The sequence below is a fragment of the Streptomyces sp. VNUA24 genome (assembly GCF_029167005.1).
GTDB classification, from domain to species: Bacteria; Actinomycetota; Actinomycetes; order Streptomycetales; family Streptomycetaceae; genus Streptomyces; species Streptomyces scabiei.
The window spans coordinates 1,552,029-1,665,676 of sequence record NZ_CP119143.1 but is presented as its reverse complement, the minus strand read 5'-3'; the positions used below and the strand labels follow the sequence as shown (position 1 = coordinate 1,665,676).

Annotated in this window: 109 protein-coding genes (2 of these 109 cut by a window edge); 67 read left to right on the top strand and 42 right to left on the bottom strand. The window is 71.8% G+C overall.

Annotation, left to right across the window (positions count from 1 at the left end; translation table 11 throughout):
- The 3 genes in view from PYR72_RS06860 to PYR72_RS06850 are tightly spaced (each overlapping or abutting the next) and all read right to left on the bottom strand, a layout consistent with a single transcriptional unit that may run on beyond the window.
- Positions 1–937, bottom strand: partial view of an alpha-L-rhamnosidase gene (locus PYR72_RS06860; RefSeq protein ID WP_275454421.1) — the beginning only. The gene continues 1,706 nt to the left of window position 1, outside the view; 937 of the gene's 2,643 nt are visible here — the first part of the coding sequence; its start codon is at positions 935–937; its stop codon lies off the left edge, out of view.
- A complete protein-coding gene (locus PYR72_RS06855) occupies positions 934–1,710 on the bottom strand; it encodes an alpha/beta hydrolase (RefSeq protein ID WP_275454420.1) in 777 nt (258 codons plus the stop codon). Before PYR72_RS06855 ends, PYR72_RS06860 begins: the two co-directional genes overlap by 4 nt.
- The gene (locus tag PYR72_RS06850) at positions 1,707–3,071 is read right to left on the bottom strand and encodes an MFS transporter (protein WP_275454419.1); all 1,365 of its coding nucleotides are present in this window, start codon (positions 3,069–3,071) and stop codon (positions 1,707–1,709) included. The genes PYR72_RS06855 and PYR72_RS06850 overlap by 4 nt, the downstream gene beginning before the upstream one ends.
- Positions 3,072–3,276: 205 nt before the next feature.
- Here PYR72_RS06850 and PYR72_RS06845 point away from each other — a divergent pair, with 205 nt between their 5' ends.
- Positions 3,277–4,284: a LacI family DNA-binding transcriptional regulator gene (locus tag PYR72_RS06845; RefSeq protein WP_275454418.1), complete on the top strand. Its 1,008-nt coding sequence runs from the start codon at positions 3,277–3,279 to the stop codon at positions 4,282–4,284.
- 480 nt (positions 4,285–4,764) lie between these two features.
- Positions 4,765–5,733: an alpha/beta hydrolase fold domain-containing protein gene (locus PYR72_RS06840; RefSeq protein WP_275454417.1), complete on the top strand. Its 969-nt coding sequence runs from the start codon at positions 4,765–4,767 to the stop codon at positions 5,731–5,733.
- 124 nt (positions 5,734–5,857) lie between these two features.
- Here the strand turns inward: PYR72_RS06840 and PYR72_RS06835 are convergent, their stop codons facing one another.
- From PYR72_RS06835 to PYR72_RS06810, 6 genes are all read right to left on the bottom strand, one after another.
- On the bottom strand, positions 5,858–6,268 hold the full coding sequence (locus tag PYR72_RS06835; protein ID WP_275454416.1) for a nuclear transport factor 2 family protein: 411 nt from the start codon (positions 6,266–6,268) through the stop codon (positions 5,858–5,860).
- 2 nt (positions 6,269–6,270) lie between these two features.
- On the bottom strand, positions 6,271–7,077 hold the full coding sequence (locus tag PYR72_RS06830; protein WP_275454415.1) for an MBL fold metallo-hydrolase: 807 nt from the start codon (positions 7,075–7,077) through the stop codon (positions 6,271–6,273).
- A 36-nt stretch (positions 7,078–7,113) separates the two neighbouring features.
- Positions 7,114–7,740, bottom strand: coding sequence for a DsbA family protein (locus tag PYR72_RS06825; protein ID WP_275460345.1), 627 nt, complete (start codon positions 7,738–7,740; stop codon positions 7,114–7,116).
- A 232-nt stretch (positions 7,741–7,972) separates the two neighbouring features.
- Positions 7,973–8,467, bottom strand: coding sequence for a MarR family transcriptional regulator (locus PYR72_RS06820; protein ID WP_275454414.1), 495 nt, complete (start codon positions 8,465–8,467; stop codon positions 7,973–7,975).
- 154 nt (positions 8,468–8,621) lie between these two features.
- Positions 8,622–9,758: an extracellular solute-binding protein gene (locus PYR72_RS06815; protein ID WP_275454413.1), complete on the bottom strand. Its 1,137-nt coding sequence runs from the start codon at positions 9,756–9,758 to the stop codon at positions 8,622–8,624.
- Between the two features lie 174 nt (positions 9,759–9,932).
- Complete coding sequence (locus tag PYR72_RS06810; protein ID WP_275454412.1) at positions 9,933–10,976, bottom strand: LacI family DNA-binding transcriptional regulator; 1,044 nt, start codon at positions 10,974–10,976, stop codon at positions 9,933–9,935.
- A gap of 343 nt (positions 10,977–11,319) precedes the next feature.
- Between PYR72_RS06810 and PYR72_RS06805 the strand changes: the two genes are divergently transcribed.
- From PYR72_RS06805 to PYR72_RS06770, 8 genes are all read left to right on the top strand, one after another.
- The gene (locus tag PYR72_RS06805) at positions 11,320–12,267 is read left to right on the top strand and encodes a sugar ABC transporter permease (protein WP_275454411.1); all 948 of its coding nucleotides are present in this window, start codon (positions 11,320–11,322) and stop codon (positions 12,265–12,267) included.
- Positions 12,264–13,085 (top strand): carbohydrate ABC transporter permease, encoded by an 822-nt coding sequence (locus PYR72_RS06800; protein WP_275454410.1) that lies wholly within the window; start codon positions 12,264–12,266, stop codon positions 13,083–13,085. The genes PYR72_RS06805 and PYR72_RS06800 overlap by 4 nt, the downstream gene beginning before the upstream one ends.
- 55 nt (positions 13,086–13,140) lie before the next feature.
- Positions 13,141–14,421: an extracellular solute-binding protein gene (locus tag PYR72_RS06795; RefSeq protein WP_275454409.1), complete on the top strand. Its 1,281-nt coding sequence runs from the start codon at positions 13,141–13,143 to the stop codon at positions 14,419–14,421.
- A gap of 101 nt (positions 14,422–14,522) precedes the next feature.
- Positions 14,523–17,660: an alpha-L-rhamnosidase gene (locus PYR72_RS06790; protein WP_275454408.1), complete on the top strand. Its 3,138-nt coding sequence runs from the start codon at positions 14,523–14,525 to the stop codon at positions 17,658–17,660.
- Between the two features lie 29 nt (positions 17,661–17,689).
- A complete protein-coding gene (locus PYR72_RS06785) occupies positions 17,690–20,755 on the top strand; it encodes an alpha-L-rhamnosidase (RefSeq protein ID WP_275454407.1) in 3,066 nt (1,021 codons plus the stop codon).
- 255 nt (positions 20,756–21,010) lie between these two features.
- Positions 21,011–22,369, top strand: coding sequence for a dicarboxylate/amino acid:cation symporter (locus PYR72_RS06780; RefSeq protein ID WP_275454406.1), 1,359 nt, complete (start codon positions 21,011–21,013; stop codon positions 22,367–22,369).
- Complete coding sequence (locus tag PYR72_RS06775; protein WP_275454405.1) at positions 22,366–23,151, top strand: amino acid racemase; 786 nt, start codon at positions 22,366–22,368, stop codon at positions 23,149–23,151. The genes PYR72_RS06780 and PYR72_RS06775 overlap by 4 nt, the downstream gene beginning before the upstream one ends.
- Positions 23,152–23,196: 45 nt before the next feature.
- Positions 23,197–23,910, top strand: a complete 714-nt coding sequence (locus PYR72_RS06770; protein WP_275454404.1) for a GntR family transcriptional regulator — start codon at positions 23,197–23,199, stop codon at positions 23,908–23,910.
- Positions 23,911–23,924: 14 nt separating this feature from the next.
- On the opposite strand, the gene PYR72_RS06765 is transcribed toward PYR72_RS06770, so the two are convergent.
- Positions 23,925–24,719 (bottom strand): hypothetical protein, encoded by a 795-nt coding sequence (locus PYR72_RS06765; protein WP_275454403.1) that lies wholly within the window; start codon positions 24,717–24,719, stop codon positions 23,925–23,927.
- Between the two features lie 228 nt (positions 24,720–24,947).
- Here PYR72_RS06765 and PYR72_RS06760 point away from each other — a divergent pair, with 228 nt between their 5' ends.
- Complete coding sequence (locus PYR72_RS06760; protein WP_275454402.1) at positions 24,948–25,619, top strand: hypothetical protein; 672 nt, start codon at positions 24,948–24,950, stop codon at positions 25,617–25,619.
- A 40-nt stretch (positions 25,620–25,659) separates the two neighbouring features.
- Here PYR72_RS06760 and PYR72_RS06755 read toward each other — a convergent pair whose 3' ends face one another.
- The 9 genes from PYR72_RS06755 to PYR72_RS06715 form a co-directional block, all read right to left on the bottom strand.
- Positions 25,660–26,484, bottom strand: a complete 825-nt coding sequence (locus tag PYR72_RS06755; protein ID WP_275454401.1) for a DUF1684 domain-containing protein — start codon at positions 26,482–26,484, stop codon at positions 25,660–25,662.
- On the bottom strand, positions 26,481–27,665 hold the full coding sequence (locus PYR72_RS06750; protein ID WP_275454400.1) for a homoserine O-acetyltransferase: 1,185 nt from the start codon (positions 27,663–27,665) through the stop codon (positions 26,481–26,483). Before PYR72_RS06750 ends, PYR72_RS06755 begins: the two co-directional genes overlap by 4 nt.
- Positions 27,666–27,670: 5 nt before the next feature.
- Positions 27,671–29,032 carry a bifunctional o-acetylhomoserine/o-acetylserine sulfhydrylase gene (locus tag PYR72_RS06745; RefSeq protein WP_275454399.1) on the bottom strand — a complete coding sequence of 454 codons (1,362 nt, stop codon included), beginning with the start codon at positions 29,030–29,032 and terminating at the stop codon, positions 27,671–27,673.
- Between the two features lie 532 nt (positions 29,033–29,564).
- Positions 29,565–30,407, bottom strand: a complete 843-nt coding sequence (locus PYR72_RS06740; protein ID WP_275460344.1) for a methyltransferase domain-containing protein — start codon at positions 30,405–30,407, stop codon at positions 29,565–29,567.
- Between the two features lie 236 nt (positions 30,408–30,643).
- On the bottom strand, positions 30,644–31,429 hold the full coding sequence (locus PYR72_RS06735; RefSeq protein ID WP_275454398.1) for an ABC transporter permease: 786 nt from the start codon (positions 31,427–31,429) through the stop codon (positions 30,644–30,646).
- Complete coding sequence (locus PYR72_RS06730; protein WP_275454397.1) at positions 31,426–32,454, bottom strand: ATP-binding cassette domain-containing protein; 1,029 nt, start codon at positions 32,452–32,454, stop codon at positions 31,426–31,428. Before PYR72_RS06730 ends, PYR72_RS06735 begins: the two co-directional genes overlap by 4 nt.
- Before the next feature lie 95 nt (positions 32,455–32,549).
- Positions 32,550–33,404, bottom strand: a complete 855-nt coding sequence (locus PYR72_RS06725) for a DUF4097 family beta strand repeat-containing protein (protein ID WP_275454396.1) — start codon at positions 33,402–33,404, stop codon at positions 32,550–32,552.
- 118 nt (positions 33,405–33,522) lie between these two features.
- Positions 33,523–34,038: a toxin-antitoxin system HicB family antitoxin gene (locus tag PYR72_RS06720; RefSeq protein WP_275454395.1), complete on the bottom strand. Its 516-nt coding sequence runs from the start codon at positions 34,036–34,038 to the stop codon at positions 33,523–33,525.
- A gap of 286 nt (positions 34,039–34,324) precedes the next feature.
- The gene (locus PYR72_RS06715; RefSeq protein ID WP_275454394.1) at positions 34,325–35,530 is read right to left on the bottom strand and encodes an MFS transporter; all 1,206 of its coding nucleotides are present in this window, start codon (positions 35,528–35,530) and stop codon (positions 34,325–34,327) included.
- A 187-nt stretch (positions 35,531–35,717) separates the two neighbouring features.
- On the opposite strand from PYR72_RS06715, the gene PYR72_RS06710 reads away from it, so the two are divergent.
- The 18 genes from PYR72_RS06710 (at position 35,718) to hypE (ending at position 52,958) form a co-directional block, all read left to right on the top strand.
- Positions 35,718–36,167, top strand: a complete 450-nt coding sequence (locus tag PYR72_RS06710) for a hypothetical protein (protein WP_037728840.1) — start codon at positions 35,718–35,720, stop codon at positions 36,165–36,167.
- 226 nt (positions 36,168–36,393) lie between these two features.
- Entirely contained in the window at positions 36,394–37,011 is a 618-nt protein-coding gene (locus PYR72_RS06705) for a TOPRIM nucleotidyl transferase/hydrolase domain-containing protein (protein ID WP_275454393.1), read from the top strand.
- Between the two features lie 53 nt (positions 37,012–37,064).
- Positions 37,065–37,379 carry a DUF6400 family protein gene (locus tag PYR72_RS06700; RefSeq protein WP_275454392.1) on the top strand — a complete coding sequence of 105 codons (315 nt, stop codon included), beginning with the start codon at positions 37,065–37,067 and terminating at the stop codon, positions 37,377–37,379.
- Positions 37,366–37,623, top strand: coding sequence for a hypothetical protein (locus PYR72_RS06695; RefSeq protein ID WP_037729282.1), 258 nt, complete (start codon positions 37,366–37,368; stop codon positions 37,621–37,623). Before PYR72_RS06700 ends, PYR72_RS06695 begins: the two co-directional genes overlap by 14 nt.
- A gap of 195 nt (positions 37,624–37,818) precedes the next feature.
- The gene (locus PYR72_RS06690; protein ID WP_275454391.1) at positions 37,819–39,543 is read left to right on the top strand and encodes an enoyl-CoA hydratase-related protein; all 1,725 of its coding nucleotides are present in this window, start codon (positions 37,819–37,821) and stop codon (positions 39,541–39,543) included.
- A 203-nt stretch (positions 39,544–39,746) separates the two neighbouring features.
- Positions 39,747–40,835, top strand: coding sequence for a hydrogenase expression protein HypE (locus PYR72_RS06685; protein WP_013006068.1), 1,089 nt, complete (start codon positions 39,747–39,749; stop codon positions 40,833–40,835).
- A gap of 84 nt (positions 40,836–40,919) precedes the next feature.
- On the top strand, positions 40,920–42,704 hold the full coding sequence (locus PYR72_RS06680) for a nickel-dependent hydrogenase large subunit (protein WP_037692601.1): 1,785 nt from the start codon (positions 40,920–40,922) through the stop codon (positions 42,702–42,704).
- Complete coding sequence (locus PYR72_RS06675; RefSeq protein ID WP_275454390.1) at positions 42,701–43,234, top strand: hypothetical protein; 534 nt, start codon at positions 42,701–42,703, stop codon at positions 43,232–43,234. Before PYR72_RS06680 ends, PYR72_RS06675 begins: the two co-directional genes overlap by 4 nt.
- Positions 43,231–43,902 (top strand): DUF5947 family protein, encoded by a 672-nt coding sequence (locus tag PYR72_RS06670; RefSeq protein ID WP_275454389.1) that lies wholly within the window; start codon positions 43,231–43,233, stop codon positions 43,900–43,902. The genes PYR72_RS06675 and PYR72_RS06670 overlap by 4 nt, the downstream gene beginning before the upstream one ends.
- A complete protein-coding gene (locus tag PYR72_RS06665) occupies positions 43,899–44,591 on the top strand; it encodes a DUF6084 family protein (protein WP_275454388.1) in 693 nt (230 codons plus the stop codon). Before PYR72_RS06670 ends, PYR72_RS06665 begins: the two co-directional genes overlap by 4 nt.
- Positions 44,588–46,018, top strand: a complete 1,431-nt coding sequence (locus tag PYR72_RS06660) for a hypothetical protein (RefSeq protein WP_275454387.1) — start codon at positions 44,588–44,590, stop codon at positions 46,016–46,018. Before PYR72_RS06665 ends, PYR72_RS06660 begins: the two co-directional genes overlap by 4 nt.
- On the top strand, positions 46,015–46,560 hold the full coding sequence (locus PYR72_RS06655) for a hydrogenase maturation protease (protein WP_275454386.1): 546 nt from the start codon (positions 46,015–46,017) through the stop codon (positions 46,558–46,560). The genes PYR72_RS06660 and PYR72_RS06655 overlap by 4 nt, the downstream gene beginning before the upstream one ends.
- A 263-nt stretch (positions 46,561–46,823) precedes the next feature.
- Complete coding sequence (locus PYR72_RS06650) at positions 46,824–47,222, top strand: hydrogenase maturation nickel metallochaperone HypA (RefSeq protein ID WP_275454385.1); 399 nt, start codon at positions 46,824–46,826, stop codon at positions 47,220–47,222.
- A 3-nt stretch (positions 47,223–47,225) separates the two neighbouring features.
- Positions 47,226–48,029, top strand: a complete 804-nt coding sequence (hypB, locus tag PYR72_RS06645; protein ID WP_275454384.1) for a hydrogenase nickel incorporation protein HypB — start codon at positions 47,226–47,228, stop codon at positions 48,027–48,029.
- A complete protein-coding gene (gene hypF / locus PYR72_RS06640; RefSeq protein ID WP_275454383.1) occupies positions 48,026–50,419 on the top strand; it encodes a carbamoyltransferase HypF in 2,394 nt (797 codons plus the stop codon). Before hypB ends, hypF begins: the two co-directional genes overlap by 4 nt.
- Before the next feature lie 31 nt (positions 50,420–50,450).
- The gene (locus tag PYR72_RS06635) at positions 50,451–50,756 is read left to right on the top strand and encodes a HypC/HybG/HupF family hydrogenase formation chaperone (RefSeq protein ID WP_078580274.1); all 306 of its coding nucleotides are present in this window, start codon (positions 50,451–50,453) and stop codon (positions 50,754–50,756) included.
- A complete protein-coding gene (hypD, locus tag PYR72_RS06630; protein WP_275454382.1) occupies positions 50,753–51,883 on the top strand; it encodes a hydrogenase formation protein HypD in 1,131 nt (376 codons plus the stop codon). Before PYR72_RS06635 ends, hypD begins: the two co-directional genes overlap by 4 nt.
- Complete coding sequence (hypE, locus tag PYR72_RS06625) at positions 51,876–52,958, top strand: hydrogenase expression/formation protein HypE (RefSeq protein ID WP_275454381.1); 1,083 nt, start codon at positions 51,876–51,878, stop codon at positions 52,956–52,958. The genes hypD and hypE overlap by 8 nt, the downstream gene beginning before the upstream one ends.
- Positions 52,959–53,017: 59 nt before the next feature.
- On the opposite strand, the gene PYR72_RS06620 is transcribed toward hypE, so the two are convergent.
- The 3 genes from PYR72_RS06620 to PYR72_RS06610 all read right to left on the bottom strand — a co-directional run bounded on the left by PYR72_RS06620 (position 53,018) and on the right by PYR72_RS06610 (position 55,114).
- On the bottom strand, positions 53,018–53,401 hold the full coding sequence (locus tag PYR72_RS06620; protein WP_275454380.1) for a hypothetical protein: 384 nt from the start codon (positions 53,399–53,401) through the stop codon (positions 53,018–53,020).
- A gap of 151 nt (positions 53,402–53,552) precedes the next feature.
- Entirely contained in the window at positions 53,553–54,698 is a 1,146-nt protein-coding gene (locus tag PYR72_RS06615) for a DUF6596 domain-containing protein (RefSeq protein ID WP_275460343.1), read from the bottom strand.
- Between the two features lie 8 nt (positions 54,699–54,706).
- Complete coding sequence (locus tag PYR72_RS06610) at positions 54,707–55,114, bottom strand: YciI family protein (RefSeq protein WP_275454379.1); 408 nt, start codon at positions 55,112–55,114, stop codon at positions 54,707–54,709.
- Positions 55,115–55,652: 538 nt separating this feature from the next.
- Between PYR72_RS06610 and PYR72_RS06605 the strand changes: the two genes are divergently transcribed.
- From PYR72_RS06605 to PYR72_RS06595, 3 genes are all read left to right on the top strand, one after another.
- Positions 55,653–59,921: a HAMP domain-containing protein gene (locus PYR72_RS06605; RefSeq protein WP_275454378.1), complete on the top strand. Its 4,269-nt coding sequence runs from the start codon at positions 55,653–55,655 to the stop codon at positions 59,919–59,921.
- Positions 59,922–59,997: 76 nt separating this feature from the next.
- Complete coding sequence (locus tag PYR72_RS06600; RefSeq protein ID WP_275454377.1) at positions 59,998–62,580, top strand: SpoIIE family protein phosphatase; 2,583 nt, start codon at positions 59,998–60,000, stop codon at positions 62,578–62,580.
- Between the two features lie 174 nt (positions 62,581–62,754).
- Complete coding sequence (locus PYR72_RS06595) at positions 62,755–63,159, top strand: ATP-binding protein (RefSeq protein WP_275454376.1); 405 nt, start codon at positions 62,755–62,757, stop codon at positions 63,157–63,159.
- Between the two features lie 57 nt (positions 63,160–63,216).
- Here the strand turns inward: PYR72_RS06595 and PYR72_RS06590 are convergent, their stop codons facing one another.
- A complete protein-coding gene (locus PYR72_RS06590) occupies positions 63,217–64,068 on the bottom strand; it encodes an RNA polymerase sigma factor SigF (RefSeq protein WP_275454375.1) in 852 nt (283 codons plus the stop codon).
- Between the two features lie 311 nt (positions 64,069–64,379).
- Here PYR72_RS06590 and PYR72_RS06585 point away from each other — a divergent pair, with 311 nt between their 5' ends.
- Genes PYR72_RS06585 through PYR72_RS06575 form a run of 3 tightly spaced genes read left to right on the top strand, consistent with a single transcriptional unit; the run spans position 64,380 to position 66,033 of the window.
- The gene (locus PYR72_RS06585) at positions 64,380–64,622 is read left to right on the top strand and encodes a hypothetical protein (RefSeq protein WP_343245517.1); all 243 of its coding nucleotides are present in this window, start codon (positions 64,380–64,382) and stop codon (positions 64,620–64,622) included.
- Positions 64,619–65,548, top strand: coding sequence for a sensor histidine kinase (locus PYR72_RS06580; protein WP_275454373.1), 930 nt, complete (start codon positions 64,619–64,621; stop codon positions 65,546–65,548). The genes PYR72_RS06585 and PYR72_RS06580 overlap by 4 nt, the downstream gene beginning before the upstream one ends.
- A 56-nt stretch (positions 65,549–65,604) precedes the next feature.
- Positions 65,605–66,033 (top strand): VOC family protein, encoded by a 429-nt coding sequence (locus tag PYR72_RS06575; protein WP_275454372.1) that lies wholly within the window; start codon positions 65,605–65,607, stop codon positions 66,031–66,033.
- A gap of 11 nt (positions 66,034–66,044) precedes the next feature.
- Here PYR72_RS06575 and PYR72_RS06570 read toward each other — a convergent pair whose 3' ends face one another.
- On the bottom strand, positions 66,045–66,872 hold the full coding sequence (locus PYR72_RS06570; protein ID WP_275454371.1) for a restriction endonuclease: 828 nt from the start codon (positions 66,870–66,872) through the stop codon (positions 66,045–66,047).
- Between the two features lie 187 nt (positions 66,873–67,059).
- On the opposite strand from PYR72_RS06570, the gene PYR72_RS06565 reads away from it, so the two are divergent.
- Entirely contained in the window at positions 67,060–67,704 is a 645-nt protein-coding gene (locus tag PYR72_RS06565; protein WP_275454370.1) for a hypothetical protein, read from the top strand.
- A 53-nt stretch (positions 67,705–67,757) separates the two neighbouring features.
- On the opposite strand, the gene PYR72_RS06560 is transcribed toward PYR72_RS06565, so the two are convergent.
- Complete coding sequence (locus PYR72_RS06560; protein WP_275454369.1) at positions 67,758–69,125, bottom strand: aminotransferase class I/II-fold pyridoxal phosphate-dependent enzyme; 1,368 nt, start codon at positions 69,123–69,125, stop codon at positions 67,758–67,760.
- 188 nt (positions 69,126–69,313) lie between these two features.
- Here PYR72_RS06560 and PYR72_RS06555 point away from each other — a divergent pair, with 188 nt between their 5' ends.
- Entirely contained in the window at positions 69,314–69,808 is a 495-nt protein-coding gene (locus PYR72_RS06555) for a MarR family transcriptional regulator (RefSeq protein ID WP_275454368.1), read from the top strand.
- 158 nt (positions 69,809–69,966) lie between these two features.
- Complete coding sequence (locus tag PYR72_RS06550; RefSeq protein ID WP_275454367.1) at positions 69,967–70,830, top strand: LLM class flavin-dependent oxidoreductase; 864 nt, start codon at positions 69,967–69,969, stop codon at positions 70,828–70,830.
- Positions 70,831–70,892: 62 nt separating this feature from the next.
- On the opposite strand, the gene PYR72_RS06545 is transcribed toward PYR72_RS06550, so the two are convergent.
- Positions 70,893–72,065: a hypothetical protein gene (locus PYR72_RS06545; protein ID WP_275454366.1), complete on the bottom strand. Its 1,173-nt coding sequence runs from the start codon at positions 72,063–72,065 to the stop codon at positions 70,893–70,895.
- 401 nt (positions 72,066–72,466) lie between these two features.
- Between PYR72_RS06545 and PYR72_RS06540 the strand changes: the two genes are divergently transcribed.
- Positions 72,467–73,093, top strand: a complete 627-nt coding sequence (locus tag PYR72_RS06540) for a class I SAM-dependent methyltransferase (protein ID WP_275454365.1) — start codon at positions 72,467–72,469, stop codon at positions 73,091–73,093.
- 24 nt (positions 73,094–73,117) lie between these two features.
- Here the strand turns inward: PYR72_RS06540 and PYR72_RS06535 are convergent, their stop codons facing one another.
- Positions 73,118–73,405 carry a hypothetical protein gene (locus PYR72_RS06535; protein ID WP_275454364.1) on the bottom strand — a complete coding sequence of 96 codons (288 nt, stop codon included), beginning with the start codon at positions 73,403–73,405 and terminating at the stop codon, positions 73,118–73,120.
- A 186-nt stretch (positions 73,406–73,591) separates the two neighbouring features.
- Between PYR72_RS06535 and PYR72_RS06530 the strand changes: the two genes are divergently transcribed.
- The 6 genes from PYR72_RS06530 (at position 73,592) to PYR72_RS06505 (ending at position 78,178) form a co-directional block, all read left to right on the top strand.
- Complete coding sequence (locus tag PYR72_RS06530) at positions 73,592–74,461, top strand: endonuclease/exonuclease/phosphatase family protein (RefSeq protein WP_275454363.1); 870 nt, start codon at positions 73,592–73,594, stop codon at positions 74,459–74,461.
- Positions 74,462–75,154: 693 nt separating this feature from the next.
- Positions 75,155–76,174, top strand: coding sequence for a trypsin-like peptidase domain-containing protein (locus tag PYR72_RS06525; RefSeq protein ID WP_275454362.1), 1,020 nt, complete (start codon positions 75,155–75,157; stop codon positions 76,172–76,174).
- Between the two features lie 48 nt (positions 76,175–76,222).
- The gene (locus PYR72_RS06520) at positions 76,223–76,453 is read left to right on the top strand and encodes a hypothetical protein (protein WP_275454361.1); all 231 of its coding nucleotides are present in this window, start codon (positions 76,223–76,225) and stop codon (positions 76,451–76,453) included.
- A 92-nt stretch (positions 76,454–76,545) separates the two neighbouring features.
- The gene (locus PYR72_RS06515; protein WP_275454360.1) at positions 76,546–77,457 is read left to right on the top strand and encodes an aminoglycoside phosphotransferase family protein; all 912 of its coding nucleotides are present in this window, start codon (positions 76,546–76,548) and stop codon (positions 77,455–77,457) included.
- Between the two features lie 85 nt (positions 77,458–77,542).
- Positions 77,543–77,713: a hypothetical protein gene (locus PYR72_RS06510; RefSeq protein WP_275454359.1), complete on the top strand. Its 171-nt coding sequence runs from the start codon at positions 77,543–77,545 to the stop codon at positions 77,711–77,713.
- A gap of 165 nt (positions 77,714–77,878) precedes the next feature.
- Positions 77,879–78,178, top strand: coding sequence for a hypothetical protein (locus tag PYR72_RS06505; protein WP_275454358.1), 300 nt, complete (start codon positions 77,879–77,881; stop codon positions 78,176–78,178).
- 45 nt (positions 78,179–78,223) lie between these two features.
- Here PYR72_RS06505 and PYR72_RS06500 read toward each other — a convergent pair whose 3' ends face one another.
- Positions 78,224–78,877 carry a maleylpyruvate isomerase family mycothiol-dependent enzyme gene (locus PYR72_RS06500; RefSeq protein WP_275454357.1) on the bottom strand — a complete coding sequence of 218 codons (654 nt, stop codon included), beginning with the start codon at positions 78,875–78,877 and terminating at the stop codon, positions 78,224–78,226.
- A gap of 67 nt (positions 78,878–78,944) precedes the next feature.
- Between PYR72_RS06500 and PYR72_RS06495 the strand changes: the two genes are divergently transcribed.
- Together PYR72_RS06495 and PYR72_RS06490 are read left to right on the top strand one after the other, a co-directional pair.
- Complete coding sequence (locus PYR72_RS06495) at positions 78,945–79,421, top strand: MarR family transcriptional regulator (protein WP_275454356.1); 477 nt, start codon at positions 78,945–78,947, stop codon at positions 79,419–79,421.
- A gap of 32 nt (positions 79,422–79,453) precedes the next feature.
- On the top strand, positions 79,454–80,164 hold the full coding sequence (locus PYR72_RS06490) for a 2-phosphosulfolactate phosphatase (protein WP_275454355.1): 711 nt from the start codon (positions 79,454–79,456) through the stop codon (positions 80,162–80,164).
- 43 nt (positions 80,165–80,207) lie between these two features.
- Here the strand turns inward: PYR72_RS06490 and PYR72_RS06485 are convergent, their stop codons facing one another.
- The 3 genes from PYR72_RS06485 to PYR72_RS06475 form a co-directional block, all read right to left on the bottom strand.
- Positions 80,208–80,435, bottom strand: a complete 228-nt coding sequence (locus PYR72_RS06485; RefSeq protein ID WP_275454354.1) for a hypothetical protein — start codon at positions 80,433–80,435, stop codon at positions 80,208–80,210.
- A 98-nt stretch (positions 80,436–80,533) separates the two neighbouring features.
- Positions 80,534–81,100 carry a hypothetical protein gene (locus PYR72_RS06480; RefSeq protein ID WP_275454353.1) on the bottom strand — a complete coding sequence of 189 codons (567 nt, stop codon included), beginning with the start codon at positions 81,098–81,100 and terminating at the stop codon, positions 80,534–80,536.
- Positions 81,101–81,134: 34 nt separating this feature from the next.
- Positions 81,135–81,581, bottom strand: a complete 447-nt coding sequence (locus PYR72_RS06475; protein ID WP_275454352.1) for a hypothetical protein — start codon at positions 81,579–81,581, stop codon at positions 81,135–81,137.
- Positions 81,582–81,805: 224 nt separating this feature from the next.
- Between PYR72_RS06475 and PYR72_RS06470 the strand changes: the two genes are divergently transcribed.
- Together PYR72_RS06470 and PYR72_RS06465 are read left to right on the top strand one after the other, a co-directional pair.
- The gene (locus PYR72_RS06470) at positions 81,806–82,045 is read left to right on the top strand and encodes a hypothetical protein (RefSeq protein WP_275454351.1); all 240 of its coding nucleotides are present in this window, start codon (positions 81,806–81,808) and stop codon (positions 82,043–82,045) included.
- The gene (locus PYR72_RS06465) at positions 82,045–82,422 is read left to right on the top strand and encodes a fic family toxin-antitoxin system, toxin component (protein ID WP_275454350.1); all 378 of its coding nucleotides are present in this window, start codon (positions 82,045–82,047) and stop codon (positions 82,420–82,422) included. Before PYR72_RS06470 ends, PYR72_RS06465 begins: the two co-directional genes overlap by 1 nt.
- Positions 82,423–82,480: 58 nt before the next feature.
- On the opposite strand, the gene PYR72_RS06460 is transcribed toward PYR72_RS06465, so the two are convergent.
- The 5 genes from PYR72_RS06460 to PYR72_RS06440 all read right to left on the bottom strand — a co-directional run bounded on the left by PYR72_RS06460 (position 82,481) and on the right by PYR72_RS06440 (position 87,311).
- A complete protein-coding gene (locus PYR72_RS06460) occupies positions 82,481–82,654 on the bottom strand; it encodes a CsbD family protein (RefSeq protein WP_275454349.1) in 174 nt (57 codons plus the stop codon).
- Positions 82,655–82,738: 84 nt separating this feature from the next.
- A complete protein-coding gene (locus PYR72_RS06455; RefSeq protein WP_275460342.1) occupies positions 82,739–82,957 on the bottom strand; it encodes a helix-turn-helix transcriptional regulator in 219 nt (72 codons plus the stop codon).
- A gap of 104 nt (positions 82,958–83,061) precedes the next feature.
- Entirely contained in the window at positions 83,062–84,807 is a 1,746-nt protein-coding gene (gene ltrA, locus PYR72_RS06450; protein WP_343245516.1) for a group II intron reverse transcriptase/maturase, read from the bottom strand.
- Between the two features lie 654 nt (positions 84,808–85,461).
- Complete coding sequence (locus PYR72_RS06445) at positions 85,462–85,953, bottom strand: DUF2975 domain-containing protein (protein ID WP_275454348.1); 492 nt, start codon at positions 85,951–85,953, stop codon at positions 85,462–85,464.
- A gap of 95 nt (positions 85,954–86,048) precedes the next feature.
- Positions 86,049–87,311 (bottom strand): cellulase-like family protein, encoded by a 1,263-nt coding sequence (locus PYR72_RS06440; RefSeq protein ID WP_275454347.1) that lies wholly within the window; start codon positions 87,309–87,311, stop codon positions 86,049–86,051.
- A 76-nt stretch (positions 87,312–87,387) separates the two neighbouring features.
- Between PYR72_RS06440 and PYR72_RS06435 the strand changes: the two genes are divergently transcribed.
- Positions 87,388–89,433: a glycoside hydrolase family 2 TIM barrel-domain containing protein gene (locus PYR72_RS06435; protein ID WP_275454346.1), complete on the top strand. Its 2,046-nt coding sequence runs from the start codon at positions 87,388–87,390 to the stop codon at positions 89,431–89,433.
- 93 nt (positions 89,434–89,526) lie between these two features.
- Here PYR72_RS06435 and PYR72_RS06430 read toward each other — a convergent pair whose 3' ends face one another.
- From PYR72_RS06430 to PYR72_RS06420, 3 genes are all read right to left on the bottom strand, one after another.
- A complete protein-coding gene (locus PYR72_RS06430) occupies positions 89,527–90,456 on the bottom strand; it encodes a carbohydrate ABC transporter permease (protein WP_275454345.1) in 930 nt (309 codons plus the stop codon).
- A complete protein-coding gene (locus PYR72_RS06425) occupies positions 90,453–91,358 on the bottom strand; it encodes a sugar ABC transporter permease (protein WP_275454344.1) in 906 nt (301 codons plus the stop codon). Before PYR72_RS06425 ends, PYR72_RS06430 begins: the two co-directional genes overlap by 4 nt.
- A 64-nt stretch (positions 91,359–91,422) precedes the next feature.
- Positions 91,423–92,772 (bottom strand): sugar ABC transporter substrate-binding protein, encoded by a 1,350-nt coding sequence (locus PYR72_RS06420; RefSeq protein WP_275454343.1) that lies wholly within the window; start codon positions 92,770–92,772, stop codon positions 91,423–91,425.
- 147 nt (positions 92,773–92,919) lie between these two features.
- Here PYR72_RS06420 and PYR72_RS06415 point away from each other — a divergent pair, with 147 nt between their 5' ends.
- From PYR72_RS06415 to PYR72_RS06390, 6 genes are all read left to right on the top strand, one after another.
- Positions 92,920–93,681 carry an SDR family oxidoreductase gene (locus tag PYR72_RS06415; RefSeq protein ID WP_275454342.1) on the top strand — a complete coding sequence of 254 codons (762 nt, stop codon included), beginning with the start codon at positions 92,920–92,922 and terminating at the stop codon, positions 93,679–93,681.
- 85 nt (positions 93,682–93,766) lie between these two features.
- Complete coding sequence (locus PYR72_RS06410) at positions 93,767–94,513, top strand: FadR/GntR family transcriptional regulator (protein WP_275454341.1); 747 nt, start codon at positions 93,767–93,769, stop codon at positions 94,511–94,513.
- Complete coding sequence (gene dgoD, locus PYR72_RS06405; RefSeq protein ID WP_275454340.1) at positions 94,510–95,655, top strand: galactonate dehydratase; 1,146 nt, start codon at positions 94,510–94,512, stop codon at positions 95,653–95,655. Before PYR72_RS06410 ends, dgoD begins: the two co-directional genes overlap by 4 nt.
- Positions 95,656–95,701: 46 nt before the next feature.
- A complete protein-coding gene (locus tag PYR72_RS06400; RefSeq protein WP_275454339.1) occupies positions 95,702–96,322 on the top strand; it encodes a bifunctional 4-hydroxy-2-oxoglutarate aldolase/2-dehydro-3-deoxy-phosphogluconate aldolase in 621 nt (206 codons plus the stop codon).
- A complete protein-coding gene (locus tag PYR72_RS06395; protein WP_275454338.1) occupies positions 96,319–97,293 on the top strand; it encodes a sugar kinase in 975 nt (324 codons plus the stop codon). The genes PYR72_RS06400 and PYR72_RS06395 overlap by 4 nt, the downstream gene beginning before the upstream one ends.
- A 14-nt stretch (positions 97,294–97,307) precedes the next feature.
- Positions 97,308–98,192 (top strand): SMP-30/gluconolactonase/LRE family protein, encoded by an 885-nt coding sequence (locus tag PYR72_RS06390; RefSeq protein WP_275454337.1) that lies wholly within the window; start codon positions 97,308–97,310, stop codon positions 98,190–98,192.
- On the opposite strand, the gene PYR72_RS06385 is transcribed toward PYR72_RS06390, so the two are convergent.
- Entirely contained in the window at positions 98,189–99,580 is a 1,392-nt protein-coding gene (locus PYR72_RS06385; RefSeq protein WP_275454336.1) for an aminotransferase class V-fold PLP-dependent enzyme, read from the bottom strand. The two genes, PYR72_RS06390 and PYR72_RS06385, sit on opposite strands and share 4 nt — an antisense overlap.
- A gap of 101 nt (positions 99,581–99,681) precedes the next feature.
- Here PYR72_RS06385 and PYR72_RS06380 point away from each other — a divergent pair, with 101 nt between their 5' ends.
- The 4 genes from PYR72_RS06380 to PYR72_RS06365 all read left to right on the top strand — a co-directional run bounded on the left by PYR72_RS06380 (position 99,682) and on the right by PYR72_RS06365 (position 103,940).
- Positions 99,682–100,161, top strand: a complete 480-nt coding sequence (locus PYR72_RS06380) for an Lrp/AsnC family transcriptional regulator (RefSeq protein ID WP_275454335.1) — start codon at positions 99,682–99,684, stop codon at positions 100,159–100,161.
- Positions 100,162–100,291: 130 nt separating this feature from the next.
- Positions 100,292–101,638, top strand: coding sequence for an NAD(P)/FAD-dependent oxidoreductase (locus tag PYR72_RS06375; RefSeq protein ID WP_275454334.1), 1,347 nt, complete (start codon positions 100,292–100,294; stop codon positions 101,636–101,638).
- Entirely contained in the window at positions 101,635–102,513 is an 879-nt protein-coding gene (locus PYR72_RS06370) for an SDR family oxidoreductase (RefSeq protein ID WP_275454333.1), read from the top strand. The genes PYR72_RS06375 and PYR72_RS06370 overlap by 4 nt, the downstream gene beginning before the upstream one ends.
- Positions 102,510–103,940, top strand: a complete 1,431-nt coding sequence (locus tag PYR72_RS06365) for an aldehyde dehydrogenase family protein (protein ID WP_275454332.1) — start codon at positions 102,510–102,512, stop codon at positions 103,938–103,940. Before PYR72_RS06370 ends, PYR72_RS06365 begins: the two co-directional genes overlap by 4 nt.
- Before the next feature lie 12 nt (positions 103,941–103,952).
- Here PYR72_RS06365 and PYR72_RS06360 read toward each other — a convergent pair whose 3' ends face one another.
- A complete protein-coding gene (locus PYR72_RS06360) occupies positions 103,953–105,011 on the bottom strand; it encodes an AraC family transcriptional regulator (protein ID WP_275454331.1) in 1,059 nt (352 codons plus the stop codon).
- Between the two features lie 210 nt (positions 105,012–105,221).
- Here PYR72_RS06360 and PYR72_RS06355 point away from each other — a divergent pair, with 210 nt between their 5' ends.
- From PYR72_RS06355 to PYR72_RS06340, 4 genes are all read left to right on the top strand, one after another.
- Positions 105,222–105,776: a hypothetical protein gene (locus tag PYR72_RS06355; protein WP_275454330.1), complete on the top strand. Its 555-nt coding sequence runs from the start codon at positions 105,222–105,224 to the stop codon at positions 105,774–105,776.
- A 325-nt stretch (positions 105,777–106,101) separates the two neighbouring features.
- Positions 106,102–106,521, top strand: coding sequence for an ANTAR domain-containing protein (locus PYR72_RS06350; RefSeq protein ID WP_275454329.1), 420 nt, complete (start codon positions 106,102–106,104; stop codon positions 106,519–106,521).
- Between the two features lie 404 nt (positions 106,522–106,925).
- Positions 106,926–107,972 (top strand): histidinol-phosphate transaminase, encoded by a 1,047-nt coding sequence (gene hisC / locus PYR72_RS06345; protein ID WP_275454328.1) that lies wholly within the window; start codon positions 106,926–106,928, stop codon positions 107,970–107,972.
- Between the two features lie 5 nt (positions 107,973–107,977).
- Entirely contained in the window at positions 107,978–109,630 is a 1,653-nt protein-coding gene (locus PYR72_RS06340; RefSeq protein ID WP_275454327.1) for an aldehyde dehydrogenase family protein, read from the top strand.
- 9 nt (positions 109,631–109,639) lie between these two features.
- Here the strand turns inward: PYR72_RS06340 and PYR72_RS06335 are convergent, their stop codons facing one another.
- Positions 109,640–110,146 carry an Lrp/AsnC family transcriptional regulator gene (locus PYR72_RS06335; protein WP_013006145.1) on the bottom strand — a complete coding sequence of 169 codons (507 nt, stop codon included), beginning with the start codon at positions 110,144–110,146 and terminating at the stop codon, positions 109,640–109,642.
- 120 nt (positions 110,147–110,266) lie between these two features.
- On the opposite strand from PYR72_RS06335, the gene pdhA reads away from it, so the two are divergent.
- The 3 genes in view from pdhA to PYR72_RS06320 are tightly spaced (at most 5 nt apart) and all read left to right on the top strand, a layout consistent with a single transcriptional unit that may run on beyond the window.
- Complete coding sequence (gene pdhA / locus PYR72_RS06330) at positions 110,267–111,430, top strand: pyruvate dehydrogenase (acetyl-transferring) E1 component subunit alpha (protein WP_275454326.1); 1,164 nt, start codon at positions 110,267–110,269, stop codon at positions 111,428–111,430.
- A gap of 5 nt (positions 111,431–111,435) precedes the next feature.
- The gene (locus PYR72_RS06325) at positions 111,436–112,455 is read left to right on the top strand and encodes an alpha-ketoacid dehydrogenase subunit beta (RefSeq protein WP_275454325.1); all 1,020 of its coding nucleotides are present in this window, start codon (positions 111,436–111,438) and stop codon (positions 112,453–112,455) included.
- A protein-coding gene (locus PYR72_RS06320; RefSeq protein ID WP_275454324.1) for a dihydrolipoamide acetyltransferase family protein crosses the window boundary here: on the top strand, positions 112,452–113,648 show its 5' portion. It continues 390 nt past the right edge of the window; 1,197 of the gene's 1,587 nt are visible here — the first part of the coding sequence; the start codon lies at positions 112,452–112,454; its stop codon lies beyond the right edge, outside the window. Before PYR72_RS06325 ends, PYR72_RS06320 begins: the two co-directional genes overlap by 4 nt.

Sequence of the window (113,648 nt, the reverse complement as noted above, 5' to 3'; positions counted from 1 at the left end):
ACCCCTCGGGCAGGGGCATGACGGCGACGGGCTCCCAGTCGTCGTCGGCGAACCCAGGCAGCTGCCAGCCGTGCGCTGCGAGGCGTAGGTCGCGTTCGCAGCCGTCGTACAGGTCCGCCGACAGCAGGTCCCCGTAACCGCCCTTCCAGCGGCCGTCGGTGATGACCGTGACCCGGGTGCCGTCGGTGAGGTCGACTTCGAGCTGGGCGAGCAGGGCCGTCGCGTCACCGTAGACGTCGCGGTTCTTGTGCCAGGTGAGGTGGCCGCGGAACCAGCCGTCGCCGACGGCGGCGGCGAGCGCGTTCGGGCCGGGGCGGAGCAGGCCGGTGACGTCGTAGGTGGCGTAGAGCAGCCGGTCGGGGTAGCTGGTCCAGCCCGGTTCCAGCAGGTCGGAGGAGACGGGCCGGCCGTTGAGGGTGGTGCGGTGGACGCCGAGCGAGGTCACGTACAGGCGGGCCGACACCGGCTCCGCCGGGAGCTGGAACTCCCGGCGGAGCAACGGCACGGGGCCGGGGGAGGGGCGGCCCCGGTCACCGGGCACGTGGACGGGCCGGGCGGCCCAGTCCACGGCGTCGAGCAGCGCGCCCTCCACACGGGCGGGGGCGCTCCACCGCGTCCATCCGAGTTCGGTCCGGACCCGGACACGCCAGTGACGGGTCTCGCGGCTGCTCAGGGGCTGGGCCGGCCACGGGTGGTCGGTGACCGTGCCGGACTCGACCTGACCGCTGGAGGTGGTGTCGTCGAAGGAGGGGTCGCCGGACACCTCGATCTCGTAGGCGTGCTGGAGGATGCCCGGCCGTGTGCCGGTCAGTGACCACGAGAGACGGGGCATGGCGTGCGCGGTGGCGACGAGGCCGGAGTCGTCGGCGGTGCGCAGTGCGGTGACCGAGACCGTGATGTCCGTGGGGGTCTGCTCGGCGGATGCCGTCGTGTTCATGGCTTGAGGTGCTTCCGGAAGAAGCCCAGCGTCAAGCCGTGCAGCGCGGCGCGGTGGGGGACGGTGCCCCAGGCGTGGTCCGCGCCTTGCACGACCTCCAGTTCGGCGTTGCCGTCGTAGTGGTCCAGGTAGCGGCGCGCGTACTCCAGGGGAGCGATGTCGTCCTTGTCGCCGTGCAGGATGAGCACCGGTCCGGTGTACGTCCCGGACCGCCCGTACACGTCGAGGCCGGCGATGTCGTCGATGAGTGCCTGGCTCATCCGGTGCCCGTCGGCGTCGAAGTACCCCTTCTCCGCTATCTCCGCCGCGAGCCCGCGGCCCTTGAGATAGCCCTTGGCCAACTCGAACGGGGCCACGGCCGCCGGGGACCACAGGCACAGCGCGCCGATGCCGGTCTCCTCGGCGGCCGTGATGCCGGCGACCACACCGCCCATGCTCATGCCGACCAGACCGATGCGGTCGGGGTCGACGAAGTCGAGCGTCCGCACCGTGCGCAGGATCGCGCGGGTCTCGGCGATCTCGCCGGTGATGGTCACGTCGAAGAAGTCGCCGTCGCTCTCGCCGTGGCCGGAGAGGTCGAAGCGGACCGAGGCGATGCCGTGGTCCGCCAACAGCCGGGACATGGCGACGAAGTTCGGCAGTTCGAGGCGGTTGGAGGTGAAACCGTGGACGAAGACCACGGTGGGGTGGCGGGTGTCCGCCGGTCCCTCGGGGATGTGCAGCGTCGAGCGCAGCGTCAGGTCGTGGTGACGGAAGTCGTGGTGGCGGATCAAGACACAGCCTTTACGGTCGTGACGGAGGTGGGAGTGCCGCCCCGGGAGGAGCGCGCCTCGGGGTGGGCGGCGGCGAGGGACGCGGGGTGCGACGGGCCGGCGGGGTCGAACGGGGAGACCGCGGGCAGGCGCGGCACCCAGAGGAGACCGACGACCGCCGAGACGGCGGTGACGCCGAGGAGCAGGCCGAAGAAGAGCCGGGTGTGGCCGAGGGCGAAGGCGGGGGTGCCCAGTGCGGCCAGTCCGGCGAGGGCGCGGGTGAAGGCCATGGTCACGCCGGTCGCGGTGGCCCGCAGCAGGGTGGGGAAGAGTTCCTGGGACCAGATCTTGTAGATGGACTCGCCGGCGAAGGAGTTGCCGAGGCCGGAGAGGAGCATGACGGCGACCAGGGTGAACCTGCCCGGTCCGAGCAGGGCGGGCAGGGCCCAGGCGACGACGATCAGGGCGGTGCCCGCGGCGAACCAGACGCGGCGGGCGGGCCGGTCGACCACACGCATGAACAGCAGGCCGGCGACGAAGCCCACCGGCAGCCCGAGCAGGGTCAGCCGTGAGTACTCCGCGACCTCCCCGTCGGCCAGGGCGGTCCACAGGAAGGTGCCGAACTGGCCGAGGGTGTTGGCGCCGAGGTTCCAGGTGGCGTAGTAGAGGCCGGTGGCGAGCAGGGCGCTGACGGTCGGCGCCCGGAAGAGGTCCCGGACACGGCCGAACTCGATGGCCGCGCCCGCTCCGCCGGGCGCGGCGGGGCGGGCGTCGGCGGCCCGGCGTGCGGCCGCCCACTCGGCGGACTCACTGAGGGTGAGGCGCAGGAGCAGGACCACGACGGCCACGATCAGCAGATGGGCGAAGAGGATCCGGCCGCCGAGCACGCCCCGCGCCCCCATGAAGGAGCTGAGCAGCAGGACGGCCACGATTCCGGCGAGCCAGAGCATGCCGGAGAACACCACCATGGTGCCCTTCCTGCCGGGCGGCGCCTCCTCGTTGACGAGGGCGAGCGACACGGGCAGGTCCGCGCCGATGGCCAGGCCGGTGGTCACGGCCCCCGCGAACAGCAGGGCGGGGCTCGCGGCCACGAGGAGCAGCAGGACGCCCGCCGCGTACAGGACGAGCGAGACGGTGAAGACCGTGCGGCGGCCCAGGCGGTCGCCCAGCCGGCCGCCGAGGAGCGCACCGGCGGCGAACGCCAGGGTCTGCAGTCCCAGGAGGGAGCCGATGGTCTCGGGGCTCAGCCGGAGGGGCGCGGCGTAGTAGCCGCCGATGGCGATGCCGGACGTCACCAGGGCGGCGGCGTCCAGGTAGGAGGCCATGCCGGCCAGGGTCGCGGTCTTCCCGGGAGTGCTGCGTGAGCTTGTCGGGCCGGGCATGGGTCCTCTTCGCTGAGTACCGGGGACGGTGGGGACCTGATGGGGGTGCGGTTCCAGGTGCGGTGCTGGTACCGGTCGGCAATTTCGCTACTCCGCGTTACTTAAACGCGCCACTTAAACGTGTAGGTTGACTGAGCGGGTAAGCTAGCCCGCGATCACGCGGTTTGGCAAGAGGTCTGTCGGAGCTGTCGGAGGGTGGGGGCGCATGGCCGGGACGTCCAAGGGCGGACGGGTCACCAGCGGGGACGTCGCGCGGGAGGCCGGAGTCTCGCGGGCGACGGTCAGCTACGTCCTCAACGACACCCCCCACCAGAAGATCGCCGAGGCCACCCGCCGACGGGTGTGGGAGGCCGCCGCCCGCCTCGGCTACGCGCCCTCGGCCGCCGCGCGCACCCTGCGGACCGGGCGCTCCGACATCGTGCTCGGCGTGCTGCCCGACTGGCCGATCCAGCATGTGCTCGGCCGCCTCATCCAGCAGCTGACCAATGCCTTCGCCGAACACGAGTTCACCTTCCTCGTGCACTCCTCGGCCCGGCCCGCCCGGCCCCTGCGGGAGATCTGGCGGGCCCTGACACCGGCCGCGGTCCTGGCCCTGAGCGAGTTCCCCGAGACCGAGGCCGAGGCCATGCGCGCGGTGGGCATCGAGGTCGTCATGACCCTGCACGGCTCGGCACCGGGCGGTCCCCGGTCCCCGCTGGTGTCCGAGGAGCCGATCGGCGCGCTGCAGGCCCGGCACCTCGCCGGCTCCCACCAGCGGCTCGGTTACGCCTATCCGGACCTGCCACGACTCGACGTCCTGGCCCAGCCGCGGCTGGACGGCGTCCGCCGGGTCTGCGCCGAGCGCGGCCTTCCGGAGCCCGACGTCCGCGCCGTCCCGCTGGAGCTGAACGGCGCCGCGGACGTGGTGAAGGGATGGCTCGCCGCCGACCCCCCGGTGACGGGCGTCTGCGCGTTCAACGACGACATCGCCATGGCCGTGCTGCTGGCCCTGCAGTCCCTCGGGCTCCGCGCCCCGCAGGACCTCGCCGTGATCGGCGTCGACGACATCCCCGGCTCGGCCCTGCTGCGGCCGGCGCTGACCACGGTCGTCCGCGACACCGACACCCTCGCGCGCGGACTGGCCCGCCGCGTCGTGGACGCACTCGAAGGCAAGGAGTCCCCGGCGGGCCCCGTCGAGGACCCGCTGCGGATCGAGGCACGGGACTCCGCCTGAGGGGACGCGCGACCGCGGGGGCCCACCCGGTGCCCCGGATCGCCGGGTCCGTACACACCCGGCCCGCACGAACCACGGCCGTACGGGGCCCGTGCGACTCGACCCGAGTCGCCCACCGGCTCCCGGAACGGTCGCTCTCCGTGAGGAGGGTGGACGGCGGGCGGGGCGTCCGGTTACGGTTCCGCCCGTCCGCCGCGGAGCGGGGGCTCGCGCGACACCGGGACGAACCATTTCGCCGCGCCCCGCTGTCCGCCGGAGGTACGTCCGCGCACGGCCCGGCAGCGACGGGCGCACGCGCCGGTCCCGTACGACCGCGGGGGCCGAAACCCCGGCGCCGTTCACCGCCACGCCCGTCCGGGCTTGCCCGCGGGCACACCCACGCCCGTCGGGCGCGCACCCCCACGGCACTGCTCCGCCCCGGCCCGGGGCCCTTCCCGACGGAGCCGGACGCCAACGACCATCAGCCTTCAGGAGGTCCAGATGACCACGCCCCCTCCGCCGTTCGACCCGGAGCTGGCGGCCGTTCTCGCCGACCTGGGCGACCAGGCACCGACCACCGCGACCCCGGAGGACATCCCCGCGGCGAGGGAGCGGCTGCGCGCCGAGGTCCCCCTGCCGACGAACGACGAACTGAGCTGCGGCGGACTCTTCGAGGTGTGGGAGCGGACCGTGCCCGGACCGCCGGGCGCCCCCGGAGTCTCGCTGTTGATCTGCCGCCCGACCTCCGTGCCGGGCCCCCGACCGATCGTCTACTTCACCCACCCGGGCGGCATGATCGTGGGCACCAACCGACTGGGGCTGCCCCTGGACTGGGCGGAGGAACTGGGCCTGGTCGTCGTGTCGGTGGAGTACCGCCTCGCCCCCGAGCATCCGCACCCGGCACCGGTCGAGGACTGCTACGCGGGCCTGGTGTGGACGGCCGAGCACGCCGGCGAGATCGGCGGTGACCCGGACCGTCTCGTCCTCGCCGGGGGCAGCGCGGGCGGCGGACTCGCCGCGGCCCTGGCCCTCCTCGCCCGGGACCGCGAGGGCCCACGCCTCCTCGGCCAGCTGCTGATGTGCCCGATGCTGGACGACCGCAACGACACGTTCTCCGCCCATCAGATGGCGGGGCTCGGGGTGTGGGACCGCAGCGCGAACGAAACGGGGTGGAACGCCCTGCTGGGGGAGCGGCGTGGCACCGACACCGTCGAGCCGTACGCGGCCCCGGCCCGCGCGGCCGACCTCTCCGGCCTGCCTCCCGCCTTCATCGACGTCGGCTCCGCGGAGACCTTCCGGGACGAGGACGTCACCTACGCCTCCAGGATCTGGCAGGCCGGGGGAAGCGCCGAACTGCACGTCTGGCCGGGCGGATTCCACGGCTTCGACGGCCTGGTGCCCCGGGCGGCCCTGTCGGCCGACGCCCGGGAGGCCCGGCTGCGGTGGCTGCGACGGCTGCTGGGGGAATGACGGGAGGTGCCGGCCCACGCCGACCACCCGCCCCGCGCGGTCGCGGGGCGGGTGGGTACGTCGGGAGGAGCGGGGCACGGCCGATCCGGTCCTGCCGGGCCGGAAGAGCCTCGGCGGGGTCCGCTCAGGGCATCGCCGCGTCGCGGACGAGTGCGGTGTCGACGAACTGTTCGAAGCGGACGATGAGCCCGCCGCGGACGATGAAGTGGTGGGCGACCCGGACGTCGATGTTCTTGCCGGTGCCCTTGTGGGCGGCGGTGTAGCGGGCCAGGACGACGACGTTCTCGCCGTCGACGACGTAGGTGTCGTCGTGGGCGGCCCAGCCGTCCCAGTCCTTGCCGAGCTGTTCCATCACGTTCGAGGTGACGCCGTGCGGGGTGCGGTAGGTACCGGCGAGGGGGAAGCCGGCCATCTCCGTCCACTCCACGTCGGGGGCGAGGGTGGCGCGCAGGGCTTCGAGGTCGCCGGCGGCGGAGGCCAGGTACTGGCGCCGTACGACGTCGGCGGGCGCGGGGGAGGTCGCGAACTCGGTCATGGTCAGCCCCACTTCATCTCGCCCTTGGCGACCTTCGCGCCGATCTGGGCGGCGATGAGCATGCCGTGGTCGGGGTGGCGCTTGACGAGTGCCTCGGTCAGCGCGGCGCCGTCGGCCGCCTGGGCGAGTTCCTCCTCGAACGCGGTGAGGTAGTCGCGGGTGGCGGTGATGGCGGAGGCGTCGGCGGCGGTGCCGGGCAGGCGGTGGCCGGGGACGACGAGCCGGGGGTCGAGAGCGGCCATCTCGTCCAGGAGGCCGGTCCAGACGGCGCGGTCCTCGGGCGTGGGGGTGTCGGCGACCCAGACGTGCTCCTGCTGGAAGAGCAGGACGCCGCCCAGGAGGGCACGGGACTCGGCCTGCCAGAGGTAGTGCCGGTCGGGCAGTCCGGCGGGGCCGCCCTTGAGTTCGAAGCGGTGGCCCTCCAGGGTGAGGTCGCCGGTCAGCGGCTCCAGGTCGACCAGGCGGGTGGGCAGGTTGGGGCCGAGCGCGGCCCAGGCCTTGAGCTTGCCCTCGTAGGAGTGCCGGATGTGCTCGATGACGATCGGGGTGGCGACGAAGACCGCGTCCGGGAAGGCGTCGGCGACGACCTCGGCGCCGAAGTAGAAGTCGGGGTCGCCGTGGGAGACGAACACGGTGGTCAGCGTCTTGCCGGAGTCGAGGACCTCGGCGACCAGGCGGTGCCCGTCGGCGCGGGTGAACCCGGCGTCCACCAGCAGCGCCTCGCTCTCACCGGTGACGAGGGTGGCGGTCTTGTTCTTGCTGCCGGCCGGGAAGTCGAGGTCCAGGACCTTGAAGTCGAGGGTGCTCATGCGAGGGCTCCTTGCGTGGGGTGGGGACGGGGAAGGTCAGGAGGCGAGGGTGGCGGCGTAGGACGCCAGGCGCCGGTCGATCTCGTCCGCGGTGGCGCGGCCGTACGCCAGAGGGGCGACGGAGTCACCTTCGACGGCGAGCAGGGTGGGGAAGCCGGTGACGCCCAGTTCCGCCGCGCGGCGGAAGTCGGCCTGGGCGGCGGCCCGTGCGTCGGGCGATGCGAACGCGGCCACGACGGCGTCGGCGTCCAGCCCGGCGGCCTGGGCGACCGCACGGTAGGTGTCCGGGTCCGACAGGCTGTGACCGTCGGTGTAGAAGGCGTGCTGCACCTCCGTGGCCAGGGCGGCGGCCCGGTCGGGGGCGGCCTGCCGCAGCGCGGCGACGCCACGGGCGGCCGCCTCGGAGTCCATGACGAACGAACCGTCGGCGATCAGCCGCTGGTACCCCTCACCGAACTCGGCGCCGGTCAGGTCGGTGATCTGCGCGTTCGCGCCCTGGACATAGCCGAACTCACGGATCGGCACCCGGCGCGATCCGGTGAACAGGCCGCCGGAGACCACGTCCACCGGCAGTTCGGGGTGGCGTGAGGCCACATCGCGCAGGGTCGCGGAGAATCCGTGGGACCAGCCGCAGTAGGCGTCGAAAACGTAGACCAGCTTCATCATGACCTCAACAGGCGTGTGACGCTCGCCCGGCGCGGGCGATCACCTGACAGAACAGTAGCTGACGTATCAGGTATTTCGGCAGACTTGTGTGACGTGGGTCACGCGCGGTCGTCGTCGGTGAGAACGTCGAGCCGAGCCGTCGATGTCGGGCACCGGCCCGAGGACGGCACGCGGAGATGACCCGAGCACGGCAGTACGCGGAGCTGGTGCCGGAGGGGTTGCGCGCGGGTCAGGGCAGCCGGGGCAGGATGTCCCGGGCCGTGTGGCTGAGGATGCGCAGGTCCTCGGTGAACCGCTCGCGGTCCCCCTCCGGGAGGGGGCCGAGGAAGTGCTCCTTGATGTTCTCGACATGGACCCGGGCGGCGCGCACCGTCGTCTCCTCGCCCCGTGCGGTCAGCCGGACCAGCTTTCCGCGCCGGTCGGTGGGGGACTCCTGGCGGGTCACGAGGCCGGCCGCCTCCATGCGGTCCACCAGGCGGGTGGCCCCGCCGGAGGTGAGCACCTGCTCCTGGGCGATGGCCCGCATGGACAACCCCGGTTCGCCCGCCCGGCCGAGGATCAGCAGCACCTCGAACATCAGATGGCTGACACCGCACTCCACCTCCAGCGCCCGCCCGAGGATGTACTCCAGCCGGTTGGCCGCCCCCTGCAGCCGTCCGAACGCGAGCACGAGCTCGTGGTCGGCGGCCTCCTTGGCCGTCCTGATGCCTGCCTGCTCACTCACGGCCGCTCCGCCCCTCTCGTGGTCCCGCCCGCCACCGTACCGATCTTGCCCCTGCTCAGGGAGACGGCGGTCGCCGGACCGTGTACGCGCGGGCCGCGCGACGATGCCGTCGCCGCCGGCCGCCCGGAACAGCGGTCGGCGGCGACGGCGGCCCTCAGGCGCCCGGGTGCAGTCCGAGCCGGCCGGGCGTCGGGGGGCCCTGGACCTCGCCGAAGTACAGGGCGAACGTCTGCTTCCAGCGCTCGACCGCGGCCCGGTCGGCCATGAAGCGGGGGAAGCCGTCCACGTTGGCCTGGGGGTACTTCCAGATCGGCTTCAGGCCGGCCGGGGGAGTGACGTCGGTGCGCACGGACCAGCCGTTGAAGGAGCCGTTCTGCATCTCCTTGGACAGCTGCCAGTTGAGGAAGAGCTTGGCGGCTGTGGAGTTCTTCGCCGACTTGAGGATCGCGGTGCGCTGACCCCAGGCCATGAACGGGTGTCCGGCCTCGATCGCGAACGTCACGGGGGAGGAGCCGACCGCGGATCCCGCCGTCCCGACGCCGATCGTCTTCCGGCCGCCGAAGACGGCGTCGCCCGGCGAGTTGCTGCCCCGGGCGAACCGCACGTCCTGGGCGGCGAAGTCGGCCACCCAGTCCCAGCCGTAGGCGCGGGCGTACAGCGCGAACAGGTAGAGCACCGCGTCGTCGTCGTGCGGGAAGGACGAGGCGATCTTGCCCTTCCACTTCGGGTCGACCAGGTCGAGCGGGGTCAGCGGCCTCGTCGAGCCGACGGCCGCGGTGTCGTACAGGAAGCTGAAGGCGATCGCGCCGGTGGCCACCCACGTGCCCTGCGGGTCCTTGAAGGCGTCGTACACCTGGGAGAAACCGGCCGGCTTGTAGGGCAACAGGCGGCCCTGCCGCTTCCAGCGGTCGAAGTCGTGCAGGGTCTGGAAGGAGACGACGTCCGGCACCACGGTGTCGGTGGCGAACTGGTTGTCGAGCCGCACGTCGTGGTACTTGCTGTAGTCGACGATCAGCGTCAGGTCGATCTCGGGGAAGCGGTCCCGGAAGGCGGCCTTGGTGCCGTCCTGCTGGGTCGGGGTGTCGCCGCCCGCGTAGACGACCAGCTTGCCGCCCTCCGCGAGCGCGGCCCGGTACAGCTCGTCGAGCGTACGGGTCTCCTCGCGTCCGCCGGTCCGTGAGGAAGCCGCCGGAGAGGCCGCGGCCGTGCCGGTCGAAGCGCCGAACGCGCCGATGCCGACGGCTGCTCCGGCGCCGGTGGCGAGGACATGTCGCCTGCTGAACCTGGACATACGGGGGAGACCTCTCGGTGGGGGACGGATGAGGCCCGGCGCCTGGCTCCGCCACGGCCGTCGGGCGTCACTCATCCTCACGCCACCGCCCTCCTTTGGGCAACGTTTCTCAAACATTCGATCGCACATTCAACCGAACGATGGAATGCCCGGGTGTCGCTCGCAGGGGTCGGGTCACTCCGCCGGGCGGGCGGTGGACCGGCGCGTCACCAGCGTGGGGGAGAGGGTCACCTTGGCCGACGGGCGGCCGTGGTCGGCGATCCGGTCCAGGAGGAGCCGTACGGCATGGCGGCCCATCTCCCGGCCCGCCTGGTCGACGCTGGTGAGCGAGACCGGGCCGAACGCGGCGAACGTGGTGTTGTCGTAGCCGGCCACCGAGAGGTCGCCGGGAACCGACCAACCGGCGTCGGCGAGCGCCTCGAGCACACCCATGGCGACGACGTCCGCCCCGGCGAAGAGGGCGGTCGGCCGGGCGGCGGGGGGCCGGGCCAGCAGCTCCAGCGCCGCCCGGTGGCCGCCCTCCTGGCTGTAGCTGGTGGAGATCACGTCGATCTGCTCCGCCAGCCCCTGCACCCTCATGGCCTGCCGGTATCCGTCCGCGCGACGGGCGTTGGGCATCTCCGCGAGCCGCGCGGTGTCGGTCTCGTGATGCTCGACGTGGGCGATCCGGTGGTGGCCGAGACCGGCGAGGTGGCGGACGACGAGGGCGGCGCCCTCGGCGTCGTCGTCGGCCACCGTGTCGTACAGGGCGGAGGAGCCGTGGCGGCCGACCACGACGGTGGGCACCGCGGTGGCGACGTGCTCCAGATGGGCACGGGAGGAGACCGGCGCGACCAGGATGAGGCCGTCCATCCCGCGGTCGATCATCGCCTCGGTGACCCTGGCCTCCGCCTTCTCGCCGTTGCAGCCCGGCCCCAGGAACACCTGGTAGTCGGTCTCCTCCAGCGATTCGGTGACGCCGTCGAGGATCTCGGGGAAGAACGGGTTGCGGATGTCGGGCAGCATCACGCCGATCGTGTACGTCTGCCCCCGCAGGGCCCGGGCGCCCGCGTGCGGGCGGTAGCCCAACTCGTCTATGGCGCGGCGCACTTTGGCCTGCATCTCGGGGCTCGCCCCGTAGGCGTTGCGCAGCACCTTGGACACCGAGGTGACGGAGACCCGGGCGTGTCGCGCGACGTCGACGATGGTGATCCTGCGACGTGATGCTGTCGGCTCCATCCGGGTCCTTGCCTCTCTGGGTGGCGTCGGGCGGCCGAGTCTAAGGCCGGATTCCGCAGCTCAGGGAGGTGCCCCCGCACGCGGATGTGCCGCCGTCGTCACACCACCGAAGTGTGTGCGCAACATCTTGACGTCCCGCGGGACGCTCCTTAGGGTCTGGCCACACCCTTTGGGAAACGTTACCCAAAACGTTCCGGCCCCCCGCTGTCCGGCAGTCGGTGCGTCCCACCGCTCCGTCGCCGGATCCCAGGACGACGTGGCAACGGCTCCGCCCCGGTGGGCGCGGAGCGGAACAGGCCATCCGGCAGATGATGTGAATCGTTTCAAGAAATGAGGTTCGCAGGTGACCGTCACCCCGCACCAGCGACTTCCGGACGCCGGCCGGCCTCCGGGCGCGCGGCCGGCGCCACGGGGCCGGCGCGCGCCGACCACCGCGCCCTGGTGGTTCGCCCTCCCCGCGATGCTGCTGTTCGTCTTCGTCGTCCTGGTCCCGAGCGTGCGCGGTGTGTACTACGCCTTCACCGACTGGGACGGTCTCTCCCCGGACTTCTCCTTCGTCGGCCTGGACAACTTCACCGAGATGCTCCGGGACGAGGACGCGACCCGGGCCATCGGGCACACCCTGCTGATCGCCGTGTCCATCACGATCGCGCAGAACGCGGTGGGCCTGCTGCTGGCCCTCGGGGTCAACTCGGTCATCAAGTCCCGCAACGTGCTCCGGGTCTTCCTGTTCGCCCCGGCGGTCATCACCCCGGTCGTGACCGCCTTCCTCTGGCGCAACCTCCTCGGACCGGACGGAGCGGTCAACAGTCTGCTCGGCGCGGTCGGCCTCGGCGGATGGCGGCAGGACTGGCTGGGCAGCCCGACCCTGGCGCTGTGGTCGGTGGTCGGCGTGATCGTCTGGCAGTTCGCCGGCTACTCCATGGTCATCTTCCTCGCCGGGCTGCAGTCGGTGCCCAAGGAGGTCCACGAGGCGGCGGCCATGGACGGGGCCGGCCCCGTACGGCGCTTCTGGTCGGTCACCCGGCCGCTGCTGGCCCCGGCCCTGACCATCAACCTGATGCTGTCGATCATCGGCGGGATCAAACTCTTCGACCAGGTCTGGGCCCTGACGGGCGGTGGGCCGGGACACGCCACCGACACCATCTCGACGCTGATCTACAAGGACGCCTTCACCCTGGGCGAGTTCGGCTACAGCATCGCGCTCGCGGTCGTCCTCACGATCATCGTGGCGGTCGTCTCGTCCGGGCAGTACCTCGCCCTGTCGCGCAACGAGAGGGCCGCCTCATGAACCGCTACGGCCGCCGCACCTTCGCGCTGGAACTGGCGATGATCGCCGCCGCCCTGTTCGTCGCCTTCCCGGTGTACGTCCTGGTCAACCTGGCGGTGCGGCCCGCCTCCGACACCTCCTCCCCGATCAGCCCGACACGGTCGCCCACCCTGGACAACTTCAGCGAGGCATGGCAGCAGGGGGCGCTGGGCGGCGCGCTGGCCAACAGCCTGCTGGTGACGGCGTGCAGCGTCGTCATCGTGCTCACGGTGTCCGCGCTCGCGGCGTACCCGCTGGCCCGCGCCACGGCCCGCTGGTCCCGGGGCGCGTACCTGACCTTCCTCCTCGGCCTCGCCCTGCCCTTCCAGCTCGCCTCCCTGCCGCTGTACCAGACCATGCGGGACCTGGGCCTGCTCGGCACCCCCTGGGCGCTGGTCCTGTTCTACTCGGGCCTGCAGGTGCCGTTCACCGTCTTCCTCTACGTCGGGTTCCTGCGCGCCCTGCCCCGCGACTTCGAGAACGCGGCGCTCATCGACGGCTGCACCCCGCTGCAGGGCTTCCGCCACGTGATCCTGCCCATGCTCAAACCGGTCACGGTGACCGCCCTCGTGCTCAACACGGTCGCCGTCTGGAACGACTTCTTCACCCCCCTGCTGTACCTCAGCGGCAGCGCCCAGCAGACCCTGCCGGTCGCCGTGTCCGGTTTCGTCGGCCAGTACGTCACCGACTGGAACCTCATCTTCGCCGCACTGGTGATCAGCATCCTGCCCGTCCTGCTCGTCTACTTCCTGCTGCAGCGCAGCATCATCAACGGCTTCGCGGGCGGACTGCGGGGATGACCCCGGCACCCGGCCGACCCTCAAGCACGGTGGCTCACTCCCCGAGGGGGACTTCATGAAGACACGCACACTCCCTGTCCTGATCGCCGCGATCACGTCCACGGCCCTCCTGGCCGCGTGCAGCGGCGGCACCAACGCCGGCTCCGGCGGCAACGCGGGCGGCGGCTCGGGCGGCGGAACGCTGACCCTGTCCTCGGTCGACCAGGGCTCGATCCAGGACGTCGTCAAGGCGTTCGAGAAGGCCAACCCCGGTGTCAAGGTCCGCTACACCACCAGCGGCGCCGACCAGTACCAGCAGCAGATCCGCACCCAGCTGTCCTCGGGCACCGCCCCCGACGTGATGTCGGTCTGGCCCGGCAACGGCAACCCGGCCGCCACCTATACCCTCGCCAAGCCCGGCTACCTGCGCGACCTGTCGGACCGCCCGTGGGCGGCGAAGCTGCCGGACGCGATGAAGTCCGTCGCCCAGTACCAGGGCAAGACCTACACCGCGGTCTTCGGCCAGAACGGCATCGGAGCGGTCTACAACGAGCAGGCCCTGAAGAAGGCCGGGCTCACCGCGCCGGACAGCTGGACGGACCTGCTCGCCTTCTGCAAGGCCGCGAAGGCCGAGGGAACCCCGGCCTTCGCGCTCGGGAACCAGGACAACTGGGTGACCCAGCTCGTGCTGTACGCGCTGGTCGCCACGACCGTGTACGGCGAGGACCCGGACTTCGACCAGAAGATGCAGGCCGGTGAGGCGACCTTCGCGAAGTCGCCGTGGACCACCGCCCTGGACAAGTACCTGACGATGGAGAAGACCGGCTGCTTCCAGAAGAACCCCCTGGGCACCAACTACGAGGCCAGCCAGCAGCTCGCCGCCACCGGCAAGACCCTCGGCATCGTGCAGGGCAACTGGGTGATCGCCCTCCTCAAGGGGAAGAACCCGAAGGGCACGTTCACGCTCAAGGCCCTGCCCGCCACCGACGATGCGTCCCAGACCCTCATCCCCGCCGCCGCGGGAGCGGGCTACGCCGTCAACGCCAAGGCGAAGAACGAGAAACTGGCCCTGAAGTTCGTGGACTTCGTGATGTCGCCCAAGGGCATGAACCTCTTCGTCGCCAAGCAGGGCGGGCTGCCCTCCCTCGCCGACACCGGCTTCGCCGCCGACCCGTCGCTCGCCGAACTCTCCAAGTTCATCGAGTCCGACCGCACGGTGCCCTTCATGGACCAGCTCTGGCCCAACCCCAAGGTCCAGCAGACCATGCTCAGCGGGCTGCAGGAGATCTTCAGCGGGCAGTCCACGCCCGGCAAGGTGCTCGGTGAGATGGACGCCGACTACAAGTCCGGGAGCTGACCGCCGAGCCGTCGGCCACCACCCGTGGCCGACGGCTTCTTCCGACCCCTCGGTGAAACGTTTTAACCCCCCACGCACACACGATCGACCGGAGGTTCGGTATGCCCGAGGTGCCCAGCGAGACGTTCAGCCGGCGCAAGGTCGTCGGCACCATGGCCGTCTCCGCGGCGAGCCTGGCCGCGCCCGTCGTCCCCGGACCGGCCGCGGCCGCGGCCCACGCCGACGACGAGGACGGCGGACACCGGGCCCGGGTCACCGGCCTGGCCGTGAACGGCCGCGAGGACGGCCCGCTCGGCGTCGACGACCCGGCGCCACGCCTGAGCTGGCGGGTGCGCGGGGCCGACGCGGGATGGACCCAGGCCGCCTACCGCATCCGCGCGGCACGCACCGAGAAGGACCTCGACCGCGGCCGTCTGCTGTGGGACACCGGCCGGACCCCCTCCGCGGCCCAGACCGACATCGCCTGGCACGGGCCCACCCCGGCCTCGCGCGACCGCGTGGTCTGGCAGGTCCGGGTCTGGGGCGCGGACGGCCGCGCGACCCCGTGGAGCCGGCCGGGCAGCTGGGAGACGGGGCTGTTTCACCGCTCCGACTGGGGCGAGGCCCGGTGGATCGAGTACCCGGGCCGCACCGTCGACCAGCCCCTGCCGCTGTTCGCCCGCGCCTTCCGGGTGGACGGCAGGGTGGTCAAGGCCAGGTTGTACCTCTCCGGCGTCGGACTGCACGAGGCCCGGCTCAACGACGAGCCCGTCACCGACGAGGTGCTAGCCCCGGGCAACTCCAACTACCAGCTCTCCACCGAGTACCGCGTGTACGACGTCACGGGGCTCGTCCGCTCCGGCGCCAACACCCTGGGCGTCGAACTCGGCCACGGCACGGCCCTGGTGACCCGGTCCGTCACGAACCCCGCCGCTGGTCGCACCGCCCCGTACAGCTGGTGGCAGAGCCAGTTCAAGGGCAGCGGCACGCTCGTCGCCCCCGCCGCCCGGGGCGCCACCACCGTCCAGGTGAGCAGCGTGGCCAACCACCACGTCGGCGGCACCGTCAACATCGACACCGGCGACGGCGGAGAGCGGCTGGAGTGCCGGACCGTCACCGCGATCGGCACCGCGGGCGCCGACGGGACCGGCATCACCTTCGAGCCCGGCCTGGCCTCCGCGCACGCCGAGGGCGCCGCCGTCACCGCATCCGGGAACCCCCTCGCGAGCACCGATCCGAGCGCGGGCGCCGCGGTCACGCCCCGGCTGATCGCCCGGCTGGAACTCACCAGGGCCGACGGCACGGTCGAGACCGTCGTCAGCGACCGCACCTGGAGGACGGCGCTCGGCCCCACCGTCACCGCGAACTGGTACTCCGGCTCCGACCACGACGCCCGACGCGAACAGCCGGCCTGGACCGCCGCCGGCGCCGACCTCGGCGCGACGGCCCGGCGCCGGGACGGCACCGCCATGGGATGGACCGACGCCGGTGTCGCCCCGCCGCCCAACCTGACCACCGAGCTGGTGTGGCGCGTGGCCGAGCCGCTGAAGGTGGTCGACCGGATCCGCCCGGTCTCCCTGACCCGGCCGCGCCCCGGGGTGTGGGTCTTCGACTTCGGGCAGAACTTCGCCGGCTGGCCCCTGTTGCGCCTCGACGGCCCGCTCCCGGCGGGTACGACGGTCACCCTGCGCCCCGCCGAGTCGCTGAACGCCGACGGCACCGTCGACCAGACGTCGATCATGGGCGGCGGCCCCGCCCGCGGTACCGACGTGTTCGCCACCTACACGACGTACGGCGCCGAGGGAGGCGAGCACTGGCATCCGCGCTTCCACTACTTCGGGATGCAGTGGCTCCAGGTGACCGGCCTGCCCGAGGGCCTGGTGCCGACGCTCGACACGGTGACCGGCCTGCAGATCCACGCGGACGTACCGGTCGCCGGTTCCCTGCGCACCTCCGACGAGCGCATCAACCGGATCCACCGGATGGCCCGTTACTCGATCATGAGCAACGTCATGTCCACCTTCACCGACTGCCCCGGACGCGAGAAGCTCGCCTACCCCGCCGACTACGTCCAGCCCTTCGGCTCCCTGCACCGCACCTTCGGCTACGCGGCCTACCTGCGCACCATGCAGCGCCACCTGGTCGAGGGCCAGTCCCGGGCCGGGGCCGACATCGGCAACGTGGCGCTCAAGGCACCGGTCTACGACTGGGGGTACACCGGCCGGTTCGGCGACGAGATCAACTGGGGCAACGGCATCGTCCTGGTGCCCTGGCTGCTGTACGAGACGTACGGCGACACCCAGATGATGGCCCGCACCTACCCGCAGATGCGGGCCTTCCTGGACTACATCAGGACCAGGAAGGCCGGCACGGGCGCGGACGCCCATCTCGTGGACGCGGCCCTGGCCGACTGGATCGCCGCCGAGAACACCTCGGGCCGCATCACCGGAACCTGGGGATACCACCAGATCGCGGACCGCATGGCCCGGATGGCGGCCCTGCTCGGCCGCGACGCCGACGCGGCCGAGTACCGCAGCCTCGCGGCCCACATCAAGGACGCGTTCAACGACGCCTTCTACCACGCGGCCCTCGGCCGGTACACCGCCGAGGGCGACCGCGGCCCCGCCGGAGCGACCCAGGCCGCGCAGGCGCTCGCGCTCGACGAGGGCCTGGTCCCGGAGACCGAACGCGGCAGGGTCCTCGACGCGCTGGTGGAACTGGTCCGCGGCTACCGGCCGTTCGGAGGCGGCCCGCATCTCAGCGGCGGCACCCTCGGCCTCGCCCCGATCGTCCGGGCCCTGCACGAGGGCGGCCACGACGACCTCCTGTGGGACGTCCTGCGGGAGGACACCCGCCCGGGCTACGGGTACTTCATGGCACCCACCACCGCCCATCCCCAGGGCCTGACGACCGTTCCCGAAGCCTGGGACATGGACAACTCCAAGAACCACATGATCCTGCTGCAGATCGAGGAGTGGTTCCACAGCGGTGTGGTGGGCATCCGCCAGGCTCCCGGCGGGGCCGGCTACCGCGAGCTGGTCGTCGACCCCCGCCCGGTCGGCGACCTCACCCGTGCCGAGGGCGGCTACCGCACCCCGTACGGCGTGGTGTCCGTGCGGTGGACCCGCCGCAACGGCCGGTTCCGGCTCCACGCGGAGCTGCCGCCCAACACCACGGCGGAGATCCGGATGCCCACCGGCGACCGCGCCATCCACGTGGTCGGCTCCGGCCGGCACACGTTCACCTCCCGCGACCTGTGACCCCTTCCCCACCGAGAGGATCCGACGGCATGAGCCACGAACGTGCCACCGCAGAAGGAACGAGCGCGGCGGCGCGGACAGCGCACCGCCCGCACCCGAGCCCCGTCCACGGGCTGACGGTCGAGCACCGCACCGATCCCCTCGGCGTCGACGCCGACCGCCCGCGCTTCGGCTGGCGTACACGGTCCGCCGGCCGGGGCTGGCGGCAGGGGTCGTACCAGATCCTCGTCGCCACCTCCCCGGAGCTGCTCACCCCCGCGAGCGCCGACGTCTGGGACAGCGGGCGGGTGCGCTCGGCGGACTCGGTGGCCGTCCGCTACGCGGGCGTCCCCCTGCGGGCCTCGACCCGCTACCACTGGACCGTCCGTGTCTGGAACACCCAGGGCCGGGCGGCCGGCACCGCCTCGCCCGCCGTGTTCGAGACCGGTCTGATGAGCACCGACGGCGTGGGCGGCTGGGACGGGGCACGGTGGATCGGCATGAAGGGGAAGGTCCCCGGCTCGCCCGGCGCCCCCCTGCTGCGGACCCGCGAAACGCTCGGGTGCGGCGACGGCCGACGGGTCGGCGACGCGCGGTTGTACCTCTCCGCCCTCGGCGTGTACGAGGCCCACGTCAACGGAGAGCGGGTGACCGTCCGGCAGGACGGTGAGCGCACCCTCGAACTCCTGCCGCCGGGCTGGACGAACTACGACGCCCGCGTCGACTACCTGACCTACGACGTCACCGCGCTCCTGGCGGACGGGCCCGAGGTCACGCTCGCCGTCGTCCTGGGCAACGGCTGGTACAACGGCCGTGTCTCCGAAGGCAGCACGTACCACGCGCCGTCCAGCAACGCCCTCGCGGTCAAGGCGAAGCTGCTGATCCGGTACACGGACGGGACGACCCGGTCCGTCGTCACGGGGACCTCGGGAGGCTGGAAGGCCACCGACACCGGTCCGTTCCGCGCCGACGACATCTACGACGGCCAGACCTACGACGCCCGCCGGGAACTGCCGGGCTGGACCTCGCCCGGATTCGACGACAGCGCGTGGTCGGACGTGGAACACATCGCCTTCGAGGACAGGTACCCGGGCGTGCGCCTGCAGGCGTACCCGGGGGAGAGCGCGCGTTTCGTCGACCGCTGGGACCGGCGGCCGCGGTCCGTCACCGTCATCACGGGCGTGACCGGCCGGGAGGAGAGCCCGCACGGCCGGGGACGGGTCGTCGTGGACGCAGCCCGTACGGTGACCGACCCGGCGAAGGCGGCCACCGCCCAGGTCACCCTCGCCGCCGGCGAGACCGCCGTCTTCGACCTCGGCCAGAACATGGTCGGTGTGGCCCGCTACGGCGTGCGCGGCCCGGCCGGTGCCGAGGTCGAGTTCCGGTTCGCCGAGATCCTCAACGACGACAGCGCCGGCGCCGACGGCCCCGAGGGCTCGCTCTACCGGGCCAACCTCCGCAGCGCCGAGGCCACCAGCACCTACATCCTCAAGGGCGACCCGGAGGGGGAGGCCCACCAGGACTCCCTGACCTTCTACGGCTTCCGCCATGTGTCCGTCACCGCGTCGCAGACCGTCACCATCACGGGGCTGACGGGCAAGGTCGCCACCTCCGTCGTCCGCGAGACCGGGACGTTCACGACCAACGATCCCCATGTCGACCAGTTGGCGAGCAACATCCGCTGGGGCCAGCGCGGCAACTACCTCTGGGTGCCCACCGACTGCCCGCAGCGCGACGAACGCCTCGGCTGGACCGGCGACACCCAGGTCTTCGCCGTCACCGGCCTCTACAACGCGGACGCCTACACCTTCCTCAGCCACTTCCAGGACACCGTCGTCGACTCCCAGGCCATCTACGGAGCGGACGGGGCGCAGTACACCGGCGTGGCCCCCGGCGGCCGCTACAACTTCCCCGGCGGCGGCAGCGGTTGGGCCGACTGCGGAGTCGTCCTGCCCTGGACCCTGTGGCAGATGACCGGCGACATCACCGTCGTCGAGGACAACTGGCCCTCGATGGTCCGCTATCTGGACTGGATCCGGCGGCAGACCGGCGACACCTACGCCGGGCAGGGTTCCCTCACCGGCGACTGGCTCGCCCCGCAGAAGACCAGCGCCCAGCTCATGAGCGACGCCTACTACGGCTACTCCGCACACCTGATGGCACGCATGGCCCGCGCGATCGGCCGCGCCGAGCAGGCGGCGACGTACGAGCAGCTCTTCGGACGGATCAGGCAGGCGTTCATCGCCAGGTACCTGAGCACCGAGGGCGGCCGGGTCACCGTCCGGTCCGGGCTGGGGGACGCCTCCCCGATCGAGCCGGGCTCCGACCCGAACGAGAAGACGGAGGACAACAGCCAGAGCGCGCTGCTGTGGGTCCTCAAACTCGGCTTCTACGAGAACGAGGCGCAGCGCCGCGCCCTGGTCGCGCTCCTGGCGGACGACATCCGCAACGACGCGGCCCACAAGGAGGCGCACCCGGACAGTGTCCGCGTGCGGTACCCCGAGAACACGCTGTCCGTCGGTTTCCTCGGGGTCAACATCCTCGCCCCGGTCCTCACCGACGAGGGGCGCGCGGACCTGGCGTACGAGCTGCTGCACCAGGACGCGCTGCCGTCCTGGCTGTTCTCGGTGAAGAACGGTGCCACCACCGTCTGGGAACGCTGGAACTCCTGGGCCGAGGACGCCGGGTTCGGCCCGGTCGGCATGAACTCCTTCAACCACTACGCCTACGGCGCGATCATGGAGTGGATGTACGCCTACATGGCAGGCATCGCCCGCGACCCGGACGCCCCCGGCTTCAGGCGCTTCCTGCTCCAACCCCATCTCGATCCCACGGGTCGGATCACCCGGGTCCGCGCCACGCACGAGTCGCCGTACGGGGAGATCCTCAGCGCGTGGGAGGTCGGCAGCGACGGCCGGCGCCTGGAGTACGACGTGGCCGTACCCGCCAACAGCGAGGCCACCCTGCGCGTTCCGGCCGTCTCGCCGGACTCGGTCCGTGAGGGCGGGACCCCCCTGGCGGACGTGGCCGGCGTGCGCTTCCTCGGGCACGCGGAGGGGGTGTCCTCGTACCGTCTGCCGTCCGGCCGGTACCGTCTGACCGCCGACCTGCGCTGACGGGGGTCGGTGCTCCGGATGTCGTGAACGCGGCTCACCGCGGCAGACGGCACCGCCCTGGAAGGGCGTCGTCGTGGGGGATCTCGCGGCGCCCGACGAGATGCGGCCGGGCCCACCGGTGTTTCCTCGTCCGTTCCTCGTCCGTTCCTCGCCTGTTCCCCGTCCGTTCCTCGTCCGTGCGGGCCCGCCCCTTGACAGGCCGCCGCCTCCGGTATCAGTGTTACCCGCCAACGTGCAGAACGCAATATATTGCATATGGCAGGAGTCTCATGGACACCGCTCACCCCCCACCCCACCAGCACGAACACCCCACCGACCCGCCCCGCAGGCTTCCTGCGGCGATGTCTGAGGATGCCGATCGGCGTCCAGTCGATCATCGCCGTCGGCCTCGGAGCGCTCGTCGGATCTCTCGCGCCGTCGGCGGGCGAACAGATGAAGATCCTCGGGGACGTCTTCCTGAACATGGTGCAGGTCGTGGTCCTGCCCCTGGTCTTCCCGCTCATCGTGCTCGGCATCGCCCGCATGGAGTCGGTCAAGAAGGTCGGCCGGATCGCCGGCAAGGCGATCCTCTACTTCGAGATCGTCACCACCGTCATCCTGCTGATCGCGGTGGGGCTGGCCAAGGTCACCGGCATCGGCAAGGGCGCTCCCGTCCACGGCACCGACGCCGGCGACCTGGACGGACTGAGCCAGGGCATCGACTTCCACGAACTGGTCCTGCACGCCTTCCCGAAGAACATCTTCGCCGCGTTCGGCGAGGGCAACCTGCTCGGCGCGATCGTCTTCGCCCTCCTCGTCGGCGTCGCCATGGCCGCGATCGGGGAGAAGTCCGAACCCTTCGCCGCCGTACTGGAGTCCGTCGCCTCGGTGATGTTCAAGGTCGTCGGCCATGTCATCCGCATCGCCCCGCTGGGCGTGCTCGGCTTCATCTCCTACGACGTCGCCCACTACGGTTTCGGCAACCTGCGCAGCCTGATCGGCTTCATCGCCGTCGTCTACGCGGGCCTGGCCGTCGTCGTCGGCGTCCTGTTCCCGCTCATCGCCGCGCTCTACCGCGTCCGGTACGTCGACCTGCTCAGGTCGATCGCCGGTCTGGCCGGCATCGCCTTCGTCACCCGCAGCTCCGAGTCCGTCCTGGCGCCGCTGATGGGCAGGCTGGAGGCGTTCGGCCTCAGCCGGTCCACGACCTCCATCGTCGTCCCGCTCGGCTACTCCTTCAACACCGACGGCTCCGTGCTCTACCAGGCGGCGGCCCTCGTCTTCCTCGCCAACGCCTACGGTGCCGACACCTCGCTGCCCGCCCTGCTGCTGATGGTCGGCGTGCTGGTGATCCTCTCCAAGGGCATGGCCGGGGTCGCGTCCGCCTCGATCGTCGTCCTCATCGCCGCAGGCAACTCCATCGGCCTGCCCGCCGAGGGCGTCGCCCTGCTCCTCGGCGTGGACTTCATCGTCGACATGGCCCGCACGGGCGTGAACGTCATCGGGAACTCGCTCGCCGCCGCCGTCGTCGACAGCTCCGAGAACCGGCGTGAGTCCCGACGCGCCGGCCGTACGGCACCCCGCACCCCGGCCGAGCCGGAACCCGCGGCCCCGCAGAAGGTACTCGCGCCGTGACCACCTCCACCGGCACCACCATCGCCGTCCGCACCACCGAGGTCATCGGCATCCTGGGCGGCATGGGCCCGGCGGCCACCGCCGACTTCTACACCAAGCTCGTCGCGGAGACCCCCGGCTCCACCGACCAGGACCACCTCCGTACGGTCATCTGGTCCGACCCCAGCATCCCGGACCGCACCGAGGCACTGCTGGGCGACGGCCCCGACCCCACCCCCTGGCTGCTCGACGGCAGCCGTGTCCTGCGGGAGGCGGGCGCCACCGTCATCGCCATCCCGTGCAACACCGCCCACGCCTTCGTGCCGCGCATCGCCGCCCATGTCGGACTGCCCATCGTCCACATGGTCGAAGAGGTGGCACGCCACCTGACCACGCGGACGCCGCGCATCGGCACCGTCGGACTGCTCGCCACCACCGGAACCGTCCGCGCGGGTCTCTACCAGGAGTGGCTGGACCGCTTCGGCATCGACCTGCTCCTGCCGGACGCCGACAGCCAGGAACGTGAGGTCATGACCGCCGTCCGCGCGGTGAAGGCCGGTGCCCGCGACACCGCGACGACCGCGCGGCTGGCCCGTGCCGCGCGGGGCCTCACCGAGCGGGGCGCCCGGGCGGTCGTCGCCGGCTGTACCGAGGTGCCTCTGGGGCTTCCCGCGGACGCCGTGGACGCCCCCCTCGTGGACCCGGCGCTCGTCCTCGCCCGAGCCCTGATACGGCGTGCCATGGCCGGTCGGGCCAGGGGCAGGCGGCCCGCGGACGGAGGCGGAGCGGGGCCGCGGGAGTGAGCGGCCCCCAGCATCGCCCGAGGTCGGCGATGTACTGTACGCAATATGTCACTTGACCGCCCCGTGTCCCGTCGCCTCCTCAGCGACGAGGTGTTCCGCCGCCTGCGCGACTCCATCGTGCGCGGCGAACTGCTCCCCGGGGAGAAGGTCAGGGACGGTGAACTCGCCGAGCGCCTCGGCCTCAGCCGCACCCCGGTGCGCGAGGCGCTCGCCCGGCTCGCCGACATCGGCCTGGTCGAGGCGAAGCCGGGCGTCTACACCCGCATCACCACCCTCAACCGCCGCGATGCCGAGAAGACCCTCGCGGTCCTGCGCTCGCTGGACCGGCTCGCCCTCGAGACGGCCGTTCCGGTCATGACCGCACACGACTTCCGGCGCATGCGCGAGGCGAACCGCGACTTCGAACGGGCCGTGGCCGCCAACGACACCGATGCCGCGCTGGACGCGGACGACCGCTTCCACGCCGTCCCCATCGCAGCCGCGGACAACCCCGTCCTCAGCCGGATCGTCGAGCAGCTCCACCCGCAGATCCACCGCATCCTCTACCGCAAGTTCTCCACCCTGCTCGGCGGCCGCAACACCATCGAGCACCACGAGGAACTCATCGACGTCTGTGCGGAGGGAGACGCCCGTTCCGCCGCCGAACTCTCCGGACGCCACTGGTCCGAACTGGGCGGACACATCAACCAGCTCTTCGACACCAACCAGTTCGCCGAGGCGGCCACCGACCGGGGCACCGGCCGCCGTCTCGCCGACTGACCCTCGTCGAGCACTCAGCCGTTCGCCGGCGCGGGCTCCGCCTCGGTCTGCGCCGGCACGGCCGGCTCCGGCGCGTCGGGAGCGGTGTAGTAGACGGACGACCCCTGGCGGCTGCGCTGGGCGTTGCTCTTGGCGACGAGCCCTTCGAGCGTGGTGCGGACGACATTGGTCTGGATACGGCGGTCGGGGTGCGCCTGGGTGAGCGCGGCGGCCACCTCGGCGGCGGACCGCGGTTCGCTCTGCTCGGTGAGGTGCAGGCGGATCAGCTCGACCAGGGTGGGCTGGTCCTTCTTCGGGGCGGAGGACTTCGGGGCCGAGGACTTGGCGGCGGCGGTCTTGGAAGCCGAGGTCTTGCCGGTGGCGGTCTTGGTGGCGGTCTTGGTGGTGGCCGCCTTCGGTGCCGCCGTCTTGGCTGCCGCGGTCTTGGCTGCCGCGGGCTTGGCCGTGGCGGTCTTGGTGGCGGCGGGCTTCTTCGTCTGCTTGGCGTCCTGCGGGGGAGCGGCCTGCTGCGCCTTCTTCGCACGCGTCCGCTTGGCGGCCTGCGGCCCGGCGGCGGTCTTCTGCCGGGGAACCGGAGCGGCGACGACCTCCTCGGTCACGGGAGCGGGCTCCGGTGCCACGAAGCCGAGCGCCTGCTGCACGTTCGCCAACACACTGTGGTCCTGCTGCAGATTACGGAGCTGCTCCTGCAGGGTCTCGATCTCTCCTTGGAGACGCTCCTGTTCCTTGGCGTTCCGTTCGAGGTCGGCGGCGACCTGGGCGGTGTACTGCGCCTTGAGATCCGTCGTCTCCGAAGGCGTTTCGGTCATGGCAGTCCCTCCCGACAAATGGATGTGCTGTGTGCGGATGTTACTCACCCTTTCCTGTCCGCCACCCATGTGTCCGCACGGATTCCTACGAAGAGGGGGTGCCGGGCTTGCCATGTGTGCCGGCCGAAGGCCGTCACACATGCCCCGGGACGAGTTCCCGGCACAGGTCGAATCCCCGTTGCCGAGGAGACTCACCCACCGCGATGCTGAGCACATGAGGTACCGCGTATGCAGCTGAGGCTGCGTCAGTTCCGGCCCCGCAACGGGCCCCACGAACACCGTGTCGTCCAACCCCGACAGCCCTTGCGCCACACGTCACTGCGTGCTCCCGAGCCCATCGGCACCTTGCTCGGTGACCACGACGGACTGAACCGGCTGGCGGGACTGTTCTCCTTCGCCGCCTACTCCCGGCACACGATCGTCCATGTCCCCCTGCGCGACGGCGTGCCGCCCGACGAGGGCGTGGGCGAGCTGGTCGACCTCGTCCTGGCCCACGACACGCTCGGACTGCGGCCCAGCCGATGGCCCGAGCTGCGCCGCAAGCTGGTCGGCGGCATCCCCCTGACCGTCCGCACCGACGAGGCACGCACGTACCGGGACTCCACCGCGTGGCGCGAACGGTACGCACGGGCCGACGTCCGCGACGAGGTGCGGCACGCCACCCACGCCCGGACGTTCTTCCTGTTCGGCGGCCGGGACATGTTCGCCTCGGCCGCCGTGTCCCTGGCCCACGCGGCGGGTTGGGGCCCGCGTCAGAAGGGCGTCGCCGAGGGGCACTCGGCGCTCATGACGGGGCTCACCGAGCTGGTCCAGCCCTCCGGCGGCGGGCACCCCCTTGAGCTGCTGGTCTTGTTCAAACCGTATCCGCCCTATGCCCACTTCAGAAGGCCGGGGAGATGAGGCGACCGCCGACCGGTGTCGTCACGGCGGCGCCCCGTCCTCAGGACCCGCCGCGCTCGCGGGGGATCTTCTGCCCCGCCTCGATCGCCACGCGCAGCCGGTTCTCGGCCGGCGGCAGCGGGCAGGTGGCCAGGTCGGTGTAGGCGCACGGCAGGTTCGTCGCCCGGTTGAAGTCCAGGACCACCGTGCCGTCCTCGGCGGGTGTGCCGAGAGCGAGGGCCCGGTTGGCCGCGTAGGTGGTGATCCCGGACGTCGCGTCGGTGAACAGCACCAGCAGGTCGCCCGCACCGTGGCCGGGGAACGCGGTGAGCGCCAGCCGGTGCCCGGCCAGCTCGAACTCGACCCGGCCCGGGGCGTCGTACACATGCTCAAGGACCTCGACCGCCGCGCCCACGGTCGTCGGCCGCGGCTCCTCGAAGGCGGTGTAGCGGCCGGTCACCGCCCACCGGGGATGCGGGGCGTAGGCGGGCGTACCGGCGAACGCGGTGAGCAGGGGTGCGTCCGGGTGCCGGGGGCGGACGATGTCGTGGCCACCGCGCCGGGCCACCTCGATCACGGCGTCTCCCCAGACCGCGTCGACCCCGCCGCGCTCCGGGAGCACCCCGAAGCGGTGTTCGCCGTGGACCGGGGCGCCGTCCACGAGCAGTTCCTCACCGTCGTCGAGGACCACGACGACCCCGTCGGCACCGGTCGACCAGGCGCCCGGCGCGTCCGGGAAGCGCCGCGGCTCGTCATCGAGCCAGTGCAGGCCGGTCACGGCGAGGAAGCCGTGGGGGTCGGCGAGCCGGGCCTCCTGCCTCGTGTGCCACGCCTGCCAGTCGCGGGTGAACGCGGCCAGGTCCGCGGTGGTGTCCTGCACGGTCATGGGTGCCCTGCTTTCTCGGTCGTGGGTTCGGATGGTCGTGCGGAGGAGTGCAGGAGTTCGCGTACGAGTGCGGACACCTGCTCCACCTCGATGAGGAAACCGTCGTGACCGTGGGGGGATTCGATCACCCGGGCGTACTCCGCCGAGGCGATCCCGGCGGCCAGTTCCTCCTGCTGCGCGAGGGGATAGAGGCGGTCCGAGGCCACTCCGGCGACCAGCGTCCGGGCGGTCACACGGCGCAGGGCGGCAGGGGTGCCACCGCGCCCGCGGCCGATGTCGTGGGTGTTCATGGCATCCGCCAGCACGACGTAGCTGCCCGCGTCGAAGCGGCGCACCAGTTTGGCCGCGTGATGGTCGAGATACGACTCCACCTGGTACCGGCCGCCGTCGTAGGGGTCCTCCGCCTCCTGGGGTGCGCGGCCGAAGCGGATCCGCAGCTCCGGCTCGCTGCGGTAGGTGAGGTGCGCGATGCGGCGGGCCAGGCCGAGTCCCGTGTCCGGTCCCCGGCCCGTGCCGTGGTAGTCGCCGCCCCGCCAGTGCGGATCACCCCGGATGGCGTGCAGTTGCACGCCGGCCCAGGCGATCTGCTCGGCGCTCGCCGCCGCCGTGGTGGCCAGCAGCAGAAGCGCCTCCGTACGCTCCGGATACGTCACGGCCCACTCCACGGCACGCATCCCGCCCATGGAACCGCCTACCACCAGCGCCCAGCGGTCGATGCCGAGCGCGTCCGCCAGCCCCGCCTCGGCGGCGACCTGGTCGCGCTGGGTCAGTGAGGGGAACGCGCTGCCCCAGGGCCGCCCGTCGGGACGTGCCGAGGACGGCCCGGTGCTGCCCTGGCAGCCGCCCAGCACATTGGGTGCGACGACGAACCAGCGGTCCGTGTCCAGGGCCAGACCGGGCCCGACGAGCCCGTCCCACCAGCCGGGTGTGGGGTGGCCGGGCCCCGCCGGCCCGGCGACATGGCTGTCGCCGGTGAGCGCGTGGAGCACGAGAACGGCGTTGGAGCGGTCCGGCGCGAGCCGTCCCCAGGTCTCGAACGCGAGCCGCACACCCGGCAGTTCGCCCCCGCTCTCCAACGGCAGCGCCCGCTCCCGCACATGCCACCGGCGGCGCCCGGCAGGGTCCCCCTCCCGCCAGGCCCCGGAGGCCGGCGGAAGAGGGATCCCGGCGGTCGTCGCCACCGTGTTCAGGACGCGGCCTTCGCGGCGCGGAAGCCCGCCTCCAGGTCCGCCTTCAGATCGGCGAGGTTCTCGATGCCGACCGACAGACGGACCAGGCCCGGCGAGGTGCCGGTCGCCGCCGACTGGGCCTCGTCCAGCTGGCTGTGGGTCGTGGACGCCGGGTGGATGATGAGGCTGCGGACGTCCCCGATGTTGGCGAGATGGCTGAACAGTTCGACGGCGTCGACGAACCGCTTGCCGGCCTCGACCCCGTCCCGCAGTTCGAAGGACAGGATCGCTCCGGCGCCGCGCGGAAGATAGCGCCGACCCGCCTCGTACCAGCGGTTGGATTCCAGGCCCGGGTAGTGGACGGCGGCGACCTCGTCGCGCTGCTCCAGCCATTCGGCGAGCGCCTGGGCGTTGGCCGAGTGTCGTTCGATGCGCAGGCTGAGCGTCTCCACGCCCTGGAGAAGCAGGAACGCCGAGTGCGGGGAGAGCGCCGGGCCGATGTCACGCAGCAACTGGACACGCAGCTTGATAGCGAAGGCGCCGGGGCCGAGCGCGGGCCAGTACCGCAGACCGTGGTAGCTGGGGTCCGGCTCGCTGAAGTCCGGGAACCGCTCGGCGTGCGCGCCGAAGTCGAAGGTGCCGCCGTCGACGACGACACCGGCGATGGTGGTGCCGTGGCCGCCGAGGAACTTGGTCGCGGAGTGGACCACGATGTCGGCGCCGTGTTCGAGGGGGCGCAACAGGTACGGCGTCGGCACGGTGTTGTCCACGATCAGCGGCACACCCGCCTCGTGCGCGACGTCGGCCACCGCCCGTACGTCGAGCACGTTGCCGCGCGGGTTGCCGAGGGTCTCGGCGAACAGGGCCTTCGTGTTCGGCCGGATCGCGGCCCGCCACGCCTCGACGTCGTCCGGGTCGTCGACGAAGGACACCTCGATGCCGAACTTGGGCAGGGTGTGGCGGAACAGGTTGTAGGTGCCGCCGTACAGGGAGGTGCTGGAGACGATGTGGTCGCCCGCGCTCGCCAGGGTCAGGACGGCGAGGGTCTCCGCGGCCTGCCCGGAGGCCAGGGCCACCGCGGCGACGCCGCCTTCGAGGGCGGCGATCCGCTGTTCGAAGACGTCCTGGGTCGGGTTGTGGATACGGGTGTAGATGTTCCCCGGCTCGGCGAGGGCGAACAGGTCGGCGGCGTGCCGGGTGTCCCGGAAGACGAACGAGGTCGTCTGGTAGATCGGTGTCGCCCGGGCGCCGGTCGTCGGGTCCGGCGCGGCACCGGCGTGGATCTGCTTGGTCTCGAACGACCAGGCCGACGTGTCGGGGCCGGCTGTCCCGTCCTCGGGGGTGTGGCCGGCGGTGACGGAGTCGACGGGCTGGCTCATGGTTCTCCTTGGCTGGGCGTACGGATGTACGGGTGTGCGGATGTACGGGTGTGCGGGTGTACGGGGTGCGTGAAGGACGGAAAGGGGTGGCGGATGCCGCCACGAGTCGACTTCGCGGGGACCACGGGCCATGGGGGTGCCGGGACATGAGGGGCCGTCGCCGACGGACAGGGGTGGCCGGGGGCCCCGCGAGAGAGCGGGGGACCAAGCGGAGAGGGCGTCCTGCGACAAGGCGTGGGAACCGCCCTCGCCGGGAGCTTCGCCGGGCGGGGCGTCGAGGAACGCTAGGTCAGCAACAACACGAGGCCGGGCGTCGGCACAGGTCGATGACCAGGCGTCGCACCAAGGGCTCGGGGTTCATGGCCCTGTTCTACCGCAGCCCGCGGTTCCGCACCAAGGGGCGTCCACTCTCTGGAACGCAGTCTTGCCGCACGCCCACCGGAACACCCTCCTCCGAACCGGAGTTGCGCGTGAACCGTCGGGTCACCGAGTAGGCGGATCGCCGAATCCCCGGATCGCCGCCGCCCGATCGTCAGGCCGACGGCTCGTCGTGGCCTTCCGGTTTCCGTCCCCAGACGGTGAGCATGCCGGCCGACAGCGCGGCGCACTCGTCCGAGCCCAGGTACCGGACGGCCGCGTCGACGGCCGTGTCGTCGACCAGCCCGGTGGCGAGCATGGCTCCTCTGCTCCGCTCCCATGTGTCCGCCCAGAAGCGGCTGATGGCACTGCCCGGCAGTAGCGGCGGCACATGGATCTCGGCGGCGACGGACGTGAGGCCCACCGCACGGAGCAGCTGCGGGTACGACGGCACCCAGGAGACATCGCTGCCGATGGTCGCCCGCAGCCCCTCCCACATCGCGCGCATGACCGTGGTGTACGGCGATGCGGGCGTCCGGTCGCCCGTCAGGTCGACCGCGTCGCTGAGCACCAGCACACCGCCGGGCGCGACGAGTTCGGCCAGCGCCGCGATCACACGGTCGCGCTCGGGCAGGTGCATCAGCACGAACCGCGCGTGGACGAGCCGGAACCGGCCGGGGGCGAAGTCCGGGGCGGTGACGTCGGCCTCCCGCACCTCCAGCCCGGGCACGGGCCGTGCAGCGAGGAAGCGTACGTCGCGGTCCACGGCCAGCACGCTCGTCACCCCGGCCTCCTCCAGCAGCCGCCGGGAGACGGTGCCCGTGCCGGCGCCCACGTCGAGGCACCGCCACCCCGGCCCGGCCCCGAGGGCCCGCAGCCGCGCCATGGTGACGTCGTCGTAGGCGAGCGCGCCGAAGTCGATGCGCTCGCCCTCACCCGCCTGCTCGGGACGGAACACGGCCTCGCCGTAGCGGCCCCCGTCGTGCCCCGGTGCCCGGTCGGCAGGGGGCGGGGACATCGGGTCGTGGAACGCTCTCATCGCCGGACCTCTTCACGCGGTGGGGCAAGTGCCGGGCGGCCCTTCCGGGACCGTGACGCGACCGATCCTCCCTCTGCCGCGGCCGGCCCGGCCGAGGCGCGCCGCCGCCTGAGCCGATCGGCCCTCGCGAGGGCGGCGTACACCGACCGTGTGTCGGTGTACGCCGCCCTCGGGTGGATCGGATCGCGGGAGACAGGCGTTCGCGGGCCTTCCGGTTACTTCGGGTCGCGGTCGAAGACCGACTTCGACCAGAAGTAGCCGAGTGCGGAGAGGCCCAGGCACCAGGCGACCGCCAGCCACCCGTTGTGGCCGATCTCGCTGCCGAGCAACAGCCCGCGTACGGTCTCGATGGCCGGGGTGAAGGGCTGGTACTCGGCGATCGGCTGGAACCAGCCCGGCATCGCGTCGATCGGCACGAAGGTGCTGGAGATCAGCGGCAGGAAGATCAGCGGCAGCGCGTTGTTGCTGGCCGCCTCGACGTTCGGGCTGGACAGGCCCATCCCGACCGCGATCCAGGTGAGGGCCACTCCGAACAGTGCGAGCAGTCCGAACGCCGCCAGCCACTCCAGGGGCGTCGCGTCGGTGGAGCGGAAGCCGATGGCCACGCCCACCACACCCACGAGGGCCACGCTCGCGAGGGACTGCAGCACGCTGCCGAGGACGTGTCCGATGAGGAAGGAGCCGCGGTGGATCGCCATGGTGCGGAAGCGGGCGATGATGCCCTCGTTCATGTCCATGGACACGGAGACCGCGGTGCCGATCGTGCTGCTCCCGAGGGTCATCAACAGCACGCCCGGGACGAGGTAGGCGATGTAGTCGGAGCGGTCGCTGCCGCCGATGCCGGCGCTCATCACGTCTCCGAAGATGTAGACGAAGAGCAGGAGCAGCATGATCGGGGTGAGCAGCACGTTGAGGGTGAGGGAGGGGTAGCGGCGCACGTGCAGGAGGTTGCGGCGCAGCATCGTGGAGGAGTCGCGCACGGCCAGGGACAGGGCACTCATCGGACGGTCTCCTCGGGCTGGTTGGGCTGGTTGGGCTGGTTGGGGAGCGTGCTTGTGGTGTTGGTGAGGGCGAAGAAGACGTCGTCGAGGTCGGGGGTGTGGACGGTGAGTTCGTCGGCGTCGACGTCCGCCGCCTGGAGGTGGTCGAGCAGGGTGCGCAGGTCGCGTTGGGTGCCGTCGCTGGGGTGCTGGAGGGTGAGGTTGTCGTCGTCGCGGGTGGCGTTCGCCAGGGTGGTGGCGGCCCGGCGGTAGGCGGTGGGGTCGGTGAAGCGGAGGCGGACGTGTCCGCCGGGGACGAGGCGTTTGAGTTCCTCGGGGGTGCCCTGGGCGGCGATCTTTCCGTCGTGGAGGACGGCGATGCGGTCGGCGAGCTGGTCGGCTTCTTCGAGGTACTGGGTGGTGAGCAGGACGGTGACGCCGGTGGTGACGAGTTCGCGGATGATCTGCCACATGGTGTGGCGGGAGCGGGGGTCGAGGCCGGTGGTGGGTTCGTCGAGGAAGATGATGCGGGGGTCGCCGACGAGGGTCATGGCGATGTCGAGGCGGCGTTTCATGCCGCCGGAGTAGGTGGAGGCGGGCTTCCTGGAAGCCTCGGTGAGGTCGAAGCGTTCCAGGAGTTCGGCGGCGACCCGGCGTCCCTCGCTCCTGGGCAGGTGGTGCAGGTCGGCCATGAGGAGCATGTTCTCCTCGCCGGTGATCAGGCCGTCGACGGCGGAGAACTGGCCGGTGACACCGATCGCGGCACGGGCGGCCTGCGGGTTCACGGCGAGGTCGTGGCCGCCGACCCGGATCGCGCCGGATCCGGGGTCGGGGGAGACGAGGGTGGAGAGGATCTTCACGGCGGTGGTCTTGCCGGCACCGTTCGGCCCGAGCAGGGAGAAGATCGTCCCTTCGGGGACGGTCAGATCGATGCCGTCGAGGACGGTCCTGTCGCCGAAGGACTTGCGCAGACCTATGGCGGAGATGGCGTCCGGCGACGGGACGCCGGAACCCCTGTTGGATGTGGACATGACAGACTTGGGCATGTGCCCTCCTGGGCGAAGGCTGAGGTGAGAGTGAGAGTGAGAGTGAGAGGGGGAGTGGGAGTGGGAGTGGTCGAGGTGCGGCCGGAGCCGGTCGGTCAGGCCCTGGAGCGGCGGATGTCGATGTTGCCGTACTTGGTGCGGGCGCGGACCTCGACGGTGTCCCCGGTCTCGTCGGGGCTCTCGGACGGGGTCAGGGTGTTGCGCACCTGGCCGGAGTTCGAGCTGACGTCGAGCCAGGCGGCCGTCCCCTCGCGGACCCCGACCTCGATGGCGCCGTAGGAGGTCTCCAACTGGACGGTGCCGCGGGCCACTTCACCCACGCGCAGGGTGCCGTGGGCGGTGACGGCGGTGACCGAGTCCTCGGCGCGCGCGATGTCGATGTCACCGTTGGCGCCGCGCACCCGCAGTTCGCCGGTCGCGGCTCCGACGGTCGTGGTGCCGTGCGAGTTCTTGAGGACGGCGGGGCCGTCGACGAGGCCGACGCGCATGCTGCCGGAGCTGGTGGTGATCTCGGCCCTGCCCTCGACCCGGTCCACGGTGATCGAGCCGTGCGACGCGGTCAGATGCAGCGGGCCGGTCGTGTCGAAGCGGGCGTCGCCGGAGGACGTCTTCACGCGGACCTCTCCGAGCCGCCCTTCGCCGAGCACCTGGACCCACGCGCCGGTCACGTCGAGGCGCGAACCCGTGGGCAGTTCGACCGTCACGTCGACCGTTCCGGTGCGGCCGATGTTGAGGCCGAGCAGGCTGGGCTTGGGCGTCCTGACGGTCAGGACCCCGCTCGCGTAGGTGGCCTCGGTCTGGTCGGCGGTGCGCACGTCCAGGTCCTTCTTCGGGTCGCGGGGCCGTACCTCGACGACCGTGTCGAGGCGGTCGCCCGCGGTGAACTGGATGGAACCGGCCTCCACGTGAGCCGTGGCCGAGATCGGTTCGGGGGTGTTGAAAGAAGGCATGGCTGTCCCGTCCTCGTGGGTTCTTGATCCGTCCCTGCTGGTGGGACGTGGTGTGGGTGGGTGGGTGGGTGGGTGGGTGGGTGGATGCGAAGGAGAAGGGGGTGGGCGCGAGGCGCGGTCAGCGCACCCAGCCCGTGAAGCTCTGGCCGACGGTCTGGGCCCTCTCCGCCGTGCGCGGCCGGGTGCCGCCGTCGACGGCGGCGGACACGGTACGCACCAGCCACGCGTTGACCGACAGGCCCTCGCGGTTCGCGGCCTCCTCGGCGCGGGCCTTGAGCTGAGTCGGCAGCCGGAGGTTGACGCGCGCGGTGCTGCCCTCGTCGGCGTCGGCCGTGTAGGGGGCGGGCGGTTCGGCGGGAGCGACCGGTTCCGCGTGCGCTACGCCGTACACGGGAGGCGGCGTCACGACGAAGTCGGGGTCGAGCCCGCGCAACCGCACGTCGACCGAGCCGGGGGCGAGTTCGCGGGTGATCTCGTCCATCGCGGCGGAGAGCACGTTGAGCAGGGTCAGCCGGGTCGCCGACTCCAGGGGAGCGGTGAGCCGCTCGGCCAGCTCGCGGGCTTCTTCGCCGCCGGCTTGGGCGGCCACCGCGAGTTCGCGGCGGAGAGTGTCGACATACGGCGTGAGGTCCATGACGCCATCATGGCGCCAAAGTGGCTCCATGTGCAAGCCGCTCCGGGATTTCTTTCCGGCGGCCGACGTGCTTACCTCGCTGACCTGCGAAAATGCGATGGCGCCGCAGTGGCGTGCGCAAAGCCCATCCGCCTGGTGGGGTCTAGACGGGGCTTTCCGTGCCTTCGATGGCGCGGCGTGGCGCGACGTGGCTCGGAATGGCGCCACATGACACCGCCTGGCGCCATGTGGTGTCGCGCCCGGCGCCATGCACCTCACTCCGCGCTGCCCCCCCCGCGAACGGAGGTCAGCGCACACCGTCCGTCGCCGCGGCCGGTACCGGGCGCCGCAGCAGGTAGGCGCCCGCGACCGACACCAGGAGGGCCATGCACGCGATGAACACCAGCCCGGCGCCCTCCAGGCCGAGAGGTTCCGCCAGGAGGCCCACGCCGATGACCGGCACCGAGATGCCCGTGTAGGCCACCACGAACAGTGCCGAGATCACGGCCGCCCGCCGGTCCGCCTCGGACGCCGCGGCCACGGCGGACAGCGCTCCGCGAAACGCGAGCCCCTGCCCCACCCCGCCGACGACGGCACTCAGTACCACCAGGGCCAGCAAGTCCCCTCGCAGGGCACCGGCCAGCAGTGCCAGCCCGGCGAGGAGCCCGGCGCACCCCAGCGGCAGCGACCGGCGCACGCCCACCCGTCCCACGGCCAGCTGCCCGGCGGTCGAGGCGAAGAACGCCAGCGCCACGACCAGGCCGCTCACGGCGTGGTCGTGGACGTCCAGGGACTGGGCGAGGAAGGCCGGGCTGACCGAGGTGAAGACCCCGAACAGCGCGAACCCCACGAAGGAGGCCGCGGCCGCGGGCCCGAACACGGCCCGCACCCGAGGGGGCAGGCTGGGCCGCTGCGGCCGTACGGTCCTCAGCGGCCGGCGCTCCCGTACCGTCTCCGGGAGCTTCAGCAGGACGAGGGCCGAGCCGGCGACCAGGGTGAGGTGGACGGCGAAGGGGAGGTACAGCGGCCGGTCGGCGTACTGGGCGAGCACCCCGGCGAGCAGCGGGCCGCAGCCCAGCCCGCCCATGTTCGCGGCGGTGGCCACGAACGTGGCCCGCGAGGCACCGCCGGGCGGCGCCAGCTCCATCACGTACGCCGTGGCGGCCCCGGTGAACAGACCGGCGGACAGCCCCGACAGCAGCCGCCCCGCATACAGCCAGCCCAGCGCGGTCGCGCACAGGAAGCAGACGGCGCCGGCGGCGGCGAAGCCCAGGCCCCACCACAGCACGGGGCGCCTGCCCACCGCGTCCGAGGCGTTCCCCGCCAGCAGGAGCACCCCGATGACCCCGAACGCGTAGACGGCGTAGACCACGGTGACCGTCAGCTCGGAGAAGCCGAACTTCTCCTGGTAGAGGCTGTAGAGAGGGGTCGGCAGGGTCGTGCCGGCCATGCACACGGCGAACACCGCGCCGCCGAGCAGGCACCGGCGCCAGCGTCCAAGATCACCGTCCATACCGCCGAAGGTAACCTCGCCCCCGCCCGCCCGCGCCCCGAGGACCGGGCGCCCCGGCTCTCACCAGGGCCGGAGTGCCCGTGCGCGGCCACCGGAAGATTTCTGGCGAACCGGGGGCAACCATCCGTCCTGCCCGAGGGTCACATCAAGTGCGAGCAAAGCGCTCTCAACGACCCAAGGGGGAAATATGCGAAAGATCCGCAATGTCGCGACCGCCGGTGCCTTAGCGGCACTCGCGGTGGGTGCCGGGACGGCGTTCGCCACGACCGCCTCCGCCGCCCCCAATGTCACCCCGCAGGGCGTCTGCGGCAGCGGCTACAAGACGGTCAACTCCGCGCCCGTCGGAACGCTGGGCACCGTCTACCTGACGTACAACGCCAAGAACGGCAAGAACTGCGTCGCGACGATCCGCACCAACCCGGGCACGGCCAAGAACATGTCCACGTACATCTACGTCCCCGCCACCGACGAGTTCGACGAGGACTTCGGCAGCTACACGTCGTTCGCCGGACCGGCCTACGTCTACGGCAAGGGCTACTGCGTGAGCTGGGGCGGCAACATCGCCAACGTGTACGTGAACGTGGAGAACTCCAACTGCGCGTCCCTGAAGGAGACCCGGACCACCGAGGTCCGCTGATCCTGCTGATCGACCGTCCGAGAGTTCCCGCACCGCCGCTTCCCGTGGTCCGACGTCGCCCGGGAGGTGTTCGGAGCCGCAGGCGGTGCGGGTTCTCCCGGAGGGGCACGACCGACCGACGCGCGTGCGGACCCTTCCGGGCCTCGCGCCGCACCGCCGGCCGGCCTCCGGTCCGCGGCCGAATATCGGGTGCGCGGCCGTCGGTGTACGGGGGAAACTCCCTGGCATGGTCGACATGGGCATGTTCCGGGACGAGGTCGCGGGCTGGGCGGCAGGTGGCTCCGGACGGCAGGCGGGGGAGCTGGCCGGACTCCTGGGCGTCCGCACGGTGATCCTGCTGGAAGGGCTGAGCGACCTCGCCGCCGTGGACGCGCTGGCCGCCCGGCGGGAGCGTGACCTGGCGGGCGAGGGCGTGTGCGCCCTGTCCATGGGCGGGGCGATGAGCGTCGGACGCCACGCGGGGATCCTCGGAGCGCCGGGCCTCGGTCTGCGCCTGATCGGCCTGTGCGACGAGCGGGAGAGGCCCTACTTCGACCGGGGCCTCGACCCGTCCTGGACACCCCGCCCGAGCGTCCATGTCTGCGCGGCGGACCTGGAGGACGAGCTGATCCGCGCGCTGGGCACGGCACGCGTCGAGCAGATCGTCCAGGACGCGGGCGAACTGCGTGCCTGGCAGACCTTCGTCCGCCAGCCCGCTCAGCTCGGCCGCCCCCGCCACCAGCAGCTGCGCCGCTTCCTCGGCACGAAGAAGGGCCGCAAGATCCGCTACGGCCGCCTCCTGGTCGAGGCCCTCACCCCCGAGCAGGTGCCCGCCCCCCTGGACGATCTCTTCGCCGACCTGTGACTTCTCCCACCCGCTCTTGCCGGGGCCGGGAACGCTTACCTACGTTCGGTCGCATGTCCCACCACGGCCACGCCCTCCCCGGCGAACCGGACGAACCCGCCACGGCGAGCGAGCGCGCCGCGGAACGTCCGGGCGCCTCCCCGACGACCGAACTGGTCCTCGACCTGAGTGCCCACGAACTCCTCCGGCGCGCGCACGTCCTGGACGCCCTCGGCGCCGACTGGGACCCCGTGGCCGCGCTGCGCGGCGAGGAGGCGGCGTACGAACTGCTGTACTCCGGTCTCGACGCGGAGCAGCAGCGCGTGTACGACGAGTTGGTCGCGGCCGGTGTGCTGCCCCGGGGAGGCGGTGGCCGTGCTTCCGCTTGATCCGCAGGCCGACATCGGGCGCCGTGCCTGGGTGGCCTGCCCGAACTGTGACGACCGGCGCGGATGCGACACCTGCGCACAGGGCCGCACCTGCTCCGAGCACTGGCGTTACCTGCTCTCCAACGTCGGCAGCCTGCTCCACCTGCAGTGCCGCTCGTGCACCCACATCTGGACCCACGAGACCCATTTCGGCGCCACCCGTACCCCCTGGGAGCGCATCACCAGCGGTCTGCGGCGACGCTGACCGGGCACGTGCGGCGGCCGGCCCGGTGAGCCCGGCCGACGCGGCGGTGACGGGTGCCGGCCGGTGAGGCCGGACGGCCGATGGGCGCTCGCTTTCGGATGACCTCACCGTCTGTCGCCGGGAGCGGCGGGCCGCCGGGGCCGAGGATCTCGGTCGGCGGACATCCCTGCCTGCCTCGTCCGCCCGGAGGCAGCCGTGCACATCCTGCTCCTAGCCAGCGCGTTCAACAGTCTCACCCAGCGCACCCACGCCGAACTGCGCGACCGCGGCCACACCATGGCCGTCGAACTCGCCCTGCCCGGCAGCCCGTTGCCGGATCTCGTGCGACGGCACGCACCGGAACTCGTCGTCGCGCCCATGCTGAGGACGGCGATCCCCGAGGAGGTGTGGAGGGCTCACACCTGTCTGATCGTCCACCCCGGCCCCGTGGGCGACCGTGGACCGTCCTCCCTGGACTGGGCGATCCACGACGGCGCCGACGAGTGGGGCGTCACCGTCCTGCAGGCCGAGGCGGAGATGGACGCCGGCGCCGTGTGGGCCCACGTCGCGTGCCGGATTCCGCGGGTGTCCAAGAGCGAGCTGTACCGGGGCGAGATCGCCGACGCGGCGATCGAGGCCGTCCTGCTCGCGGTGGAGCGGTTCGCCGGGGGCACCTACACACCGCGCGAGCAGGACACGGCGGACGGCGCCGCCGTCCCCTTCGGCGGATCCGACGCCCGCCCCCTCCCGCGCACGCGTCCGTACCTCGACCAGGGCGTCCGGCGCATCGACTGGGCCCGCGACTCCACCGAGGACGTGCTGCGCAAGCTGCGGGCGGCCGACTCGCAGCCCGGTGTGCTGGACGAACTGCTCGGCGGGGAGTGGTACCTGCACGGCGGCCACTCCGAGGGCGTGCTGCGCGGACGGCCGGGCGAGCTGCTGGCGACCCGGGCCGGAGCGGTCTGCCGGGCCACCCGGGACGGCGCGGTGTGGATCCCCGAACTGCGGCCCCGGCGCGGGCCGGGGCAGCCGCCGACCTTCAAACTGCCCGCCGTACGGGCCCTCGGCGACCGGCTGCCCCCGCTGCCCGAACACGCCCTGCCCCGGCTTCCCTGGACAGGGGAGCCGACCTGGTCGGACATCCGCTACCGGGAGGACGGGCACGTCGGATTCCTCTCGTTCTCCTTCCCCGGCGGCGCCATGAGCACGGAGCAGTGCCGCCGCCTGCTCGCCGCCTACCGGGAGGCGTGCGCGCGGCCCACGTCGGTGCTGGTGCTGGGCGGCGAACGCGACTTCTTCTCCAACGGGATCCACCTGGGCGTCATCGAGGCCGCCCCCGACCCCGCCGCCGAGTCCTGGGCGAACATCAACGCCATCGACGATCTGGTCGAGGCGGTCCTGACCACGACGGACCGCCTGGTCGTCGCCGCGCTCGCGGGCAACGCGGCGGCCGGGGGCGTCATGCTCGCCCTGGCGGCCGACGAGGTCTGGTGCCGGTCGGGAGCCGTGCTGAACCCGCACTACCGGCTGATGGGCCTGCACGGCTCGGAGTACTGGACGTACACGCTGCCGCGCCGGGCCGGCGCCGCCGCGGCCCGGCGGCTCCTGCGCGAGGCCCTGCCGGTCAGCTCGGCGAGCGCCCTGCGCCTCGGCCTGGTCGACCGGCTCGTCGACAGCGCTCCCGACGGGTTCGCGCGGGAGACGGCGGCGCTGGCGGGGCGCCTGGCCTCGCTCCCGGCGACACAGACCCGGATCGCCGCGAAGAAGACGGAACGGGACCGGCTGGAGAGCACGACACCCCTGGCCGGGTTCCGAGCCGGGGAGCTGGCCCGCATGCGCCGTACCTTCGACGACCCTCGGGCCCCGTACCACGCGCTGCGTCGCGCCTTCGTCCACAAGGAGCGGCCGGCCCGCACCCCGCCGCACCTCGGTCCCTTCTGACGGACGCCGCTCCTTCTCCCACGGAGATCCGTCAGAAGGGCCCTGGTCCCGCCCCGGTTGCGTGGACCGGCCCGGTCGGCGGGGGCGCCGGCGTCACCGGAACGGCCCTTGTCGGCGTCCCATCGCGGCCGCAGGGCTGCTACGAAGAAGAGCGAAGGCCGAAAGAGAGGCTTTCATCCCTTACCTCCCCAGGAGGCGGTCCCATGACTGAGGCGACACCGGGAACGGTCGATGCCGCGAACGCGGGCGGCGCGCCCGCCGACGAGGCCCCCACGATCCACATCCTCTGGATCAACGCGGGCCTGAGCTGCGACGGCGACTCCGTCGCGCTGACGGCGGCCATGCAGCCCAGCATCGAGGAGATCGTGCTCGGTGTGCTGCCGGGGCTGCCGAAGATCGCCGTGCACTGGCCGCTCATCGACTTCGAGTGCGGCCCGATCGGCGGCTCGGACACGTTCATCGAATGGTTCTTCAAGGGGGAGCGGGGCGAGATCGACCCGTTCGTCCTGGTCGTCGAGGGCTCCATCCCCAACGAGGCGATCAAGCCCGAGGGCTACTGGTGCGGCTTCGGCGACAACCCGGAGACCGGTCAGCCGATCACCACCAGCGAATGGATCGACCGGCTGGCCCCGAAGGCACTGGCGGTCGTCGCCATCGGCACCTGCGCCACCTACGGCGGCATCCACGCCATGGCCGGCAACCCGACCGGCGCGATGGGCGTGCCGGACTACCTCGGCTGGGACTGGAAGTCCCACGCCGGCATCCCCATCGTCTGCGTCCCCGGCTGCCCCATCCAGCCGGACAACTTCTCCGAGACGCTCACCTACCTGCTCTACCAGGCCGCCGGCTCCGCGCCGATGATCCCGCTGGACGACAAGCTGCGTCCCACCTGGCTGTTCGGCGCCACCGTGCACGAGGGCTGCGACCGCGCGGGCTACTACGAACAGGGCCAGTTCGCCCTGTCGTACGACTCGCCCACCTGCCTGGTCAAGCTCGGCTGCTGGGGTCCCGTCGTCAAGTGCAACGTGCCCAAGCGCGGCTGGATGAACGGGATCGGCGGCTGCCCCAACGTCGGCGGCATCTGCATCGCCTGCACGATGCCCGGGTTCCCCGACAAGTTCATGCCGTTCATGGACGAACCCCCCGGCGCCAAGGTGTCGAGCGGCGCCAGCGGGGCGTACGGCGCCGTCGTCCGCAAACTGCGGTCCATCACCGCCAGGACGGTGGACAAGGAGCCCAAGTGGCGCCGTACCGGAGACAAGATCACCACCGGATACCGGCCCCCGTGGTGAGCCGCGGAGCCTAGCCCGCCCCCGTTTCCCGCACCCCCCACCCCAACCTCCCGCGCAATGACGCAACGAAGGGCACCCACCCAGATGGCACCGAAGACGAAGACGGCCGGCGACGGCAGTGGCCTGGTGGAGATGGCCTGGGACCCGATCACCCGGATCGTGGGCTCCCTGGGCATCCACACGAAGATCGACTTCAAGCAGAAGCGGGTCGCGGAGTGCTACAGCACGTCGTCGGTCTTCCGCGGCTACAGCGTCTTCATGCGCGGCAAGGACCCCCGCGACGCCCACTTCATCACCAGCCGCATCTGCGGCATCTGCGGCGACAACCACGCCACCTGCTCGGTGTACGCGCAGAACATGGCGTACGGCGTGAAGCCCCCGCACCTCGGCGAGTGGATCATCAACCTCGGCGAGTCGGCGGAGTACATGTTCGACCACAACATCTTCCAGGAGAACCTGGTCGGGGTCGACTACTGCGAAAAAATGGTCAAGGAGACCAACCCCGGCGTCCTCGAACTCGCCGAGCGCACCGAGGCCCCGCACGCCGCCGAGCACGGCTACCGCACGATCGCCGACATCATGCGCTCGCTCAACCCCCTGGAGGGCGAGTTCTACCGCGAGGCGCTCCAGGTGAGCCGCTACACGCGCGAGATGTTCTGCCTGATGGAGGGCCGCCACGTGCACCCCTCCACGCTCTACCCGGGCGGTGTCGGCACCATCGCCTCCGTCCAGCTCTTCACGGACTACATGAGCCGCCTCATGCGGTACGTGGAGTTCATGAAGCGCGTCGTCCCCCTGCACGACGACCTGTTCGACTTCTTCTACGAGGCCCTGCCCGGCTACGAGGAAGTGGGCCGCCGCCGGGTCATGCTCGGCTGCTGGGGCGCGCTCAACGACCCCGAGTACTGCGACTTCACCTACGCCAACATGACCGACTGGGGACGGAAGATGTTCGTCACCCCGGGCGTCGTCGTCGACGGCAAACTGGTCACCAACGACCTCACCGAGATCAACCTCGGCATCCGCATCCTGCTCGGCAGCTCCTACTACGAGGACTGGCAGGGCCAGGAGCAGTTCGTCACCCACGACCCGCTCGGCAACCCGGTCGACCCGCGCCACCCGTGGAACCAGCACACCATCCCGGCCCCGCAGAAGCGGAACTTCGACGACAAGTACAGCTGGGTCATGTCCCCGCGCTGGTTCGACGGCAAGGACCACCTCGCCCTGGACACCGGCGGCGGCCCCATCGCCCGCCTGTGGTCCACCGCCCTGTCCGGGCTCGTCGACATCGGCTACATCAAGGCCACCGGGCACAGCGTCGTCATCAACCTGCCCCGCACCATGACCAAGCCGGAGACCACCTTCGAGTGGAAGATCCCGAAGTGGTCCAACGCCCTGGAACGCAATCGCGCCCGCACCTACTTCCAGGCGTACGCCGCCGCCGTCGCCCTGCACTGTGCGGAGAAGGGCCTCGCGGAGGTCCGCGCCGGACGCACCCAAACCTGGGAGAAGTTCGAGGTCCCGGACGAGGGCATCGGCGTCGGCTTCACCGAGGCGGTCCGCGGCGTCCTCTCCCACCACATGGTCATCCGCGACGGCAAGATCGCCAACTACCACCCGTATCCGCCGACCCCGTGGAACGCCAGCACCCGCGACACCTTCGGCACCCCCGGCCCGTACGAGGACGCCGTACAGAACACGCCCATCTTCGAGGAGAACACCCCGGAGAACTTCAAGGGCATCGACATCATGCGCGCCGTCCGCAGCTTCGACCCCTGTCTGCCCTGCGGCGTCCACATGTACGTCGGCGGCGGCAAGACGGTGAAGTCGATGCACGTGCCCACCGGCCTGAGCGGACTGGGCGGATGAGCGCGCCGACGACGGCCCGACCCGTCGACGCCGAACAGACCGGACGCCGCGTCGAGGAGGTCCTCGACCGGCTCACCGCGAGCGGCGACCCCGCCGCCGCCGAGGCAGCCGAGGAACTCGTGCGCTCCCTCATGGACTTCTACGGCGCCGGCCTGGCCCGCATCCTCCACCTGCTGTCCTCCGCGCCCGGCCGGCCGTCCGCGGGACTGCTCGCCGACGAGGTCGTCGCGAGCCTGCTCGTCCTGCACGACCTGCACCCCGAGGACCGCGACACCCGCATCGCCCGCGCCCTCGACAGCGTCCGCGAACACACCCTGGACGTCGTGGACTTCGACGAGGAGAGCGGCACGCTGCGGGTCCGTGCCCGGGAGAGCGGCGGCTGCGGCTGCGGCTCCGGCGCGGACGCCCGGCAGGCGGCCGAGGCGGCCCTTGCCTGCTTCGCCCCCGAGGTGAAGGCCGTCGACGTCGAGACCGCACCCGCCGGCCCCACACTCCTGCAGATCAGCACGGCGCCCACGGGGGCCCGATGACCGCGACCGTCACCGGTCTGAAGAGGTTCCTGACGGCCCGCCCGCCCCGGCCCGAGCGGTGCGAACTGTGCGCGGTGGCCGTCCCCGGCGACCACCGCCACCTCGTCGACACCGACAAACGCGCCCTCGTCTGCGCCTGCGCCCCCTGCGCACTGCTGATGGAACAGCCGGGCGCCGCCGCCGGCCGCTTCCGCACGGTCCCGGACCGCTACCTCACCGACCCCGGCCACCACCTCGACGACAACGCGTGGGAGGCACTGCAGATCCCCGTCGGCGTCGCCTTCCTCTTCCGTAACGCCGCGCTGGACCGGCTGGTCGCCCTCTACCCGAGCCCGGCCGGCGCCACCGAGAGCGAACTCGACCCGGACACCTGGGCGGCCGTCCTCGGCGACAGCCGGCTCGCCGCACTCCTCGAACCCGACGTGGAGGCCCTGCTGCTGCACCGCACCGACGGCCGCTGCGAGACCCACCTCGTCCCGATCGACATCTGCTACGAACTCGTCGGCCGCATGCGCCTGTCGTGGCAGGGCTTCGACGGCGGGGCCGAGGCCCGTACCGCCCTGGACGCGTTCTTCGCGGACGTCACCCGCCGCGCCCGGCCCGTGGACGGCACTCGGGACGCGGCCCACGAGCCGCCGCGTCCGGCACGGACGGCGGTGCGGCCGTGACCGATTTCTCCTTCGCCTGCACCGGCGTCCGCGCCGACCGCTACGCCGCCGGACCCACCCTCGTCTTCCGGCTGCGCGTCACCGCCGCGGGCAACGCGCCCGTGCACGCGGTCGCCCTGCGCTGCCAGATCCGCATCGAACCCGCCCGCCGCGGCTACGAACCCGCGGAGGCCGCCGGCCTGACCGACCTCTTCGGCGACCGCTCCCGCTGGGGCAGCACCCTCCAGCCGGTGCAGTTCGCCCAGGTGTCCGTCATGGTCCCGAGCTTCACCGGAGAGATCGAGACCGACGTCGTCGTGCCCTGCACCTACGACATGGAGATCGCCGCCACCCGCTACCTCACCGCCCTCACCGACGGCGAGGTCCCCCTGCTGATGCTGTTCTCCGGCACGGCGTTCACCGGAGCCGGCGGCTTCCGCGTGGAACCGGTCCCGTGGGACCAGGAGGCGGCCTTCCGGATGCCGGTCACCGTCTGGCGGGAGATGGTCGAGCAGCACTTCCCCGGGTGCGGCTGGATCCGCCTGCCCCGCGACACCATGGACGCCCTCCTCGCCCACCGCTCACGGCACGCGCTCCCCTCCTGGGAGGCCACCCTCGAGGACCTGCTCGACGGCCGCGCCGCCGCCGAGCCGCCCGCGCACGACCCGCTGCGCGCCCTCACCGGCACCACCGGAAGGACCGACCCGTGACCCTGACCGCGTTCGCCGCCGAGACCGAGGAGCGGTTCGCCCTCGCGCGGCAGGTGGCCGACGCCGTCCTCTTCGAGGGCTATGTCCTCTACCCGTACCGCGCCTCGTCGGCCAAGAACCGGCTGCGCTGGCAGTTCGGGGTGCTCGTACCACCGGCCTGGGGCGCCGAGTGCGAGGAGCACGACTTCCAGCACACCGAGTGCCTGATGGAACCCAGGGCGGGCGCGACCCTCTCCGTCGAGGTGCGTTTCCTGCACGCCCGGCGGCGCACGGTGCAGCGCGCACGCCCGGACGGCGGCTTCGACACCGTCACCGAACTCGACCTGGACGACCGGGTGCTGGTGCCCTGGGACGAGGGGTTCGAGGAACGCGTCGAGGTGATCGCGCCGGTGGACGCCCTCCTCGGCGACGGCGTCACCCACCCCTTCCGGCTCCCGGAGCGGGAGGACACCGTACCCGTCCTCGACGCCGCCGGCCGTACCGTCGGCCGGCTGCTGCGGCGGAGCGAGGCGGTCAGCGGGACGGTGCGCCTGTCCGCCCGCGAACTCGACGGCCCCTACCGGACCCTGCGGCTGACCGCCGTCGTCGAGAACACCAGCGACTGGACGCCTCCCGAGGGCCGCGCCGCCGACCGGGACGCGGCGCTGCCGCACTCCCTGGTGGCCACCCATCTGCTCATGGCCCTCAGCGCCGGCTCGTTCCTGTCGATGACCGATCCCCCCGAGTGGGCGAAGGCCGCGGTCGCCGCCTGCCGCAACCTGCACACCTGGCCCGTGCTCGCCGGTGAACCCGGCCGGGCCGACCTGGTGCTGTCCTCGCCGATCATCCTGGAGGACCATCCGGCCATCGCCCCGGAGAGCCCCGGAGCGCTCTACGACGCCACCGAGATCGACGAGATCCTCGCGCTGCGCACCGCCGCCCTCACCGACGAGGAGAAGCGCGAGGCCCGGGGCACCGACGAACGGGCGGCGGCCGTGATCGAGCTGGCGGAGTCGATGCCGGCCGAGGTGCTGGAGCGGCTGCACGGAGCGGTGCGCAGCCTGCGGGAGGTGACCGGCCCCGGCCTCGCCGACGCCGGCGTCGGCTTTCCCGACGAGTTCGGGGTGCAGCGGCCCGACACCCCCTGGTGGGACCCGGCGAGCGACGCGGGCTTCGACCCGGCACGGGACCACGTGGTCGTCGACGGCCGCCCGGTGGGCCGGGGCAGCCGGGTCGAACTGCACCCGGGCCTGCGGCGCACCGACGCACAGGACATCTTCCTGCGCGGCAGCACCGCGACCGTCGAGGCGGTGCTGCACGACGTCGACGGCGGCGTGCATCTGGCCGTCACGGTGGACGGCGACCCCGGCGCCGACATCCGCCGCGAACAGGGCCGCTTCCTGTACTTCCAGCCCGACGAGGTCACACCACTGGAGGACGGCACATGACCCCCGCCGTACAGCCGGGCCCCAGAACCCTGGTCGCCGGCATCGGCAACATCTTCCTCGGCGACGACGGGTTCGGTGTCGAGACCGTACGGCGACTCGCCGAGCTCGAACTGTCCGCCCACGTGGAGACCGCGGACATCGGGGTGCGGGGCGTCCACCTCGCCTACCAGCTCCTCGACGGCTACGACACCCTCGTCCTCGTGGACGCCACGGCACGCGGCGAGGCGCCCGGCACGCTGTACGTCATCGAACACGAGGCCGCGGGCCCGGGCCCGGAGCCGCAGGCACCCGCCCTGGACGGCCACCGGATGACCCCCGACACCGTCCTGGCCCTGCTGGCGACCCTGTGCGCCGGCACCGGCGGCGAACCACCGCGCCGCGTCCTGGTCGTCGGATGCGAACCGGCCTCGGTGGAGGAGGGCATCGGACTGAGCGCGCCGGTGTCCGACGCCGTACCGCGGGCGGTCCGGCTGATCGAAGAGCTGCTGCGGGACGGCGAGCCGTCCCCGGCACAGACCTCAACCGCTGAGGTCGCGACATGAGGAGAGACGGGATGAAGAAGATCGTCATCGGCGGAGCGGCCCTGGCCGCCGTGGTCGTCCTCGCCGCCGAGGTGCTGCCGGACGTCAGGCGCTACCTGCGGATCCGCCGCATGTGAGCGACGCGAGGAGCACGGGCTCCCGTGCGGTTGGGTCGAACGGTGTACCCGCCGACCGGTCACGGCGTGCCGGGCCGTTCGACCCGGCCGCGCCCCCTCTAATGAACCCCGGTGCGAGGCCGGCAGCCGGTGGAAGGACGAGAGCCCATGCACGAGATGTCCGTCGCGCTGGCCGTCGTCGACCAGGTCGCCGAGGCCGCCGACCGGGCCGGGGACGTCACGGCGGTCCGAGCGGTACGGCTCCGGGTGGGCGAACTCGCCGGCGTCGTACCCGACGCACTCGCCTTCAGCTTCGAACTGGCCTGCGCCGGAACCCTGTTGGAAGGCGCCGAACTGGTCACCGAACCGGTGCAGGGGCGGGCCCGCTGCACGCCCTGCGCCCACGAATGGGCCGTCGGCATGCCGCCCCGCCTGACCTGCCCCGCCTGCGGCGGAACGCGGACCGACCTGCTCGCGGGCCGGGAACTGCAGATCGTCGACGTGCGCTGGGAGAACGACGGCACCGCGCACCCGCCCACCCGCGAACCCATCTCCGAGGAGCGCTGAACCATGTGTCGTGTCGCCGACCTGCGCCGGGCCGTCCTGGCGAAGAACGACGCGAGCGCCCGCGAACTGCGCTCGTACCTCGCCGCCCGGGGCACGGCGGTCGTCAACCTGCTGTCCAGCCCGGGCAGCGGGAAGACCGCGCTGCTGGAGCAGGAACTGCTGCGGGCACGTGAGCGGTCCGTCCCCGTCGCGGCCCTGAGCGCCGATCTCGCCACCGAGAACGACGCGGTCCGCCTGGCGCGTTCGGGCGTCCCGGTCAAACAGGTGCTCACCGACGGACTGTGCCACCTGGAGGCGGACATGCTCGCCGGGCATCTGGACGGATGGCTGCCCGACGGCACACGGCTGCTGTTCGTGGAGAACGTCGGCAACCTGGTCTGCCCCGCCGGCTACGACCTCGGGGAGACCCTGAGGGTCGCTCTCGCCTCCGTGACGGAGGGCGAGGACAAGCCCTTGAAGTACCCCACCGCCTTCGGTCTCGCGCACCTGGTCGTGGTCACCAAGACCGACCTCGCGGAGGCGGTCGAGTTCGACGAGGTCGCGTTCCGCGCGCACGTGGAGCAGGTCAACCCGGGAGTCGAGATCGTCATGACCTCGGCACGCCGGGGGCGGGGGGTCGGCGCTCTGCTCGACCGGGCGCTGGCGGCGGCGGACGGCGCCCCCGTCCACACGCCGGTGATGGCCGGACAGCCCCACCACCGCGGGCACGTCCACACCCACGAGCACGTCCACGAGCACGCCCACGACGACGCTCACGCCCACGCGCGTCCGGAGGCCGACGGCGCCCTGGCCCACACCCACCCGTGAGCGCTCCGCAGGCCCCGTCCGCGGTCGCCGGGTCGGCCCCCCTGCGCCGCCGGGTCGTCGTGCGGGGAGTGGTGCAGGGCGTGGGCTTCCGCCCCTATCTGTACGGCCTCGCCACCGAACTCGCCCTGGCCGGACACGTGACCAACACCGCGGAGGGCGTGGTCGTGGAGGTCGAGGGCGCCGCCTCGGCCGTGGCCCGGTTCTGCGACCGGATCGCCGCCCAGGCGCCGCCGCTGGCCCGTGTCGAGTCCGTCGAGCACCGTGAGATGCCCACCGTCGGCGACGGCACCGCGTTCACCATCCTCGCCTCCCGCGGTGGCGGCCCGGCCCGCACCCTGGTCTCCCCGGACTCCGCCACCTGCGCGGACTGCCTCACCGAACTGGCCGACCCGGCGGACCGGCGCCACCGTCACCCGTTCGTCAACTGCACCCACTGCGGCCCGCGCTTCACCATCGTCACCGGTGTGCCCTACGACCGGGCCGCCACCACCATGGCCGGCTTCCCGATGTGCCCCGACTGCGCCCGCGAGTACGCGGACCCGGCCGACCGGCGCTTCCACGCCCAGCCCGTGGCCTGCCCGGCCTGCGGACCGCGACTGCGGCTGATCGCCGGACCCCGTCCGGGGCTCACCGAGTCCGACGGCACGGACCCGGTCGGCGAGGCGCGCGCCCTGCTCGCGCGGGGCGCCGTCCTCGCCGTGAAGGGCCTGGGCGGCTACCACCTGGCGTGCGATGCCACGAACCCGGCCGCCGTCGCCCTGCTGCGCCGCCGGAAGGCGCGCGGCGACAAGCCGTTCGCCGTCATGGCACGGACGACGGACGACGTCCGGCACCTCGTCCGGCTGAGCGCGGAGGAACGCGGGCTGCTCGAAGACGCGGCGAGGCCGGTCGTTCTGGTCAGGCGTCTTCCGGACGCTTCCGGGGAGCCCCGGCCGGCCGACGCCGTCGCGCCCGGCAGCCCCGACCTCGGCCTGATGCTGCCGTACACACCCCTGCACCATCTGCTGCTCGGCCTGCCCGGTGACCCGGACGGACCCCGCCTGCTGGTCATGACCAGCGGCAACGTCTCCGGCGAGCCGATCGTCACCGACGACACCGAGGCGCTGGAGCGGCTCGCGCACCTGGCCGACGCCTGGCTCACCCACGACCGGCCGATCCACGTCCCGTGCGACGACTCCGTGGTCCGGGTCTGCGACGGGCGGCCCCTGGTGATCCGCCGCTCGCGCGGCTACGCCCCGCTCCCGATCCCCCTGCCGCTGCCCGTGCGGCCCGCCCTCGCGGTCGGCGGAGACCTGAAGAACACGTTCTGTCTGGGCTCGGGCCGCCGCGCCTGGCTGTCGGCGCACATCGGCGACATGGACGACGTCGCCACGCAGCGGGCCTTCGAGCGCGCGGCGGCACAGTTGGAGTCCCTCACCGGGGTGCGGCCCGAGACCTTGGTGTCCGACCGGCATCCCGGCTACCGCTCGGCACACTGGGCCGAGCGGAACGCGGCACACCGGCCCGTCGCGCGCGTCCAGCACCATCACGCGCACATCGCCGCCGCGATGGCCGAACACGGGCTGGACGGCACCCGGCCGGTGATCGGCGTCGCCTTCGACGGCACGGGACACGGCGACGACGGAGCCGTCTGGGGCGGGGAGTTCCTGCTCGCCGACTACGACCGCTTCACCCGGTTCGGGCACCTCGCCCACGTGCCGCTGCCCGGCGGCGACACCGCGGTGCGCCGGCCGTACCGGATGGCGCTGGCCCATCTGCGGGCGGCCGGACTCGCCTGGTCCGCGGACCTGCCCTGTGTGATCGCCTGCCCGCCCGACGAACTCCGGCTCCTGGACACGCAGCTGGAGCGGAACCTGAACTGTGTCCCCACCTCCAGCATGGGCCGGCTGTTCGACGCGGTGTCCTCGCTCGCCGGCGTGTGCCACCGCTCCGGATACGAGGCGCAGGCCGCCGTCGAACTGGAGGGCAGGGCCCTGCACGCGCCGGCCGGGGACACCGAGGCGTACGTCTTCGCCGTCCACACCGCGCGGGAGGGTGGGGCCGAGGCCGTACGGGCCGATCCTGCGCCCGTGCTCGCGGCGGTCGTCGACGACCTGCGCGCGGGCATCGCGCCGGCCCTGATCGCGGCCCGTTTCCACCGGGGTGTGGCCGCCCTGGTGCGCGCGATGTGCGGGCGGGCGCGCGAGCGGCACGGGCTGGACACGGTCGCCCTGACGGGAGGCGTGTTCGCCAACACGCTGCTCTCCTCGGCCTGTGCCGCCGGCCTGAGCGAGGACGGCTTCACGGTCCTGCGGCACCACCTGGTGCCACCCAACGACGGCGGCCTGGCGCTGGGGCAGTTGATGGTGGCCGCCCGCACCACGGCCGTCGCCCCCGCGCCCGCCGACTGACCGGCGCGCGATCCACAGCGAGGAGAGGCTCATGTGCCTGGCGGTACCCGGCAGAGTGCTGGACATCGAGGAACGGGAGGGCACCCGGATGGCCACCGTCGACTTCGGCGGTGTGGTCAAGGAGGTGTGCCTGGAGTATCTGCCCGATCTCCAGGTCGGCGAGTACGCCATCGTCCACGTCGGGTTCGCGCTGCAGCGCCTGGACGAGGAGTCGGCACGGCAGACGCTCGAACTCTTCGCCGAACTCGGCATGCTGCAGGAGGAGTTCGGCGACCCCTGGGAGATGGCGGCGGCGGAGGCGGGCATGGATCCGGTGGAAGAGGTGCGCAACCCGTGAAGTACATCGACGAGTTCCAGGACCCGGAGCTGGCACGGCGGCTCCTCGACGACATCCACGCGACGGTGACCAGGCCCTGGGCGCTGATGGAGGTGTGCGGAGGCCAGACGCACAGCATCATCCGGCACGGCATCGACCAACTCCTCCCGGAGCAGGTCGAGTTGATCCACGGCCCGGGCTGTCCGGTGTGTGTGACCCCGCTGGAGGTCATCGACAAGGCGCTGGAGATCGCCTCCCGGCCGGAGGTGATCTTCTGCTCCTTCGGGGACATGCTGCGGGTGCCCGGCACCGGCCGCGACCTGTTCCAGGTCCGCGGCGAGGGCGGTGACGTACGGGTGGTCTACTCGCCGCTCGACGCGCTGCGCATCGCCCGGCAGAACCCCGACCGCGAGGTGGTGTTCTTCGGCATCGGCTTCGAGACGACGGCACCCCCCAACGCGATGACGGTCCATCAGGCCCGCAAGCAGGGGATCAAGAACTTCAGCATGCTGGTCTCCCACGTCCGCGTCCCCCCGGCGATCGAGGCGATCATGTCCTCGCCGAGCTGCCGGGTGCAGGGCTTCCTCGCCGCCGGGCACGTCTGCAGCGTGATGGGCGTGGGGGAGTACCCGGAGCTGGCGGAGCGGTTCCGCGTACCGATCGTGGTGACGGGCTTCGAGCCGCTGGACATCCTCGAAGGCGTACGCCGGGCCGTCCACCGGCTGGAGCGCGGCGAGCACGGGGTCGACAACGCCTACGCCCGTGCCGTGCGGCCCGAGGGCAACGCGGCCGCCCGGGCGATGCTGGAGGACGTCTTCGAGGTAACCGACCGGGCCTGGCGCGGGATCGGTGTGATCCCCGACAGCGGCTGGCGGCTGGCGCCGAAGTACCGCGACCACGACGCCGAACACCGCTTCTCCGTCGGGGACATCCGCACGGCCGAACCCGAGGCGTGCCGCAGCGGTGAAGTCCTCCAGGGGCTCCTCAAGCCGCACGAGTGCGAGGCGTTCGGCACCCTGTGCACCCCGCGCACCCCCCTGGGAGCCACCATGGTCTCCAGCGAGGGCGCCTGCGCCGCCTACTACCTCTACCGGCGCCTGGACATGCCCGCCGCGACCGAGGCCCGGGAGACGAGCCCCGTTGTCTGACACCACCGACCTCCCCGCCCCCGCCGCGCTCGACATCGAGGCGTGGACCTGCCCCGCACCCGTGCGGGACCGGCCCCGCGTCGTCATGGGCCACGGCGGCGGCGGAGTCCTCTCCGCCGAACTGGTCCAGCAGATCTTCACGCCCGCCTACGGGGGCGAGGCCCTCTCCCAGTTGGGCGACGCGGCCGTCCTCTCCCTGGGCGGCGCACGGCTGGCGTTCTCCACCGACTCCTACGTCGTGCGCCCGCTGTTCTTCCCCGGCGGCAGCATCGGCGACCTGGCGGTCAACGGAACCGTCAACGACCTCGCCATGAGCGGCGCCCGTGCCGCCTACCTCTCCTGCGGATTCATCCTGGAGGAGGGCGTCGAACTGGAGACGGTCACCCGGGTCTCCCGGGCGCTGGGGGCGGCCGCGCGCGCCGCCGGTGTGGAGGTGGCCACCGGTGACACCAAGGTGGTGGAGGCCGGCCACGGCGACGGGATCTTCATCAACACGGCGGGCATCGGCCTCGTACCGGCGGGCGTCGATCTGCGGCCGCAGCGGGTCGTCCCCGGCGACGTGGTGATCGTCAGCGGTGCCATCGGCGTCCACGGGGTCGCGATCATGAGCGTGCGCGAGGGCCTGGAGTTCGGCGTGGAGATCACGAGCGACTGCGCGGCTCTCGGCGGTCTCGTCGAGACCATGCTCGCCGTCACCCCCGACCTGCACGTCCTGCGTGATCCCACCCGAGGGGGTCTCGCGGCCTCCCTCAACGAGATCGCGGCGGCCTCCGGCACCGGGGTCGTGATCCGGGAACGCGCGGTGCCGGTTCCGGAGCCCGTGGCCAATGCCTGCGCCATCCTCGGGCTGGACCCGATGTACATCGCCAACGAGGGCAAGCTCGTGGCGTTCGTCCCGCGCGAGCACGCCGACGCCGTCCTGGAGGCGATGCGAGCCCACCCCCTCGGCGCCGATTCCGTGATCATCGGGGAGGCCGTCGAGGCGCATCCCGGCATGGTCGTCGCCCGTACCGGACTGGGCGGGACGCGGGTGGTCGATCAGCCGATCGGCGAGCAGCTGCCGCGGATCTGCTGACCCGCTCCGGCGGCTCGCCCCGCCGGGGCGGCCGCCGTCCGGACACCGGCGGGCACCGCCTACCGGTGACCGGACGGCGGCGAGTCCTGGGGATCCACGCCGGTCGAGGAGGAGGCGTCCCTACCGCCGCTGGGGCGCTGGGAGCGGCCCCGGCGGCCGGTGTCGCGACGGCCCTTCTCGTCCGCGTCGCCGTACTCCTCGCCACGTGTGCCGTGGCTCTTCGCCGTGTCGCCCGGGACGGACTTCTTCTCCTGCGCCGACTTCGTGCGGCCCCGGCCCCTCTCCTCGGCGTGCTGGGCCGTGCGGAACGAACGGGGGGCGCTCGGGTTGTCCTGCTGAGATGTCTCGTCCACATCGGGCGACCAGCCGTGCTGCCCGGTGCCCTCGTGACGGCTCGGGCCCTTCCCGTGCGGTGGCTCGGACGATCGTGTGTGCTTCGACATGGGCCGACCTGCCTGTTCCTGGTCGAGGGGACGCCGGTCGTGGCGTCGTCGCGATGGACGGAGTACCCCGCCTCGCAGGATTCAAGTCATATCGGCACATATCGGTCTGCGAGGGTGTGCCGCGTGCCCCGGTCGGGCCGAGCGTCGGTGATCAGCCGTGCCGGTGGGCATTCAGCCGGGCCGCCTGGCGGGTCAGATGGTCGCGCTCGGCGAGGTTGGGCGCCTGCCGCGCCGCCTCGGCGTACAGCCGTACCGCCGTCGCCGCATCCCCGTCGCGCTCATGGAGATACGCCGCCACCGCCGTGTGCCGAGGGGTCGCGTCCGGAACGAGCGCGAGCGCCGCCAGTCCGGCGCGCGGGCCGTCGGCCTCGCCCACGGCCACCGCGCGGTTGAGCCGCACGACCGGACTGTCGGTCAGCCGCGCGAGTTCGTCGTACCACTCGACGATCTGCACCCAGTCGGTCTCCTCGGCCGTGGGAGCGTCCGCGTGCAGCGCGGCGATGGCGGCCTGGGCCTGGAACTCGCCCAGCCGGTCGCGGGCGAGTGCCTTCTGCAGGATGCCGATGCCCTCGGCGATGGACGCGGTGTCCCATCGGCCGCGGTCCTGCTCGGCGAGCGGCACCAGGCTGCCGTCGGGCGCGGTACGGGCGGCCCGCCGGGCGTGGTGCAGCAGCATGAGGGCGAGCAGTCCCGCCACCTCCGGATGATCGATCGCGGCCGCCAGCTGCCGGGTGAGCCGGACGGCCTCGGCGGCGAGGTCGACGTCCCCCGAGTAGCCCTCGTTGAAGACCAGGTACAGGACGCGCAGCACGGTGGCGACGTCGCCGGGCCGGTCGAAGCGCACACCCGAGACCGTGCGCTTGGCCCGGCTGATCCGCTGCGCCATGGTCGCCTCGGGCACCAGATACGCCTGCGCGATCTGGCGGGTGGTCAGCCCGCCGACGGCGCGCAGGGTGAGCGCGACCGCCGACGACGGCGTGAGCGAGGGATGGGCGCACAGGAAGTAGAGCCGGAGCGTGTCGTCCGTGCCGGGCGCGGGCCCGGGCGCCGGCTCCTCCTCGACGAGGTCCTCGCGCCGGCGCCGGGCGGCGTCCGCGCGGGTCGCGTCGAGGAACCGGCGCCAGGCCACGGTGACCAGCCAGCCCTTCGCGTCCCGCGGCGGATCGGACGGCCAGACGCGCAGCGCCTCCAGCAGCGCGTCCTGCACGGCGTCCTCGGCCGCCGCGAAGTCGGCTCCGCGGCGGACGAGAACGGCGAGCACACCGGGGGTGAGGCCGCGCAGCAGTGCCTCGTCCATCGACGGGGTCACTCCGTGATGGTGGGCGGCGCGGACAGGAAGGGGCGCAGCTCCAGCCACTCGTGGATCGGCTTCCCGCCGGCCCCGGGGGCGGCCGACAGCTCCCCGGCCAGCTCGACGGCCCGTGCGTGGCTGTCGACGTCGATCACCATCCAGCCGGCGATGAGGTCCTTGGTCTCGGCGAACGGGCCGTCGGTGACCGGCGGGCGGCCCTCGCCGTCGTACCGGACCCAGGTCCCCTCGGGGGCGAGCGCCTGGCCGTCCACGAACTCGCCGGTCTTCTCCAGCCGGGCCGCGAAGTCGTTCATGTACTGGATGTGCGCCGAGATCTCCTCCGGTGTCCACTGATCCATCTGTACGTCGTTCACCGCGGCCGGTGCGCCGCGGTAGTGCTTGAGCAGCAGGTACTTGGCCATCGTGGTTCTCCTCGGTACCGGTGCGGCCATTGTGGCCGCGTTCGCACCGGGGACGGAGCTGGATGCGGGTTCTCGACATCGCCGACCACATTTTTTTCCGGAATCCTGCGAGGGCGTTCGTACGGGGCCGGGGCGGTACCCGCACGGGGCTCCGCCGGGCTTCGTCGGGAGCTTCGGTCGGGACCTTCGGTCGGGGCTTCGTCCGGGGCGGCGGTCAGGGCTTCGTCAGGGGTTCGGCCGGGCTTCGTCCGGGGTCCGGCCGGGGTTCGGCCGGGTTCGGCCGGGGCTTCGGCGAACCCCGACGAGTGCCCCACCCGCGGGTATGTATGCCACCCCGGGCGGTATCTTTTCGGGGTGGCCCGGATCCCCGAATCAGGCTTTGGTTGTCGGACGACAACTGAGTTAACCTTCACCGAATTTTCTCATCGGGCGGATGCGTGAACTGCGGAAACGCGGGCGATGAGCGGGCCTGTCCGGGTCCGGCGCGGGTTCCGAGTCCTCGGCGCGAGGGCTCTTGGGGAGCGGAACGAGGGTGCGCATGAGCAGCAAGACGATCGAGGCCGCCGACCGGGCGCCCGGCGAGCAGGAGCTACGTCAGCTCCTGGCCGGGCTGACCGCCGTACGGGACGGTGACTTCGGTACCCGGCTGCCGTCCGACGGCGAGGGCCTGCTCGGCGACATCGCCACGGTCTTCAACGGCATGGTGGACCAGTTGTCCGTGTTCACGTCGGAAGTGACGCGGGTGGCGCGGGAGGTCGGCACCGAGGGCACGCTCGGCGGCCAGGCCGAGGTGCCGGGCGTCTCCGGCACCTGGGCCGACCTGACCGACTCGGTCAACGCCATGGCGGGCAATCTGACCACCCAGGTACGTGACATCGCGCAGGTGGCGACCGCGGTCGCCAAGGGCGATCTGTCGCAGAAGATCGACGTGCCCGCGCGCGGCGAGATCCTGCAGCTCAAGGAGACCGTCAACACGATGGTCGACCAGCTCTCCGCGTTCGCCGACGAGGTCACGCGCGTCGCCCGTGAGGTCGGCAGCGAGGGACGGCTCGGCGGTCAGGCGCAGGTTCCGGGCGTCGGCGGCGTCTGGCGCGACCTGACCGATTCGGTCAACTTCATGGCGGGCAACCTCACTTCCCAGGTCCGCAACGTCGCCCAGGTGACCACGGCGGTGGCGCAGGGTGATCTGTCGCAGAAGATCACCGTGGACGCGCGGGGCGAGATCCTGGAGTTGAAGAACACCATCAATACGATGGTGGATCAGCTGTCCGGTTTCGCGGACGAGGTCACGCGCGTCGCCCGCGAGGTCGGCACCGAGGGACGGCTCGGCGGTCAGGCGGACGTCCAGGGCGTCAAGGGGACTTGGCGCGACCTCACGGACTCCGTGAACTTCATGGCGGGCAACCTCACCGCGCAGGTCCGCAACGTCGCCCAGGTGGCCACGGCGGTGGCGCAGGGTGATCTGTCGCAGAAGATCACCGTGGACGCGCGGGGCGAGATCCTGGAGTTGAAGAACACCATCAATACGATGGTGGATCAGCTGTCCGGTTTCGCCGACGAGGTCACGCGCGTCGCCCGCGAGGTCGGCACCGAGGGCAACCTCGGCGGACAGGCCATCGTCCGGGGCGCGTCGGGGACCTGGAAGGACCTGACGGACAACGTCAACGTGATGGCGTCGAACCTGACCGGACAGGTCCGCTCGATCGCCCAGGTCGCCACCGCCGTCGCGCGCGGCGACCTCTCCCAGAAGATCACAGTCGAGGCCAAGGGCGAGGTCGCGGCCCTCGCGGACGTCATCAACACCATGGTCGACACGCTCTCCGCGTTCGCCGACGAGGTCACCCGCGTCGCCCGCGAGGTCGGCACCGAGGGGCGCCTCGGCGGCCAGGCCCACGTACCCAACGTCGCGGGCACGTGGAAGGACCTCACCGACAACGTCAACTCCATGGCCAACAACCTCACCGGCCAGGTCCGCAACATCGCCCTGGTGACCACGGCCGTGGCCGGCGGCGACCTCTCGAAGAAGATCGACGTCGACGCCCGGGGCGAGATCCTGGAGCTGAAGACCACCATCAACACGATGGTCGACCAGCTGTCGTCGTTCGCCGCCGAGGTCACCCGTGTCGCCCGCGAGGTCGGCAGTGAGGGGCGGCTCGGCGGACAGGCCGAGGTGGAGGGTGTCGAGGGCACCTGGAAGCGCCTCACCGAGAACGTCAACGAACTCGCCGGGAACCTCACCCGTCAGGTCCGGGCGATCGCCGAGGTCACCAGCGCCGTCGCCGAGGGCGACCTGACGCGCTCCATCACCGTGGAGGCGTCGGGCGAGGTCGCCGACCTCAAGGACAACATCAACTCCATGGTGGAGTCGCTGCGGGAGACCACCCGGGCCAACCAGGAACAGGACTGGCTGAAGACCAACCTGGCCCGCATCTCCGGCCTGATGCAGGGCCACCGCGAGCTGCCCGTCGTCGCCGAACTCATCATGGACGAGCTCGCGCCGCTCGCCTCCGCCCAGTACGGCGCCTTCTACCTCGCCGAGGACACCGAGCGCGGTCACGAACTGCGGCTGGTGGGCTCCTACGGCTACCCCGACGACACCGACCGGCCCGAGCGCATCCCCGTCGGACGCTCCCTGGTCGGGCAGGCCGCCCGCAACCGCCGCCCCATCAGCGTCGAGGAACTGCCCCCGAACTACGTGACCATCTCCTCCGGTCTCGGAGAGGCCGTGCCCAGCGCCCTGGTGGTGCTGCCCATCGTGGTCGAGGACCAGGTCCTCGGTGTCATCGAACTGGGCTCCGTCACCCCCTTCACCCAGATCCACCAGGACTTCCTCTCCCAGCTGATGCCGACCATCGGTGTCAACCTCAACACCATCGTGGCCAACGCGCGCACCGACGAGCTGCTGGGGGAGTCCCAGCGGCTGACCGCCGAACTCCAGGCACGCTCCGAGGAGTTGCAGGTCCAGCAGGACGAACTGCAGCGCTCCAACGCCGAACTGGAGGAGAAGGCATCCCTCCTGGCCTCGCAGAACAGCGACATCGAGGCCAAGAACCTGGAGATCGAACAGGCCCGGCAGGAACTGGAGACCCGCGCGCAGCAGCTGGCGCTGGCGTCCAAGTACAAGTCCGAGTTCCTGGCGAACATGAGCCACGAACTGCGCACACCGCTCAACAGCCTGCTGATCCTCGCCCAGTTGCTGGCCCAGAACCCCTCCCGCAACCTGACGCCCAAACAGGTCGAGTACGCGGGCATCATCCACTCGGCCGGCTCGGACCTGCTGCAGCTGATCAACGACATCCTCGACCTGTCCAAGGTCGAGGCGGGCAAGATGGACGTCACCCCCGAACGGGTGCCGCTGCGCAAGCTGCTGGAGTACGTCGAGGCGACGTTCCGCCCGATGACGACGCAGAAGAGCCTGGACTTCACGGTGGCCACCGCGCCGGGCACCCCCGCGGACCTCCTCACCGACGACTCCCGGCTGCGGCAGATCCTGCGCAACCTGCTGTCCAACGCCGTGAAGTTCACCGAACACGGCGGTGTCACCCTGAGCATCGAGCCCGCCGCCGACCGCGAGGTGCCCACCGGCGTCCTGCGCGGCGGCGCCGTCGTGGCCTTCCGGGTGAAGGACACCGGCATCGGCATCCCCCAGCAGCAGCTGGAGACGATCTTCGGAGCCTTCCAGCAGGCGGACGGCACCACCAGCCGCAAGTACGGCGGCACCGGCCTCGGCCTGTCCATCACCCGGGAGATCGCCCATCTGCTCGGCGGCGCCGTCACCGTCGACAGCACGCCCGGCCAGGGCAGCACCTTCACCCTCTATCTGCCCGTGGCCCGCGCGGACTTCGCCGAAGTGCTCGACGGCGGAGGCGCGTCGACGGACACCCCGCACACCGACGGCCGGGAACTGCCGCCGGCGGACCGCCCGGAGCCTGCCTCTCCCACGGCATCGGAACAGCGCCGCCGCCGTCTGCTGGTCGTGGAGGACCGCCCGCGCGGGCTGCTGACCCTCGTCGCCGAACGCGCGGTCGCGGACCTGGCACCCGGTGACGACGCGCCCGGGGCGATCGACATCATCACCGCGATCGGCGCCCAGGAGGCGGCGAGCATGCTGGCCGCCGAACCCTGCCACTGCGTGGTCCTCGAACTGGGCATGCCCGACGGCGAGGGCGCCCGCCTGCTGGAGGCCATGGAGGGCGACTCGGCGCTCGCCAGCGTGCCCGTCCTCGTGCACACCGGCCACCGCGTGGACCTGGCCCAGGAGCAGGCCCTGCGGACCCGCGCCGAGGGCCGCCCGCTGGACTTCCTCTCCAGCCTGGACGAACTGCGCGAACGGATCACGCTGCATCTGTCCGCCGAGGAGCCGGGCGACGTGCTGTCCCTGGTCCGCGCCGACGAATCCCAGCGCCCCGCCGCCCAGGTCGTCGACGGCGCCTTCCTCGGCCGAACGGTGCTCGTGGTCGACGACGACGCGCGCAACCTCTTCGCACTGAGCGGGATGCTCGAACTGCACGGCTTCCAGGTCCTGCACGCCGACAACGGCCGCAGGGGCATCGAGATGCTGCTCGCCCACCCGGACATCTCCCTGGTCCTGATGGACGTGATGATGCCCGAGATGGACGGGTACTCGGCCACCTCGGAGATCCGCTCCATGCCCCAGTACGCCGAACTGCCCATCATCGCCGTCACCGCCAAGGCCATGCCCGGCGACCAGGAGAAGAGTCTCGCCTCGGGCGCGAACGACTACGTCACCAAGCCGGTCGACACCAACGACCTCATCGGCCGCGTCCGACGCTGGCTGTCCGAATGACGAGGACACCGGCCGCCCCGCGCACCAGCCGACCCCGTGGTGTCCACGGACACCCGAGCCGAGGAACAGGTCGAACGTGAGCAATCCCCATCAGCCGGCCGAGCCGCAGGACACCGGCGCGCCGAAGGACGGACCGTCCGCCGCCGACCCGGCGGCGGACCTCGGCCTGCTGTCCGACGACCCCTTCGCCATGCTGTCCGTCGCCCGCGACGACCTCCCGGTCACGGCGCCCCGGAAAAAAGGCACGGCGGACGAAGAGGGGAGCCAGGCGGACACGGCGAGGACGGACGAGAGCGCGCCGGACGGTACCGGGCCCTCCTCCCCGGTCGGCCGGCTCGCGGCGACCGTGGAGCGGCTGCGCCGCGAGGTGCAGGAGGCCCAGGCGGAGGCCGACGGACGGGCCCTGATCGAACTCGCCAAGGGCATCCTCGTCGAGCGGCTGGGCTGCGGGCCCTCGCAGGCGGCACGCCAGCTCACCGAGCTGACCGAACAGGCGGGCGTGACCCCCCTCGAATTCGCCGTCGACGTCATCAACCAGGCCGCGCGCGACCGGCTCTCCGAGGTCACGACCACCTTCCTCGCGATCACGGAGGGCCGCGACGACGCCCCCGACACGCCGGTGGCCGGCTCCCCGGCCGTACGGCTGCGGACCGCCGAGAGCGGCGCGCTGGCCGCCCACGACGCCCAGGCCGTGGCCGACTCCCTGCTGGAACACGCGCTGACCCCGCTCGGCGCCGAAGCGGTGGCCATCTGGGCGCTGGGCGCCGACGGCTCCCTCACCCTGGCGGGCAGCGCCGGCTTCCCGGCGGCGGAGGCGGCCCGCTGGCGGTACGTCCCGCCGGGGGTCGCCACGGTCGCCCGCCACGGCCTCGGCGAGCGACGGGGCCACTGGATCGGCTGCCTCTCGGAGACCGGCCTGCCCTCCATCGGCAGGCACCACCACCCCGACGGCGGCCGGGCCGCCGTACCCGCGGGCGTCGGCGGCCGCATCCACGGCGTACTGGAGATCGTCTGGCCCACACCGCAGCCGGCCCAGCCCCCGCAGATCGTCCGCCAGATCGAGGCGCTGGCCGAGCTGTGCGCGCACGCCCTGGAGACCTTCGTCCCGTCGCCCGCCGACGGGGGAGCCCGGACCGAGGCACAGCCGGACGTCGCCGAGCTGATCCACCTGGCCGACGGTCTGCACGATCCCGCGCTGGTGCTCGTCCCGTACCTGGACGCCACCGGGGAACTCGTCGACTTCCGTATCCAGCACGTCAACAGCCGCTTCCTCGACCCGGCCGGCCGGCCGCGCGGCGTCGTCAACGGGGCCCTGCTGCTGGAGACCTATCCGATGGCCGCCGGCGAGAGCGAGCTGTTCGGGCAGGTCGAGCGGGTCTACGCCACCGGCGAGCCGTTCCGGGCCCGCCGTATGCGCCTGACGTCCCTGGTGGACGAGGTCCCGCTGGCCGCGGTCGCCGACATCAACATCAGCCGCCACGGCGGCAGCGTGCTGCTCATCTGGCGCGTGGAGGACGAGACCGCCCGGCTGGCGAGCCTGCTGCAGCACGCCCAGCGCCTCGGCCGCATCGGCGGCTTCGAGGAGAACCTCCTCACCGGCGAGATCACCTGGAACGGCCAGCTCTACAGCCTCTACGGCAAGCCGTCCATCAGCGGCCCGGTCCCCCTGGAGGACCTGCCCGCCCACGCCCACCCCGACGACGCCGTCGCCATCGGCCGGTTCCTGCGCACCCTGCTGCACCACCGCCGACCCGCCTCCGCGGCCTTCCGGCTCCAGCGTCCCGACGGCGTCACCCGGCACATCCGCGTCGTGGCCGAACCGGTCCTCGAATCCGACGGCCGGCTGTTCGTGGTCCGCGGCGCCTACCAGGACATCTCCGCCCACCACTGGACGGAGGTCGCCCTCGCCGCCACCCGCGACCAGCTCGCCCACTCCGAGCAGCAGGCGAGCGAACGCGACCGCCTCACCCTCCAGCTCCAGCACGCGATCATGCCGCCGGCGCAGGCACCGCTGGAGGCGCCCGGGCTGCGCGTGGCCGTGCGCTACCGGCCCGCCGAGACCCAGAACCTGGTGGGCGGCGACTGGTACGACGCGGTGGTGCTGCCGTCCGGGCTGGTCCTGCTGTGCGTGGGAGACGTCGCCGGGCACGGCATAGAGGCCGCCACCAGCATGGTCGTCCTGCGCAACGCCCTGCGCGGACTCGCCGTGACCGGCGCGGGGCCGGGCCAGCTGCTGTCCTGGCTCAACATGGTCGCCCACCATCTCACCGGCGCCGTCACCGCCACGGCCGTCTGCGGCCTGTACGACCCCGACCGCCACACCCTGCGCTGGGCCAGGGCGGGCCATCTGCCGCCCGTCCTGGTGCGCGCCGGCGAAGCGACACCGCTGCCCCTGGTCAAGGGCCTGCTGCTCGGCGCGCTGCCGGAGGCGACCTACGAGGAGCACGAGGCCCAACTGGCCGTCGACGACACGCTGTTGATGTACACGGACGGCCTGATCGAGCGCCGTGACCGGTCCGTCGAGGAGTCTCTGGCCCAGCTGCTCACAGCCGCGCGCACGGTCCCGCCGACGCTCGACCAGCAGCTGGACCGTCTGCTCACCCACAGCAGGTCCGACACGGACGACGACACCTGCATCGTGGGCGTCCAGGTGGCCTGACCGGGCCCTCTGCCGGCCGTCGCCCACGCCCGGGCGCACCCGCGTGTGCGGCGGCCCGGATCCGGACGTTCACGACCTCTCCGTGCGACGGGACGTCTGTGAACGCGAGAGACGGGCACACGGACCGTACGACGACGGTTTCGAGGACGGTTCGATGACAGAACGGGGAAGCCGGTGACGATCAAGGCGAAGGGCTGGGCACATTCGTTTCCCGTCTCCGGGGGAGTACGGGCCGGGCGGCGGTGGACACGCAGGACGCTGGAGTCCCTGCCGTGGACCGCCGCCGAGCCGCAGACGGTGGACGCCATCGTGCTCGCGGTGTCCGAACTGCTCACCAACGCCCATGTGCACGCCCACAGCGACGCGCGTCTCATCCTCACCTGGGACGGTGAGTGCCTCCAGGTGAGCGTCCACGACGAGGACCCCACTCTCCCGCGCCAGCGCCATCCGCAGGCCGGTGAGGTTTCCGGCCGTGGCGTGGGCATCGTACGGATGCTCGCCGACGAGCTGGAGATGAAGTGCCAGCGGCACGGCAAGACGGTCTCGGCATGCTTCCGTCCGGCCGCTGGAGGACGGTAGCGGCCGGACGGAGGACGAGAGCGGAACGTGCGGGAGGGCCGGGCGGGACGGCCGGTTTCAGTTCGTGGTCAGCATGCCCCGGCGCAGGCGGGTGAGGGTGCGTGAGAGCAGGCGGGACACATGCATCTGCGAGCAGCCGAGGTGTTCGGCGATCTGGGCCTGGGTGAGTTCCTCCACGAACCGCATGTGGATGATCCGCCGGTCCCGGTCGCCCAGTTCGGAGAGGAGCGGAGCCAGGGCGTGGAAGTCCTCGACCAGTTCCATGCCGGCGTCCTCGCTGCCGATGAAGTCCGCGAGCGCCGCCTCCCCGGTCTCGTCACCGCCGATGGCGGCGTCGAGGGAGGAGGAGTTGTAGCCGTTGGCGGCCAGGCGCGCTTCGACGACCTCGTCCTCGGAGAGGTTCATCAGCTCGGCCAGCTCCTTGACCGTCGGGCCGCGGCCCAGGCGGCTGCTCAGCTCGTCGGTGGCCCGGGCGAGTTCGACGCGGGCCTCCTTCAGCCGCCGGGGCACGTGCACGGCCCAGGAGGTGTCGCGGAAGAACCGCCTGATCTCCCCGACGATGTAGGGGACGGCGAAGGTCGTGAACTCCACCTCGCGCGAGAGTTCGAACCGGTCGATGGCCTTGATCAGACCGATCATGCCGACCTGGACGATGTCCTCCATCTCGTCCGCGCCCCGGCTGCGGAACCGGCCGGCCGCGTAGCGGACGAGGGAGATGTTCATCTCGATCAGGGTGTTCCGCGCGTACTGGTACTCGCGGGTTCCCTCTTCGAGGACGGTCAGCTGCTCGAAGAACAGTTTGGACAACGAGCGCGCGTCCCTGGGCGCCACCTTCAGCGGATCGGAGACTTCCGGCAGCCGAGCGGTGGTGCGACCGACACTCGTCCCCACAGTCGTTGTCGCCGTCATCCTTGCTTTCCTCCCTCACTGGTCAGCCGGCCGCCGTCCGTGGACTCGGCCGCCGGCGAGGCGCCTACCCCGTCCGTCCACGGTCATGCCTGCGTATTTCGCGCACGATTCCGGGCATCCGACCGACAAGGCCACGGGTTATACGATGACGTGTCCGTGGCCCGCGGGGGCAGCCTGAGGCAGGGGGAGAGAACGTGGACGTCTCTCATGGCGCGGACAGGACGGTACCCGGGTCGTCGCACGGCGGCGCGGTGCTGGAGATCCGCTCTCTGCCCGGTCGTCCTGGTATTCGTGCTGCTGGAGAAGTCAACGTGATCACCCGAGCGTCCTGGGAACGAGGACTGGAGGACCTGGCGAGCGTCCACACCGACGTCTCGTTCGTGGAACTGTCCGATCTGATGTCCATCGACGTGGGCGGCGCGGCGGCGCTGGCGGTCACCGCGCAGCGCCTGGACAGCGGCCGCATCGTGGTGGACCGCCCGCCGCCGGAGCTGGAGCGCATCCTGCACATCTTCTGGCCCGGCCATACGAGGATCGAGGTGGCGGCACGGTGAGTACGGCCACCTCTGGCGAACGTTTCGTGCACCCCGCCCTGTTCTACCGGGGAACGGAGCAGTACACGGCGGGCACGGTGCCGTTCCTGGCGGAGGGGCTGGCCGCCGGAGAAGCCGTCGCGGTCGCCGTTCCCGGCCCCCACCTCGAACGGATCAGGGCCGGTCTGGGAGCGGGCGCCGCCGAGGTCGAGTTCCTCGACATGACCCGGGTGGGCCGCAACCCGGGACGGATCATCCCCGGTGTCCTGCGCGCCTTCGCCGACGCCCACCCGACGCGCCGGGTACGGATCGTCGGGGAGCCGATCTGGGCCGGTCGCTCGGCGGTCGAGTACCCGGCGTGCGTCCAGCACGAGGCACTCATCAACGCGGCCTTCCAGGGCCGTGAGGTGACGATCCTCTGCCCGTACGACGCGGACGCACTGAAGCCGGAGGTGCTCGCCGACGCCCGTGCCACCCATCCCGTCGTCATCGACACCGGAGTCGAACGGGCCAGCGACGCCTACGATCCCGACCGTGTCGTCGCCCGCTACAACCAGCCGCTCGCCCGTCCTCCCGGCGCCGCCTCCCTGTCGTTCGACGCCGACGCGCTCCCCGAGGCCCGCTCCTTCGCGGTCCGCGAGGCCGGCCGACTGGGCCTCGCGGAGGACCGCCGACAGGACCTGATGCTGGCGGTGGCGGAACTGACCACCAACAGCGTGGTGCACGGCGGTGGCACGGGCACCCTGCGGATCTGGGCGGACGGTCACCGGATCGTCTGCGAGGTCCACGACCGAGGCCGGCTGACCGATCCACTGGCCGGCCGCCGGCCACCGGCCCGCGACCAGGTGGGCGGGCGAGGACTGATGCTCGTCCACTACGTCACCGACCTCGTCCGCCTCCACACCGCGCCGGACGGCACCACCGTCCGCTTCTACCTCGACGGCTGACGACCCCCGCTCGGCCCCGTCCGTCTCGCTCGCGCCGGACGGGATAGGGTGCGCCGATGTCACCGATCAGGCAGTTCCAGGTCACTTTCGACTGCGCGGAGCCCGAGCGCCTCGCCCGCTTCTGGTGCCAGGTCCTCGGGTACGAAGTGCCCGCGCCGCCCCAGGGGTTCGGCACCTGGGACGACTTCCATCGCTCGCGGTCCCCGGAGGACCGGGGCTCCTGGTTCGCCTGCGGCGACCCCTCGGGTGTCGGCCCGCGCCTGTATTTCCAGCGTGTTCCCGAGGGCAAGGCCGCCAAGAACCGGGTCCATCTCGATGTCCGGGTCGGCACCGGGCTCGTGGGTGAGGAACGCCTGGCCACGCTGGAGGCCGAATGCACGCGCCTGCTCGCGCTGGGCGCGGTGCGCGTGCGGCTCCTGTACGACGGCACCGACTCGTGCATCGTGATGCAGGACATCGAGGGCAACGAGTTCTGTCTCGACTGAGTCCGTCCCGCCTACCCGGTCGCCTCTTCCACGAGGGGAGCCTCCCAGGGGCGGGGGCCGGTGCCGTCCGTCCATGCCCGCAGGGCTTCCCCGTCCACGCAGACGATCCCGCACTGCTCGGCGTACTCCAGTGCGGGCGCGGTGAAGTCGCTGGTGGTGACCAGTACGGCCACGTCGGCCTCGTGGACGGTGAAGCAGGTTCCGCCGAAGCGCTGGAGGTCCTGGGAGCCGACCCGGTGTGATGTGCCGTACTGCTTGCACTGGATGACGACCCGGCTGCCGTCGGGCGCGGCGGCGACCACATCGGCGCCGAGGTCCCCGGCCCCACCCACCACCTCGACGGCGCTACAGCCGTGGTGTTCGCAGAGGGCGGCGATCGCCTCCTCGAACCCCTCGGGTGTCAGGGCGTCGTAGTCGACTTCGGCGACTTCGGCGCCATCTACGACGTCGACGACATCGATGGTGGGGTCGGCGGCCGGACGTGGACGGGGGACGGCCAGAGTGTCGGGCTCGGCTTCGGCCCGGGCTTCGACCTCGGCCTCCAGGCAGGCGGCGGCTTCCCTCGCAGCCCGGTCGAGTGCGGCCGCCGCCCGGCGTGCCGCGCTCGCCACGTGCCACCGCCGCCGCAGACGCAGGGAAGCCACGACACCCGCGACGGCCACGACGACCAGGACGAACACCCAGGCGGGGCGCCGCTCCAGGGCGCCCGCCACCGTGTGGACCGCGAAGCCCGCCATGCTGACGACCAGTGCGAGAAAGACGAAGAACAGAGCGGTGGAGCGGAGGTCGAACCCTCGTCGGCGGTTCGCAGGCGGTGTACGTCGCGCGGGTGTGGTCACGGCATGCCCCCTCGTAGGACCGGTGGGAAGATCAACTCACCGTGTGCCCAAGATCGAGAAGTTCACCGTCTCGCTCAACTCCGTTTCCCCGCAAGGACGGTAACGCCGGCCTCGTGGAATCGGTCGAGGCGCGCCCCCTATGAGAACCTTGCCCTGATCATGATCGGTGTCGAGCCCGGAGTGGGACATGACTGTGAACCGGCCGGGGCTGCCCGGGGATCTGCCGTCGGCGGAGATTCTGTGGGCGCGCTGGGCGCTCATCGCCGTACTGGAGGCCCGTAGGGCGAACGAGCGGGTGGGCGTCCATCGCAGGGGAACCTGGGTGGACGGCGAAGGGCTCCATCTGGACGACGCCGGTTGCACGTGGTGGGGTTTCGCACGGCGGGGAGAGGGCCGGTTCGTGCTCTTCGGCGAGGACGAGTCGAGTGCGGTCAAGTGGCACAGGCCGCCGGTCGACATGCTCGTCGGAGCCCCCGAGTGGCTCCCGCACGAGCAACTGCGGGACCTGCTGGAGGGGTGTGAACTGGGCTGTGTCTACTGGTACGAGGACAGCACCTGGGCCCGTGCCCCGTACCCCTCCACCCTGGACGACGACGGGCTCGACTGCGGTATGAGCCGCTTCGTCGACAGGAAGGACGTCCTGCAAGTGATCGCCGACGAGGACCACGGCGCCATGCCGGCCCATGACGCCGAGACCCTGCTGGAACACGCCGAGACCTACCGGCTGACGCCGGACGTCCTGCTCTCCTTCGTCACCGGGCCCGGCTCTGCCGAACAGGACCGTCCCGCGATGCTCAGGGCGCTGGAGGCGGCGGGCCTGCACCGGCCGTAGACCTGCCTGCCCGTCTGCGCCTGCGGGGCGCCGGAGGTCCGCCTCCCGGGCCGTCAGCCGCGGTTGCGGGCGAGACGTTCGGCCCGGGCGTGCAGTTCCTCGACGTGGTGCTCCGACTCCGGCTTCATCAGTACGCTGCGCAGGATGCGGGCGCCGTCGCCGTCCGCGGTGATCTTGGGGTGCCGTGCGGCGAAGGCGTCCCGGTCGGCCCTGAAGGTGCTGAGGAAGACGGGGTCGGGGCCGGTCATGCCGTCGGTGAGGATGCGGGCGGAAGCGTTGTCCACGGCGGTCAGAGCGGCCGGTTCCACGGTCGGGAAGTAGCTGACGATGTCCAGCTCGGGCCGTTGGTAGAGCGTCAGGTGCTCGGACTCGTCGATGAGCCGCGCCCAGTTCAGCGCCGCGCGCCGGCCGGCCGCCAGGACCTGTCCGAGGCCCGCGGGTGTGGGCGGGAGGAGTTGGAAGGTGAGCCAGAGAGCGGCGGCCGAGGCGCCCGCGCGTGAGCACTCCAGACTGATCTCGCCGAGGTGGAGGTCGGCCGAGGTGAAGTAGGTGTAGGGCGAGTCGTGGAGGTAGAAGCGGCCCACGTCGGGATCGCGGAAGAGGACGGCCCCGCAGCCGTAGGGTTGGAGTCCGTGTTTGTGGGGGTCGACCACGAGGGAGTCGGCCCCGGCGATGGCCCGCCAGGGCTCGGGAGGCAGTCCCGCGGGGCCCTGGCCTCCGGCGAGGAGCGTGAAGAACCCGCCGTACGCGGCGTCGACGTGGACCCGGACGCCGTGGCGTCGGGCGAGGGGCAGGATCTCGTGGATGGGGTCGACGGCTCCCAGTCCGGTGGTGCCGGTGGTGACGACGACGGTGCCGACCTGCCCGGTGCGCAGGACATCCTCCAGCGCGCCGAGGTCCATACGGCCCCGGTCGTCGGTGGGCACGGGGTGGCCCTGTATGCCGAGGACGTGGCACATACGGCTGTGGGTGTAGTGGGCGTCGGCGCTGTACGCGACACCCTGGCCCGGATGGAGTTCGCGGGCCACGAACAGGGCTTCGAGGTTGGCGATCGTGCCGCTGGTGGTGAGGTGGCCCAGGTGCGTCTCGTAGCCGAACATGGCCGCCAGCTGTCCGACGACCTCCCGTTCCATCGCCGCGGTGGCCGGGCCGCCGTCCAGGGCGTGGTTGTTGGGGTTGATCAGCATCGCCGTGAGATAGCCGACCACGGCCGCGGGGTGCGGAGGCTTGAGCATCTGGCCCGCGTAGTGCGGATGGAAGAAGGGGTAGTTGTCCTTCAGTCGTCCGGTGAACAGGGCGAAGGTCTCGGCGAAGCGCTCGTCGTCCACCTGGAGTGACGGGTGGGGCTGGTAGGGGCCGAAGGTGTCGGCCCAGTCCTGTATCGCCCGGGTGGCTCGGCCGAGCCAGTGCTGCAGATCCATCGATGTCCGTCCCTTTCTCGGTCGCTCTGAGTCGTTTTCGGTCGTTCTCGGTCGACCTCGGTTGTTCTCGGGGGTGTGCGAAGAGAATGTATTTGACTCCTCAGTGATTGACTAGTCAGCAATTGATTCGGCAGTAGGTGTCTGGGCAGTAGGTGACCCGGCAGTAGGTGATCAGTAGACTCGCGACGATGAACGACACACCCGAGCCGAACGCGGCGGCGGCCGCCCGCGCCGCCAACAGCGGGCTCGTCCGGGACTTCGGTCTGCTGATCAAGTCCGCGACCCGTATGGAACAGCGGATCGATGCCGCGCTGCGCCGCGAGTGCGGCATCAGCCACACCATGCTGGAGGTGTTCATCCGGCTGTGCCGCCTGCCCGGCGAGGAGGTCTCGCAGCGGCAGCTGGCCGACGACCTCACCCTCACCAGCAGCGGCACGACCCGGTTGATCGACCGGATGGAGGAGGCCGACCTGGTCCGCCGTGTGCCCTCTCCCGGGGACCGGCGGGTCGCCCTCGTGGAGCCGACCGCCGAGGGCCGTACCACCTTCCTGCGGGCCGCCGCCGTCCACGCCCGCGTGGTGGAGGAGTTCTTCGTCCGGCCGCTCGCCGCCGCGGACTACACCAGACTGACCGGCGCCCTGAGCGAGATCGACCGGGCGCTGCGCGAGAGCGGCGGCGTCTGAGGCCGGAGGGCGGAGACCGGTGGCGACGGGGACGGCATACGGCCTCGGGGCCGGTACGGCGAGGCCGGCTCGGGACGGCCTCGCCGTCCTCGGCCCGGCGCCTCGCAGCCGGATGACGCCGTTGATCCGCTCGTCGTCCGCCGCATAGGTTCGCTCGTATGACGAACGTACGGATCGGTGTGATGCACGACCGCGACTGGGCCCCGGAAGGGCTGCCCGAGTTCGCCCGGCGGGCCGAGGCGCTCGGCGTGGACGACCTGTGGGTGGTGGAGGACCTCGGCTGGAACGGCGGTGTGTCCGCGGCGGCCGTGGCCCTGGGAGCGACGCAGCGCCTGCGGGTGGGCATCGGCATCGCCCCGGCCCCGCTGCGCAGCCCGGCGCTGCTGGCGATGGAACTGGCCACGCTGGCGCGCGTGTTCCCCGGGCGACTGGTGGCCGGGATCGGGCACGGCGTGCGGGAGTGGATGGCTCAGGTCGGCGTCGCACCCCGCTCCCCGCTCGCCCTGCTGGAGGAGACGATCACCTCCGTGCGCGCGCTGCTGCGCGGTGAGCGGGTCGACCTGGAAGGACGTGAAGTGCGGCTGGACGGGGTGAAGTTGGTGCACCCGCCGGCCGAGGTGCCGCCGGTCGTCGCAGGCGTCGTGCGCGCCCGCTCCCTCGAACTGTCCGGCCGGGTCGCCGACGGCACACTGATCGCCGAGGGCCACGGTCCGCGAGATCTCGCACGCATCCGCGAGCTGACCGCCAAGGGCGCCGCAGGCGACCACACGCTGACGGTCTTCGCCTTCGCCTGTGCCGGTGACGACCCCGACGCGGTGGCCCGCACCCTCCACCCCCACACCGAGGGCCACGGTGCCTGGCTGGGCCGGCCCCAGGACGAGGTCTTCACGGTTTCCGGCGACGCCGCCGGGGCCGCGGCCGGTATCCGCGCACTCGCGGAGGCCGGAGCGGACACGGTCGTCCTGCGCTTCGTGGGCGAGGACCCGCTCGGACAGCTGGAGGCCGTACTGGCGGCCCGATGACCCTCCCCGGCCCCGCTCCGCCTCGGCGGGAGGGGCCGGGCCGACGTGCCGGCCGGGCGGCGCTAGGGGGCGGCCGGAGGGGAGTCCGGGGCGTCCCGGTCCGGGGCGTTCTCCTGGCCGCGGCTCTCCCCGCCCCGGGGCTCGGCGGCGGGGCGCGGGATCCTGCCGCCGCCCTTGAATCGCTCCAGCGTGCGCGTGAGCTGCTGGAACGGGGACATCGCCGGGGCCCCGGACTGTCGTTGCGGGGCCGGAGCGGCCTCGGCGGCCTCCCGGTAGGCGGCGAGCGCCTCATGGGCACGCTCGGTCGCCTCCCGGTACAGGTCCCGGGACTCCGTCATGGCCTTCAACGCCTCGGCGTACTGGGCCACCCGCTGCCGTTCCCGCACCAGCTCCTCCTCCAGGGTGAGGACGTGCCAGTCCTTGCGCAGCGCGGTGAGGGCGTCACCGGCCCCGTCCGGCAGCGGCCGGAGAAGGGAGTCGAACCGCGTCACCGCCGCGACGAGGTCGGCCGGCTCGGAACCGTCCAGGAACACCGTCCGTACGGTGAAGTCCTCCGCGTCGTACCCGGACGGGGGCGGGGACCCGGGCAGCACCGCCGCGCCGCCGCGCGGCACCTCCACACCGAACTCCCGCAGCGCCCAGTTCACGACCCGCAGCTGCTGCGGCGCCGCCCGGTGCTCGACGATCCGGTGCCGCAGGCTCGGCGGCAGCCACCGTGACAGGGGCAGCCGGCCGCGTTCGTCCGTGGTCATGGCCTCGTGGACGACGACATGCACGCCCCAGCCGCTGCGCCCGGCGTCCCTGAGCACGCGGCGTACGTCCTTGTCGTCCTCGGGCAGGGCGTTGATCCTGCTCAGCGACAGGCCGGTCGCGGCGTCGTGGTCCCAGTCGCCGTACTCCGGCCAGAACCGGGTGACGGGGGACGGCCACGCCGGGTCCCACGGCTGTTCCGCCTCCGCGAGCAGGGTCCACTCCCGCCCGCCGCCAAGATCGGCCGCGAGCCCGAGCCGGGCCCGGACGGTCACCTCGTCGGCCACCCGCCATCGGGCCTCGAAGACCCGTTCCGGCGCGTCGCCGTCGGTGTCGGGCAGCTCCATGAAGTCGTCGATGACTTCGCTGTCCTTGAGCCGGCGCAAGGTGCGGCGGAGTACGTCCTCCGCGTCGGGCCCGACATGGCGGCCGCGGGCCGGCCACACCGTCGGAGGAGTCGTGGGACGCGCTGGGGAAGTCGGCATGAGTCCATCGGGGAGCAGGGGCCATGTGCGTCCACCAGTATCGTCGCCGAGACCTGTGGAGGATCACCCGGGGTCCTGCCCGGCCGCCCACCCGTGCCGCGCGGTCTTCTCTCGCGACGGCCGCCGCCGCCCGCACTTCCTGCCGGACGCGTGCTCCGACCAGGAGCGCGCGCCTTCGGGACCCCCGTCACCCGGGGCCGTTTCGGCCGCCAGTTCGTCGTGTCCGCCAGGGTGGGGCGCGTCCCCCGGGTTGACGGCGGCCGGTGGACCCGGTCGGCCGTGGGCGGCGCCTGCCACGCGCACGGCGGGCCGCGGGATCTCCGGACTCCCGCGTAGGGTGCGAGGACACCGTCCTCGTCCCTGCCGGGCGAGGCTGACGCCGACCGGAAGGCACGCTGTACATGACCGGGCAACGCGACCGTTGGGCGGAACTGACCGGCGGACAGGCCGGAGAGGAGTACGCCCGGCGTTTCGCCCGGCTGGCCGAGTCAGGGCAGGACGTCCACGGTGAAGCGGCCTTCTGCACCGCACTGCTGGAAACCCCCGCCCGGGTCCTGGACGCCGGCTGCGGCACCGGCAGGGTCGCGATCCGGCTCGCCGAGCTGGGCCATGCATGCACCGGCGTGGACGTCGACCCCTCAATGCTCGCCGTCGCCCGCCGTACCGCCCCGGCGCAGGAATGGCTCCTGGCCGACCTGGCCCGTCTCGACACCCTCGGCCTGGAGCCGGTCTTCGACCTGGTCGTCGCCGCCGGGAACGTCATTCCCCTGCTCGCCCCCGGCACCGAACCGGCCGTGGTCCGGCAGTTGGCGGCGGTACTACGGCCCGGCGGACTGCTGGTCACGGGCATGGGCCTCGACGCGGCGCACCTGCCGCTGCCCGAACCGCCCCTGACACTGGAGGACTTCGACCACTGGTGCGCCCAGGCCGGTCTCACCCTCGAACAGCGCTTCGCCACCTGGGGCGCCGAACCCTACGCCGACGGCTGCGGCTACGCGGTGAGCGTGCACGCCCGCCCCACCACCTGAGCCGGCGGCAGCGGCTCCGGGCGATCAGGGGACCTGCCGGGGGACTACGAACGGGATGGGGATGCCGTGCGCCTGGAGGGCCTCGGTGTAGCGGGTCAGCAGCTCGTCGATGCCGGACAGGAGGATGGCTGCCGTCTCGCGGGCTTCGCCGATGTCGCCCCGGTCGCAGGATTCCACGATGTCCGCGACGTCGGAACGGATGACCGACAGGGAGTCGCCCTGGATCAGTACGCCCGGGAAACGACGCTGGGGGAGACGGACGACCGCGTCGTTCCCGGGGTCCGTGAGCAGCTCGGCCTCGATGAGTTCCATCCGGTCATTCAACCTCAGTGTGCTTCGGTGCCAGTGCCAGTGCCAGTGCCAGTGCCAGTGCCAGTGCCAGTGCCAGTGCCAGTGTGTGCGTCTGTGTGTGCGCCTGTGTCCGTGTCGGCGGGCGACAGTCCTCGGGATGGTCACAGCTTCGTCGCCTACCCTCAAGCGTGAGGACGGTGACGTGGGATGCCACCGGGGACGCACATCGAGGAGGCTGCGGTGTTCGGAAGGGGCACGTGGGTGGTCGCGGGTGCCGTGGCCGTGGCCTGCCTGGCGGTCGTCGGTCCCAGCACACCCGGCGACGGCGTCTTCGCCAGATCGCTTCCCGCGGACGCCGTCAAGAAGGTCCACCCCGACCGCGTCATGACGTGGAACATCTGCAACCCCTGCGACGAGAGCAACGTCGACCGGGCCGCGGAGATCGCCGCGGTGGCTCCCCAGGTCATCGGACTGCAGGAGGCGTGTGTGCGGGACGTGGAGAGGATTCGGGAGTATCTGGAGACCTTCCACGGGCTCGTGTACCACGTCGAGTACGGCTCGGTCCTCGGGAGTTGGAGCCGGTGCGGGGGAGCGCCGTGGAACCCGGGAGGCTTCGGGCAGGCCATTCTCTCGGCCGGGCCGTTGACGGACCGCGTCGGCGTCGAGTACCCGGAGGGCGGCTCGGAGGACCGGGGATACATGGCGGTCACCGCGACGGTGGGCGGTCAGCCGGTGAGGATCTTCAACACGCACCTCGCCCAGCGGCGCCAGGAGGCGATCAGGGCGGACCAGATCGATGTCCTGGCCGAGGAGGTCGCCCGCCACGACCGCGCGATCGTCCTCGGTGACTTCAACGCCGTGCCGGACGCGGCCGAGCTGGCCCCGATGTGGAAGGTGGCCAAGGACGCGGACACCGCATGCCGTCCCCCGTCCGACGCTGCCTGCGGGCTGACCACCGACTGGCAGAGCAAGTTCGACTACGTCTTCCTGCGGGGCGTCTCCCCGCTGGCCCAGCGGGTGCGGCTCTCCGAGTCCTCGGACCACAACCTGGTGTACGCGGACGTGGACCTGACCTGAACCGGGTGTGAGGGCGGTTGGGCTTCCGAGGGAAGCGGGCACGGGCGGCCGTCTCCCAACGTCGGCATCAGGCCGCGCCCTTCCCGCGGACGACCAACTCCGCCGGGTCCGGTCGCTGCCGTAACTCCGGCTGTATATGGGCGAGTTGGCGCTGTCGAGAGGCGTGCGTGACCTGGTGTGCCACCGGCCGGAGTGGCCGAACGATGCTGAAGTGTCCGGAGGGGCAGGCCGCGGGGCCGCTCCCCGGGCTGTTTCCGGCGTTCCGACGACCGAACAAGTCCGGCCCCCGGTGTTCCTGTCGCCCCCATCAATGGCATGGACCCGCCAGATATGACCGGTGCGGTTCCGTCGGGCCGACTGCTCGCCCGGCCTGTTCGCGACGGCCGGGCGAGTGACGGGCGTCTCACCCGTCGACAGTGGCCGGCCTTGGAACGCAGCCGTTCCGCACCCCTGGCCGGGCGTGCGAGCGGCGTGGCGACAGCCGCCGCGCCAGGCGCATATGACGTGCCGTCAGAGACGGCAAGCGGTAATCCGGACCGGCCGAAAAGAAGGCCCTCGCACCGGGGGGAGCAGAGCGGCTGATCTGAGGCTGTTTCGCGCGTTCCCGCCCCGCCTAGGTTCGCTGTGCTCCGCACACTGATCGGTCATTCCGTCAGAAACACGCACTCCGACGACAATCGAAGGAGAAAACTCGTGCGCAGTCTCAGACTCTCGATACTTCCGCTCGCCGCGGCCACCGTGCTGGCCCTGATCGGTGCCACCACGGCAGAGGCGGCACCCGTCGCGGCCGAAGCCCGAACCGGGGCCGGCGCCCTCACCGCCGCCGCGAACGACACGACCAGCGTGGACCGGACCGCACGCCTGTCCAACGGGGCCGCGGTCGACTCGGCGAAGGACGCGGCGGCAATGGCGCGTTACTGGACACCGGAACGCATGGCGAAGGCCATCTCGCTCGACAAGGTGGCCACCACCTCGCGCAAGGGTCTCTCCAAGCCCGTCGGGCCGACCGGGGCGCCCGGATCCGTACCGTCCGCGCCCGCCCGCTCCAAGACCGCGTCCATACGCATCAACGAATCCGCCGCGGTGGGCAAGGTGTTCTTCACCAACCCCAGTAACGGCGGCACCTACGCGTGTTCGGCGAGCGCGCTCAACAGCGGTTCCAAACAGATGGTCGTCACCGCCGGGCACTGTGTCCACGGCGGCAGCGGCGGCACCTGGATGACGAACTGGGTCTATGTGCCGCGCTATCGCTCCGGAGCCCGCCCGTTCGGCACCTTCGCCGCCAAGCAGATGCGCACGTTCAACGCGTGGATCAACAGCAGCGACCTCAGGCGGGACGTCGCCATGGTGACGACCTGGCCGCTCAACAACAACAAGGTCGTCAATGTCACCGGCGGACACGGGATGAGCTGGAACTTCTCGCGCCAGCAGCCCGTCACCATTCTGGGCTACCCCGGGAACCACGACAGCGGGGAACTCCAGTGGGCGTGCACCGGCACCACACGCGCGGCCAGTGACAACGGCATCGAGCTCCAGTGCAACTTCGGCGGCGGCTCCAGCGGTGGACCGTGGCTGCGGGAGTTCAACGACTCCAACGGTCTCGGATCCGTCAACGGCGTGATGAGCACCGTCACTTCGACCGGCTGGAACGAGGCCGCCTACTTCGACGACGCGGTCAAGGCCATGTACGACGCCCAGGGCAACGTCACCTGACGGACCCGCACCACCGGACCCCCGCACACCGGACAAGGAGCCCCTTCCATGCGTCGCAGCAACCTGAGCCGCTGGGCGGTGGCCGCCGCCCTCGTCGCCGCCGTCGTGGCGGTGGCGGCCTGGCGCACCGCGGCCGCCGCCACGGAATCCGAGCCACAGCCGGAACCGGGAACCACGGTCCACGACGTACGGCAGGACAACCCGGAGCGGCTCGGCGACTACTGGACGCCTGAGCGCATGCGCGAAGCAGAGGACGCGCCCATGCCGAAGCGCGACTGAGGGCGCGCGGGTCCGCGACGAGTACGGCACCGGGATCGCCGGGAGGCGAGGGCGACCTCACCTCCCCGCGATCCCGGTTACCGTTTCCCCTCATGACAGCCACCGAGTCGGACATCACCGAGGACCTGATCCGGGAACTGCTGCGTGAGCAGTGCCCCGACCTGGCGCATCTCCCCTTGAAGTTGGGAGCGCTCGGCTGGGACAACCAGGTGTGGCGGCTCGGCGACGACCTCGCCGTCCGGCTCCCCTGGGCGACGGACACCGCGGACGCGCTGCTCCACAAGGAACACGCGTGGCTGCCCGGCCTCGCTCCGCACCTTCCTCTGCCCATACCCGTACCGCAGCGCCTCGGTGAGCCGTCCGAACGGTTCCCGCGCCCCTGGCTCGTCACCACCTGGGTCCCGGGGGAGCCCGCCGACCGCGCCCCCGCCACGCGCACCCCGGACGCCGCCGTGGCCCTGGCCGCCTTCCTCACCGCCCTCCACCGCCCCGCCCCCGACGGAGCGCCCGCTGGCCGGGACCGGGGTGGCTCGCTGGCCGACACCGCCGAGCAGTTCACCCGGGGACTCGCGTCGGCCGCCGAACTGGGGCTGATCCAGGACCCGGACGCCGTCCGTGCCGTGTGGGAGGACGCGGCGGCCGCCCCCGAATGGACGGGCCCGAGGCTCTGGCTCCACGGCGACCTGCACGCGGCCAACATCCTCACCAGGGACGGCACCTTCTGCGGAGTGATCGACTTCGGCGACCTCTTCGCCGGCGACCCGGCCTGCGACCTCGCCGCCGCCTGGACCCTGCTGCCGGACGGCGAGGCCGACCTCTTCCACCGCACCTACCGGCCGGCCCCGGACGCCGCGACCCTGCGCCGCGCCCGCGGCTGGGCGGTGCTGCGCGCCCTCGGCGGCATCCACATCGGACATGCCGGTGTCCACGGCCGTCCCGGGGGCAAGGCCACCTGGGGCCCGCCCGCCCATGCCGCACTGCGACGCCTCACCGCGCCGGCCTGAGCCGCGGAACACGGACCCGCGTCCCGACGTCTGGCCCGGCGATACGGGGGCACACGGACGTCACCCGTACGAAAGGAACCGCTCCATGCTGGGTATAGCCGCGGCCGTACTGTTCTTCATCGCCTTCCTGATCAACGCAGCGGAGATCTCGACGAACGACGCCTTCTCCTCCACGAACATCATGCTCCTCGGCCTGATGGTCCTGGCCCTGCATGTCGCGGGCATCGGCAGCGGCTGGTCCGCCCGCAGACGCTGACGGAGTGTGAGCCCCGGGGTGGGTGCGGACGTGACGGCGTCCCGCACCCACCCCGACGCCTGTCCCGGCCGGTTCCGCGGCGTCCGTGGCCAGGAGCTGCGGGCGCCGGAGCTTTCGCGGGTGCGCGGCCGGTGATTCCGTGAGGGATGGGGGTACACGGGCGGCATGCCACCGACAAACGATCACCTCCTGCCCTCGCGGGCCGTGCGACAGCTGCGCCGGATCCGCGCGTTCTACGCGACGGCCGCGTCCGTGTGGGCCGCCCTGGCGGCCTGGGAGGGGTGGCAGCATCCCGGCAGTCGGCCCATGTGGGTGTCGGCACTCCTGCTCGTGGTCTTCACCGGGCTGTTCTCCGTGACGTCGCTGTGGCTGTGGCGTCACCGGACCGCCGTCACCGCCGCCGCGGACGGGCCCGCGCGCCGTGGCGCTCCGCGGCGGATCACTCCCGCGCGGGGAGCCGCCTGAGCCTTTCGCACCCGTACCGCGTAGGCGTAGGCCGACGAGGCGAGATCAAGGAGCCGTGACCCCCTTCCACGGCTCTCCGGCGCGCTCGGCCCATGCCCGGGCCGCCTCCGGGCGGCCGGTCAGCAGCAGGAGGTGGGCCGCGATCGGACCGCGGACCTCCTCGCCGCCGCCGCGCGTCCACTCGATGTCGGTGGCGACGAGCCGGGCCTTCGGCAGGGGCCAGGGGCGGGGCGGCATCCGCATGGTCCACACGCGGTCGGCGGCGTCACGGGCGGCCGTCGGCGGCATCGTGCGGCTCCTGCCGAGCGCGAGCGAGATGTCCTGGCCGTGGACGAGCAGGTCGATCAGCGGCTCGCGAGGCGAGGTGGTGGGTGCCAGGCGACGGGAGCCGACGGTCGAGCGCAGGTTCCCGACGATCTCGGTCACGGGCAGCGAAGCCTCGCGGACCGCCGAGTCGTGGATGAGACGGTTCCAGTTCCCGCGGGCCCGGATCATCTCGCGCAGCACCTGCCCGTACGAGAAGCGTGCCGCGATGGTCAGGTGCGCGGCCACGTCCCGCACCCGCCAGTCCCCGCACCCGGTGCGTGTCTCCCACTCCTCGGGGCTCAGGCCCGCCAGCAGATCGGCCAGGCTCGTGCGCTCCTCGTCGACGATCCGCCAGAGCTCGTCGGTGTCCAGTGCTGCACCCACGGTGATCACCCACTCAAGTGGTAAGATTCTCTGACCAAAGTAGTCAGGGTATCTGACCAATGTCAAGGAGGAGAGGGTGGCTGTCGACGATTCCGCGAGAGGGGGTGCGGCGAGGGTGACGGCCGACGAACCCAACACGGGTGTCCTGCTGTTCCTGCCGTACAGGGCTCTGGAGAACCGAGTCTTCGCCGCGCTCGCCGAGGCCGGGTTCGACGACTTCACGCCCGCTCAGGCCCGGGTCATGCAGCGCATCGGCCCCCACGGCACCCGCCTCACCGAACTCGCGGAGCAGGCCCAGATCACCAAGCAGACGGCCGGGTTTCTCGTCGACCAGCTGGAGAAGGCGGGCTACGTCACCCGGGTCGCCGATCCGACCGACAAGCGCGCCCGGCTGGTGTGCGGCGCGGCCAAGGCGTGGGCGGCCAAGGAGGTCGCCGACGCGGTGGTCGCCGAGGTGGAGAAGGAATGGGAGGAACACCTCGGCAAGCGGCGGTCGAGGCAGCTGCGGGAAGCCCTGCTCCTGCTGAGGGAGATCACGGACCCGTGGCGTTAGGGTCGGCTGCCCGGAGGCCCCAGAATGGTGCGATGGATCATCACTTCGTCGGCATACCGGAGTTGACCGGTGTTCCGCGCGTCGCGGTCGTCATCGACGTCATGCGCGCCTTCACCGTCGCCGCCTGGGCCTTCTCGCGCGGCGTGGAGAAGATCGTCCTGGCCTCGACCGAGAGCGAGGCGCTCGACCTGAAGCAACGCCACCCGGGCTGGCTGGCGTTGAAGGACGGGGCACCGGCAGCGGGCTTCGACGCGGTGAACTCGCCCGGCCTGCTCAGGACCCGCGACTTCGCCGGCCGCACGCTGGTGCAGAAGACGACGGCGGGAACCGTGGGCGCGCTGGCCGTCGCCGGCGCACCGCTGGTGCTGTGTGCGAGCTTCGTCGTGGCGGGCCCGACCGCCCGGTTGCTGCGGGCCCGGGACGCGGGCCCGGTGACGTTCGTCGTCACCGGCGAGGACGGCCGGGCCGACGAGGATTTGGCCTGTGCCGAATACATCGGGCGCCGGACGGCCGGAGGCGACGTCGCACCGGACCCCTACCTTCACCGCGCGAGGAAGTCCCGTGCCGCGGCCGACCTCGCCGCCGGCCTGCGCGGCGGCTGGCACCCGGACGACGTCGAACTCTGCCTGGACGTCGACCGGTTCCCCTTCGCGATGGTGGCCGGCCGGGAGGGGCGCCTCACGGTGCTCCGGCCCGTCGAGGTGCCGCCCGCCCTGACACCCGCTGAAGCGGAGTACCGGTGACCTCCCGGACGGGAACCGGACCCGGCGTGGCACACCGCCACGGTCACGGCAGCCGGTACACCGCCTCGTCCGGATCGGGTCGGACGATGACCCCGTCCTCGGCCAGGGCCCGCAGATAGGTGCGGGCCGCCTTCTCCGCCGCCTCCCGGTCCTTCGGCTCATGACCGGCGACCCGCAGAGCCAGCGCGGCACGCCGCGTGTCCCACACGCCCCCGAGCGCCTGAATCACCGCGGAGAGCGCCTCCTTGTACGTCAACGGCGTATCGGTCATCGCATCCTCCCCATTCGGAACCGGCCACAGCATGGCACGGCGAAGGGGCCCCCGCAGGGCCGGGTGGCCGTGCGGGGGCGGCGTCGTCTCCCGGCCGCTCAGGACCGCTTCGCGACATCCTTCACCGATGTCGGGCCCAACTGCTTGGCGCTGGCGTATTCCGGCATCGTCATGGGCTTGTCGAACAGGAAGAACGACTGGTTCGTGCCGACCGTGAACTCCATGTACGCGCCCGTCGTGGCGTCGAAACCGTAGTAGGCGTTGCAGGTGGACCCCGAGGTGTACGTGCCGTCCATGCCGGGCTGGGCGAGTACCGCGATGCCCTCGGAGGAGGATTCCACCTTCTCCGTCGGCGTGAGCATCTTGCAGCGCGGCACCGGCAGGCCCTTCATGATGAAGTACCCGTAATCGCCCTTGGCGTTCTGGATGTAGACGTACGAGAGCTTGCCCCGCTTCCCCCAGGTCTTGATCCACTGGTTGATCGCCTCGCGGGTCGGCGAGTACTCCATGCGGCCCGCCGGCTGCTGGGCGACGAGGTGGTCGTAGTTCTGCTGTTTTGCGGCGTTCTCCTTGTCCTGGCTGGAGTCATCGGTGCAGGACGTCAGGGCGAGGCCCACGACGAGCGTCACGGCGGCGGCCTGGGCCAGGCGTGCGAACTTCTTCATACGGTGCTGCCCTCTTCCGGTGTCGGGATGCGGATCAGTTGGTGCACGTCGTGCGCTCGGCGTCGGCATCCAGCCGGTAGGGCAGGTCCTTGTCGCGGAAGGGCGCGCGATGCTCCTGGGCGGCCTTGGAGTTGTAGTCGTTGACCGACTCGATCCGAGTGGCCTTCAGCGCGGTGATCGACTGGTCGATCTGTGCCGTGCGCGTCTTCGAGGCGTTCTCGCGCTCCTCCTCGAGCGCCTTGATCGTCCCCTCGGCGTTCTGCGCGGCCTCGCAGAGCTGGAAGAACTCCTCGTACGTGCTCTGCCGGAACTCGCCCGAGCCGACCGTGTTCTCGCGCTCGTCCGCCGCTCCCCGGAACGGGGCGGTGATCCAGGCCGCGCCGCCGAAGGCGAACGCGCCGACCACGTACAGCACCGCCAGGCCGACGACCCCGCCCACGGCCCACGCCCCCCACCGGGCTCCCTCGCGTATCTCCCCCATGGCCCTCCCCCTTCACCGGTGCTCCAACGGTGTGGAACCACCTTTGTGCTGGAGGACACGAGCCCGGGGGTGAAACGGTTCCGCAGGGACGGGCGCCCCCAAAGAGGCTTGCGTGTGGGCGAGTTGCTGTCGGTGGCCGGTGCCGAAGGGACGCGCTGCCGAAGAGGGACGCCCGCGCCGCCCGAACCTGTCCGAGGTGTGGTAACGGCTGTTACCATGCCTCCATGGCGAAGAAGCAGCTGGGCGCGCGCGTGGACGAGGATGTGGCGGACCTCGCGAAGCGGCGCGCCGCCGACCTGGGGCTGAGCATCGGGGACTATCTGGCCCGGCTGGTGCAGGAGGACGTCGGCGGCCTGCGCGCCCGCGGGGTGGAGGCCGCCGCCCGCTTCCTGGCCGAGCACCAGGCCGTCTTCGACGAGGCCGAGGAAGCGGAGGCGACACCTCGGGGAACGCGCGCCGCCTGATGGATCTGCACATCGACGTCCCCTGGATCCTGCAGGTCGCCGAGGTCGCCGGGGCGAACGATCCGGCGCCCGACGACTACGGCGTCCCCCTCTCGGCGGTAGCCCGCCACCGTGCCGAACTGTTCGAGCAGCCCGTCTACGACGGCCGCTACGCCAAGGCCGCCGCCCTGGTCCACACCCTCGGCCGGTGCCGCTGGCTGGAGCGGTCCAACATGGCGGTCGCCGCGGCCACCGGCGTCATGTACCTCGAAGCGTCGGGGATATCCGTCAAGCCCGCGCGCGAGGACGCCGTCGCCCTCAAGGACCTGCTCCTCGACCCCGCCTGCACGGCCGGGAGGATCGCCGCCCTGCTGCGGACCTGGCCGACGGCCGGCTGAGGCGGAACGGCCGACGGACCCCCGCGGTTCGTCGGGGGTCCGTCGAGGGTGTGGATCGTCAGTGCCGGAAGACGTCCTTCGTCTTCTCCTTGGCCTGGCGGGCGTCGCCCTTCGCCTGGCTGCCGCGGCCCTCGGCCTCCATCTGCTCGTTGCCCAGCACGCGGCCCGCCGCCTCCTTGGCCTTGCCCTTGATCGTTTCTTTCTTCGCCTTGGCCTTCTGCTCTCGTGCCACCGTTCATCACTCCCTGACAGGTCTGACCTCGGTGTCACTACGGCAAGTAGCCCTCAGTGCGGCAGTCAAACGCCCCGGGCGCGTCTATGACACGGTGTCCTCCGCCTCCCAGCGCAGCAGGTCGCCCGGCTGGCAGTCGAGCACCTCGCACAGCGCGGCGAGCGTCGCGAAGCGGACCGCCTTGGCGCGGCCGTTCTTGAGCACCGCCAGGTTGGCCGGGGTGATCCCCACACGGTCCGCCAGCTCTCCCACGGACATCTTCCGCCTGGCCAGCATCACGTCGATGTCGACGGTGATGGGCAGTCGGGTAGCCGGAGCGCGTTTCCGCGCCCCGGCCCCCTCAGAACCGGACGTGCGGCTGTTCACCGCATCCGGCTCAAGCGGGCCCTGATGGCTACGTGAACTGGTCATGCTTGCGTGGCCTTCCTGTTATCGCCTGCGTGATGCTGGCGGTGGCATTCGGCGTGTACGAGGCGGAGGTTGGTTCTTTCATCCGAGCCGCCGTCCCGCCGATACATGAAGTGGTGCTTGTGCAGTGGCTTCATGGATGCCGAGAACCATGCAGCCCATTCACGCGGGCTGTCTGGTTCGTATTCGGCACCGGAGATCAAGGGCTGTTTACACAGCGGGCAGATCCCCTTCTGGCGGGCAGCCAGCGTGATCGACGTGCGGTCGATCGTTGCCGGGATATTCTTCTTTCGGCGGCTGGCCCAGTAGTCGGTCAGCGTCGGGTCGTCGACGGAGTTTCCTCCCTTGACGAGCACGTGCCGTTCGATCCGGGTCCAGTTGAACTTGTAGAGATAGGCACCAGAAACGCGGCTGCCAAATACCCAGTTGTCCATCCTGGTTGAATTGAACCGCCCGAAGTACCTCGCAACAGTCCAGTACCTGGGCTTCCTCGGGTGGCTGTGTTTCGCCCACTTGTAAGTGAGCAGCCACACATAGTCGTCCAAGGCGCTGAATATATCCTTGGACACCACCGTCCGGTAGTAGGTGGCCCATCCGCGGATGATCGGCCTGAGCTTGCGGATAACCGCGTCCGCGTTTGCTCCTCTCAGGGCAAGCATCTCATCTCGGAGCCTCTTCCGGATCCTCTTGACGGCATCCTTGCTCGGTTTGATGAGCAGTTTCCCGCTGTAGGAGCGCACGTTGAACCCGAGAAAGTCAAACCCTTCTTCGAGATGAACGACCTGAGTCTTCTCCTCATTGAAGAACAGCCCTCTCGGCTCCAGCCAGTTCGTCAATCTCTCTTTGGCTTGGTGTGCTTCCGCCTCGCTGTGACAGAGCACAACGAAGTCATCTGCGTACCGAACAAGCACCGGTGCGTCTCTGCGGCTCCAGGGCGTGGCGCCTTCGAGACAACCGACAGCCGTACTCATCCCGTGGAGGGCGATGTTGAGAAGCAGAGGGCTGATGACCCCACCTTGCGGGGTTCCCTCGCTTGTAGGCGAGAAGCGACCGCTGTCCATGACGCCGGCCTTGAGCCAGCCACGAACCATGTCCTTTGCAGGAAAGGTTCCGATGACCGACAGCAGGTGGTCATGGTTGATGCGGTCGAAGGCCGCTGACAGGTCGGCGTCGAGGGCCCATCGCCTGCGCCCTCCGCTTTTTGCCACCAGATAGATCGTTTGGATGGCGTCCTGACAGCCCCGGCCGGGACGGAAGCCGTAACTCCGCGCCTCGAACCGGGCTTCCCACTCTGGTTCCAGAGCATTCTTCACCCGGGCCTGATGAGCCCGGTCCCGAATGACCGGGATTCCAATCGGGCGCTGCTTCCCGTTGCTCTTCGGGATGTACACCCGCCGGACTGGATGAGCCTTCACGCTGCTGGCGCCGGCAAGTAACTCCGATACCAACATTCCTCGCTCCTGCGGAGTGAGGGCAGTATGTCGGTCCACCCCGGGCGTCCGGCGGCCTGGGCTCAATTGGGTCACGCGCTTCACACTTACGAATGTGTTGGCGCGTGATCTCAGCATGAGCTTCTGCAAGTTACGGACCCTTTTCAGGTCCCCGTTCCGCGTAGCCGCGAAGATCCTCTGGCGCAGTCGTCGTACCGATGCTTCCGCTGGAGCCCAATCGATGTTGTTCCAGACGTTCGCATGGTCCACAGGTCCGTTCGCGTCGGTAGACATCGTGGCCTCAATTGTGCTCATCTCCGCCTCCCCTTAGCGTCTAACTTGCCCTGTGGTTCCGATTCTTGTGACAGGTCATCTTGCGGGCCTACCTGATCCGCGTGGGCTCCCTTTCGGGCCGGGATCGTTTCCCGTATCCGGCGAGTTATGCGAGGAGTTGAGGGGGCTCCCTGATTTCCTCTGGGCTTTCGCCCTACCGGCATTCGCTTCTCGGATCATCCTGTCCCGCTGGGGAGTTGAGCCATCGTTACCTCCGGCCTACCGGACGACGTCCGGACCCAAACGGGGTTTCCACGTTCCACTCCTTGAGATACGGCTGGGGTGGGCGCCCTCTTAATCCCGGGATCTGCGGTGTCCGCTTCCCTGTATCTGAGCTCAGGGGTCGCTTTGCGCTTTCCAGCGCCAGATCCTAAAGGTCGCCGATTCCGCCATCTGCGACCGCGAGGTAACGAGACATCATCAAGGGTTCACTTGCGTTCGCCCGTCCAGCCTTCCCCTGACCTGTGGCGTCCCGATGGCCGGGACCCCCTTGGGCTTTCCGCTCGGCTTCGCACCCCACCGTTACCGGTGACGCACGCGAACGTGGGGACGGACCTGGACACTGGTCCGGGATGATGCGCTGCGTTGCCTTTCCTCGCGCATCACCCACTCAGCGGGAGCGACTTCGTGTCGCACTCAGATCACCTCGTCCAGCTCGGCCTGCATCCGCGTCGCCGCGACATCGCGCGCGACGGCCTGGGCGAGCAGCATCCGCAGGACCAGCACGAGGAGCGCGACCCCGAGGATGGCCACGCCGACACCGGCCATGATGACGGTGACGCCCGGGTCGTCCCGCTGGCCCGGCGCGTTCAGGGCGGTGACCGCGAACCACAGGAGCGAGGCGGCCGCGATGGCTCCGATCACGTAGTCCACGTACCGGAAGGCGGCGTGGGAGAACACGGTTCCGCGGCGCACCATCGTCACCAGCCGCCAGACGCAGACCAGGACGACCTGGGCCGCCACCATGCCCAGGGCCGTGATCACGCGCAGCGGGGTCAGCGGGAGCGAGCCGTCCTCCGGATCGTTGCCGCTGACCAGCGTGTACACCATCGACACCTGGACGAACACGGTGCCGACGAGCACCACCACGAGCACGGCGCGCAACGCCCCCACGGTCAGCTTTCCCATGACCTGTCCTTCCATCGAGTTGCGATGGGAATCTATCGAATCTCGATAGGGTTAGGCAGGAACGGGAGAGGGGATCCGGGTGGATGCCGCCGCCGTCAGGGTGCGGTGACGCGGGCGTTGACCCGTCGCATCCAGTCGCGGTCGGTGTGCCACATGGGGTGGTGCGGGGCTGCGTTGGAGGTCAGGACCACGCCCCGGAAGCCCGCGGCGAGACAGCGGTCGACGACGAACTCGGCGATGTCCTTGCCGACGGCGTCCTCCTCGAAGCGGGTCAGCAGCGGGGTGTACCCCACGACGCCCTCGCCGAGGACGGCCGGGATGCCCCGGCGGGCGGCGAACGCGGCGACGGAGTCGACCCACGAGGCCAGCGTCTCCCGCATGGCCTGCCGGTGGGCGGCGTAGTTCTCGTAGAGCCACAGGTCCCAGCGGTCGGGGTCGACCCAGTCGTGCGCGTAGAACAACTCGCGCGGGATGCCGGTGGCGGCCAGGCGCCAGGGCTCGTCGGGCTGGTGGTCGGCGAAGGCGGGTGCGTCGGGGCGCAGCATGGCGGCCAGTTCGGGGGTGGGCCACGTGGTCGTCTCGGGGGCGGCTTCCGTGCCGTGGCCGAGTCCGACCGCCTCGTAGAGGGCGCCGAGCACCCCGTAGACGTAGAAGTGGAAGTGGGCGACCTGCGCCCCCTCCGGCAGGTCGTCGATCTCGCCCGGCCAGGGCTCGCCCAGCGAGTAGGTGACGGTGACGCCGGGGTGGCGGGCCCGCAGCAGCTTCACGGCGCGGTCGAGGGGGCCGTACAGGTAGGCGTAGTGGGTGACGCCGTCGCGCGGGACCAGGGAGCAGTTGTCGACCTCGTTGTGCACCTCGACGTAGGCGACCTGTTCGGCCAGTCCGCGCTCGGTGAGGGAGTCGAGGAGCCCGGCGAGCGACTCGGCCACGGCCTCCGCGCGGTCCGGGCCGGGCACCTCGGCCAGGGCGCGGTGCCAGGCGTCGGTGTCGGCGAAGCTGGGGGACTGCTGGTACTCCCAGGACGACACGATCACCTTGCAGTCGTGGCGGGCGGCCGCCTCGAACAGCTCGACGAGCCGCCGGCGGCCGTCCAGGGGATAGCCGCCGCGCACGTCGTACCAGCGCGTGCGCCGGCCGAACTCCTCGCCCAGGCCACGGACCCGGATCGACTCCGGGTCCTTCACGCGCCCGGAGAACAGCAGGAAGGGCATGGCGCAGACGCGCACGGTGTTGAAGCCCCGGTCGACCGCCTCGGCGAACGCGCGGTCGAGGTCGGCGAACGGCTCGCCGGGTCCTGCCTGGGTGTACCAGCTGAAGTCCCACAGGGTGATGGTCATCGCTTGCTGCTGTGTCGTCATGAGGGCACGGTAGCTCAATTCATTAATTATGAATAATGCTTGACAGGGGTGTCGGGACTGCCCAGGCTCATGTGCCATGACCGAACCCATCCACCCGTCACGGCGCACCGTCGTCACGGCGCTCGGCGTGGCCGCCGTCGCCCTGCCGGCCTGGCCGCAGACGGCGCTCGCCGCGGACGGCTCCGCCTCCGCCCCCGCGAACGGCCCGGTGCTCGACTCCCACCCGGCCACGGAACCCTCCGGCACCCATGTGCGCGACATCGGCGGCACCCGCGTCGTCTTCCAGTACGGCACGGTGCTTCCCGCCTTCGACGGCCGGCGCACCCACGAGCCCACGCGCGAGTACCTGTCCCTCGACAAGCGATGGCGTTTCCGCTTCGACCCCGCCGACGAGGGACTGGACCAGGGCTGGCAGTCCCCGCGCCACGACGACCGGGGCTGGGGCCGTATCGACGTCCCGTCGGCCTGGGACCTGCTGGACACCCCCGGCTTCGGCTCGGAGTCCACCCCCTTCGGCAAGGGCACGGCGTTCGAGGACGGCTACGCCTGGTACCGCACCACCGTCGACGTACCCGCGTCCTGGCGGGCCCGGCACGTCCGCATCGCCTTCCTGGCCGCCGGCTACAGCGCCGAGGTCTGGCTCGACGGCAGACACCTCGGCAAGCACGAGGGTGCCAACTCGCCCTTCGCGCTCCCGGTCGCCGGTGCCCTGCGGCCGGGAACCCGCCAGACGATCGCCGTACGCGTCTTCCGCCGCGCGAGCTACACCGACTACACCTCCGCGACGCCGCAGCCCGTCACCGACGACCACGAACTGCCCTACAAGCCCGTCGACTACTGGCCCTACGCGGGACTCACCCGGTCGGTCTGGATCGAGGCGGTCCCGAAGGTCACCCTCGCCAAACTGCTCGTGTCCACCGAGAACGGACGCCTGGAGGCCCACGCGGTCGTCGAGAACCACGGCGCCGCCGACTTCGACGGCCGGCTCACCCTCGACCCCGGCCGGGGCAGCGGCGGCCGGCCCACCGTCGTCGCGGCCCGGATCCCCGCCCGGTCGGCGGGTGTCGTACGGGTCGCGGTCCGCATACCCGGCGCCCCCCGCTGGAGCCCGGCCGCGCCGCGCACGCTCACCGCCCGCGCCACCCTGACCGCCGGAAGGCACGCGGGTCCGCGGGTGGACACGCTGTCCACCCGGTACGGCGTCCGCGAACTCACGGTCGCCGACGCCCGGATGAGACTGAACGGCGAGCCGCTGTTCCTCAAGGGCCTCAACTGGCACGAGGAGACGGCCGCGCACGGCAGGGCGATGACGCCGGCCGAGTACGACCGGGAACTGGGCCACGTCAAGGCGGTGGGCGCCAACTTCCTGCGCAACTGCGTCTACAACCGCCACCCGTACGTCTACGACTGGGCGGACGAACACGGCGTGCTGGTCATGGACGACATCGACACCATGTGGCTCAACACCGCCCAGGAGAAGCTCCAGACCGAGCGCTACGGCCTCGCCCGCGCCCTGGCCCTGACCATGGCGTGGAACCAGCACAACCACCCCTCGGTGATCCTGTGGGGACTGCAGAACGAGTCGGAGATCGACACCGGCGGCGCCCCGGTCTACCGGGCCTGGCTCGCCGACCTGAAGGCGGCCGTCAAGTCCGTCGACCTCACCGCCCGCCCGGTGACGTGGGCCTCCAACACCAGCAACGACCCCGCGTTCGACCTCGCCGACGTCATCGGCTTCAACGAGTACTTCGGCTACTTCTACGGCAAGGACGCCGACCTCGGACCCACCCTGGACGCGGTGCACGCGAAGTATCCCGACAAGCCGATCCTGATCACCGAGAACGGCACCTGGTCCGTGGCCGGCACCCACGGCTCCGCCACCACGCAGGGCACGGAGGAGTGGCAGGCGGCGAGCTTCACCGCCCACTGGGAGCAGGTGACCGCGCGCAGCGAGTTCGTCGCCGGGTTCACCTACTGGGTGCTCAAGGACTACAAGCAGCGAGCCGGATACAACCAGGACTACAACGGCATCTCGGTCATGGGCCTGATCACCTTCGGTGAGGAGCGCCCCAAACTGGTCCACGACGTGTTCCGGAAGGCCGCGGTTCCGAAGGGGCGGTGACCCTTCGGCGGCCGTACGAGCAGGGGAGGGGCGATCCGCCCCTCCCCTTGTGGTGCCCTCCCCACCCTCACGCAGGCGTACGTTCCGGTGGTGTCAGCCCTTGACGCTGCCCTCGGTGAGGCCGCTGCGCCAGAAGCGCTGCAGGGCGATCATGGCGATCATCAGCGGGACGACGGAGACGAAGGCGCCTCCCACGGTCAGCTGGTAGAGCTGCGGCTGGCGGTCGGCGAAGGACTGCCACGACGTCAGTCCGAGGGTGATGGGATACAGCTTGGAGTCGGACAGCATGACCAGCGGCAGGAAGTAGTTGTTCCAGATGCCGACGAACTGGAAGAGGAAGATCGTCACCAGGGCGGGGGTCATGATGCGCAGTCCCACGACCGTGAAGATGCGGACCTCTCCCGCGCCGTCGATGCGGGCGGCCTCCAGCAGCTCGTCCGGTATCGAGGCCGCGGCATAGATCCGGCACAGGTACACGCCGAAGGGACTGACGAAGCTCGGCAGCAGCACGGCCCAGTAGGTGTTGGCCAGGCCCGCCTTGCTGAACAGCAGGTACATGGGCAGGGCCAGTGCCGTCGCGGGGATCAGGACGCCGCCCAGCACGATGTTGAAGAGCGTGTCGCGGCCGGTGAAGGAGAACTTGGCCAACGCGTAGCCGCACATCGCGGCCAGGAGCGTCGCCACGCCCGCGCCGACGCCCGCGTACAGCACGCTGTTGGCGGCCCAGCGCAGATAGATCGCGCCGTCGTAGGTGACCACCTGGTGCAGGTTGCTCAGGAACCGGGGACGGGCGAACCACAGCCCGAAGGTGCCGAACAGGTCGCCGGTGGACTTGGTGGACGCCACGACCAACCAGTACACCGGGAGCAGGAAGTATCCGGCGGCCGCCACGAGCAGGCCGGTGACCAGGATGCGGCTGCGCGTGGTGACCCCGGTGATGCCGCCGTGCGGTGTCGGTCCGTCGTCGGGGGCCGGCGTCTCGTCCCTCGGCGGGACCGTGCGGGCCGGTGTCCGGAGGCTCACGCGTCCCCTCCCTTCTTGTTGATCAGCCGCAGGAATCCGAAGGAGAGCACGAACGCGGCGAGGGCGAGCAGTACCGCCTCGGCGGCGGCGAGGTGGTAGTTGTCGTTGGTGAACGCCTCGTTGTAGGCGCTGAGGTTGGGGGTGTAGGCGCTGTCGATGCTCGACGAGACGGGCTTGAGCACCAGCGGTTCCGCGAACAGCTGCAGCGTGCCGATGATGGTGAAGACCGTGGTGAGGATGAGTGCCGGGCGCAGCAGCGGCAGTTTGACGTGCCGGACCGTCGCCCAGGCACCGGCGCCGTCGATGCGGGCGGCCTCGTACAGCTCCGCGGGGATCGTGCGCAACTGGGCGACGAGAACGAGGACGTTGTAGCCGGCGAACTCCCAGGTGACGATGTTCGCGATGGACCACAGCACCGTGTCTCCGCCGAGCAGGTCGACCGAGATCCCCAGATGGCGCATGCCGTCCACGAGAGGGCTGACTCCCGGTACGTACAGGAAGCCCCACAGGATGGACGCGATGACGCCGGGGACGCCGTAGGGCAGGAAGTAGGCGGCGCGGAAGAACCGCACGCCTCGGGCCGAGGCGCTGTCCAGCAGCAGCGCGAGCCCGGCGGACAACGCGACCATCAGCGGCACCTGGACGGCCGCGAACAGCAGGACGCGGCCGATGCTGCGCAGGAAGGTGTGGTCGGACAGCGCGTCGGAGTAGTTGTTCAGCCCCACGAAGACGCTGTGGCTGCCGCCGAGCCCCAGGGCTCCGGTGTACTCGACGTCCATGACGCTCTGGTGGACGGCGTAGCCGATGGGGAGGGCGAAGGCCAGGAGGAACAGCAGGAGGAACGGCGCGACGAAGGCGAAGGGCGCCAGGTTTCTGCGGCGGCGGGGCGCTCGGGTGGTCATCCGGGTTCTTTCTGGAGTCCGGAGGGCACGACGACGAGGGCCGTGTCGTGCCCTCCGGAGGCGGTCACTTGCCGGTGGAGACCTTCAGTCCCTTCTGCTTGAGGTCGTCGACGGTCTGCTGCTGTGCCTGCTCGACCGCGGAGACGAAGGAGCCCTTGCTGGCCAGGGCGGCCTGGAAGCCGTCGTTGAGATGCTGGTAGGTGGCGTCGATCGTCGGGATCCACTTCCACGAGTTGTCGATGCTCTTGTCCGCCTGCGCGAAGACCTCGTTGTACTTCTGGCCCCCGAAGAACGGCGACGGCTTGTCCAGGGAGGAGCCCTTGTACCCGTCGGCCGAGGCGGGCCAGCCGTATCCGCCCTGGAGCAGCAGGTCGACGCTCGCGGGGTCGGTGTTCAGCCACTCGGCGAACTTCAGGGCCTCGGGGATGTGCTGGGCGCCCTTGAGGACGGCGGTGGAGGAACCGCCCCAGTTCGCGGAGACGTTCGCCCCCTTCGTCCACTGCGGCATGGGGGCGACCGCCCACTTGCCGCTGGTCTTGGGAGCGTTTCCGCTGATGATGGCGTCACCCCACTGGGCACTGACCCACGAGGTGATGCCCCCGGACTGCAGGTCCTTGTACCAGCCGTTGGCGAAGTCGGGTTCGGTCTTGATCACTTTCTTCTTGCGCAGGTCGTCCCAGAACGCGGCGACCTTGAGGGTCTGCGGGGAGTCGATGTTCACCGACCAGGTGTCACCGTCCACGCCGAACCACTTCGCGCCGGCCTGCCAGGCGAGCGCGGTGAACCAGGCGGAGTTGCCGGGGGGAAAGGTGCTGATGTACGCCTTCGGGTCGGCGTCGTGGACCTTCTGCGCGGCCCGGGCGAACTCGTCCCAGGTGGCGGGCGGCTCGATGCCCCACTTCTCGAACAGGTCGGCGCGGTAGAACAGGCCCATCGGACCGGACGCCTGGGGGATCGCGTAGACGGCCGAGCCGAAGACTCCCTGCTGCCACTGCCAGTCCACGAACTTCGACCGGGCCTTGTCCGCGCCGTACGGGGACAGGTTCACCAGGCCCTTGTCCAGCAGGAACGACGGGATCTCCTGGTACTCCACCTGGGCCAGGTCGGGTGCGTTGCCGCTCTTGAGCGCGGCGCGCATCTTCGCGTAGCCGCCGCTGCTGCCCGCCGGGATCTTCTCCAGTTTGACGTGGATGTCGGGGTGGGTGGCGTTCCACTTGTCGACGGCCTTGTCCACGCCGGGAACCCACGACCAGAAGCGCAGGTCGACCTTCTCACCGGGCTTGGCGGGTTCCTGGAGGGCGGGGTCCTTCGAACCGCCGGAACCCCCGCAGGCGGAGATCAGCAGGGCGGTGGCGGCAAGGGTCACTGCGAGTGCGGCCCGGCTCTTTCTGCGGAGGTGTGTGGTGCGGCTCATCGGGGTGAGGTCCTTCCTGGCTTCGTGCGGGAGGCGCCTGTTGTCTGCCGGTCAGTGTTGGAGCGACATCACCACGCCGTCAAGATATATTCATAATTAATTGAAACAGCTATGGTGGGTGCAGCAGCGAGACAGGAGACGGACACGATGACGCAGTGCCGCAGGATGGCGGGACGCGTGGCGGTGATCACCGGCGCCGCGCACGGGATCGGTGCGGCCACCGCCCGAAGACTCGCCGACGAGGGCGCGACCGTCGTGCTCACGGACGTGGACGACGCCGCGGGCAAGGCGCTGGCCGCGGACATCGAGAACGGCGGCGGACGGGCGGAGTACGTCCGCTGCGACGTGACCTCGGCCGCCGACTGGGAGAACCTGGCCCGGCACGTCGACGAGCACCACGGCCGGCTGGACGTCCTGCACAGCAACGCCTTCGCTCAACTCAACAAGGCGGCGCACGAGTTGAGCGAGGCCGAGTGGGACGGCCAGATGGCCGTCCTGCTGAAGCCGGCCTGGCGCGGGATGAAGACCTTCGCGTCCCGGCTGCGCGAGGCCGAGGGGTGCGTGGTCCTCACCTCCTCGGTCCACGCGGTCATGGGCCTGCCGGGTCATGCCGCCTACGCCGCCGCGAAGGGCGCCCTGTGCTCACTGGGGCGGCAGCTGGCCGTCGAGTACGGACCGGACATCCGGGTCAACACCGTTCTGCCCGGCCCCGTCCTCACCGCCGCGTGGGACGGGATCCCGGAGGCCGACCGCGCGCGCAGCGTGGCGGCCACGGCCGCGAAACGGTTCGGACAGCCGGAGGAAGTCGCCGCCGCCGTCGCCTTCCTGGCATCACCGGACGCCTCCTATGTGACCGGAGCGAGTCTCGTGGTTGATGGAGGATGGAGCGTCATGAAGGAGTCCTCGTGAGCGGCACGTCCCCGACGGTGGGTACGACGTCCCCGACGGTGGGTACCAGGCCGCCCCGCACAGGACCGGCACGGAAACGGAGAACGTGGTGACCCATCCCGGCAGGGGGCTGCACGGCCAGGCGGTGGAGGAACTGGGCCGACGCATCATCCGCGGCGACTACCCTCCGGGCTCCGTGGTGGACCCGGTCAAGTTCGAGACCGAACTCGGCGTCAGCAAGACCGTGGTGCGCGAGGCGCTGCGTGTGCTGGCGTCCAAGGGCCTGCTCGAATCGAAGCAGAAACGCGGGACGACCATCCGTCCCCGCGCCGACTGGAACCTGCTCGACAGCGACCTGCTGCGCTGGCAGGGCAGCAGCGCCCCCACCGACGGCTTCCTGGAGGACCTCGCCGAGGTCCGCGCCATCGTCGAACCCGCCGGAGCACGGCTCGCCGCGACCCGCCGGACCCCCGCCGACCTCGACGCACTGCGCCGGGCGCTCGACGCGATGGCGGCGGCCGGCACGGACGCGGAGGCGATGGTCGAGGCGGACCTGGCCTTCCACCGCGCCCTGCTGGAGGCCGCGCACAACGAACTGCTGAGCCGGATGGAGGTCGTCATCGAGGCCGGCCTGCGCGTCCGCGACCGCATCGTGCACGGCGCCCTGCACTTCTCCGACTCCATCCCCGTTCACCAGGACCTGCTGACGGCCGTCGAGGCGGGTGACCCGGACGCGGCGGTGGCCGCCGTCGAGTCCCTGCTCGCGCAGGCGTCCCACGACCTGGCCGCCGTCCAGGCCCGGGACGGTCACGACGCTCTCGCGACCGACCCGCTTCCCGAGGAAACCCCTTGAAGATAACCGGACTTGAGACCTTCCTGGTCGCCCCGCGCTGGCTGTTCCTGCGCGTCACCACCGACGAGGGCGTGACCGGCTGGGGCGAGCCCGTGATCGAGGGTCGCGCCGAGACCGTGCGCGCGGCCGTCCACGAACTGGCCGACCACCTCGTCGGCCGGGACCCGCTGCGCATCGAGGACCACTGGCAGGTGCTCACCAAGGGCGGCTTCTACCGCGGCGGCCCCATCCTCTCCAGCGCCGTCGCCGGCATCGACCAGGCCCTGTGGGACATCGCCGGCAAGACCTACGGCGTCCCCGTGCACCGCCTCCTCGGCGGACCCGTCCGCGACCGCGTCCGGATGTACGCCTGGATCGGCGGGGACCGGCCCGAGGACGTCGCCGAACTGGCCGAGGAACAGATGAAGGCGGGCTTCACCGCCGTCAAGATGAACGCCTCGGCCGAACTCGCCCCCATCGACACCCCGGCACGCACCGCCGAGGTCGTCGAACGCGTCGCGGCCGTCCGCGACGTCCTCGGCGACGAGCGGGACATCGCCGTCGACTTCCACGGCCGGGCCTCCACCGCCATGTCCCGCCGGCTGCTGCCCCTGCTCGAACCCCTGCACCCGCTGTTCGTCGAGGAACCCGTCGCACCGGAACACTCGCACCACCTGCGCAGCCTGGTGGAGTCCACGAAAATCCCGCTCGCCACCGGCGAACGCCTCTACTCCCGCTGGGACTTCCGCGAGGTCCTGGCCAGCGGCATCGCCGTCGCCCAGCCCGACCTGTCGCACGCCGGCGGCATCTCAGAGGTCCGCCGCATCGCCGCCATGGCCGAGACCTACGACGTCGCCATGGCCCCGCACTGCCCCCTCGGCCCCATCGCCCTCGCCGCGAGCCTGCAGATCGCCTTCTCCGTGCCGAACTTCCTCATCCAGGAACAGAGCATGGGCATCCACTACAACCGGCAGTGCGACCTGCTGGAGTACGTGATGGACCCCGAACCCTTCCGCTTCCGGGACGGGTACGCCGTCGCCTCCACCCGCCCGGGCCTCGGCGTCGACATCGACGAGAAGGCGGTCCGCCGGGCCGCCGAGACCGGACACCGCTGGCGCAACCCCGTCTGGCGGGGCGCCGACGGGGCGTTCACCGAATGGTGAGCACCACCAGGCCCCCACACCCCGAACCCAAGGAGAGCCCGCTCCCATGAACCTGGTGGAATCCCTCCGAACCCACCGCCTGCTGGCGATCGTACGGGGCAAGGATCCCGCCGCCGCCCTGCGCACCGTCCACACCCTCGCCGAGGAGGGGATCGCGGCGATCGAGGTCTCCCTGACCACCGCCGACGCCCTGAGCGTCATCAGGCAGGCCCGCGCGGACCTGGGGCCCGACGCACTCCTCGGCGCCGGAACCGTACGCTCGGCGGCGGACGCGGCCCGCGCCGTGGACGCCGGCGCCTCCTACCTCGTCACCCCCGCCCTCGTCGACGGGCTCGCGCCCCACGGCGTGCCCGTGCTGATGGGCGCCCTCACACCGACCGAGATCGAAGGCGCCCTCGCCCGGGGCGCCGCCGCGATCAAGCTCTTCCCCGGCATGCTGGGCGGACCCGCCTACCTGCGGGCCCTGCGCGACCCCTTCCCGGAGGTGCCGTTCGTGCCCGTCGGCGGGGTGGACGCACAGGCCGCCCGCGCCTACCTGGACCGCGGCGCCCTCGCCGTCGGTGTCGGCTCACCCCTGGTCGGGGACGCGGCCGACGGCGGCGACCTGGAGCGGCTCCGCGTCCGTGCGGCCCGGTTCCGCGAGGTGACCGGGGGAGAGGCGCCGTGACGACACCGACGGACCGGAACCCGCCCGAGGTCGTGACCTTCGGCGAGACCATGGCGGCGTTCCGCGCCCACGGCCCCCTGCGCCTCGGCGGCAGCCTCGGACTGTCCGTCGCGGGAGCCGAGTCCAACGTCGCCATCGGCCTCGCCCGGCTCGGACACCGGGTGAGCTGGGCCGGCCGGGTCGGCGCCGACGAACTGGGCGCGCTCGTCCTGCGCACCCTGCGCGCCGAGGGCGTCGACACCGGCCACGCGAGCACCGACGACACCGGCCGCCCCACGGGACTGCTGATCACCGAACCCCGCCTCGGCACGCTCACCCGGGTCAACTACCACCGGGCCGGATCGGCCGGCTCGGCCCTCACCCCGGCCGACGTCCTGCCCGCACTGGCTCCGGGCCCTCGCGTTCTGCACCTGACCGGCATCACCCCGGCGCTCAGCCCTTCGGCGGCCGAGGCGGTCCTGGCCGCCGCCACCGCGGCCCGCGACGCCGGCATCACCGTGTGCCTCGACGTCAACCACCGCTCCCGGCTGTGGACCGCCGACCGCGCCCGCACCGCGCTCCGGCCGCTGCTGGCCCGCACCGACCTGCTCATCGCCTCCGAGGACGAACTGCCCCTGGTGCTGGAACGGCCCCGTGCGGACGAGTCCCAGGCCGTGCGCGACATCCTGGCCGCGGGCGTGACCGAGGTGGTCGTCAAACGCGGCGCCCGCGGTGCGACCGGCTTCACCGCCGAGGGGTCGGCCGACCGGGCGGCTCGCCGGGTCGACGCCGTCGACCTGGTCGGTGCGGGCGACGCCTTCGTGGCCGGCTACCTCTCCGGCCTCCTCGACGGCGCGGACGTCCCGGCCCGGCTGCACCGGGCCGTCACCACCGCGGCCTTCGCCGTCGCCACCCGCGGCGACTGGGAGGGCCTTCCCACCCGGGACGAACTCGCCCTGCTCGACCGGCCCGACGGCACGACCGTCCGCTGACCAGGAGACGACACATGACCTCGACGGAAGCGTCGGCGACCCTCGTCGTGGACGGAGCGTACGAACTCGCCGAAGGAGGACGCTGGTTCGACGGACGGTACGTGTACGTCGACATCCTCAGCGGCCGGCTCCTCGAACTGCGCGACGACCGTGCGGGCACCGGCCCCGGCCAACTCGCCCGTCTCGACGTGCCCTTGGGCGCCGTCGCGCCGGTCCACGGCCGCCCGGGCACCTGGATCGCCGCCGCGGGCACCGGCATCGCGCTGCTCACGCCCGACGGCGCCCTGGAATGGCTGGACCGCCCCGAGGAGCGCACCCCCGCCCCCAGCCGGATGAACGACGGCGTCGCCGACCCCGCCGGGCGCTTCTGGGCGGGCAGCATGGCCTACGACGCCACCCCCGGAGCGGGGTCGCTGTACCGCACGGACGCCGACGGCACCGTCGTACGCGTCCTCGACGGCCTGACCATCGCCAACGGTCCGGCGTTCACCGCCGACGGCACCGTCATGTACCTCGCCGACACGGCCGTCGGCACCGTCCTGCGCTGCCGGGTCGACCCCGTCTCGGGCGACCTGCGCGGCGCCCCGGAGACCTTCGCGCGACTGCGAAAGGACGAGGGCAGCCCCGACGGGATGACCGTCGACGCGGAGGGGTGCCTCTGGGTCGCGCTGTGGGGCGCAGGGACGGTCCGCCGCTACCACCCCGACGGCCGCCCGCTGCGCACCCTGACCGTCCCCGCCCCGCACCCCACGTCCGTGTGCCTGCCCCCGGACGGCGGCCGCCTCTTCGTCACCACGGCCCGGTACGGCGTGACGAACCCGACCGCGGCCTCCGGCGCGGTGCTCGGCCTCCCCGTGACGGTCGGGGGAACGGCGGCCTGCTCCTGGCGGGCCGGCTAGCGGAGGGTGCCGAGCGTGCGGATGACGTCCTCCGCGTCGGTGTCCGGGTTGACGAAGGCCAGGCGCAGCACCGTGGCGCCGTTCCACAGCGTCGGCACGCACAGGATGGTGCCCGTTTCGGCGGCCCGGGCGGACCAGGCCGCGTAGTCGCCCGGACTCCACCCCGGCCGGTCGAAGAGGAGGACGGACAGCTCGGGCTCGATGATCAGCCGCAGGTGGTCGGCGGCGCGTATCGCGTCGGCGACCAGGCGGCTGGTGGCGAGCGTCCGTTCCACGGCGTGTGTGTAGCGGTCGGTTCCGTGGACGGCCAGGCTGAACCAGAACGGCAGCCCCCGGGCACGGCGGCTCAGGTGCAGGGCCAGGTCCGCCGGGTTGTGGACATCGCGGTCGATGGCGTCCAGATAGCTCGCCGACTGGCGGTGCGCGGCGCGGGCCGCGGCCGGGTCCCGGTAGAGCAGCGCACAGCAGTCGTAGGGCGCGAACAGCCACTTGTGCGGATCCACGATGAAGCTGTCGGCCCGCTCGATGCCGGTGTAGAGATGCCGCACGCTGGGCGCCGCCAGGCCGGCCCCGCCGTAGGCCCCGTCCACGTGCAGCCACACCTGGTGGTGTGCGCAGGCGTCCGCGATGCCGTCGAGGTCGTCGATCAGCCCGGCGTTGGTGGTCCCGGCGGTCGCCACCACGGCGAAGACACCGGTGGTGGACTCCAGGACCGCGTGCACGGCGGATCCGGTGAGGCGACCCGTCGCGTCCACGGGCGCGGTGACGAGGTCCACGTCCATCGCGCGGGCGGCGGAGGCGACGGAGGAGTGGGCGCTCTCCGCGCACACGATCCTCCAGCCGTCGGCCGGCCGCCCCCGCGCGGCACCGGCGGCGGCCCGGGCCGTGATGAGGGCGGAGAGATTGCCCAGGGTGCCGCCGCTGACGAAGCATCCGGCCGCGGTGTCCGGCCAACCGAGGAGCCGGGTGAGCCAGTGCAGCGCCTCGTTCTCGGCGTGGATCGCGCCCGCTCCGGACTCCCAGGTTCCCGCGAAGATGTTCGCCGCTCCGGTGACCGCCTCGAAGGCGAGCGCGGCACGCGTGGGCGCCGCCGGGATGTACGCGAGGTTCGTCGGCCCGTTCTGGGCGCGGGTGGCGGGGGACAGGACCTGGTCGAACAGTCTGAGCACCGCGGATCCGCCCATGCCCCGCGGGGTGATGGCCGGGCCCGCGGCGACGGCGAGGTCCCGGGCGGGACGAGCGCTCGCCACCTGGTCGGGAGCCTGCATGATGCGCCGCCAGGCATAGCCCATGGCGGTCGCCACGACCTCGTCCTCATCGCCCCACAACCGGTCGCCGACCAGGGACATCGCGTGCGGCGGGCTGCTGTCACTCTGAGCTTTTTGCATGGCGAGAACCTAGAAACGACCCCTGGAATGCGCAATATGTGACAGAAAGATTGAGCACTATGCTCAATATGGCTCGAAGATGATGTGTGACCATGGGCACCATGCGACATGCCGACACCCTCGATGCCCTGGACGCCCGGATCCTCCTGGCGCTCGACGCGGATCCACGCGCCACCACGCTGGCCCTGGCCGACCGGCTGGGTCTGGCCCGCAACACCGTGCACGCCCGGCTGAAGCGGCTGGAGGAGAGCGGCGTGCTCAAGGAGCCCAGCCGCCGCGTGGACCCCGCGGCTCTCGGCTATCCGCTGCTGGCGCTGATCACGATGTCGATCAGCCAGCGCGTGGGCGCGCCCACCGGGGAGGCGATCCTGCGCATCCCCGAGGTGGTCGAGCTGCTCGTCACCACCGGTGACGGCGACCTGCTCGCCCGGGTCGTGGCCCGCGACACCGAGGATCTGCACCGCATCACGAACCTGGTGCTCGAAGCGCCCGGCGTCGTCCGCTCCAACACCACCATCGTCCTCCTGGAGGTGCAGCCGTACAGCGTCCGTTCCCTGCTGCGGCGCCACGCCGGCCCCTGACCGTGTCCGCGGGCGCCGGCGGCCCGCCCGTGGCCGCTGTGGTCCCCTCCATGGCCGCAGCGGTCAGTTCCCGGCCGCCCGCCGCTGCGTAGGTTCCCGTTCCAGAAGCAGCGGAGAAGGGAGCGGACCGGTGACTGAGCACCAGGACGACACATGCGTGATCGGTGCGGGACCCGCGGGACTGGCGGTCGCGAGGGCGCTCGCCGAGCGGGACCTGCCGTACACCCACATCGAGCGCCACACGGGACCCGGCGGGCTGTGGGACATCGACAACCCGGGCAGCCCGATGTACGAGTCGGCCCACTTCATCTCCAGCCGGACCCTGTCCGGCTTCGGCGGCTATCCGATGCCGGACCACTTCGCCGACTACCCGCCGCACCGGCAGATCCTGTCCTACCTGACCTCGTTCGCCGACGCCTACGGACTGCGTGACCGCATCGAGTTCGGCACCGAGGTCCGGAGCGTCGACAAGAACGCGGACGGCCGCTGGACCGTCACCCGGACCGACGGCCGGACCAGTACGCACCGGCAGGTCGTCGTCTGCACGGGGTCCCAGTGGCACCCCAACGTCCCCGAGCTTCCCGGCCGCTTCGGCGGCGAGATCCGGCACACGGTCACCTACCGCGGCAGCGCCGAACTCCGGGGCAAGCGGGTGCTCGTGGTCGGCGCGGGGAACTCCGGACTGGACATCGCCTGCGACGCCGCGCGCTCCGCCGACCACGCGGCGATCAGCATGCGCCGCGGCTACTGGTTCATCCCCAAGCACCTGTTCGGCCGACCGGTGGACACCATCGCCGCGGGCGGGCCCCATCTGCCGATGTGGCTGCAGCAGAAGCTGTTCGGCGGCCTGCTGCGACTCCTCAACGGCGACCCGCGCAGGCTCGGCCTGCAGAAGCCGGACCACAAGCTGTTCGAGACCCACCCGGCCCTCAATTCGCAGCTGATCCACCACCTCCAGCACGGCGACATCACCGCCCGGCCCGGCATCGCGCACACCGAGGGCCGCACGGTCCGCTTCACCGACGGCACCAGCGACGAGTTCGACCTGATCCTGCTGGCCACGGGATACGTCCACCGGGTGCCGGTCGCGCAGAAGTACTTCGGCGACGAGCAGCACCCCGACCTCTACCTGTCCTCCTTCTCCCGCGAGCACGAGGGCCTGTTCGGCGTCGGCTTCGTGGAGACCAACTCCGGTGCCTACCAGCTCTTCGACAGCCAGGCGCAGCTCATCGCCTCCTTCATCCGCGACACTCGCGCCGGACTGCCGACCGCCGAGCGGTTCGCCCGCAGGATCCGCGCCGACCGGCCGGACCTGTCCGGGGGACTGCGGTTCGTCGACTCGCCCCGCCACACCGGCTACGTCCACAGCGAGGCGTTCGTGAAACACCTCGGCAAGGTGGCCGGGGACCTGGGATGGCGCACCGCGGGCCGTCCGCCCCGCGCCGCCTCCGCCCGGCAGGAAGCGGTGGCGTCATGACGTACGACTTCCACGACAAGGTCATCCTCGTGACGGGCGGCGCCGGCGGCATCGGCAGCGCCCTGTGCCGGCGCTTCGCGGCGGGCGGGGCGAGCCTCCTCGTCGTCGACATCGACCGGGAGCGGGCCGAGCGGACCGCCGCCGAGCTGCCCGGGACCGGCCATGCCGGGCTGGGCTGCGACCTGCTGGACGCCACCGCCGTACGGCGACTGCTCGACGGCGTCGCGACCACCCACGGCCGGGTCGACGTCCTCGTGAACAACCTCGGCATGACCAGCGCCGAACGGTTCGACGTGCGCAGCGTCGAGAGCATCGAGCGGGAGATCGACGTCAACCTGGTCGCCCCGCTGGTCACCACCCGGCTCGCCGTCCCGCTGCTGCGGGCGTCCGCCGACCCCCGGGTGGTCACGACCGTCTCCCTGGGCGGGATCTTCCCGCTCGGCGAGACCCCGATCTACACCGCCTCCAAGTTCGGGCTGCGCGGCGCGATGCTCGCCATCGGGCTGGACCTGCGGGGCAAGGGCATCCAGGCCGGTTCGGTGCTCCCGTCGGCGACCGACACGCGGATGCTCCGGCAGGAGGCCGTCGACGGAGGGAACTCGATGCAGTTCCAGGACGCGCCCCAGCAGCCCGCCGACGTCGTCAGGGCGGTGGTGAGCCTGCTGGACAGGCCCCGTCTGGAGTCCTACGTCAGAACGGGCGAGTCCTGGCTGGTGCGGTTCGCGATGCTGGCGCCGAACCTGCTGCCGAAACTCTTCCCGCTGTTCCGCAGGCGGGGCGAGCGGGGCATGGCCCGCTATCTGGAGGACCTGCGCCGCCGAGGGCTGGCCCGCCAGGTCGCCGGCGGCCGCTGGGAACTGGTGGAGGAGGCATGAGCGGCCCGCGGACCACCGCCGTCGAGACCGGCCTCGACATCGTCAGTCCCACGACGGGCGAACGCCTCACGACCGTGCCCGCGGCGAGCGAGCAGGACGTCGTACGGGCGGCCGAGCGGGCGCACCGGGCGTTCGCGAGCGGCGTCTGGTCCGGCCGCTCCCCCCGGGAGCGGGCCGCCGTCCTCCTGCGCCTGGCCGACCTCATGGAGCGCGACGCCGAAGTCCTGGCCCGCCTGGACTGCGAGGACGCGGGCAAACCGATCACCGAGTGCCGCACGGGCGACGTGCCCTCGGCGATCGAGTCGATCCGCTGGTTCGCCGAGGCCGCCGACAAGGTCTTCGGCCGCGTCGCTCCCACCGGTCCCACGAGCCTCGGTCTGGTGAGCCGGGAACCGGTCGGGGTGGGCGCCGCGATCCTGCCCTGGAACTACCCGCTGGCCATGGCCGCCTGGAAGGTCGGCCCCGCGCTCGCCGCGGGCAACTCCCTGCTGCTCAAGCCCGCCGAGGCCACCCCGCGCTCCACCCTGCGCCTGGCCGCCCTGGCGGCCGAGGCCGGCCTGCCCGACGACGTGCTCACCGTGCTGACCGGCCATGGCTCCGTCACCGGCAGGGCCCTCGCCCGCGACCCGCTGGTGCGCGCCCTGTCGTTCACCGGATCCACCGCCACCGGGCGGCGCGTCCTGGCCGACGCGGCCGAGACCAACTTCAAGCGCGTCTCCCTGGAGATGGGCGGCAAGAGCCCCCAGATCCTCCTGCCGGACGCGCTCGACTACGGCGACGAACTGATCGACCACATGATCGAGGGCGCGTTCCTGACCATGGGGCAGAACTGCACCGCCGGCTCCCGCGTCCTGGTGCACCAGAGCATCGCCGAGGAGGTGCTGGACCGGTTCACCGCCGCCGCGCGCAGCCTCACCGTCGGCGACCCCGCCGACCCCCGCACCCGGGTGGGGCCGCTCATCAGCCGGGCCGCCCTCGACCGGGTCGCGGCGGCCGTGGACGCGGCCCGCTCGGCCGGAGCCCGCATCCACACCGGCGGTCTCCCGCACGGTCTGCCGCCGCACGGCGCCTACTACCCGCCCACCGTGGTCAGCCGGGCCCCGGCGGGCAGCACCGTCCTCACCGAGGAGCTGTTCGGGCCGGTCGTCACCGTCCAGACCTTCACCACCGAGGACGAGGCGGTGGGGCTCGCCAACGCCACCGAGTACGGACTCGCGGCCTCGGTGTGGACCCGCGACCTCGACGCCGCGTTCCGGCTCGCCCGGCGGATCGAGGCCGGAGTGGTCTCCGTCAACGCCTACAGCGAGGGCGACATCACCACGCCCTTCGGCGGCTGGAAGCAGTCCGGGTTCGGCGGCGCGGAGAAGTCCACCGACGCGTTCGCGCAGTGGACCAGGGAGAAGACGGTCTGGATCCGTACGCGCTGACGGGCCGGGGCCCTATCGCCGCGACGCCTCGCGCAGCCGGGCCGGGGACACTCCGTGCCAGCGGTGCACCGCCCGCCGCAACGCGCGCACATCGGAGAACCCGGCCCGCCGGGCGACGTCCCGCAGGGTGAGTTCGGGGCGGCGCAGCAACTGCTCCACCCGCTCCCGGCGCACCCCGTCGACGACCGCCTCGTACGTCGTGCCGCACTCGGCCAGCCGGCGGCGCAGCGTGCGCTCGCTGGAGGCGTGCCGCCGGGCCTGCTCGACGAAGGACGGCACCTCCGGCAGGCTCTGCGCGATCGAGACCTCCAGCACCTCCAGCAGGTCCTGCTGATCGCGCCGGGCCGCCACCTGCTCTCCCAGCAGCTCCACGACGGCGGTGTAGGTGGCCCGGTCGCGGCCCGGCATCGGCCGCGCGGCCCAGGCGGCGGGGAACACCAGACGGTTCCCCGCCGCGCCGAAACGCAGCGGACAGCGGAACAACTCGGTGAAGGGACCGGTGTCGGGCGGGGCGGGGAAGGCGAACTCCACGCTCCGCGGCGCGAATTCCGCCCCGGAACTCAGCCGTGTGAGGGCGACGACGCTGGCGAAGGCCTCCTCGGCGAGGAAGACCGCGACGGGCGGATCGAGCGCGGGATCGGGCAGTTCGGCCCGCAGCACATAGCCGGCCTCCTCCGCCTCGGCCGACCAGACCACCATCGCCCCGGACAGGTTCTGGAACCGCACGCCCGTCTCGATGGCGTCCCGCAGCGTGTCGGCGGCCATCTGCGCGAAGCCCAGCAGCCCCCAGGAGGTCAGATGCTGCGCGGCACCCACCCTCAGCCCCAGATGAGCGTCACCGGTGAGTTCCAGCGCCCGCCGGATGACGGCACTGCCCTGCCGGTAGGAGACCCGCAGCGCCGCCGACCGCATCATCTCCTCGTCCAGCCCGACCCGGGTCAGCTCGGGCCGTAGATCGACCCCGTACCCGTCGGTGACCGGGGTGAGGCAGCGCAGGATGTTCGGCGGAATGGTCGCGGAGGTGCTGCGGCTGGTGCCCGGTGACTGCGCCGGGGTGGGGCTGGGAGGCATGGCGTTCCTTGGGACCGGGTGTCGCTCGCTGTGCACACAGTAGAGACGTTCTCCCTGGATGCCCTGCGGACGGACGGACGGACACGGACAGACGGACGGACGCACGGGCGGGCGGACGCACGGGCGGGCGGACGCACGGGCGGGCGTGGCCCCGGAGCCGGGCCGTGAAACCCCGGGCGCCGCGAGCCGCTCCCGTCTAGGGTTTTGATCATGTTCAAGTCAGGGGTGGGTTTTCTCGCGTTGTTCGGGCTCGGCTGGTGGCTGCTGGGGTCGAGCGCGTTCGCGGGCGTGGTGCGGCCGGTTCTGATCGCCCTCGGCTGTGCCGTCGCGGTGGGGCTGATGCTCGCCGCGCGCCGGTTCCTTCCGGCGTCGGCAGGAGGACCGTTCCCCGCCGACCGACGACGGCGGTTCCACCAGATCAACGGGCTGCAGTGGCTGCTGATCATCGCCATCGTCGCGGTCTGCCGTCAGGTGGGGGTGCCGGTGCTGGTCCCTCCGCTGGTCGCCGTGGTCGTCGGGCTCCACTTCCTGCCCTTGGCGGTGGTGTTCGACCAGCCTCGACTTCGCGTACCGGCGGCCCTGTTGGTCGCTTCCGGGGCCGCGGGCACGACGGTCTGGCTCGCGGACGGTCCGGACGAGAGCGTACGGCTCGTGGTGGGCCTCGCCTGCGCGCTCTCGCTGTGGGCCACGGCGGCCTGGACCGTCGCGGGGACGGCGTCCGCCACCGAACAGGGGCCGGGGCGGGCGGAGTCCGGCGGAGTCTGAGGGCCCGCCGCCGTGCCGGCACACCACGTCCCCGTGGTCACGGGGACGAACTCGCTGAAGGGGCACGCAGGATGGCTCCCTCAGCTCAACTGCCGAACGGAGGGAGCCTCGCGCTGATGGGCTCCCGGGAACCGACCTCCGCGTACCAGCGAGGCTACTCCTGCCTCGGGGGCGGCGCAGAGACACAAGCGACCGGGAGATGCGAGCACGCGGGGTTTGCGGGTAGGAGTGGAGTTGTCGTCCGTGCCCCGTCCCGACGGCAGCCGTCCGGACCGACGGCAGCCGTCCGGACGGGGACCGAAGCCGCCAGGGGAGCGTGACAACGATGGGTGTCCCGCACAGCAGCCGTCCCGAACCGGCTGAAGTGCGCCATCCGCAGGAGCCGGACGATCCGGCCACCAGGATCAGCGACCTGCAGCGGGACAACGACCACCTGCAGACGGCCCTCACGTCCCATGCCGTGATCGACCAGGCGATCGGGGTGATCATCGCTCTCGGGGGACTGCGTCCGCAGCAGGGATTCGACGTGCTCAGGGACGTCTCCCAGCACACGAACATCAAACTGCGCGAGATCGCCGGTCTCGTCGTCGACTGGGCGCTCACCCGGCAGCTGTCCGACGAGGTCCACAAGGCGCTCGACGCCGCGCTGACCCGGGCGCAAGCCGCCGCCGCACACGCGGATCCAAGGGACGCGACCACCGACGGGCGCGAGCGGACGGCGGACGACGGCCCGCCCGTCTCCTGACCCCGAGGGCATGCCGGTCCCGGCGGGGCGCCCGCGACAGCGCGGCGCGCACCGGCGGGATCCCGCACCACATGGGTGAGGGCGGGGGCCGTCACGTTCCCCGTCCTCACGCCTTCCACGCTACGCCGCGCGCGGTCGCCCGCGCCTCCGCGGCCTCCACCCCGCAGGGCCGCTCGCAGCGTCCCCGTCGCGCCACCCCGCCGTCCGTCCCGCCGTCCGTCTCGCGGGGGCACCCGGTACCCGCCGGTACGAAGACGGTTTGCCGCCCGGACCGGCGGCCCCCGGCGATGTGTCGTCGAATTCGCCGAAAGGTTGAGCGTGTGTCGCGCTGTCTCCACCATTTCCCTGTCACAGGTGCCCGGAGGCACGATCCCGGGCCTCACCACCGCGGAAGCGAGTCGAGCATGGTGCGTGTCCGTTCCTCCCTGGCGGAGCTGCCCTCCTACGTACCGGGCCGCAAACTGCCCGGCGCGGTGGTGCTGGCCAGCAACGAGACCCCGTACGGACTGCTGCCGGGCGTCGCCGGACGGCTCGCCGAACTCGCGGGCGGCGTGTCGCGCTATCCCGACCTGAGCGCCACCCGCCTCGTGCGGGCCGTCGCCGACCACCACGGGGTCGACCCCGAGCGGATCGCGGTCGGCGCGGGCTCCTCGGAGGTCTGCGGCCAGCTGCTGCACGCGGTCCTCGGCCCGGGCGACGAGGCCGTCTTCGGCTGGCGGTCCTTCGAGGCGTACCCGATCCTCACGGCCGTGGCCGGCGGTACGGCCGTGAAGGTGCCGCTGCGCGACCACGCGCTCGACCTCGACGCCATGGCGGCGGCCCTCACCCCCCGGACCCGGCTGGTCTTCGTCTGCAACCCCAACAATCCGACCTCGACCGCGGTCGGTGAGCGGGCGCTGCGCGACTTCGTGGACCGCGTGCCCGAGGACGTCCTGGTGGTCGTCGACGAGGCGTACCGGGAGTACGCCGACCCGGCCCTGGTGCCCGACGCCCTGGCCCTCTTCGGCGACCGTCCCAACGTCGTGGTGCTGCGCACCTTCTCCAAGGCCTACGGCCTGGCGGGCCTGCGCGCCGGGTACTGCGTCGCGCCGGCGGAGATCGCGGCCCATGTGCGCAAGACCCAGGTGCCGTTCAGTGTCAGCGCCCTCGCGCAGGAAGCGGCCGTCGTCGCCCTCGGCGAGCGGGCCGAGGTCGCCCGCCGCGCCGCGCTGACCGCCGCCGAACGGGGGCGGGTGACCGGCCGGCTGCGCGACCTCGGCTTCGAAGTCCCCGATTCCCAGGCCAACTTCGTGTGGCTGCCGCTCGCCGACGACAGCGCCGACTTCGCCCTGCACTGTCTGGACGGGCGGGTCGTGGTCCGCCCGTTCCCGGGGGAGGGCGTCCGCGTGACGATCGGGCTCCCGGAGGAGAACGACACCTTCCTCGCCCTCGCCGCGGCGTGGAGAGGCTGACGGCCGTGGGCCCCACCGCCTACGAGCGGCACCGGGCGCTGCTCCACGACGTCGTACGCGCCATGGCGGCCGGGGAGTGCCGGCTGCCCTTCACGGCGGCGACCGGACAGGACGCCGCGGACGCGGGCATGCGCTCGACCCGGACGGCCGCCAAGGTCTTCGCCTCCCTCCTGGGACGTCCCTTCGACCTCGACCAGCCGGGCGAACTGGGCCGGGTGGCCACGGAGTTCTCCCCGTACGGGATCGCCATGGGCATCCGTTATCCGCACTGTGATCCCGCGGCCCTGGTGGCGGCGGCCTCGCGGGCGACCGCCGGCTGGCGCGCCGCGGGCCCGGCCGAACGCGCCGGTCTGGCCGTGGAGATACTGCGCCGGCTCAACACCCGCAGCCATGAACTGGCCCTCGCGGTGCACCACACCACCGGTCAGCCGCCGGGGGCCGCGTTCCGGGCCGCCGGGCCGCGTGCCCAGGACCGCGCGCTGGAGGCGGTGGCCCAGGCCTTCGCCGAGTCGGAACGAGTCCCGGCCGACCTGCGCTGGGAGAGCGTCCGGGGGCGGCGCGGACGGCCGCTGGAGATGCGGGGCACCTGCACGCTGGTGCCCCGCGGGGTGTCCCTCCTCGTCGGCTGCGCCGACTATCCGCTCTGGAACGGCTACCCGGGCCTCTTCGCCAGCCTGGTGACCGGCAACCCCGTGATCGTGGCCCCGCATCCCAGGGCCGTGCTGCCGCTGGCGATCACCGTGCGCGTCGCCCGGCAGGTGCTGGCGGAGGCCGGCCATTCCCCGGACATCGTGACGCTCGCGGTGGCCCCGCCGGAGGAACGGCTGCACCGGCGGCTGGCCACGGACCCGGCGGTGCGCATCATCGACTTCACCGGGTCGGCGCGGTTCGCCGACTGGCTGGAGCAGTACGCCCGCCAGGCCGTCGTGTTCGCGCAGCGGACCGGCCCGAACACGGTCGTCGTCGACTCCACCGACGACTACCGCTCCCTCGTGCGCGGGCTCGCGTCCTCCCTGTGCCGGTGCAACGGCAGGCTCCGCACCACTCCGCAGAACCTCCTGGCTCCGGCGGCGGGCATCGCGACCGACGAGGGACCCAAGAGTCTGCGGGACCTCGGGGCCGACCTCGGCGAGGCGGTGGACCGGCTGCTCGGGCATCCCGCGCGGGTGGCGAGGCTGGTCGGGGCGATCGCCGACGACACGGTGGCGGCGGAGGTGGAGCGGGCCGCACGGTACGGCACGGTCGTCCACGCCGCGCGGGCGCTGCGCCATCCCGACCATCCGCACGCCGACGTCCGCAGCCCGCTGCTCGTCCGGCTGCAGGCGCGGGACGAACGGGTCTACGGACGGGAGTGGCCGGGGCCGGTGGCCTTCCTGGTGGGCACCGACTCGACCGCGCACAGCCTGGAGGTGTTCCGCCGCACCGTGGGCCGGCACGGCGCGCTGTACGCGGCGGTGCACTCGACCGATCCGCTCGTGCTGGCGGTCGCCGAGTCGGCGGCGCTGGACGCCGGAGCGCATCTGGTGCAGAACCTCGCGGACGACCTCCCCGCCGACCCCTCCTCGGGCGGTTCGGACCTCCCGGCCGCGGGCGCCCACTTCGTCACCGGGCGGTTCCGGGTCGTCCGCTCCCGGCGGCACGTGGCCGCGGCGGCGTGACCGGCACGCTCAGGCGCCCCAGTCGGCCCCGCGCCCCCGCACCTCGTCGAAGACCAGCCAGGTGCGGGTCGACCGCACTCCCGCGATCGCCTGGATGTTCTCCAGCACGATCCGGCGCAGCAGCGCGTTGTCGGGCGTGCGGACGAGGGCGAGGACGTCGAAGTCCCCGGTGACGAGGGCGACATGCTCGATGTAGGGGATCTCGCGCAGCTCGCGTGCGATGTCCCGCCACGCGTTCTGCTCGATCGACATCGTGACGTACGCGCTGGTGCCGAGCCCCGCCCGCTGCGGATTCAGCTGGGCGGTGAAGCCGGTGACGACCTCGTCCGCCAGCAGCCTGCCGATCCGCGTGTAGGCGTTGGCGCGCGAGATGTGCACCTGGTCGGCGAGGGCACGGACCGACACCCGGCCGTCCTTCAGCAGCCGGGCCAGGATCTGCCGGTCGACGGCGTCGAGCGGGACGGGGGCGGCAGTTCGTCCGGTCTCCTGGACCGGCGCGGGGAATTCCTCGGACACATTGCTCTCCCGGAACGCTGGATCCGGCAGTTCATCGCCGGTTCCGCCGAAGTATTGAACACATATTCCGCAGTAGCCACCATTCTCCCGTCAAGTGTCCAGAGAAAGCGAGCGCCCTCCATGTCCGTGAAGAGCCTCCGACAGACGGTCCAGGGCCTCCTGCCGTCGCTCACCCCGGTGCGGTTCCTGGCCGAGGACGGCACGCCGGTGGCCAGGCCGCCTGCCGCGTACGCGGAGCCCCCGGTCGAGATGCTGCGCGAGGCCCACCGGCGGATGGTGCTGGGACGCCGGTTCGACACCCAGGCGACCGCGCTCACCAAGCAGGGGCGGCTCGCCGTCTACCCCTCCAGCCGGGGGCAGGATGCCTGCCAGGTCGGCGCCGCGCTCGCGCTGCGCCCGGACGACTGGCTCTTCCCGACCTACCGGGACTCCGTCGCCCTGGTCACCCGCGGCATCGACCCCGTCGAGGTGCTGACCCTGCTGCGCGGCGACTGGCACTGCGGCTACGACCCCGCCGCCACCCGTACGGCGCCCCAGTGCACCCCGCTGGCCACCCAGGTCCTGCACGCCACCGGCATGGCGGAGTCCCTGCGCCGCACGGGCGAGGACGCGGTGGCCATGGCCCTGATCGGCGACGGCGCCACCAGCGAGGGCGACTTCCACGAGGCGCTGAACTTCGCGGCGGTCTTCCGCGCGCCGGTCGTCTTCCTCGTCCAGAACAACAAGTACGCGATCTCCGTCCCCCTGGCCCGGCAGACCGCCGCGCCCGCCCTCGCCTACAAGGGCGTCGGCCACGGGATGCGCTCCGAACAGGTCGACGGCAACGACCCGGTCGCCGTCCTGGCCGTGCTGACCGAGGCCGTGGCACACGCCCGCGCCGGCCACGGCCCCTTCCTCGTCGAGGCGCACACCTACCGCATGGACGCCCACACCAACGCCGACGACGCCACCCGCTACCGGGACACCGACGAGGTCGAGCGATGGCGGGCCGCAGACCCGATCGGCCGGCTGGAGACGTACTTGCGGGCGCGCGGCGCGCTCACCGACCGGGACGTCGCGGCGGTGGAGGAGGAGGCGGAGGCCCTGGCCGCGGAACTGCGCGCCGGGATGAACGCCGAGACCGTCGCCGACCCGCTGGAGCTGTTCGACCACGTCTACGCCGAGCCGACCCCGCAACTGCGCGAACAGCGCGCGCTGCTGGCCGCCGAACTGACCCAGGCCGCCGAGGCGGCCGAGCACGCCGCGCCCGCGGAAACCGCCACGTCGCCCGCCCGGAAGGACTGACCGCCATGACCAGAGTGACGATGGCGCAGGCGCTGAACACCGCACTGCGCGACGCGCTGAGCGAGGACGAGCGGGTGCTGGTCTTCGGTGAGGACGTCGGCCCGCTCGGCGGTGTCTTCCGGATCACCGACGGGCTGACCCGTGACTTCGGCGAGGAACGCTGCTTCGACACCCCGCTCGCCGAGGCGGGCATCGTGGGCCTGGCAGTCGGCATGGCGATGGGCGGCTTCCGGCCCGTCGTCGAGATGCAGTTCGACGCCTTCGCCTACCCGGCGTTCGAACAGATCGCCTCGCACGTCGCCAAGCTGCGCAACCGCACCCGGGGACGGCTCACCCTGCCGATGGTCATCCGCATCCCCTACGCGGGCGGCATCGGCGGAGTCGAGCACCACTGCGACTCCAGCGAGGCGTACTACGCGCACACCCCCGGCCTGAAGGTCGTCACCCCGGCGACGGCCGAGGACGCGTACTGGCTGCTGCGGGACGCCGTCGCCGACCCCGACCCGGTGGTCTTCCTGGAGCCGAAGAAGCTGTACTGGTCGAAGGAGGAGACCGACCTCCGGCACCGCGCGGCCCTGCCCTTCGGCCGGGCGGCGATCCGGCGGGAGGGCCGCGACGCCACGCTCGTCGCCTACGGCCCGTCCGTGCCGGTCGCCCTGGCGGCGGCCGAGGCGGCGGCGGCCGAGGGCATCGACCTGGAGGTCGTCGACCTGCGCACCCTCGTCCCCTTCGACGACGAGACGGTCACCGCCTCCGTGCGCCGCACCGGGCGCTGCCTGGTCGTCCAGGAGGCCCAGGGTTTCGCCGGCGTCGGAGCGGAGATCGCCGCACGCGTGCAGGAGCGTTGCTTCCACTCCCTGGCCGCGCCCGTCCTGCGGGTGACCGGCTTCGACATCCCCTACCCGCCGCCCAAGCTGGAGCACGCCCATCTGCCCGGCGTCGACCGCGTCCTCGACGCCGTCGACCGCCTCCAGTTCGCCGACGACCCGGACGTCCGGCACCTGCCGAAGGGAGCGGCCGCATGACCACCACGACACACGCCGAACAGCTGTTCAGGCTCCCTGACCTCGGTGAGGGTCTCACCGACGCCGAGATCGTCGAGTGGAAGGTCGCGGTCGGCGACACCGTGACGATCGACCAGATCGTGGTCGAGGTCGAGACCGCCAAGGCGGCGGTGGAGGTACCGGTCCCGTACGCGGGCACGGTGCTGTGCCTGCACGCGGACGCGGGCACGCCCCTGGCGGTGGGGGAGCCGCTGATCACGGTGGGCGCGGCGGCCTCCGACGGACGGGACGGTCCGGGCGCGACGGCCGCCGGCCGGCCGGACACCCCGGAGGAAGGGGCCCGGGCGGAAGCGGGGCGGCCGGACGGCACCGCGGCGGAGCGGTACCGCGAGGAGGAGCAGGCGGGCTCCGGCAACGTGCTGATCGGCTACGGCACCGGCCACGGCCCGGCCCCCCGCCGCCGACGCGGGCGCCCGGGCCCGCCGCCGGCCGCCGGAGCCTCGGTCGCCGGAGCCTCGGCCGCCGGGGCCGAGTCCGCCCGGGCCTCAGCCGCCGACGCCCCGGCCACCGCAGCCTTGACCGCCGGGGCGCCGCTCGCCGCGTGTGCCGGGCTGCGCGGGGACGGCGACACGGCCGTTCGTCGCCCGGCATCCGCGGCCGTCGCGACGGGGGACGAAACGCCCGCACCGGCCGGCGGCGCCCCGCACCGGGCCGCGCCCCGCGTCATCTCACCCCTCGTCCGCAGGATGGCCCGGGACCACGGGATCGATCTCACCGAACTGACCCCCTCCGGCCCGGCCGGGATCGTGCTGCGCCGTGACGTGGAGCAGGCCGTCGAGTCGGCCCGGCGGCCCGTGCCGCGCCCCACGCCCGTACCGGCCCCCGAGCCACAGAAGAACCCCGTACCGGCGGGACCCGAACGCATCCCCCTGCGCGGACTGCGCCGTGCGGTCGCCGACAAGCTGTCCCGCAGCCGCACCGAGATCCCCGACGCCACCACCTGGGTGGACGTGGACGCCACCGGACTGCTGCGGGCGAAGAGGGAACTGGCCGCGGCCCGCCCGGGCAGCGGCATCGGGCTGCTCGCCCTGCTGGCCCGCGTCTGTGTCGCCGGACTGGCCCGCTACCCGGAGCTGAACTCCACCATCGACACCGAGCGCCGCGAGATCGTCCGCTACGACGAGGTGCACCTGGGCTTCGCCGCCCAGACCGAC

Coding starts and splice junctions, on each gene's coding strand:
- PYR72_RS06490 (WP_275454355.1), top strand. CDS start 79,454: ATGGATCATCACTTCGTCGGCATACCGGAGTTGACCGGTGTTCCGCGC.
- PYR72_RS06365 (WP_275454332.1), top strand. CDS start 102,510: ATGAGCGGCCCGCGGACCACCGCCGTCGAGACCGGCCTCGACATCGTC.
- PYR72_RS06780 (WP_275454406.1), top strand. CDS start 21,011: ATGGCAGGAGTCTCATGGACACCGCTCACCCCCCACCCCACCAGCACG.
- PYR72_RS06575 (WP_275454372.1), top strand. CDS start 65,605: ATGTCACCGATCAGGCAGTTCCAGGTCACTTTCGACTGCGCGGAGCCC.
- PYR72_RS06325 (WP_275454325.1), top strand. CDS start 111,436: ATGACCAGAGTGACGATGGCGCAGGCGCTGAACACCGCACTGCGCGAC.
- PYR72_RS06535 (WP_275454364.1), bottom strand. CDS start 73,405: ATGGAACTCATCGAGGCCGAGCTGCTCACGGACCCCGGGAACGACGCG.
- PYR72_RS06670 (WP_275454389.1), top strand. CDS start 43,231: ATGACCGCGACCGTCACCGGTCTGAAGAGGTTCCTGACGGCCCGCCCG.
- PYR72_RS06415 (WP_275454342.1), top strand. CDS start 92,920: ATGACGCAGTGCCGCAGGATGGCGGGACGCGTGGCGGTGATCACCGGC.
- PYR72_RS06555 (WP_275454368.1), top strand. CDS start 69,314: ATGAACGACACACCCGAGCCGAACGCGGCGGCGGCCGCCCGCGCCGCC.
- ltrA (WP_343245516.1), bottom strand. CDS start 84,807: ATGAGCACAATTGAGGCCACGATGTCTACCGACGCGAACGGACCTGTG.
- PYR72_RS06685 (WP_013006068.1), top strand. CDS start 39,747: ATGACTGAGGCGACACCGGGAACGGTCGATGCCGCGAACGCGGGCGGC.
- PYR72_RS06505 (WP_275454358.1), top strand. CDS start 77,879: ATGCCACCGACAAACGATCACCTCCTGCCCTCGCGGGCCGTGCGACAG.
- PYR72_RS06730 (WP_275454397.1), bottom strand. CDS start 32,454: ATGCCCAAGTCTGTCATGTCCACATCCAACAGGGGTTCCGGCGTCCCG.
- PYR72_RS06565 (WP_275454370.1), top strand. CDS start 67,060: ATGACTGTGAACCGGCCGGGGCTGCCCGGGGATCTGCCGTCGGCGGAG.
- PYR72_RS06520 (WP_275454361.1), top strand. CDS start 76,223: ATGCGTCGCAGCAACCTGAGCCGCTGGGCGGTGGCCGCCGCCCTCGTC.
- PYR72_RS06755 (WP_275454401.1), bottom strand. CDS start 26,484: ATGACCGTGCAGGACACCACCGCGGACCTGGCCGCGTTCACCCGCGAC.
- PYR72_RS06615 (WP_275460343.1), bottom strand. CDS start 54,698: ATGGACGAGGCACTGCTGCGCGGCCTCACCCCCGGTGTGCTCGCCGTT.
- pdhA (WP_275454326.1), top strand. CDS start 110,267: ATGTCCGTGAAGAGCCTCCGACAGACGGTCCAGGGCCTCCTGCCGTCG.
- PYR72_RS06550 (WP_275454367.1), top strand. CDS start 69,967: ATGACGAACGTACGGATCGGTGTGATGCACGACCGCGACTGGGCCCCG.
- PYR72_RS06385 (WP_275454336.1), bottom strand. CDS start 99,580: ATGCAAAAAGCTCAGAGTGACAGCAGCCCGCCGCACGCGATGTCCCTG.
- PYR72_RS06680 (WP_037692601.1), top strand. CDS start 40,920: ATGGCACCGAAGACGAAGACGGCCGGCGACGGCAGTGGCCTGGTGGAG.
- PYR72_RS06700 (WP_275454392.1), top strand. CDS start 37,065: ATGTCCCACCACGGCCACGCCCTCCCCGGCGAACCGGACGAACCCGCC.
- PYR72_RS06420 (WP_275454343.1), bottom strand. CDS start 92,772: ATGAGCCGCACCACACACCTCCGCAGAAAGAGCCGGGCCGCACTCGCA.
- PYR72_RS06785 (WP_275454407.1), top strand. CDS start 17,690: ATGAGCCACGAACGTGCCACCGCAGAAGGAACGAGCGCGGCGGCGCGG.
- PYR72_RS06400 (WP_275454339.1), top strand. CDS start 95,702: ATGAACCTGGTGGAATCCCTCCGAACCCACCGCCTGCTGGCGATCGTA.
- PYR72_RS06790 (WP_275454408.1), top strand. CDS start 14,523: ATGCCCGAGGTGCCCAGCGAGACGTTCAGCCGGCGCAAGGTCGTCGGC.
- PYR72_RS06850 (WP_275454419.1), bottom strand. CDS start 3,071: ATGCCCGGCCCGACAAGCTCACGCAGCACTCCCGGGAAGACCGCGACC.
- PYR72_RS06510 (WP_275454359.1), top strand. CDS start 77,543: ATGCTGGGTATAGCCGCGGCCGTACTGTTCTTCATCGCCTTCCTGATC.
- PYR72_RS06720 (WP_275454395.1), bottom strand. CDS start 34,038: ATGGACCTCACGCCGTATGTCGACACTCTCCGCCGCGAACTCGCGGTG.
- PYR72_RS06390 (WP_275454337.1), top strand. CDS start 97,308: ATGACCTCGACGGAAGCGTCGGCGACCCTCGTCGTGGACGGAGCGTAC.
- PYR72_RS06740 (WP_275460344.1), bottom strand. CDS start 30,407: ATGTCCCCGCCCCCTGCCGACCGGGCACCGGGGCACGACGGGGGCCGC.
- PYR72_RS06515 (WP_275454360.1), top strand. CDS start 76,546: ATGACAGCCACCGAGTCGGACATCACCGAGGACCTGATCCGGGAACTG.
- PYR72_RS06810 (WP_275454412.1), bottom strand. CDS start 10,976: ATGGAGCCGACAGCATCACGTCGCAGGATCACCATCGTCGACGTCGCG.
- PYR72_RS06735 (WP_275454398.1), bottom strand. CDS start 31,429: ATGAGTGCCCTGTCCCTGGCCGTGCGCGACTCCTCCACGATGCTGCGC.
- PYR72_RS06425 (WP_275454344.1), bottom strand. CDS start 91,358: ATGACCACCCGAGCGCCCCGCCGCCGCAGAAACCTGGCGCCCTTCGCC.
- hisC (WP_275454328.1), top strand. CDS start 106,926: ATGGTGCGTGTCCGTTCCTCCCTGGCGGAGCTGCCCTCCTACGTACCG.
- PYR72_RS06355 (WP_275454330.1), top strand. CDS start 105,222: ATGTTCAAGTCAGGGGTGGGTTTTCTCGCGTTGTTCGGGCTCGGCTGG.
- PYR72_RS06465 (WP_275454350.1), top strand. CDS start 82,045: ATGGATCTGCACATCGACGTCCCCTGGATCCTGCAGGTCGCCGAGGTC.
- PYR72_RS06765 (WP_275454403.1), bottom strand. CDS start 24,719: ATGACCGAAACGCCTTCGGAGACGACGGATCTCAAGGCGCAGTACACC.
- PYR72_RS06650 (WP_275454385.1), top strand. CDS start 46,824: ATGCACGAGATGTCCGTCGCGCTGGCCGTCGTCGACCAGGTCGCCGAG.
- PYR72_RS06835 (WP_275454416.1), bottom strand. CDS start 6,268: ATGACCGAGTTCGCGACCTCCCCCGCGCCCGCCGACGTCGTACGGCGC.
- PYR72_RS06715 (WP_275454394.1), bottom strand. CDS start 35,530: ATGGACGGTGATCTTGGACGCTGGCGCCGGTGCCTGCTCGGCGGCGCG.
- PYR72_RS06445 (WP_275454348.1), bottom strand. CDS start 85,953: ATGGGAAAGCTGACCGTGGGGGCGTTGCGCGCCGTGCTCGTGGTGGTG.
- PYR72_RS06795 (WP_275454409.1), top strand. CDS start 13,141: ATGAAGACACGCACACTCCCTGTCCTGATCGCCGCGATCACGTCCACG.
- PYR72_RS06380 (WP_275454335.1), top strand. CDS start 99,682: ATGCGACATGCCGACACCCTCGATGCCCTGGACGCCCGGATCCTCCTG.
- PYR72_RS06560 (WP_275454369.1), bottom strand. CDS start 69,125: ATGGATCTGCAGCACTGGCTCGGCCGAGCCACCCGGGCGATACAGGAC.
- PYR72_RS06435 (WP_275454346.1), top strand. CDS start 87,388: ATGACCGAACCCATCCACCCGTCACGGCGCACCGTCGTCACGGCGCTC.
- PYR72_RS06620 (WP_275454380.1), bottom strand. CDS start 53,401: ATGTCGAAGCACACACGATCGTCCGAGCCACCGCACGGGAAGGGCCCG.
- PYR72_RS06745 (WP_275454399.1), bottom strand. CDS start 29,032: ATGAGCCAGCCCGTCGACTCCGTCACCGCCGGCCACACCCCCGAGGAC.
- PYR72_RS06590 (WP_275454375.1), bottom strand. CDS start 64,068: ATGACGGCGACAACGACTGTGGGGACGAGTGTCGGTCGCACCACCGCT.
- PYR72_RS06800 (WP_275454410.1), top strand. CDS start 12,264: ATGAACCGCTACGGCCGCCGCACCTTCGCGCTGGAACTGGCGATGATC.
- PYR72_RS06675 (WP_275454390.1), top strand. CDS start 42,701: ATGAGCGCGCCGACGACGGCCCGACCCGTCGACGCCGAACAGACCGGA.
- PYR72_RS06830 (WP_275454415.1), bottom strand. CDS start 7,077: ATGAGCACCCTCGACTTCAAGGTCCTGGACCTCGACTTCCCGGCCGGC.
- PYR72_RS06370 (WP_275454333.1), top strand. CDS start 101,635: ATGACGTACGACTTCCACGACAAGGTCATCCTCGTGACGGGCGGCGCC.
- PYR72_RS06760 (WP_275454402.1), top strand. CDS start 24,948: ATGCAGCTGAGGCTGCGTCAGTTCCGGCCCCGCAACGGGCCCCACGAA.
- PYR72_RS06480 (WP_275454353.1), bottom strand. CDS start 81,100: ATGAAGAAGTTCGCACGCCTGGCCCAGGCCGCCGCCGTGACGCTCGTC.
- PYR72_RS06440 (WP_275454347.1), bottom strand. CDS start 87,311: ATGACGACACAGCAGCAAGCGATGACCATCACCCTGTGGGACTTCAGC.
- PYR72_RS06540 (WP_275454365.1), top strand. CDS start 72,467: ATGACCGGGCAACGCGACCGTTGGGCGGAACTGACCGGCGGACAGGCC.
- PYR72_RS06770 (WP_275454404.1), top strand. CDS start 23,197: ATGTCACTTGACCGCCCCGTGTCCCGTCGCCTCCTCAGCGACGAGGTG.
- PYR72_RS06635 (WP_078580274.1), top strand. CDS start 50,451: ATGTGCCTGGCGGTACCCGGCAGAGTGCTGGACATCGAGGAACGGGAG.
- PYR72_RS06545 (WP_275454366.1), bottom strand. CDS start 72,065: ATGCCGACTTCCCCAGCGCGTCCCACGACTCCTCCGACGGTGTGGCCG.
- PYR72_RS06725 (WP_275454396.1), bottom strand. CDS start 33,404: ATGCCTTCTTTCAACACCCCCGAACCGATCTCGGCCACGGCTCACGTG.
- PYR72_RS06470 (WP_275454351.1), top strand. CDS start 81,806: ATGGCGAAGAAGCAGCTGGGCGCGCGCGTGGACGAGGATGTGGCGGAC.
- PYR72_RS06815 (WP_275454413.1), bottom strand. CDS start 9,758: ATGTCCAGGTTCAGCAGGCGACATGTCCTCGCCACCGGCGCCGGAGCA.
- PYR72_RS06485 (WP_275454354.1), bottom strand. CDS start 80,435: ATGACCGATACGCCGTTGACGTACAAGGAGGCGCTCTCCGCGGTGATT.
- PYR72_RS06350 (WP_275454329.1), top strand. CDS start 106,102: ATGGGTGTCCCGCACAGCAGCCGTCCCGAACCGGCTGAAGTGCGCCAT.
- PYR72_RS06705 (WP_275454393.1), top strand. CDS start 36,394: ATGGTCGACATGGGCATGTTCCGGGACGAGGTCGCGGGCTGGGCGGCA.
- PYR72_RS06710 (WP_037728840.1), top strand. CDS start 35,718: ATGCGAAAGATCCGCAATGTCGCGACCGCCGGTGCCTTAGCGGCACTC.
- PYR72_RS06825 (WP_275460345.1), bottom strand. CDS start 7,740: ATGAAGCTGGTCTACGTTTTCGACGCCTACTGCGGCTGGTCCCACGGA.
- PYR72_RS06840 (WP_275454417.1), top strand. CDS start 4,765: ATGACCACGCCCCCTCCGCCGTTCGACCCGGAGCTGGCGGCCGTTCTC.
- PYR72_RS06845 (WP_275454418.1), top strand. CDS start 3,277: ATGGCCGGGACGTCCAAGGGCGGACGGGTCACCAGCGGGGACGTCGCG.
- PYR72_RS06360 (WP_275454331.1), bottom strand. CDS start 105,011: ATGCCTCCCAGCCCCACCCCGGCGCAGTCACCGGGCACCAGCCGCAGC.
- PYR72_RS06605 (WP_275454378.1), top strand. CDS start 55,653: ATGAGCAGCAAGACGATCGAGGCCGCCGACCGGGCGCCCGGCGAGCAG.
- PYR72_RS06530 (WP_275454363.1), top strand. CDS start 73,592: ATGCCACCGGGGACGCACATCGAGGAGGCTGCGGTGTTCGGAAGGGGC.
- hypB (WP_275454384.1), top strand. CDS start 47,226: ATGTGTCGTGTCGCCGACCTGCGCCGGGCCGTCCTGGCGAAGAACGAC.
- PYR72_RS06610 (WP_275454379.1), bottom strand. CDS start 55,114: ATGGCCAAGTACCTGCTGCTCAAGCACTACCGCGGCGCACCGGCCGCG.
- PYR72_RS06475 (WP_275454352.1), bottom strand. CDS start 81,581: ATGGGGGAGATACGCGAGGGAGCCCGGTGGGGGGCGTGGGCCGTGGGC.
- PYR72_RS06655 (WP_275454386.1), top strand. CDS start 46,015: ATGACCCCCGCCGTACAGCCGGGCCCCAGAACCCTGGTCGCCGGCATC.